Source organism: Nostoc sp. (genome assembly GCF_036917095.1).
GTDB lineage: Bacteria > Cyanobacteriota > Cyanobacteriia > Cyanobacteriales > Nostocaceae > Nostoc.
The window spans coordinates 1-115,343 of sequence record NZ_JBALFH010000030.1 but is presented as its reverse complement, the minus strand read 5'-3'; the positions used below and the strand labels follow the sequence as shown (position 1 = coordinate 115,343).

General features: G+C 42.4%; 100 protein-coding genes, 1 tRNA gene and 2 pseudogenes (1 of these 103 running past the window's edge). 53 read left to right on the top strand and 50 right to left on the bottom strand.

Annotation, left to right across the window (positions count from 1 at the left end; translation table 11 throughout):
* Window positions 1–522, top strand: partial view of a TerD family protein gene (locus tag V7L01_RS14270; protein ID WP_335035746.1) — the end only. Its footprint begins 828 nt before the window's first position; the window shows 522 of its 1,350 coding nt (coding positions 829–1,350); the start codon falls outside the window, past its left edge; the stop codon is at window positions 520–522.
* A gap of 229 nt (window positions 523–751) precedes the next feature.
* Here the strand turns inward: V7L01_RS14270 and V7L01_RS14265 are convergent, their stop codons facing one another.
* A complete protein-coding gene (locus V7L01_RS14265) occupies window positions 752–1,258 on the bottom strand; it encodes a GNAT family N-acetyltransferase (protein WP_335035745.1) in 507 nt (168 codons plus the stop codon).
* A 149-nt stretch (window positions 1,259–1,407) separates the two neighbouring features.
* Here V7L01_RS14265 and V7L01_RS14260 point away from each other — a divergent pair, with 149 nt between their 5' ends.
* From V7L01_RS14260 to hetR, 5 genes are all read left to right on the top strand, one after another.
* On the top strand, window positions 1,408–2,454 hold the full coding sequence (locus tag V7L01_RS14260) for a zinc-dependent dehydrogenase (RefSeq protein WP_335035909.1): 1,047 nt from the start codon (window positions 1,408–1,410) through the stop codon (window positions 2,452–2,454).
* A gap of 84 nt (window positions 2,455–2,538) precedes the next feature.
* Window positions 2,539–3,807 (top strand): inorganic phosphate transporter, encoded by a 1,269-nt coding sequence (locus V7L01_RS14255; RefSeq protein WP_335035744.1) that lies wholly within the window; start codon window positions 2,539–2,541, stop codon window positions 3,805–3,807.
* 598 nt (window positions 3,808–4,405) lie between these two features.
* Window positions 4,406–6,901, top strand: a complete 2,496-nt coding sequence (locus V7L01_RS14250) for an EamA family transporter (RefSeq protein WP_335035742.1) — start codon at window positions 4,406–4,408, stop codon at window positions 6,899–6,901.
* The gene (locus V7L01_RS14245; RefSeq protein WP_335035741.1) at window positions 6,902–7,042 is read left to right on the top strand and encodes a hypothetical protein; all 141 of its coding nucleotides are present in this window, start codon (window positions 6,902–6,904) and stop codon (window positions 7,040–7,042) included. It abuts the gene before it with no gap.
* Between the two features lie 2,254 nt (window positions 7,043–9,296).
* Complete coding sequence (gene hetR, locus V7L01_RS14240; protein WP_335035739.1) at window positions 9,297–10,196, top strand: heterocyst differentiation master regulator HetR; 900 nt, start codon at window positions 9,297–9,299, stop codon at window positions 10,194–10,196.
* Window positions 10,197–11,366: 1,170 nt separating this feature from the next.
* Here the strand turns inward: hetR and V7L01_RS14235 are convergent.
* Window positions 11,367–12,053, bottom strand: a complete 687-nt coding sequence (locus V7L01_RS14235; protein ID WP_335035738.1) for a hypothetical protein — start codon at window positions 12,051–12,053, stop codon at window positions 11,367–11,369.
* A 465-nt stretch (window positions 12,054–12,518) separates the two neighbouring features.
* Between V7L01_RS14235 and rpsD the strand changes: the two genes are divergently transcribed.
* Window positions 12,519–13,127 (top strand): 30S ribosomal protein S4, encoded by a 609-nt coding sequence (rpsD, locus tag V7L01_RS14230; RefSeq protein ID WP_190942045.1) that lies wholly within the window; start codon window positions 12,519–12,521, stop codon window positions 13,125–13,127.
* A gap of 59 nt (window positions 13,128–13,186) precedes the next feature.
* On the opposite strand, the gene moaA is transcribed toward rpsD, so the two are convergent.
* Complete coding sequence (moaA, locus tag V7L01_RS14225; RefSeq protein ID WP_335035735.1) at window positions 13,187–14,173, bottom strand: GTP 3',8-cyclase MoaA; 987 nt, start codon at window positions 14,171–14,173, stop codon at window positions 13,187–13,189.
* A 203-nt stretch (window positions 14,174–14,376) separates the two neighbouring features.
* On the opposite strand from moaA, the pseudogene V7L01_RS14220 reads away from it, so the two are divergent.
* From V7L01_RS14220 to V7L01_RS14210, 3 genes and pseudogenes are all read left to right on the top strand, one after another.
* Window positions 14,377–14,892 (top strand): annotated as a pseudogene (locus V7L01_RS14220) (hypothetical protein); the annotation flags it as partial.
* 284 nt (window positions 14,893–15,176) lie between these two features.
* Entirely contained in the window at window positions 15,177–17,126 is a 1,950-nt protein-coding gene (locus V7L01_RS14215) for a tetratricopeptide repeat protein (protein ID WP_335035733.1), read from the top strand.
* Between the two features lie 139 nt (window positions 17,127–17,265).
* On the top strand, window positions 17,266–18,297 hold the full coding sequence (locus V7L01_RS14210) for a hypothetical protein (protein WP_335035731.1): 1,032 nt from the start codon (window positions 17,266–17,268) through the stop codon (window positions 18,295–18,297).
* A 255-nt stretch (window positions 18,298–18,552) separates the two neighbouring features.
* Here the strand turns inward: V7L01_RS14210 and V7L01_RS14205 are convergent, their stop codons facing one another.
* The 6 genes from V7L01_RS14205 to V7L01_RS14180 all read right to left on the bottom strand — a co-directional run bounded on the left by V7L01_RS14205 (window position 18,553) and on the right by V7L01_RS14180 (window position 26,162).
* A complete protein-coding gene (locus tag V7L01_RS14205) occupies window positions 18,553–21,027 on the bottom strand; it encodes a two-partner secretion domain-containing protein (RefSeq protein ID WP_335035729.1) in 2,475 nt (824 codons plus the stop codon).
* 168 nt (window positions 21,028–21,195) lie between these two features.
* Window positions 21,196–21,504 carry a hypothetical protein gene (locus V7L01_RS14200; protein ID WP_335035727.1) on the bottom strand — a complete coding sequence of 103 codons (309 nt, stop codon included), beginning with the start codon at window positions 21,502–21,504 and terminating at the stop codon, window positions 21,196–21,198.
* Window positions 21,505–21,828: 324 nt separating this feature from the next.
* Window positions 21,829–21,966: a hypothetical protein gene (locus V7L01_RS14195; RefSeq protein WP_335035725.1), complete on the bottom strand. Its 138-nt coding sequence runs from the start codon at window positions 21,964–21,966 to the stop codon at window positions 21,829–21,831.
* 46 nt (window positions 21,967–22,012) lie between these two features.
* Window positions 22,013–24,460, bottom strand: a complete 2,448-nt coding sequence (locus V7L01_RS14190) for a filamentous hemagglutinin N-terminal domain-containing protein (RefSeq protein WP_442936965.1) — start codon at window positions 24,458–24,460, stop codon at window positions 22,013–22,015.
* A gap of 163 nt (window positions 24,461–24,623) precedes the next feature.
* Entirely contained in the window at window positions 24,624–24,932 is a 309-nt protein-coding gene (locus V7L01_RS14185) for a hypothetical protein (protein WP_335035721.1), read from the bottom strand.
* 402 nt (window positions 24,933–25,334) lie between these two features.
* The gene (locus tag V7L01_RS14180) at window positions 25,335–26,162 is read right to left on the bottom strand and encodes a carbohydrate ABC transporter permease (RefSeq protein WP_335035719.1); all 828 of its coding nucleotides are present in this window, start codon (window positions 26,160–26,162) and stop codon (window positions 25,335–25,337) included.
* Window positions 26,163–26,342: 180 nt separating this feature from the next.
* Between V7L01_RS14180 and V7L01_RS14175 the strand changes: the two genes are divergently transcribed.
* From V7L01_RS14175 to folE, 5 genes are all read left to right on the top strand, one after another.
* Window positions 26,343–27,041, top strand: a complete 699-nt coding sequence (locus V7L01_RS14175; protein ID WP_335035717.1) for an aldehyde oxygenase (deformylating) — start codon at window positions 26,343–26,345, stop codon at window positions 27,039–27,041.
* A gap of 176 nt (window positions 27,042–27,217) precedes the next feature.
* Window positions 27,218–28,237, top strand: coding sequence for a long-chain acyl-[acyl-carrier-protein] reductase (locus V7L01_RS14170; protein WP_335035715.1), 1,020 nt, complete (start codon window positions 27,218–27,220; stop codon window positions 28,235–28,237).
* 190 nt (window positions 28,238–28,427) lie between these two features.
* Entirely contained in the window at window positions 28,428–29,408 is a 981-nt protein-coding gene (locus tag V7L01_RS14165; protein WP_190895596.1) for an acetyl-CoA carboxylase carboxyltransferase subunit alpha, read from the top strand.
* Between the two features lie 556 nt (window positions 29,409–29,964).
* Entirely contained in the window at window positions 29,965–30,690 is a 726-nt protein-coding gene (locus tag V7L01_RS14160) for an SDR family oxidoreductase (protein WP_335035711.1), read from the top strand.
* Window positions 30,691–30,781: 91 nt separating this feature from the next.
* Window positions 30,782–31,489: a GTP cyclohydrolase I FolE gene (gene folE, locus V7L01_RS14155; protein ID WP_335035709.1), complete on the top strand. Its 708-nt coding sequence runs from the start codon at window positions 30,782–30,784 to the stop codon at window positions 31,487–31,489.
* A 117-nt stretch (window positions 31,490–31,606) separates the two neighbouring features.
* On the opposite strand, the gene V7L01_RS14150 is transcribed toward folE, so the two are convergent.
* Window positions 31,607–32,251, bottom strand: a complete 645-nt coding sequence (locus tag V7L01_RS14150; RefSeq protein WP_335035707.1) for a phosphoribosylanthranilate isomerase — start codon at window positions 32,249–32,251, stop codon at window positions 31,607–31,609.
* Window positions 32,252–32,362: 111 nt separating this feature from the next.
* Here V7L01_RS14150 and psaK point away from each other — a divergent pair, with 111 nt between their 5' ends.
* The 10 genes from psaK (at window position 32,363) to V7L01_RS14100 (ending at window position 45,147) form a co-directional block, all read left to right on the top strand.
* Window positions 32,363–32,617 carry a photosystem I reaction center subunit PsaK gene (gene psaK / locus V7L01_RS14145; RefSeq protein ID WP_322676531.1) on the top strand — a complete coding sequence of 85 codons (255 nt, stop codon included), beginning with the start codon at window positions 32,363–32,365 and terminating at the stop codon, window positions 32,615–32,617.
* Between the two features lie 599 nt (window positions 32,618–33,216).
* Window positions 33,217–34,413 carry a site-2 protease family protein gene (locus V7L01_RS14140; protein ID WP_335035704.1) on the top strand — a complete coding sequence of 399 codons (1,197 nt, stop codon included), beginning with the start codon at window positions 33,217–33,219 and terminating at the stop codon, window positions 34,411–34,413.
* Window positions 34,414–34,755: 342 nt separating this feature from the next.
* Entirely contained in the window at window positions 34,756–36,126 is a 1,371-nt protein-coding gene (gene der / locus V7L01_RS14135) for a ribosome biogenesis GTPase Der (RefSeq protein WP_229469472.1), read from the top strand.
* 277 nt (window positions 36,127–36,403) lie between these two features.
* On the top strand, window positions 36,404–37,324 hold the full coding sequence (locus V7L01_RS14130) for an energy-coupling factor transporter transmembrane component T family protein (RefSeq protein ID WP_335035700.1): 921 nt from the start codon (window positions 36,404–36,406) through the stop codon (window positions 37,322–37,324).
* A 123-nt stretch (window positions 37,325–37,447) separates the two neighbouring features.
* Window positions 37,448–38,962, top strand: coding sequence for an anthranilate synthase component I (locus V7L01_RS14125; protein ID WP_335035698.1), 1,515 nt, complete (start codon window positions 37,448–37,450; stop codon window positions 38,960–38,962).
* A gap of 481 nt (window positions 38,963–39,443) precedes the next feature.
* A complete protein-coding gene (gene pipX / locus V7L01_RS14120) occupies window positions 39,444–39,722 on the top strand; it encodes a transcriptional coactivator PipX (protein ID WP_109010971.1) in 279 nt (92 codons plus the stop codon).
* Window positions 39,719–40,387 carry a YggS family pyridoxal phosphate-dependent enzyme gene (locus tag V7L01_RS14115; RefSeq protein ID WP_335035696.1) on the top strand — a complete coding sequence of 223 codons (669 nt, stop codon included), beginning with the start codon at window positions 39,719–39,721 and terminating at the stop codon, window positions 40,385–40,387. Before pipX ends, V7L01_RS14115 begins: the two co-directional genes overlap by 4 nt.
* Before the next feature lie 383 nt (window positions 40,388–40,770).
* Complete coding sequence (locus V7L01_RS14110) at window positions 40,771–41,379, top strand: cell division protein SepF (RefSeq protein ID WP_335035695.1); 609 nt, start codon at window positions 40,771–40,773, stop codon at window positions 41,377–41,379.
* 106 nt (window positions 41,380–41,485) lie between these two features.
* Window positions 41,486–42,304 (top strand): pyrroline-5-carboxylate reductase, encoded by an 819-nt coding sequence (gene proC, locus V7L01_RS14105; RefSeq protein ID WP_335035693.1) that lies wholly within the window; start codon window positions 41,486–41,488, stop codon window positions 42,302–42,304.
* 134 nt (window positions 42,305–42,438) lie between these two features.
* On the top strand, window positions 42,439–45,147 hold the full coding sequence (locus tag V7L01_RS14100) for a DEAD/DEAH box helicase (RefSeq protein WP_335035691.1): 2,709 nt from the start codon (window positions 42,439–42,441) through the stop codon (window positions 45,145–45,147).
* 361 nt (window positions 45,148–45,508) lie between these two features.
* On the opposite strand, the gene V7L01_RS14095 is transcribed toward V7L01_RS14100, so the two are convergent.
* The gene (locus tag V7L01_RS14095) at window positions 45,509–45,889 is read right to left on the bottom strand and encodes a hypothetical protein (protein ID WP_335035689.1); all 381 of its coding nucleotides are present in this window, start codon (window positions 45,887–45,889) and stop codon (window positions 45,509–45,511) included.
* Window positions 45,890–46,606: 717 nt separating this feature from the next.
* On the opposite strand from V7L01_RS14095, the gene V7L01_RS14090 reads away from it, so the two are divergent.
* Both V7L01_RS14090 and V7L01_RS14085 read left to right on the top strand, forming a co-directional pair.
* On the top strand, window positions 46,607–48,607 hold the full coding sequence (locus V7L01_RS14090; RefSeq protein WP_335035688.1) for a heavy metal translocating P-type ATPase: 2,001 nt from the start codon (window positions 46,607–46,609) through the stop codon (window positions 48,605–48,607).
* Window positions 48,608–48,701: 94 nt separating this feature from the next.
* On the top strand, window positions 48,702–49,376 hold the full coding sequence (locus tag V7L01_RS14085; RefSeq protein WP_335035686.1) for a hypothetical protein: 675 nt from the start codon (window positions 48,702–48,704) through the stop codon (window positions 49,374–49,376).
* Window positions 49,377–49,568: 192 nt separating this feature from the next.
* Here the strand turns inward: V7L01_RS14085 and V7L01_RS14080 are convergent, their stop codons facing one another.
* Window positions 49,569–50,012, bottom strand: coding sequence for a HEAT repeat domain-containing protein (locus V7L01_RS14080; protein ID WP_335035684.1), 444 nt, complete (start codon window positions 50,010–50,012; stop codon window positions 49,569–49,571).
* Window positions 50,013–50,146: 134 nt separating this feature from the next.
* Between V7L01_RS14080 and V7L01_RS14075 the strand changes: the two genes are divergently transcribed.
* Entirely contained in the window at window positions 50,147–50,281 is a 135-nt protein-coding gene (locus V7L01_RS14075) for a hypothetical protein (RefSeq protein ID WP_335035682.1), read from the top strand.
* A gap of 423 nt (window positions 50,282–50,704) precedes the next feature.
* Here V7L01_RS14075 and V7L01_RS14070 read toward each other — a convergent pair whose 3' ends face one another.
* The gene (locus V7L01_RS14070) at window positions 50,705–51,793 is read right to left on the bottom strand and encodes an aromatic ring-hydroxylating dioxygenase subunit alpha (protein WP_335035680.1); all 1,089 of its coding nucleotides are present in this window, start codon (window positions 51,791–51,793) and stop codon (window positions 50,705–50,707) included.
* Window positions 51,794–52,138: 345 nt separating this feature from the next.
* On the opposite strand from V7L01_RS14070, the gene V7L01_RS14065 reads away from it, so the two are divergent.
* On the top strand, window positions 52,139–52,564 hold the full coding sequence (locus V7L01_RS14065; RefSeq protein WP_335035678.1) for a heavy metal-responsive transcriptional regulator: 426 nt from the start codon (window positions 52,139–52,141) through the stop codon (window positions 52,562–52,564).
* Window positions 52,565–52,570: 6 nt separating this feature from the next.
* Here V7L01_RS14065 and V7L01_RS14060 read toward each other — a convergent pair whose 3' ends face one another.
* From V7L01_RS14060 to V7L01_RS14050, 3 genes are read right to left on the bottom strand one after another with little or no spacing between them, the layout of a single operon-like run.
* Window positions 52,571–52,798 (bottom strand): hypothetical protein, encoded by a 228-nt coding sequence (locus V7L01_RS14060; RefSeq protein WP_335035676.1) that lies wholly within the window; start codon window positions 52,796–52,798, stop codon window positions 52,571–52,573.
* A 19-nt stretch (window positions 52,799–52,817) separates the two neighbouring features.
* On the bottom strand, window positions 52,818–55,157 hold the full coding sequence (locus tag V7L01_RS14055) for a heavy metal translocating P-type ATPase (protein ID WP_335035675.1): 2,340 nt from the start codon (window positions 55,155–55,157) through the stop codon (window positions 52,818–52,820).
* A gap of 43 nt (window positions 55,158–55,200) precedes the next feature.
* Window positions 55,201–55,395 (bottom strand): heavy-metal-associated domain-containing protein, encoded by a 195-nt coding sequence (locus V7L01_RS14050; RefSeq protein WP_094350009.1) that lies wholly within the window; start codon window positions 55,393–55,395, stop codon window positions 55,201–55,203.
* A gap of 419 nt (window positions 55,396–55,814) precedes the next feature.
* Between V7L01_RS14050 and V7L01_RS14045 the strand changes: the two genes are divergently transcribed.
* Together V7L01_RS14045 and V7L01_RS14040 are read left to right on the top strand one after the other, a co-directional pair.
* The gene (locus V7L01_RS14045; protein ID WP_335035673.1) at window positions 55,815–57,254 is read left to right on the top strand and encodes an RtcB family protein; all 1,440 of its coding nucleotides are present in this window, start codon (window positions 55,815–55,817) and stop codon (window positions 57,252–57,254) included.
* A gap of 2,240 nt (window positions 57,255–59,494) precedes the next feature.
* Window positions 59,495–59,950, top strand: coding sequence for a response regulator (locus tag V7L01_RS14040; protein WP_335035671.1), 456 nt, complete (start codon window positions 59,495–59,497; stop codon window positions 59,948–59,950).
* Window positions 59,951–59,982: 32 nt separating this feature from the next.
* Here the strand turns inward: V7L01_RS14040 and V7L01_RS14035 are convergent, their stop codons facing one another.
* Together V7L01_RS14035 and V7L01_RS14030 are read right to left on the bottom strand one after the other, a co-directional pair.
* Window positions 59,983–61,107 (bottom strand): sensor histidine kinase, encoded by a 1,125-nt coding sequence (locus V7L01_RS14035; protein WP_335035669.1) that lies wholly within the window; start codon window positions 61,105–61,107, stop codon window positions 59,983–59,985.
* Window positions 61,108–61,143: 36 nt separating this feature from the next.
* Window positions 61,144–62,478, bottom strand: a complete 1,335-nt coding sequence (locus V7L01_RS14030) for an ATP-binding response regulator (protein WP_335035667.1) — start codon at window positions 62,476–62,478, stop codon at window positions 61,144–61,146.
* Between the two features lie 442 nt (window positions 62,479–62,920).
* Here V7L01_RS14030 and V7L01_RS14025 point away from each other — a divergent pair, with 442 nt between their 5' ends.
* Window positions 62,921–63,064: a hypothetical protein gene (locus V7L01_RS14025; protein ID WP_335035665.1), complete on the top strand. Its 144-nt coding sequence runs from the start codon at window positions 62,921–62,923 to the stop codon at window positions 63,062–63,064.
* 58 nt (window positions 63,065–63,122) lie between these two features.
* Here V7L01_RS14025 and V7L01_RS14020 read toward each other — a convergent pair whose 3' ends face one another.
* Window positions 63,123–63,641 carry a hypothetical protein gene (locus V7L01_RS14020; RefSeq protein ID WP_335035664.1) on the bottom strand — a complete coding sequence of 173 codons (519 nt, stop codon included), beginning with the start codon at window positions 63,639–63,641 and terminating at the stop codon, window positions 63,123–63,125.
* A gap of 317 nt (window positions 63,642–63,958) precedes the next feature.
* On the opposite strand from V7L01_RS14020, the gene V7L01_RS14015 reads away from it, so the two are divergent.
* Complete coding sequence (locus V7L01_RS14015; RefSeq protein WP_335035662.1) at window positions 63,959–64,681, top strand: response regulator transcription factor; 723 nt, start codon at window positions 63,959–63,961, stop codon at window positions 64,679–64,681.
* A 93-nt stretch (window positions 64,682–64,774) separates the two neighbouring features.
* On the opposite strand, the gene V7L01_RS14010 is transcribed toward V7L01_RS14015, so the two are convergent.
* Entirely contained in the window at window positions 64,775–66,139 is a 1,365-nt protein-coding gene (locus tag V7L01_RS14010; protein ID WP_335035660.1) for a lipid-A-disaccharide synthase-related protein, read from the bottom strand.
* Window positions 66,140–66,278: 139 nt separating this feature from the next.
* On the opposite strand from V7L01_RS14010, the gene V7L01_RS14005 reads away from it, so the two are divergent.
* Together V7L01_RS14005 and V7L01_RS14000 are read left to right on the top strand one after the other, a co-directional pair.
* Window positions 66,279–68,408: an outer membrane protein assembly factor gene (locus V7L01_RS14005; RefSeq protein WP_335035658.1), complete on the top strand. Its 2,130-nt coding sequence runs from the start codon at window positions 66,279–66,281 to the stop codon at window positions 68,406–68,408.
* Between the two features lie 199 nt (window positions 68,409–68,607).
* Window positions 68,608–69,114, top strand: a complete 507-nt coding sequence (locus V7L01_RS14000) for a pentapeptide repeat-containing protein (protein WP_335035656.1) — start codon at window positions 68,608–68,610, stop codon at window positions 69,112–69,114.
* A 37-nt stretch (window positions 69,115–69,151) separates the two neighbouring features.
* Here V7L01_RS14000 and V7L01_RS35460 read toward each other — a convergent pair whose 3' ends face one another.
* A complete protein-coding gene (locus V7L01_RS35460) occupies window positions 69,152–69,289 on the bottom strand; it encodes a DUF3598 family protein (RefSeq protein ID WP_442936968.1) in 138 nt (45 codons plus the stop codon).
* A gap of 497 nt (window positions 69,290–69,786) precedes the next feature.
* Here V7L01_RS35460 and V7L01_RS13995 point away from each other — a divergent pair, with 497 nt between their 5' ends.
* Entirely contained in the window at window positions 69,787–71,409 is a 1,623-nt protein-coding gene (locus V7L01_RS13995) for a serine/threonine-protein kinase (protein WP_335035655.1), read from the top strand.
* 133 nt (window positions 71,410–71,542) lie between these two features.
* Here the strand turns inward: V7L01_RS13995 and V7L01_RS13990 are convergent, their stop codons facing one another.
* Together V7L01_RS13990 and V7L01_RS13985 are read right to left on the bottom strand one after the other, a co-directional pair.
* Window positions 71,543–72,715: a CapA family protein gene (locus tag V7L01_RS13990; protein ID WP_335035653.1), complete on the bottom strand. Its 1,173-nt coding sequence runs from the start codon at window positions 72,713–72,715 to the stop codon at window positions 71,543–71,545.
* 226 nt (window positions 72,716–72,941) lie between these two features.
* A tRNA-Ser gene (locus V7L01_RS13985) sits at window positions 72,942–73,026 on the bottom strand.
* A gap of 115 nt (window positions 73,027–73,141) precedes the next feature.
* Here V7L01_RS13985 and V7L01_RS13980 point away from each other — a divergent pair.
* From V7L01_RS13980 to V7L01_RS13970, 3 genes are all read left to right on the top strand, one after another.
* Window positions 73,142–73,312 carry a hypothetical protein gene (locus tag V7L01_RS13980; protein WP_335035651.1) on the top strand — a complete coding sequence of 57 codons (171 nt, stop codon included), beginning with the start codon at window positions 73,142–73,144 and terminating at the stop codon, window positions 73,310–73,312.
* A 229-nt stretch (window positions 73,313–73,541) separates the two neighbouring features.
* Window positions 73,542–74,546, top strand: a complete 1,005-nt coding sequence (locus V7L01_RS13975; protein ID WP_335035649.1) for a 2-hydroxyacid dehydrogenase — start codon at window positions 73,542–73,544, stop codon at window positions 74,544–74,546.
* Between the two features lie 921 nt (window positions 74,547–75,467).
* Window positions 75,468–76,604: a DHA2 family efflux MFS transporter permease subunit gene (locus V7L01_RS13970; RefSeq protein ID WP_335035907.1), complete on the top strand. Its 1,137-nt coding sequence runs from the start codon at window positions 75,468–75,470 to the stop codon at window positions 76,602–76,604.
* A 5-nt stretch (window positions 76,605–76,609) separates the two neighbouring features.
* On the opposite strand, the gene V7L01_RS13965 is transcribed toward V7L01_RS13970, so the two are convergent.
* The 6 genes from V7L01_RS13965 to V7L01_RS13940 form a co-directional block, all read right to left on the bottom strand.
* Entirely contained in the window at window positions 76,610–77,353 is a 744-nt protein-coding gene (locus V7L01_RS13965) for a M50 family metallopeptidase (RefSeq protein WP_335035647.1), read from the bottom strand.
* A 168-nt stretch (window positions 77,354–77,521) separates the two neighbouring features.
* Entirely contained in the window at window positions 77,522–77,647 is a 126-nt protein-coding gene (locus tag V7L01_RS13960) for a hypothetical protein (protein ID WP_335035645.1), read from the bottom strand.
* Between the two features lie 76 nt (window positions 77,648–77,723).
* Complete coding sequence (locus V7L01_RS13955) at window positions 77,724–78,596, bottom strand: FHA domain-containing protein (RefSeq protein ID WP_335035643.1); 873 nt, start codon at window positions 78,594–78,596, stop codon at window positions 77,724–77,726.
* 270 nt (window positions 78,597–78,866) lie between these two features.
* Window positions 78,867–79,589 carry a 6-phosphogluconolactonase gene (gene pgl / locus V7L01_RS13950; protein WP_335035641.1) on the bottom strand — a complete coding sequence of 241 codons (723 nt, stop codon included), beginning with the start codon at window positions 79,587–79,589 and terminating at the stop codon, window positions 78,867–78,869.
* A gap of 273 nt (window positions 79,590–79,862) precedes the next feature.
* Window positions 79,863–80,606: a ribonuclease PH gene (gene rph / locus V7L01_RS13945; protein ID WP_335035639.1), complete on the bottom strand. Its 744-nt coding sequence runs from the start codon at window positions 80,604–80,606 to the stop codon at window positions 79,863–79,865.
* A gap of 140 nt (window positions 80,607–80,746) precedes the next feature.
* Window positions 80,747–81,370 (bottom strand): adenylate kinase family protein, encoded by a 624-nt coding sequence (locus tag V7L01_RS13940; RefSeq protein WP_335035637.1) that lies wholly within the window; start codon window positions 81,368–81,370, stop codon window positions 80,747–80,749.
* A 332-nt stretch (window positions 81,371–81,702) separates the two neighbouring features.
* Between V7L01_RS13940 and V7L01_RS13935 the strand changes: the two genes are divergently transcribed.
* Window positions 81,703–82,239 (top strand): P-loop NTPase family protein, encoded by a 537-nt coding sequence (locus V7L01_RS13935; RefSeq protein WP_335035636.1) that lies wholly within the window; start codon window positions 81,703–81,705, stop codon window positions 82,237–82,239.
* A 92-nt stretch (window positions 82,240–82,331) separates the two neighbouring features.
* Window positions 82,332–82,901, top strand: coding sequence for a dCTP deaminase (gene dcd, locus V7L01_RS13930; RefSeq protein ID WP_335035905.1), 570 nt, complete (start codon window positions 82,332–82,334; stop codon window positions 82,899–82,901).
* Window positions 82,902–82,930: 29 nt separating this feature from the next.
* Here the strand turns inward: dcd and dut are convergent, their stop codons facing one another.
* The 5 genes from dut to thyX form a co-directional block, all read right to left on the bottom strand.
* On the bottom strand, window positions 82,931–83,365 hold the full coding sequence (gene dut / locus V7L01_RS13925; protein WP_335035634.1) for a dUTP diphosphatase: 435 nt from the start codon (window positions 83,363–83,365) through the stop codon (window positions 82,931–82,933).
* Between the two features lie 99 nt (window positions 83,366–83,464).
* Complete coding sequence (locus V7L01_RS13920) at window positions 83,465–84,382, bottom strand: dCTP deaminase domain-containing protein (RefSeq protein ID WP_335035632.1); 918 nt, start codon at window positions 84,380–84,382, stop codon at window positions 83,465–83,467.
* A 220-nt stretch (window positions 84,383–84,602) separates the two neighbouring features.
* A complete protein-coding gene (locus V7L01_RS13915) occupies window positions 84,603–84,854 on the bottom strand; it encodes a DUF433 domain-containing protein (protein WP_335035630.1) in 252 nt (83 codons plus the stop codon).
* Between the two features lie 36 nt (window positions 84,855–84,890).
* The gene (locus tag V7L01_RS13910; RefSeq protein ID WP_335035628.1) at window positions 84,891–85,751 is read right to left on the bottom strand and encodes an Rpn family recombination-promoting nuclease/putative transposase; all 861 of its coding nucleotides are present in this window, start codon (window positions 85,749–85,751) and stop codon (window positions 84,891–84,893) included.
* A 107-nt stretch (window positions 85,752–85,858) separates the two neighbouring features.
* Entirely contained in the window at window positions 85,859–86,581 is a 723-nt protein-coding gene (thyX, locus tag V7L01_RS13905) for an FAD-dependent thymidylate synthase (RefSeq protein ID WP_335035626.1), read from the bottom strand.
* Between the two features lie 204 nt (window positions 86,582–86,785).
* Here thyX and V7L01_RS13900 point away from each other — a divergent pair, with 204 nt between their 5' ends.
* Window positions 86,786–87,001, top strand: a complete 216-nt coding sequence (locus V7L01_RS13900) for a chlorophyll a/b-binding protein (RefSeq protein WP_094348273.1) — start codon at window positions 86,786–86,788, stop codon at window positions 86,999–87,001.
* A 143-nt stretch (window positions 87,002–87,144) separates the two neighbouring features.
* Window positions 87,145–87,750, top strand: coding sequence for a thioredoxin family protein (locus tag V7L01_RS13895; protein ID WP_335035624.1), 606 nt, complete (start codon window positions 87,145–87,147; stop codon window positions 87,748–87,750).
* 107 nt (window positions 87,751–87,857) lie between these two features.
* Here the strand turns inward: V7L01_RS13895 and V7L01_RS13890 are convergent, their stop codons facing one another.
* The gene (locus V7L01_RS13890) at window positions 87,858–88,370 is read right to left on the bottom strand and encodes a hypothetical protein (RefSeq protein WP_335035622.1); all 513 of its coding nucleotides are present in this window, start codon (window positions 88,368–88,370) and stop codon (window positions 87,858–87,860) included.
* A 1,547-nt stretch (window positions 88,371–89,917) separates the two neighbouring features.
* On the opposite strand from V7L01_RS13890, the gene V7L01_RS13885 reads away from it, so the two are divergent.
* Together V7L01_RS13885 and V7L01_RS13880 are read left to right on the top strand one after the other, a co-directional pair.
* Complete coding sequence (locus V7L01_RS13885) at window positions 89,918–93,343, top strand: efflux RND transporter permease subunit (protein WP_335035620.1); 3,426 nt, start codon at window positions 89,918–89,920, stop codon at window positions 93,341–93,343.
* A 291-nt stretch (window positions 93,344–93,634) separates the two neighbouring features.
* Entirely contained in the window at window positions 93,635–94,975 is a 1,341-nt protein-coding gene (locus V7L01_RS13880) for an efflux RND transporter periplasmic adaptor subunit (RefSeq protein ID WP_335035618.1), read from the top strand.
* Window positions 94,976–95,430: 455 nt separating this feature from the next.
* On the opposite strand, the gene gatC is transcribed toward V7L01_RS13880, so the two are convergent.
* From gatC to V7L01_RS13860, 4 genes are all read right to left on the bottom strand, one after another.
* The gene (gene gatC / locus V7L01_RS13875) at window positions 95,431–95,721 is read right to left on the bottom strand and encodes an Asp-tRNA(Asn)/Glu-tRNA(Gln) amidotransferase subunit GatC (protein ID WP_335035616.1); all 291 of its coding nucleotides are present in this window, start codon (window positions 95,719–95,721) and stop codon (window positions 95,431–95,433) included.
* A gap of 103 nt (window positions 95,722–95,824) precedes the next feature.
* Window positions 95,825–96,346: a photosystem I assembly protein Ycf3 gene (locus V7L01_RS13870; protein ID WP_335035614.1), complete on the bottom strand. Its 522-nt coding sequence runs from the start codon at window positions 96,344–96,346 to the stop codon at window positions 95,825–95,827.
* A gap of 15 nt (window positions 96,347–96,361) precedes the next feature.
* Window positions 96,362–96,679, bottom strand: coding sequence for a hypothetical protein (locus V7L01_RS13865; RefSeq protein WP_335035612.1), 318 nt, complete (start codon window positions 96,677–96,679; stop codon window positions 96,362–96,364).
* Between the two features lie 3 nt (window positions 96,680–96,682).
* Complete coding sequence (locus V7L01_RS13860; protein ID WP_335035610.1) at window positions 96,683–97,384, bottom strand: SOS response-associated peptidase; 702 nt, start codon at window positions 97,382–97,384, stop codon at window positions 96,683–96,685.
* Window positions 97,385–97,581: 197 nt separating this feature from the next.
* On the opposite strand from V7L01_RS13860, the gene V7L01_RS13855 reads away from it, so the two are divergent.
* Window positions 97,582–98,193: a glutathione S-transferase family protein gene (locus V7L01_RS13855; protein WP_335035608.1), complete on the top strand. Its 612-nt coding sequence runs from the start codon at window positions 97,582–97,584 to the stop codon at window positions 98,191–98,193.
* Between the two features lie 129 nt (window positions 98,194–98,322).
* Here the strand turns inward: V7L01_RS13855 and V7L01_RS13850 are convergent, their stop codons facing one another.
* The 5 genes from V7L01_RS13850 to V7L01_RS13830 all read right to left on the bottom strand — a co-directional run bounded on the left by V7L01_RS13850 (window position 98,323) and on the right by V7L01_RS13830 (window position 101,403).
* Complete coding sequence (locus V7L01_RS13850; RefSeq protein WP_335035606.1) at window positions 98,323–98,550, bottom strand: DUF167 domain-containing protein; 228 nt, start codon at window positions 98,548–98,550, stop codon at window positions 98,323–98,325.
* Window positions 98,528–98,944 (bottom strand): ribosomal maturation YjgA family protein, encoded by a 417-nt coding sequence (locus V7L01_RS13845; RefSeq protein WP_335035605.1) that lies wholly within the window; start codon window positions 98,942–98,944, stop codon window positions 98,528–98,530. Before V7L01_RS13845 ends, V7L01_RS13850 begins: the two co-directional genes overlap by 23 nt.
* Window positions 98,945–99,136: 192 nt before the next feature.
* On the bottom strand, window positions 99,137–99,688 hold the full coding sequence (locus V7L01_RS13840) for a DUF2231 domain-containing protein (protein WP_335035603.1): 552 nt from the start codon (window positions 99,686–99,688) through the stop codon (window positions 99,137–99,139).
* 33 nt (window positions 99,689–99,721) lie between these two features.
* A complete protein-coding gene (locus tag V7L01_RS13835; RefSeq protein WP_335035601.1) occupies window positions 99,722–100,462 on the bottom strand; it encodes an LmeA family phospholipid-binding protein in 741 nt (246 codons plus the stop codon).
* 365 nt (window positions 100,463–100,827) lie between these two features.
* Window positions 100,828–101,403: a Uma2 family endonuclease gene (locus V7L01_RS13830; protein WP_335035599.1), complete on the bottom strand. Its 576-nt coding sequence runs from the start codon at window positions 101,401–101,403 to the stop codon at window positions 100,828–100,830.
* 181 nt (window positions 101,404–101,584) lie between these two features.
* Here V7L01_RS13830 and V7L01_RS13825 point away from each other — a divergent pair, with 181 nt between their 5' ends.
* The 4 genes from V7L01_RS13825 to V7L01_RS13810 all read left to right on the top strand — a co-directional run bounded on the left by V7L01_RS13825 (window position 101,585) and on the right by V7L01_RS13810 (window position 105,131).
* Window positions 101,585–102,151 carry an HD domain-containing protein gene (locus V7L01_RS13825; RefSeq protein WP_335035903.1) on the top strand — a complete coding sequence of 189 codons (567 nt, stop codon included), beginning with the start codon at window positions 101,585–101,587 and terminating at the stop codon, window positions 102,149–102,151.
* A 185-nt stretch (window positions 102,152–102,336) separates the two neighbouring features.
* A complete protein-coding gene (locus V7L01_RS13820; RefSeq protein ID WP_335035597.1) occupies window positions 102,337–102,882 on the top strand; it encodes a hypothetical protein in 546 nt (181 codons plus the stop codon).
* Between the two features lie 399 nt (window positions 102,883–103,281).
* Complete coding sequence (locus V7L01_RS13815; protein WP_335035595.1) at window positions 103,282–104,118, top strand: CheR family methyltransferase; 837 nt, start codon at window positions 103,282–103,284, stop codon at window positions 104,116–104,118.
* A gap of 233 nt (window positions 104,119–104,351) precedes the next feature.
* Window positions 104,352–105,131: a hypothetical protein gene (locus tag V7L01_RS13810; RefSeq protein WP_335035593.1), complete on the top strand. Its 780-nt coding sequence runs from the start codon at window positions 104,352–104,354 to the stop codon at window positions 105,129–105,131.
* Window positions 105,132–105,264: 133 nt separating this feature from the next.
* Here the strand turns inward: V7L01_RS13810 and V7L01_RS13805 are convergent, their stop codons facing one another.
* From V7L01_RS13805 to V7L01_RS13785, 5 genes are all read right to left on the bottom strand, one after another.
* Window positions 105,265–105,867, bottom strand: a complete 603-nt coding sequence (locus V7L01_RS13805) for a cytochrome c oxidase subunit 3 (RefSeq protein WP_335035591.1) — start codon at window positions 105,865–105,867, stop codon at window positions 105,265–105,267.
* A 97-nt stretch (window positions 105,868–105,964) separates the two neighbouring features.
* Window positions 105,965–107,626 carry a cytochrome c oxidase subunit I gene (gene ctaD, locus V7L01_RS13800; protein ID WP_335035589.1) on the bottom strand — a complete coding sequence of 554 codons (1,662 nt, stop codon included), beginning with the start codon at window positions 107,624–107,626 and terminating at the stop codon, window positions 105,965–105,967.
* 13 nt (window positions 107,627–107,639) lie between these two features.
* Entirely contained in the window at window positions 107,640–108,566 is a 927-nt protein-coding gene (locus V7L01_RS13795) for a cytochrome c oxidase subunit II (protein ID WP_335035901.1), read from the bottom strand.
* Window positions 108,567–108,730: 164 nt separating this feature from the next.
* Window positions 108,731–109,348 (bottom strand): DUF2231 domain-containing protein, encoded by a 618-nt coding sequence (locus tag V7L01_RS13790; protein ID WP_335035587.1) that lies wholly within the window; start codon window positions 109,346–109,348, stop codon window positions 108,731–108,733.
* Entirely contained in the window at window positions 109,345–109,845 is a 501-nt protein-coding gene (locus V7L01_RS13785; RefSeq protein ID WP_335035586.1) for a DUF2231 domain-containing protein, read from the bottom strand. The genes V7L01_RS13790 and V7L01_RS13785 overlap by 4 nt, the downstream gene beginning before the upstream one ends.
* Before the next feature lie 714 nt (window positions 109,846–110,559).
* On the opposite strand from V7L01_RS13785, the gene V7L01_RS13780 reads away from it, so the two are divergent.
* Both V7L01_RS13780 and V7L01_RS13775 read left to right on the top strand, forming a co-directional pair.
* Entirely contained in the window at window positions 110,560–111,120 is a 561-nt protein-coding gene (locus V7L01_RS13780; RefSeq protein WP_335035899.1) for a chemotaxis protein CheB, read from the top strand.
* A gap of 16 nt (window positions 111,121–111,136) precedes the next feature.
* A complete protein-coding gene (locus V7L01_RS13775; protein WP_335035584.1) occupies window positions 111,137–113,182 on the top strand; it encodes a hybrid sensor histidine kinase/response regulator in 2,046 nt (681 codons plus the stop codon).
* 290 nt (window positions 113,183–113,472) lie between these two features.
* On the opposite strand, the gene V7L01_RS13770 is transcribed toward V7L01_RS13775, so the two are convergent.
* Window positions 113,473–113,844 (bottom strand): DUF2237 family protein, encoded by a 372-nt coding sequence (locus V7L01_RS13770; RefSeq protein ID WP_335035582.1) that lies wholly within the window; start codon window positions 113,842–113,844, stop codon window positions 113,473–113,475.
* 1,266 nt (window positions 113,845–115,110) lie between these two features.
* Here V7L01_RS13770 and V7L01_RS13765 point away from each other — a divergent pair.
* Window positions 115,111–115,343, top strand: a pseudogene (locus tag V7L01_RS13765) (photosystem II q(b) protein); the annotation flags it as partial.

The following is a 115,343-nucleotide window of genomic DNA, read 5'->3' as shown; positions in this document are numbered from 1 at the left end:
AATAAAACATTAGATGTTTGGTTTTTTGGTTCAAAATACAAAAGGACTAAATCAGTCACAGAGATGAACGTTGATGGTTACATTAAGAAAGAATGTGGTGAAGCTAAGAGAGCTTTACTTGTTTTTAAAATGCCCTCTCTTATGATGGAATTAGGGGGCGGAAACAATGAAAGTTCAGTAATAAAAGATGTAGTCAAGAAGTATATTCAAGAACAACCTAGTAAACTGCCTACATTGATTGTGTTTCTCAGTGATGGAGGTGTAACTGATGAGCAAGGGATTAAAAAAAGTGTTATTGACGCAGCAAAATATCCTATATTTTGGCAATTTGTTGGTTTGGCTGGTTCTAACTATGGAATTTTGGAAAACTTAGATAGGATGGGCGATCGCATTGTTGATAATGCTGATTTTTTTCATGTAGATGATTTAACAAAAATAACTGATGAGCAGTTGTATGAAAGACTGTTGAATGAATTCCCTAGTTGGATGAAACAGGCAAGAGCGAAAGGCATTTTAAGTTAGGGTTCTGAAGCAAATATCGTATCAATAGATTGAGGACTCTATGTTCTAATATCCACATCGAATGAAATTATTTTCAATAAATGTCTCTTTCCGATCGCCTGAATTTAACCAAACCAAATCGCAAGCTCAAAGTCCTTATTTAGCAACATATAGACTTGAGTAGACCTCCTAAAGCCCGTTGTCAGGAATGTCAATCAACAGATTGCTGAAACCTTGTAATCCCAAAACTTCAAGCTGTGGGAGTGTCAATGATTCGGAGTCCCATGATTACTAAGTCGCATTCAATGCTGTCAATTTCGGCAACTTGAGGTAAATGTCCCCAATGTTGAAAACCAAATGTTTCAAAAAGTTTTAAACTAGGTTGATTGTGGGCAAAAATGAAGCATAGTAGGGTCTTTAAACCCAAGTTAGGACTTTCGCTAATTGCTTGTGCTAATAGTTGTCGTCCCAAACCACACCGATGAAAACTAGGGGCTATGTAAATACTAATTTCAGCAGTATTACTATAGGCGGGCCGCCCATAAAAGGATTGGAAACTCAGCCATCCAGCAATTACTCCCTCTACTTCGATTACCCAAAGTGGGCGTTGTGAAGGCGATCGCCCCTTAAACCAAGGAAGGCGACTTTCCACGGATACTGGCTCTAAATCAGCAGTTGCTATGCGGCTAGGAATTGCAGCATTATAAATTGCCACAATTGCAGGCAAGTCAGTTTCAGTCGCATGGCGAATAGTCATTGCTACCGTTTCGGAGAAAATCTTGAGAAAATATTCAAAAATAATACAGCGTTACGAAAGCCGTAACACTATCTCACCAGAATAGTTTTGGCTCCCCAACGTTGACTGCTAATGTTACATCTAGTATCCTTGAGCGGGGAAAAACCAACGTGAAAGCACAGGTATTTAGAGGCGTCAATCAACTATCTTACGAAGATATCCCAGTTCCAACCCTAGAACCAGATGAAGTACTGGTACAGGTGCGGGTTGTGGGGTTGTGTCAGTCAGATATAAAAAAAATTCGTTATCCACTGTATGAACCGCCGCGCATTTTTGGACATGAAACTGCCGGCACGATCGCAGCATTAGGCAATAATGTTAAAGGTTGGCAAGTTGGACAACGGGTAGCGGTAATGCACCACATCCCCTGTATGCGTTGCGCCTACTGCCTAAATGATAATTTCTCTATGTGCGATGTTTACAAAAACATCTCCACAACCGCAGGCTTTAATGCCAGTGGCGGCGGTTTTGCCGATTATGTCAAGGTTCCCGGACATATTGTGGAAAACGGTGGGCTAATTCCCATCCCGGATAATATCAGTTTTGAAGAAGCGAGTTTTGTAGAACCAACTAACTGCTGCTTGAAGGCAGTAAAAAAAGCCCAAATTGCCCCAGGACAAACTGTGTTAGTTACTGGTGCTGGGCCAATTGGGTTAATGTTTATCATGTTGGTGAAGTATTTTGGAGCAAAAGCGATCGCTACTGATTTACTACCCTCTAGAATTGAAAAAGCCTTGAGTGTCGGTGCAAAGGCGGCTTTTGATGCTCGCGATCCTGATTTACCTGCCAAAATCTCTGCCCTAACTGGTGGACTGGGTGTTGATGTTACCTTGCTGGCTGTTCCTAGTGAGAAAGCTTTTTTTCAAGCACTTGATAGTACCCGCAAAGGTGGCAAAATCTTGTTTTTCGCGGAATTCCCCGATGAGGTGGAAATACCCATTAATCCCAATATCCTCTACCGTCGGGAAATTGACTTGATAGGCAGTTATAGCTCATCTTATCGGCTTCAGAGTCTATCAGCTGATATTGTATTTAATCAGCAGATTGACGTACAAGCCTTGATTAGCGATCGCTATCCATTAAAAGATTTATCAACAGCTGTGGAAGTTGCGATCGCACCCACACCGGCTACTTACAAAATCCTGATTTACCCGTAAAATAACGGAGGCAAAGGGACGCAAGGAAATTGTTCTTTGCGTCTTCGGATCTTCTTCTCTTATCTCCTTATTAGCTCAAACAAAATGCTTATTACCCTAGTTGCAGTCGCCCTACTAGCTTTCTATGTCGCCTGGAATCTCGGAGCAAACGATGTTGCTAACGCGATGGGAACCTCTGTCGGTTCCAAAGCTGTTACCCTCAAACAGGCACTAATAATTGCTGGGGTATTAGAGTTTACGGGTGCTGTATTGTTTGGGCATGAGGTAACGGAAACTTTAGCAACAAAAATTGCCAATCCTGCTTTATTTGCAGCTACACCCCAAATATTAGTTGCGGGGATGGTAACGGTACTAATTTCTTGTGGTGTGTGGTTGCAAATTGCCACATCACGCGGGTTACCAGTCTCATCTTCTCATGCAGTTGTTGGTGCGATCGCTGGATTTAGTTGGGTAGCTTTGGGAGCAGGTGCAATTGATTGGTCATCAATTGGCTTAATCACCATTGGCTGGGTTTTAACGCCGTTAATTAGTGGTGCGATCGCTGCTTTATTTTACAGTCAAATCAAGCACTGGATTTTAGATCGACCCAATCAAGTAGTGCAGTTACAAGAATGGATTCCCTGGTTGAGTACTGCGCTGCTAGGTATATTCGGTGTGATTGTATTACCATCGCTGACTGAACCGCTAACCAATTTTGTCATTGAGGAAGTTGGTTTCAACATCCCCAGTTATGACATTCCCTTGTTAATCGGTGCAGTAGCAGTAGTTGGACTCACAATCATTAGTTGGCGACAATTGGGATTGGGGAAAACAGAAGAGTCTATCCAATCCCCAATCTCTAATCCCGTAGAAAGATTATTCGCCAGGTTCCAACTACTGAGTGCTTGCTTTGTAGCCTTTGCTCATGGTTCTAATGATGTGGGAAATGCGATCGCTCCTTTAGCTGCGATCGTTTACATCAATCGCACTGGTAGCGTACCTACAGATGGTATAATTATCCCCATTTGGATTTTAATCCTTGGCGGCGTTGGCATTGTTGGTGGTTTAGCTGTTTGGGGTAAAAAAGTCATCGCCACTATTGGCGAAAACATTATTGCCTTGCAACCTAGTAGTGGATTTTGTGCTGAACTTGCTACTGCTACCACCATCCTCATCGCCTCCCGGCTAGGTTTACCAGTCTCCACCTCCCACGCTCTCGTCGGTGGAGTAGTTGGTATTGGACTGGTGCAAAATATCAAGTCGATTAAATTCAAAACACTAAAAGGCATTGCCGCCGCATGGCTAATTACAATCCCTGTGAGTGCTGGCCTTAGCGCTGCCATCTTTAGCATCGCCCGGATTTTGTTCTTCTAAGAAATATTAATATTTCCCTAACTTTTTTCTCTACTGTATCTACTCAAAGTGGAACCTAGACTGCAACAACGCCAAAAAAGCGTATTTTTGCAGAATTGCTGCTCATTCATTAGAATGTTGTGCAGGGGATGGCGTAACTTTGAATTTCCACAGAAAGATACTTTAATCTCCATTTAGAGATGTAAACTGTCAAACAAGTTACATTCCATAGGAATTTACAGCTAGTTTCGCAAGTCAGACAATTTTGTGGCGATAGCGCACGCACCTGCAAGCCTTTGACAATTACTATTGGCAGTAAAACAATAAATATTTCTTTGGAGTGAGATTTCTTTGAAAGTAAAAATCTCATTGGCGAATATTATTGATGAAAATTAAACTGACCGAATACTTGTCAATGCTGAAGAGAAGACCGTATAGCAAACCGTGGGGCAAATTTGATGCTTTGCCAACCTGTGTCCAGTATGACAGAATTACGTTGAAATGCGGAAGTGCTGTTAAAATTTTTAATTTATCTGACAAAATACAGGAAATTAAGATGAGCGCCAATAAAGCGTACCGGAAGCAGCTTTATCGTCAAGGTGTTAGAGGTTAGAAGCTAATGGGGCGATTCGAGAAGCAACCAGAAAACCCGAGAGTCAGAGGCGAGCTATCCAGAGCAGCAGAAAATGCTCTTTGGGCTGTAGTTGAAGACTTAGAAAATCTTCAGCAGAATGTCCTCAGAGGGTTGCAGGAAGATGTAAAGCGGCTTCAGTCAGAAAAAAACCGATTATCTGATGACATTCAAAGCTTGGTAGAAGAAAAAGAGCATTTACAACAAGTGCGCCAAATCACTGAGCAGCAAGTGTTAATTCGTCAACTGGCAGAAGTTTTAGCAAAGCATATATCTTCACAACTGCAATCCTCTCTGGCAACTTTAGCTAACCAAACCGTAGAGGGCAAGTCTTACGATCAAGCTGCGCTAAAGTCAGCTGAAGTCAGCAGCAATGTAGTAGGTGAAATCAATGAAAAAGTCGAACACATGTTTGACAGCTTGGATGACACCGTTACTGTTACCTTTAACTCGCTGCAACAGGAACTGAAGAATTATCAAAGTAATCTTTCCCAACAGTTGTCACGGATGTACAGCCAGCAACAGCAAGGGGAAACGATTTTGGCGGAGTTTGTTAACCGCCTGCATGGAGAACTAGACAAAACTATAGAAGAAGCTTCACGCAAACCAGCAACAGCAGCTACACCTACTGTTTTGCAGTTTACGGAGCCAGAGAAAAATAGTTCTTTTGAGACATCGCCGCCACCGTTTGGCGAAGTAGTAAGAAATTCCTCTGAGCCAATTTCCTCGATCCCGAATAAATTTCCACCAAGGGAAACGACATCACAACCGCCAGTTGTTAGAGAAAACACCGCGAACCCAAATTCTCTCCCTAGCAACGACTTGTCCCAAAGGGAAACGACATCACAACCGCCAGTTGTTAGAGAAAACACCGCGAACCCAAATTCTCTCCTCAGCAAGGACTTGCCCCAAAGGGAAACAACATTACAGCCGCCAGTTGTTAGAGAAAACACCGCGAACCCAAATTCTCTCCCCAGCAAGGACTTGCCCCAAAGGGAAACGACATTACAGCCGCCAGTTGTTAGAGAAAACACCGCGAACCCAAATTCTCTCCCCAGCAAGGACTTGCCCCAAAGGGAAACGACATTACAGCCACCAGTTGTTAGAGAAGACGCCGCGAATCTAAATTCTGTCCCCAGCCAGGACTTGTCCCAAAGGGAAACAAGATCGGAGCCTCTGGCGGCTGTAGTTCCGCCACCAAAGGACAATGCTACCGAACCAATTTCTGTCCTCAATAAGGGCTTGCCAGATAACGAAACGACATCAGAACCTCCGCCTGCATCTGTTTCACAGCCGAGAATAACGCGACCTTCTCTAAAGCTAAATACCACCGAACCAATTTCTGTCCTCCGCAAAAACGGATCGCAGAGCAAAGCTAAATCCTCACCGACCACTGCGCTAGAGCCGCAGCCGGCAGCAAAACCCTCACAATCGCGATCGCGTAATTCCTCCGGCTTATCGCCGATCCAAATTGGTTTCTTGTTAATTGTCTCATCGGCAGTAGTATCGTCGCTTTACAACGTAGCTATCAAGGTAATTTTCCACGACGGTTCTCAAATTTTTGGAGTATTAGAGGTAGAGCGCTTGCTGCCGCCGACTTTGGGCAATACTCTGTTAATTTTGACGCTACGGTTTATGGTAGTAGTACCACTGATGGTACTTTTGTCTCCTATATTGCATCCAACTTTGTGGCAAGACTTGGAAAACTTGGCTAATTCAGTCCGAGGAAACGCCACACCTGCGAATGCAGCGACCAAGCAGATTTTGCTGTTGTCGATTGTGAGTGGGTGCTTTTTGTTTTTGTCTCAGGTGCTCATTTACATTGCGATCGCTCAAGTCACAACCGGAATGGCGATCGCACTGTTCTTTGTCTATCCGATGGTTAGTGGTCTATTGTCGTGGTTTCTGTTTCGCGATCGCCCTGGCATATTCCGCATCGGTGCGATCGCCGCGATTTGCTGCGGTGAATTGTTAGTTTTAGGGGGTTCTCCCAGCATAGCTACGAGTAATACTTCAATGGGAAGCAGCACTGCGATTCTTGCCGGCGTGGCTTTTGCTGCCTACATAATTCTGACACGGTATTGCGCTAGCAAACTGCATCCTGTGACTTTTACTTTAATTAACTTCGCTACCATGTTGCTGTTAAGCTTTATCTGCTTAATGCTACCTTTACCCAGCAGTTGGAACTTGGTAGTTGACCCCTCTAAAATGCTGGAACTGGTTTTAAGCGCATTTATTTTGGGTGTGCTGACTCTTGCAGGCTATTTGCTGAACAATGTTGGTATCAGTAAATTAGGTGCCTCCCGATCGGCGATCGTTGGTGGTAGCATCCCAGTTTTAACCGTGATTTTCGCTGGGTTAATCATTCAAGAAAATTTGGATATTGTACAAATTCTGGGTGTGTTGTTAGTAACCTTTGGGGCAGCTGCTTTCAGCTTTGAAACAATGCGAAATCAGGTTAAACCCTCTAGTCCCACGAATTAAATGGCGAGTTCAATCACTTTAGGTGTGATGGGAGCTACTTTACCTCCCATCACTCTCAGCATTAACCCTGAAGCTAATACGCCTACTTGTAACTTCTCTAAACTAATGCGATCGCAGGTATTCTATATATTTAGATATTAAATTTCTATATCTATAAAAAATCTGAGTAGTCAGTATCAATCAGTTGAGTGGAGATTTGATGCATATAGAGATGTTGCATTACAAACAACGTCTCTAATGCGTGAAGTAAGGGCAGCTAGCTGCCCCTACCTTGTACCTCATTCATAGATGTGTAGCGGCTTAAAGCAGGGTACGAGAAGCGCTATAAGCGATTAATATTCATTATTAATAATATATTTTATGGTTTTAGCTTGATACAAGTGGCGATAACACTTGTATATAAGCGCCGATCGCAATAACTTGAACTTGACTTGCAATATATTTCTATCGATTTAGCCTGATACAGGTAGGGAAAACACGTATATATAAGCAGTACGAGTATTACTGACTCCAGCAATTGAGCACGAGTACTTGCTCACAAAGGAGATTGGCAAGGAGTTAAGACCATTGCAGTACCTTTTGGAACTAGGAGATAAAGAAACAGTACAAATGTTTAGAGTAACCCGTTTTTCAAGCGTGGGAGATTAATCCTCTTCTGTCGCTATGGGGAGAGAAAAATATTATGGTTATCCTGAGTACCCAAAGAGCATCGAGAATTGAGCGATACGCCATCGCATTCCGATCGGTGTAATTTAACTTTACTGCGGAAAAACCTGAAAATAGGGATTTGAGATTATTCTGTGGCGATCGTGACAGAAGAGGAATAATTCAAAGACTGTAGGGTGAAGAGGTGGGATTGGAGCAATGACGCCATGAAGAGTGCTGAGTTTGGTAAATGCCTACTTGATTAAATACATCTTTTTTTCCTGGTGCGGCTCTAAACCCACCCCTCAAGGATTTTTTTCATACCTGCAACCCCATACCCTGTTTTTTTTGTAAGTGGGCAAGAATAAATTAAGCTATATTAAGCAGTGTAAAGTGAGTTAAATTGTCTTTTAGTAAAATTTTTAGCCTTTAAAATAGGTCTGAAGTCCTTACTACAAACCTTTAATTATTCATGCCCACTTAGTATTTTGTTTGATGAGATGGTATCTTTTTTCCTGTCGCTATGCACTAGTAAACTTGGTCTGCGAGCGCCCAGACGCCCAAAGAAAGAAGCTTATATCGTAGCCCGCTACGGATTCTCTTGCTTTTATAACAACAAACTATCTACGCAATTCAAGGCTCTCAAAGATATAAAACAGCGAGGTAAAAACATACTTGAAAATAGCAAATCAACTAGTTAAATGATAAAGATTTAAAATTCTTTCATGAAGTAAATATAAAATCATGGAGAAAAATTCCCTAAATAATTATCAAATGGAATCCAATATGTTTTATTATATATATGACTAATAACTCATCTTGAGGTTATTTGCATCATCAACAAAGCCTTATATCTACGCGATTCAGTCTTAATTAATCGCGGCTTTCTGTGTCAGACGATAGACAAAAATTGATAAATTAGACTTGTATTTATGAGTCAATATAAAAATATCAACAAACGTTGATTTAACAAGAATATAAATTATTTAAATATGCATAATTTTTAAAGCTAAAAATATATAGATTATTTCCAAATTCAAAAAAACAATGATATGATAGGGGACGATATTTGAAAAAGAACAGGTATTTTGAAATTGGAATTATTTGCTCTACTTGATGTCTACTATGTTCCCTCAAGCCAACGGCTGATACTGCCCAGACATCACTGGAGGTTGTGAACGCGATGATAGTTCACAATGAGCCGTGTGGCTCCACCTCTAAATTTGGCTACACCTGGTAAGCGATTTATTTTGATAACGCTCCCAATTATTTATAGTCACCTGTACACTACAAATAATTAGCCAAAGCTGAAAAAACTATCTTTTTTCGAGTCACAGATATCTCAGATGAACCGCACAAACTACTTTTTACTTCGAGTCGGCATAATGCCATAGTTAGGTTTAAGTAGCTTAACGTTGTTCTCTTGAAAGATGAGAAAAATCCTAGAGAATTCAAAGGCTTTGTAGATTACTTGCAACATAGTTGACTGTTGGGACGTAAACCGCCGTCAAGCTGAACTTGGTAATGTCTGTAATTTTCCGGTCAGATGCAGAAACAGTTATAGTCACAACAACTGAATCTGCCTATATCCAACAAAATATGCGAAAATGGTAGTTTGCGCTACCACCGATTTTATAGTTATCGCATATTAATATAGTCTGAAGTAAAGACTTTGCCTTCAGCTAGGTGTATACTACCTATTTTCATTCGATTAAAAACTGTGTAAACGTGCTATTCAATTGTCTGTAATATGAGTAACGACATAGATCTGATCAAACGTCTTGACCCCAGTGCGATGGATCAGATCATGCTTTATCTGGCTTTTAGTGCCATGCGGACGAGTGGGCACAGGCATGGGGCATTTTTAGACGCAGCCGCAACGGCAGCAAAGTGTGCAATTTACATGACCTATCTAGAGCAGGGACAAAACCTGCGGATGACAGGGCATTTGCACCACCTGGAGCCAAAACGGGTAAAAATTATTGTAGAAGAAGTCAGACAGGCGCTCACAGAGGGCAAACTGTTGAAGATGCTGGGTACTCAGGAACCCCGCTATTTGATTCAATTTCCTTATGTCTGGCTAGAAAAGTATCCTTGGCAACCGGGGCGATCGCGCGTTCCTGGTAGCAGTCTGACAAGTGAAGAAAAAAGACAAATTGAGCAGAAACTGCCAAATAATCTACCTGACGCCCAGTTAGTTAGCTCTTTTGAGTTTCTGGATTTGATTGAGTTTTTGCACAGGCGATCGCAAGAAGACTTGCCACTCGAACACCAAATGCCTTTGAGTGAAGCCTTGGGCGAGCATATCAAGCGCCGTCTGCTCTACTCAGGCACGGTAACACGCATTGATTCTCCTTGGGGAATGCCCTTCTATGCTCTTACCCGTCCTTTTTACGCCCCAGCAGACGATCAAGAACGCACTTACATCATGGTGGAAGACACCGCTCGGTATTTCCGAATGATGAAAAACTGGGCAGAACGACGACGAAATGCCATGCGCTTGCTGGAAGAACTTGATATCCTCCCAGAAAAAATGGAGCAGGCTATGGAAGAACTGGATGAAGTTATTCGTGCCTGGGCAGATAAATATCACCAAGATGGAGGTATTGCAGTGGTTTTACAAACGGCTTTTGGCGAAAAAGAAGACTAGTAGCGCTACGCAAAATTCAAAAAGCTGATAAAGTAAGCTTTTGACTGGTTTTGTGCCTTGCTTCAAAGCAAAGGCATGGTTGGTCTATTTAGACTGTAATACTGTATGTAGGACTCATATTTGATTTTTGAAATACACGCAGTAGCGTGGCAAGGCTAAATCAGTGTAATAGAAAAGGCTCGTAGTAGCGCTTAATCGCTAAAAAACGGCATTTCTAATGCACAACTTTAGCGTTGCCACGCTAGTAGTGTGCGTTATACCTCTGGTAACGTACCATCCGAAAGCTTTGGTGCCATCCTCTCGGCCATAACACACCCTTGTATCTTAGATAGATTTATTAAAAAATCAAATCGGATTGCTATTGTAGCACAGAAGTCACAAACAATTTTGTGAATTTTGTATTGAGATTGTTTAGTTTATAGAATTTGCTAGAACATCGATCCAGTAATCAAAAACCTAAACTATCCTCCTGCTTCAAAGAGGAGATTGGGGAGAGGTTGTTCCAGGATTACTGAATAGGTATTGTAGCAGAGGGCAATTATCTCATATTTTGCACCTAACTGTAGAAAACCCTACAAGCTAAAAATATGAGCAATCAAGCTACATAATTTTTCTGTAATTTTCTCACTAAATATAGGACTTTTGATTTAATACTGAGTTACTAAATACCATTAGTTTAGGACTTACACATTTTACACATTGACCGTTATGTGAATCATAGGCTTTTTAAGCTAAAAGTCTTGCCCTGCCTCGTTCCCAAGCGGAGTTAGAAATGCAATCAACAAGACTCTACCTCCTGGTTTGACGGCAGACAGAGCCTCCCACAAAAGCATTACAAGGCAGTAGCCCAGTAAGGAGAGGTAAGCCAAGTTGGTTGTCTCTGTCAATGCGTAAGCCTTATAGTTTTTTTTGGGGCAATATGTGAGTTAGTTATGGCGAATTTTATATGAATAGTGCAACTCAAGCCATAATAGGGAGGGCATTACAATGCCCTCCCTACAAAAATTACCGACGTTGCATATTTGCGGGATGATTTTGCTAGTTTTGTGGTATGGGCATCTTGCCCGTCCCTTGTATTTCAGGGCGGGCGAGACGCCCACCAAGAATCATCCCTTGATTCAGCAACGCCAAATTACCCTGTATTTTCAGTCAATTACAAAGCACTGTAATTTAATTAGTGCCGGGTTGAGTTGGAACAACGGGTTGCGTTGGAATAACAGGTTGCGTTGGAACAACGGGTTGCGTTGGAACAATCGGTTGCGTTGGAAATGGCGTAGTCTCGATACTTGGACTTGATCCCGTAGGTATCAAAGTCGGCGGTGTAGACAAAGATGAAGCACCTATAACACTGTCACTAGCACTAATACAAGTATCCAACACTTGGGTAGGGGGAATGTCTACTTGACTACGCAAACCAACCACACACTGACCAAAGCGCACGGGCAACAAACTACGACCACAGTAATCTAAAGCTGCCGGATTAATTGCTTCCTGAGTACTTGAACTGACGCCTACTACACAGGTAGCTAACTCTTCAGGACGCCTAGCTCTCTCACAAGAAGAAAGCGCATCTGTCGCGGCAATTTGGGTTTCCTTATCAATTTTTACCACGCAAGCAGCCAAATCCCTTGGACGTAGTGCCGTTGCACAACCTTGTGATGCAGCTTCTGCCGTTACACCCGCTCTTACAAGGCGACCTGCACAGACACTATAATCATTGTTGTAAGAGGCAGCGATCGCTGTATTTGGTAAGATCGTTGCCAAGCATCCAGCTATAGCCAAAACTGGTATTGTTAAAATCCTGGAGGTGGAACTGGCTTGTTTGTTCTTACCTCTATTAACCGCTTTATTGCTCATTGATATTGCCATTCTCCAAACACCCAAGGTTATGCTAACTCAAATATTTTAAAAATCCTCTGCAATTAAAGAATTTCAGCGGTAGCAAGGTATAGACATAATTAATTATGCCAGAAATTGTGTTAATATAACTGTTTGAAAGATAAGTAGGCAACGTAAAAAGTATTTCAGAGTAAGAATACTGCGTAAACCAATCTGATGATTGAGTAGCTTACGAAACTAAATAAACACAAAAAAGTTATTGGCAGAAGTACGGCGTGACAGGCCGGAATTCAAGCTTGGAAGCTAGTATGTCGGTACCGACTTAAAGCAACTGGCGCAAAAGTTGATGCCTCTACTTTGGTAGGATACGTCATACCAAGGCAAGCAGGCTCACAAAACCAAGAATCCTCTGATTTTTAATCGGGGGAATGTCAAAATGGAATGTTTGGGTAAAGTTTAAACAGGATTAGATTAAGGAAACTCATGTCCCGATATAGAGGGCCACGCCTCAGAATTGTACGCCGCTTGGGCGATTTACCAGGATTAACTCGTAAAAGCGCCAGACGCGCTTATCCGCCTGGTCAGCATGGTCAGAACCGCAAAAAGCGCTCTGAGTATGCTATCCGTCTAGAAGAAAAGCAAAAGCTCCGCTTCAACTACGGTTTGACTGAAAAACAATTGCTGCGCTATGTGCGGAAAGCCAGACGTGTTACTGGTTCTACCGGACAAGTGCTCCTGCAATTGCTAGAAATGCGCTTGGATAATACCGTTTTCCGCTTGGGTATAGCCCCGACTATCCCAGCGGCTCGTCAACTGGTAAATCACGGTCACGTAACTGTTAACGGTCGTGTGGTTAATATTGCCAGCTACCAATGCCGTCCTGGCGAAGTAATCGCAGTCAGGGATCGCGCACAATCACGGAAGTTGGTGGAAGCTAACTTGCAATATCCCGGTTTGGCAAACCTCCCCAGTCATTTGGAGTTTGACAAAAATAAGTTGGTTGGAAGAGTCAACAGCGTTATTGAACGGGAATGGGTGGCACTACAAGTTAACGAACTACTTGTGGTGGAATACTACTCACGACAAGCGTAATAGTCATTTGTCTTTAGTCATTTGTCCTTAGTTATTTGCAAAGGACAAATGACAAATTACTATCCGCCAATTTGTGACATAGTGCGCGTATATGTACCTAAAATGCCAGAGTCGCGCTCTTTAAAGTTAATTTCTGGCTTTATACCTAATAAATGCCTGACCTGCTCTTGTAATTGAGCGGTGTTTACACCAGAACGCAAAGCAGTTTTTAAATCTATTTGACCAGTTTCATTTAATAAACAAGGACGCAGCCAGCCATCTGCACTCAGGCGCATCCGGTTACAACGATCGCAAAAACATTCTGACATCTGACTAATAAATCCCAGTGTCCCCTTCGCACCGGGAATTTGAAAAACATCAGCAGGGCCAGCACCACGAACTTGTGATTCTGTCAAGCCCCAGCGATCGCGGATAGATTCTCGTAACTCGGCTGAAGATACCCAACCGCGATCGCCAAACAAATCTACATTACCAATAGGCATAAATTCAATAAATCGAACATGCCACTGTTTATCAATTGTCAGGGCGGCTAAATCTAAAACTTCGTGGTCATTAACGCCAGGAATCACCACCACATTCAGCTTCAGTGGGTCGAATCCGACCTGATGGGCAGCTTGAATCCCCTGCCAAACTTGTTGCCAACGAGAACGCCCCTGATTACCGATAATTTGGTCAAAAATATCAGGATCGAGAGAGTCAAGACTAATATTAATTCGTCGCAAACCAGCATTGTAAAGGTTTTGTGCCATCGGAGCCAGCAAAAAACCGTTGGTGGTCATTGAGAGGTCTTGAGTTTGGGGCAGAGATGCGATCGCGCTTACTAAATCTACCACGCGCGGACGCAACAAGGGTTCACCCCCAGTCAACCGAAACCGGGTAAAGCCGACTGGAATAAATACCTCTTCAATTAAGGTGAGCAGTTCCTCATCAGTCAACAGCTGTTGCTTGAGAATATAGTCCAGTTCTACTCCCTCTGGCATACAGTATTGACAACGAAAATTGCAGCGATCGATTAAGCTAATCCGGAGGTAATCTACCTGGTTCATCGTTTTATTTTTATTGTCTCTGATTAATTAAAGACTTTACAAAGGTGGTACCCCTTCCTACTATATTTGTTGTAACTCAAGATACCGTACTCCCCCTTAAGTGAGAGTCCACAGATTGTGGCATAATAAGCCGATCGCATCCACTAGTTAGTCATCAATCGTGCAAGACACCGACTCCATCAACGACCTCGCTGCGGCTTTGCAACTTGCTACCCCAAGCAGTTAAGAAAAAAGCGGCAGATAACACCCTTCCTCCCCGCTACATCGCCCCACTGGTGAAAGAAATGGAAAAACTGCCAGAATCGCAGCAAAAGTTTATCTAAAAGGAAATAGCTGCTAACCCTGATTTGGATACTCTAAAACAGGTAACTACTGAAGCGCGTAACTTGGCGAAATATCTCAAAGGAGCAGTTCAAGTTCAAACGTTGACGCAGGAAGATGTTGATATCGAAACAGCCCTAGAAGAAGCGAAAAGAGTTCGCTGTTTGAGCATTGCTGCTGATTTGGTAAATCAAGCATCGCAGATTGAACAAACTATCGCTAAACTCTACATGACTTGGAAACGCATCGGCAATTTAGCATATCGATTATATGTAGATACTGGCGCAAGTACACCCAACTTGCGATCGCTCCTCACTTGCTTGGAACCTCTGAGTGATGAAATTATGGAATTGCAACTTAGTGGCGCGACTGAACACACTATTCGTTTGCAAATTTAGGAGACGAATTAGGGAGTGGGGAGTTAGGAGTTTGAGGTTTGGATGCCCAGATTTGAGATTTCTGCCACTTAACTGGGAATACTATGCTGAGATTCCTTGTAAGGTAAGAGTGGATTCCTAAAAACATGAACTCGATTACACTACAAAAAGCAAAACAGGCTGTATTTATAAAATTTTCTAATGTATTGCAGCACCTTTCTAAACTTATACTTTGTATTTTACTCGCATTAATTCTGAGTATGACAGAGATTATTTTACCTACTATACCTATAACAAGGCACGGAGTGGCTGAGGCAGTTCCCATAAATAAATATCTATCGTCCTTGCAGGTAGAAAAGACATTCGCAGTTTTGGAAAAAGCTACAAATTTTATTGCCACAGGGAGTTCTTTTATCCCAGATATTTCTATTTTAAGGGCAACATTGGCACCAACTTTCGCACCAACTCTTGCCCCAACTTTCGCACCAACTCTTGCCCCAACTTTTGCTCCTTTCTCTTTAATTTACAGAGTAGATTTCTTTTTTGAAGCTCAAGAGCTTAACTTAATTAAGATTAATATAAATGATAAAAAAGATTCCTTCGTATCTGCTGCTCTAGAATCTTATAAATTAGGAGTCGAAAAGGCTCAAGAAAAAGCAGATTATAAGGGTGCTGTTAAGCATTACAGCGATGCTTTGAGCAAAGATGGCAAATTCGCAGAAGCCCATGTAAGCCGAGGTCGTGCATATTCAGAGTTAGGAGATCAGGAAAGAGCTATTGCCGATTATACTATAGCAATGAATGTTAGTCCGAAATTTGCTGAAGACAAAGACAGATATGTTGAACCATTACTAGGACGAGGTACTGTTTACATCAAACTTGGTAATTATCAGGCAGCACTTGATGATTTTAATCTAGCAATTAAACTAAATCCTGACTTTTATGATGCTTATTTAGCCAGAGCTATTATCTATATTGAACAAAAAGATTATCAACAAGCGATTAAGGATTTAACAGAAGCATTAAACTTAACTGCTGACAATTATCCTGCTGCTTTTTTAAAACGTGGTTCTGTTTGGGCTGAATTGGGCGAATATGAAAAAGCCATTGAAGACTTTACTCAGGCTATTGATAATCAGGCAGACGATGCTAGTACATATTTTCCAGATGCCTACTATAAGCGCGGGCTTATTAATTTAAATTTAGGAAAACCAGAAAAAGCAATCAAGGATTTCAATAATGCTATTAATCTAGATTCTAAGTATTATGAAGCATATTATAAACGTGCGATCGCTCACGAAAAAATTGGAGAATATGAAGCAGCAAATCAAGATTACATCAATGCCAATTACAGTAAAGGATTATTAACATATAACCTCACTGGGCATTCAGGAATGTTTGGTGCGGTTCGCTCAGTAGCTATCAGTCCTGATGGAATAACTTTAGCAAGTGGAAGTGAAGACTCAACCATTAAACTGTGGAACTTAAAGACTGGACAAGAAATTAAGACACTTTTTGTAAATTCCGGCTCAGTTCTTGCTGTGAGTTTTAGCCCTGATGGTCAAACTCTTGCTAGCTCCACTACTCAAAAAATTATTAAATTTTGGAATGTTAGTACAGGAGAAGAAATCCTTACTATATCAGGGCATTATGATTGGATTCATTCCCTTGCCTTTAGTCCAGACGGACAGATCATAGCTAGTGGAAGTGATGACAAAACCATTAAATTTTGGAATATAGAAACTGGAGAGAAAATTCACAGCTTCTCTGGTCATTCAGATTACATTAAGTCTTTGAGTTTTAGTCCAAATAATAATATTATCGCTAGTGGAAGCTGCGACAAAACTATCAAACTATGGGATGTGCAAACTGGCAAAGAAATTAATACCCTAAAAGGACATCAACAGTGTGTCCGTGCTATTGCTTTTAGCCCAAATGGTCAGACTTTGGCTAGTGGTAGTCAAGACAATAACATCATACTTTGGGATTTGCAAAATAATAGGCAGATACGTACTTTCAAAGGTCATTATAATGCAGTAACATCCCTGGCTTTTAGCCCTGATGGTCTAACCATTGTGAGTGGCAGTGATGACAAAACCATTAAACTATGGGATGTGCAAACTGGACTAACAATTATCACTCTTTTTGGGCATGAATCTTATGTAGAGTCAGTAGCTTTTAGTCCAGATGGTAAAAATATTGTTAGTGGTGGTTATGACAAAACAGTTAAAGTGTGGCAGATGCCTTGGCAGTAAACTAAAGATAGTATGAGCAAAGAGTGCGATCGCACCATACTATATTTGTTGTAACTCAAGATACCGTACTCCCCCTTAAGTGAGAGTCCACAGATTGTGGCATAATAAGCCGATCGCATCCACTAGTTAGTCATCAATCGTGCAAGACACCGACTCCATCAACGACCTTGCTGCTGCTTTACTACAGCCAGCCGATATCAGCTTTGAACTGCCCGATCCAGAAGATGAACAGATTCTAGAGTCAGATTTTCAACAGCAGCTAGAAATAGCTTGGCAGGTATGCGATCGCTTTGATTTGCAAACTGAAATCTGGCGGGGGCGAATTTTACGCGCTATCCGCGATAGAGAGAAAGTGGGTGGTGACGGACGCGGTACTGGCTTTCTGCGATGGCTAAAAGAGCGGGAAATCAGCAAAAGTCAAGCTTATGCTTGGATTCAACTAGCGAATAGTGCTGATACTCTCATCGAAGATGGTAAACTCGACCCCGCAACTGTGAACAACTTCAGCAAACGGGCATTTGTTGAAACCTCCAAAGCAGTTCCAGAAGTGCAACAGATGGTGAGTGAAGCCGCCCAAAAAGGCGATCGCATCACTAGGCGGGAAGTGCGTCAACTTAGCGATGAATGGACAGCCATGTCCTCAGATTTGTTACCCGAATCAGTCAAAGAAAAAGCAGCAGATAACACCCTTCCCCCACGCTACATCGCCCCACTGGTGAAGGAAATGGAAAAACTGCCAGAATCGCACCAAAAATTTATCCAAAAGGAAATTGCTGCTAATCCTGATGTAGATACCCTGAAACAGGTAACTACTGAAGCGCGTAACTTGGCCAAATATCTTAAAGGGGCGGCTCAAGTCCAAGCGTTAACGCAGGAAAATGTTGATATTGAAACAGCTTTAGAAGAAGCGCAAAGAGTCGGCTGTTTAAGCATTGCTGCTGATTTGGTGAATCAAGCATCGCAAATTGAACAAACGATCGCTAAACTCTACATGACTTGGAAACGAATCGGTAATTTAGCAGATCGATTATATGTAGATACAGGTGCAAGTACACCCAACTTGCGATCGCTTCTGACTTGTTTGGAACCTCTGGGTGGTGAAATCATGGAATTGCAACTTAGTGGTGCGACTGAACACACTGTACGTGTGCAAATTCAGGAAACTAGTTAGGAGTTAGGAGTTATATCATTTCACACAAACCCTGATACATATAAATTTCTCATAGGGGCACAGCATTTATAATGCTATTTCATCAATGCCTACAGTTGGCTACGCCTATGCATTTGCTGATTGCGTTCATCCTAAAACAACTTAAAACAAAGACCTCTAAGAGGTTTTACTACACTAAACCTGTCCCTCTTTGATTTGGAGAGGGACAGGCTTGAACTTTAGTTCAAGATAGGGAGAGGTTTGTCGAACTCACGTCTAATTAGCAGCGCAAGACGTAGCGACGAGCGAGGAGTTATGGGGCGTTGCCGTGGGTACTTGAGCCATTAGAACCACGTTACCATTGGCATCTATAACCCATCCTTGAGCTTCCACAATTTGAGCAGGTTCATTGACAGAATTAACATTCTGTGATTTTTCTTCTGTGTTTTGCTGCGCCTGAACAACTACTCTTTTCTGAATACCGCTAGCAGGATTCTTACTCTCTGGCTCCATCGCGATCCAATTTACCAACACCGCATCATCAGCTATCAATGGCTGCGTAGGATCGGATATTAATCCTCCACGTCCAGTAGCAATAAATGAACTCCTTCCTATTTTTCCACCAGAATTACAACCAGCAACAATTTGCTGCGAAGCATCAACCAGATTTACGGGCAGTTCTACTAATCCTTTACTAGGGTCAGCATCTGGTGAGTTGATTTGTACTGTGCCATTTAACGAAGGGTTTTGCTGAGAAAACGCGGTGATGTCACTTGTTGGCAGGTTATTCGGTTTGATTTCGCCTGTTGAGTCAAGCTTCTCTACGTCTGCACGGGTACGGAGCAGAAATCCAAAGATATTCTTAGTGGTGATTGTGATTTTACCACCTGAGCCAGAGAAGGCGTTGGCGGTGATATCGTTATTTTCTAAGGGGGTAGCGATAACGAAGCCATTAGGCGCATTGATGGCAATATTACCGCCAGCGGCAGTTTTATCGCCCCCAGCATTAGTGGATATTTGACTATTGTGGCGCATGAGTAATAAGTCCCGCACCTGTAGCGTAATATTCCCGCCTTCACCTGACTGACTATTAGATGTGAGTGTTCCTTTGTCCAGAAGTATAGAGCCAGTGTTTATATTGAGTTCACCTGTTTTCCCTAAATTGGGTACACCCTCTTGATAGTTGAAATCATTTTGAATTTCACTGCTCACAGTTATTGCAGCTCCATCCCGGACAATCAATTGCTTTGTAGTTACTATCAAGTTGCCGCCATCTCCAGACCCTTCAGTGCCAGCAAACAAGCCACTGAGCTTAGAACCATTTGGTGAAGTTCCACTTAGTTCTACGGACTCAGAGGCGTTCACTGTCAAATTTCCTCCATATCCTTTGGCTGGTATAAATTGATTTGACTTAGTAAATAGTATTATTGAAGACTCTGTTGATATCCCTGCTCCCCCCTGGATACGCAACATTCTGGTGTTTATCGTTATATCAGCAGCATTTCCATCACCAACGCTAAACAATCCACTGGGTCGTAAATCAATACCGGCTTGTAATGGTATAAGCGTACCGCCGATCAGTTCCACCGAATCTGAGGCATTTACGATTAATTGGCCGGGCAAACCCGAACCAAGATTATACATTAATACTTGTGCTCCATCCCTGACAATCAACTCTCCGGTAGCGATCTGTATGTTTCCAGCGTTTCCAGTAGAGTAAGTCCCAGTCGATAATATTGCATTACCGCCAAGTTCTACAGACTCGGCGGCAGTTACTATCAAATTCCCTCCTTGTTGCGCTCCTAATGTGTCATTAGTAATGTATGAGTCGCCATTGAGCAGTACGCGCCTGCCCTGTATTTGGATATTACCGCCACCATCGCCACTAGTATCTACATTAGACGTATATGTGTTAGAACCATCAGTTCGTTGGATGAGTTGAATATTCTGGAAATTCTGAACACCTTCATACCCTAAATTCCAGCCTTGGTTTGTTGGATTCAGACTGACTAGACTATTGCCAGCGACACTTCCTAGCTCGATTCGTCCCAACTCTGCTGTTAAATTTCCTCCCTCCAGGGTGAGATCGCCACCTATAAGCGCCAAGGTTTTGCCTTGCTGCACCTGTAGACCAACAGGCTTTAATAAGGAACTGGTTGCGCCACCTGGACTCGCTTGGGATTGATTGTGGATGGTTCCTGGTGTAGCTCCAAATTGTAAGCCAACGGGAACACTGACTGTCAGAAGGGGTGTGGTTTGGGGATCTGTGGCGCTAAAGTTAGTACCATCGGCAAAGTTTAGACTACTCGCCGTACTCGCAACAAATGAACCGCCGATGTTTAAAGAAGCATTGGGGCCAAAAATAATCCCGTTGGGATTAATTAGAAAGAGGTTGGCTGTAGAGTTAGCTCGAAGTGTGCCATCAATATTAGAAATAGACTTGCCTGTTACTCGAGCAATGACGTTATCAATATTTGCCGCATTGTTAAAGTAAGCTGTAGTGCCAGTGAGAACAGAAAACTGTTCAAAGCTGTGGAACAAGTTTGTACCATGAATTGCCCCACCATCAATTTGGTCAGTAAGCTGACCATCGATTCGCTTGGGTGTAACAACTGAATTTTCCGCTCCCAAAGTGTTATCATTGATAATCTGGGCCAAAGCATAACTCCCAGAAAAAGTGAGCACTTCAGTAATTCCTAAAGCACTCACTAATCCTAACTTCCAGTACCAAATACTTCGGCTTTGAGCCATTATATAATTCGCACCAAAAAACAATAGTTTAGTAAATTACTGCTCATTACTAATTAGCATAATGATACCGTGACAGGATCTATGCAGCCTAAATTTGTGAGTATAAAAATCGGCGTTTTCATATTCACTTAAATGAAGCTATTAACGGCTGTGGAATGACTATATCCTTTAGCAGTAGCAGCCTCTAGGATTTTGGTTTGTAGGGCAAGGGATACACAATAATTTATTCACTAGCATTAATTCCTGTCCTAGCTCTCCTGTAATTTCTGGCAACAGTTTATTGGCTTGGTTATTATCAACAGCATCACTATCTTGAATTTTATTTAAATCTATAGTGCACTGAAACTTAATTTTAAGAACTTTGTTTCCGGATATAGAATACTTTTCGAGTAACTGGTGGAAGTTAGAATTTTGCAGTATCTCATTTATTTCTTGCTGAATATCGTCTTTTAACTGCTGTACTGTTTGAGATTCCATGAATTTTACTTTCCTTACAGAGTGGTAAATGTGTAAACTTATCCTGTGACTAAATTAACGTGACTTCGATTAAGTAAGTCGGAGGAAATAATTGTCGTTGGGATAAGGCAATAGGCAATAGGAAATAGGCAGAATGGTTTTAGCCTAGTTCGTTTTCTTCACATAGTTTGATTTTATTGTGCCTACTTACTCAGTAGAGTTTGGCAACGAAGAAATCAAGGATACAGAGTATAGAGGGCTGCAAAAGTTTTAATAGTCTAAAACTTTTGTAAACACCCATAATTATTACTTCAGCTTCGCTAGTAACAATTACGCATTGTATAACTAAACTGTATATATCTTTTGTGGAATTTCCTTAAAGCTTGATACAAAAAGCGATCGCTTGTATGAAGCTGATAGCGAATTAGCGATCGCACTGACACTTAGTTTATTAAAAGGAGCGATCGCTTGCGTGAAGTTCATTGCAAAGAAGCGATCGCCCCGACAAAAGTGGCGAGAATCTCAATTTTTAATTAGCAGCGCAAGCTGTAGCGACGAGCGAGGATTTATGGGGCGACGCAGTGGGTACTTGAGCAACCAGAACCACGTTACCATTAGCATCCATTACCCATCCTTGGGCTTCCACAATTTGAGTAGGCACGTTGACAGAATTAAACTTTTGTGATTTGTCTTCTGTGTTTTGCTGCTTGCGAACAAGCACTTTTTTCTGGATACCCCCAGCACGATTCTGACTCTCTGGCTCCACTGTAATCCAATCTGCTAGCACCGCATCAGCTATCAATGGCTCAGTGGGATCGGGTGCTAATCCTCCACGCCCAGTCGCAATAAATGAACTCCTGGCAATTTTGTCACCAGGATTACAAGCAGCAACAACTTGCTGTGAAGCCTCAACCAGCTTTACAGGCAGTTGTACCAATCCTTTACTGGGGTCAGCATCTGGTGAGTTGACTTGTACAGTGCCATTTAATGAAGAGTTTTGCTGAGAAAATGCGGTAATGTCACTTGTTCGCAGGTTATTCGGGTTTATTTCTTTTGGGTCAAGTCTGTCTACGTCTGCACGAGTGCGCGGCACAAACCCAAAGATGTTCTTAGTGGTGATTGTGACCTTACCACCAGAGCCAGAGAAGGCATTGGCAGTGATATCGCTATTTTCTAAGGGAGCAGCGCCGAGGAAGCCATTAGGTGCTTTGATGGTGATATTACCACCATTTCCATCAAGCCCTGTCGTACCTGCGTTAGTGGTTATTTTACTTTCGCGGCGCATCAGTAATAAGTCTTGCACCTGTAGCGTAATATTCCCGCCTCGACCTGACTCGCTTTCAGATGTGAGTTTTCCTTTATTGTCCAGAAGTATGGAGCGAGCGGTTATATTTAAATCGCCTGCTTTCCCTAATTTATTTGGATCTGCGTCGTCATAGATTGCATTTTTTCGAGCTTGGCTGCTCACAGCTATTGCACCCCCATCTTTGATAATCAATCGCCCTGTAGTTAAGGTCAAGTTTCCACCATCTCCAGGCCCTTCAGTTCCAGAAAACAAGCCGCTGATTCTAGAACCATTTGGTGAGGTTCCAATTAGTTCTACGGAGTCAGAGGCATTCACTGTCAAATTTCCTGCTTTTCCTGTAGATGGTGTAAGTTGATTAAAAATAGACCTATATGTGCCCTCAGAGCTTGTTGATATTCTTGCCCCTCCTTGGATACGCAACTTTCCAGTATTAATTGTTATGTTGCCAGCGTCTTTATCGCCATAAGTTGCACTAAATAATCCACTGGATATTAAATCACTACCATCTTGCAACAGAGGAATCCGGGTGCCACCCATTAGTTCTACGGAATCTGAGGCGTTTATGGCCAATTGCCCCTGCAATTGTGCTCCATCTCTGACCACCAACTTTTTAGTAGTCACATTTATGTTTCCAGAGCTTCCGCTGGAGAAACTCTGAGTAAAAAGTTGCCCATCTTGTTCAACTACTACAGCCTCTGAGGCGTTCACTGTCAAATTCCCCCCTGATTGCTCTTCCAGGGGATGAACTAGAATTACATAACTACCAGCTATCCGCACAAGCCTGCCTTGCATCTGGATATTGCTACGACCGACTCCATGAGTATCTACAGTAGATGAAATTCGATTTGACTTGATTACTTCGATGTTCTGGAAATTTTGAACACCTTCATATCCAAATGCCCAACCTTGGTTGGTTGGATTTAAACTGACTAGACTATTAGCAGCGACGCTTCCTAACTCAACTCTTCCGTCCTTGGCTGTTATATTTCCCCCGTCTAGCGTTATATCACCGCCTATAAGTGCCAAGGTTTTGTCTTGCTGCACCTGTAAACCAACGCCTTGCCCAAAGATATTAATTTCGCCATCTGCTTCTGCTTGAGATTGATTGCGGATGGGAGCCGCAGTTGCTCCAAATTGTAAACCAACGGGAACACTTACTGTCAGCAGAGGTGTAGTTTGAGGAGATGTAGCACTAAATTTTGTACCATCAGCAAAGTTCAAGCTACTCGCCGTACTAGCCACAAATGAACCGCCGATATTTAAAGATGCATTGCGCCCAAAAACAATGCCGTTAGGATTAATTAGAAACAGGTTAGCTGTGCCGTTAGCCTTCAGAATGCCATCTATATTAGAAATAGAATTACCTGTCACCCGACTGATGATATTTTGAATATCTATTGCATTGTTAAAGTAGGCTGTCCTTCCGGCAGGGACAGAAAACTGTTCAAAGCTGTGGAACAAGTTTGTACCACGAACTGCCCCACCATCAATTTGGTCTGTAGGCTGACCATCGATTAGATTTGGTCTAATGATTGAACTTTCAGAGCCAAGCGTACCATCCTTTTGGATTTGGGCTAAGGCAAAACTCTCAAAGAAAGTGAGCACTCCAGCAATTGTTAAAGTACTCACTATCCCTAATTCCCAGCACCAGCTGCTTTGGTATCGAGACATCACTAACTTGCACCCAAAAAATAAGAGTATATTGAAATATTACTCTTTGCTAATTAGGTATGGTGATACTTGAGATTATCTCTGTAGCCTAAGTAGTAAATGCAAATTCCAGCATTTTTATACTTACTAGAATAAACTTTTTACAGTACGAAAACTAAATTATTTAGCAGTTACAGCCAAGAGGGCTGCCAGTTGAAGGGCAAGGGATACACCATGATTTTTGCATTAGCACAATTCTCTCTGTTGGGTCGCCTTGGTTTGCTACCAATAATTCATTAGGTTGCTGTTGCTCGACAGCATCAGCAGATTTGATTTTATTTAGGTCAAGATTGCACTGCCACTGAACTCTCAAAGCTCTATCTTCTAATACACCGTACTTCTCAAGCACTGTGTATAAGCCAGCGTTATTAACGCTTTCAAGCAGTTTCTGTTGAATCTCGTCTTGTAACTGTTGTAATGTTTCAGGGTTCATGACTCTTTCAATTTCCTACAGGATGTTTACAATTGTTGATTCAGATTGGCTAAAAAGAATTTCGCATCCTGTCACAAAACTTTATGTTTTGCCGCTAAATTTACTTTAAGCATTTAGGATTTACACACTGTACAAAATGACTTTCATGTGTATAACAAAATTTGGTCGCTTCAGGCTATTGTCCACTACCTTTAAATTACTAGCGTAGGCTACCAAAAACCGTAGACATCGCTGGCTAATACTGAAAAAATCAAACTTGAATGCCTGAAAATTTATACCCATATTTAGTTATTTATCTCAATGCGTAAGTCCTAGCATTGATGATTTATAAGACAATAGGCTTGGTTTTTAAGGCTTGCTCTAACTCCCTCCTTTTGGAGGATCGAGCTTTAACCCAACTCGCTAATTCTTAATCCCCGTGGTGGCAATACCCTGAATAAACTGACGCTGACCGATGAGAAATAGTACCATCACTGGAACTGTCGCTATTGTTACCGCTGCCATCATCAAGGGCCAATTATTCGTAAATTGCTCTTGAAACTCTGCCAATGCCAGCTGCACCGTTCTTAATTCTGGTCGTGTCGTAAATACCAGAGGCTTAAACAAATCATTCCATTCGCCGATGAAGGCGAACAAGAATAGCGTCACTAACGCCGGACGGGCTAAAGGTAACATCACCCGCCACAAAATTTGCAGTCGGTTTGCCCCATCTATAGCTGCGGCTTCCTCTAACTCCACGGGAATTGTCTGGAAATATTGACGTAATAAGAAAATGCCAAAGCCGTTGACAGCAGTTGGTAAAATTAGCGCCCCATAGGTATTTATCAGGTGTCCCGACTTCAAAACCAAAAAGATCGGAATCACTAATAACTGAAAAGGAATCACCAAAGTTGCTAAAACAACCAATAGCAGTGCTTGGCGTCCCCGAAACTTCAGCCGTGCTAGGGCGTAACCAGCCAAAGCGGAAGTGACAATCTGAAACGCCGTCACAGCGATCGCTACCAAGGTAGAATTAGCAAACGCCAGCAAAAATTTTCCCTGTTGCCACGCAACGCGGTAATTTGCTAAAGACCAGTTATTTTTGGACAAATTTTCTGGGCTGGCGGCCGGCGGTGCAAAGGAGGTGAGAAAGACCACAAACAGCGGTAGTAAAACGATAAATGCCCCTAGCAGTAATATTACTAGGCTGAAAAAATTGCCAGATTTCAGATTCCAGTGTGGTTTGGACATAACTTTAAACTGCAAAGCATTTATTTTTGTTAGTACTAGAGCATAGTCTTCAGCAACAGTTAATCTATAAAGATAGTCTACTTGTTAAGTTAAATTAAACCACAGTGATTGTTACCCTCAGTTCATAGGGTAAATTCAATCCTGGTGTCAAATAATTCAGGTTTACGGAGTAAAGATACTATGCAGCAGCTTGCAGACCAATTTAAAGAATTAGATTTCAAGAGCGAAACATACAAAGATGCTTATAGCCGGATTAATGCGATCGTCATTGAAGGCGAACAAGAAGCCCATGAGAATTACATCACACTAGCCAAACTCCTGCCAGAATCTCATGATGAATTGATTCGCCTCTCGAAGATGGAAAGTCGTCATAAGAAAGGATTTGAAGCTTGTGGACGCAATTTGGATGTTACTCCAGATTTGCAATTTGCCAAGGAGTTTTTCTCCGGACTACACCAAAATTTCCAAACAGCGGCCGCAGAAGGCAAGGTTGTTACTTGTCTGTTGATTCAGTCTTTGATTATCGAATGTTTTGCGATCGCAGCATATAACATTTATATTCCCGTCGCCGACGCTTTTGCTCGCAAAATCACCGAGGGAGTAGTAAAAGATGAATATAGCCACCTCAACTTTGGAGAAGTTTGGTTGAAAGAACACTTCACAGAATCCAAAGCTGAACTTGAACTTGCAAATCGCCAGAACCTACCCATCGTCTGGAAAATGCTTAACAAAGTAGAGGGTGATGCCCACACAATGGCAATGGAAAAAGATGCTTTAGTAGAAGACTTTATGATTCAATACGGTGAAGCATTAAGTAACATAGGTTTCACGACTCGCGATATTATGCGCTTGTCAGCCTATGGACTCATCGGCGTTTAAAAGAGTGCTGAGTAGAGACGCGATTAATCGCGTCTGTACAAGAGTGCTGAGTGCTGAGTAGTTCAAATTTATCAGAACTTCAGAACTCAGGACTTAGGACTCAAAACTGCTGAACCACTTAACATATTTCACGATATTTCACGCCCTCAAGACAGCATAAGCCTAATAATCACTACATGTTTGGTCTAATTGGACATCTGACAAGTTTAGAACACGCTCAAGCGGTAGCTCAAGAATTGGGATACCCAGAATATGCCGATCAAGGGCTAGATTTTTGGTGCAGCGCCCCACCGCAAATTGTCGATACCATTATTGTCACCAGTATCACTGGGCAAAAAATTGAAGGACGGTATGTAGAATCTTGCTTTTTGCCAGAGATGCTGGCTAGTAGGCGCATCAAAGCTGCAACGCGCAAAGTCCTCAACGCTATGGCTCATGCACAAAAGCATGGCATTAACATTACAGCTTTAGGCGGATTTTCCTCAATTATTTTTGAAAACTTTAAGTTAGACCAGTTTAGCCAAGTCCGCAACATTAAACTAGAGTTTGAACGCTTCACCACAGGAAACACACATACTGCCTACATTATTTGTAAGCAGGTGGAAGAAGCCTCAAAACAACTGGGAATCGATCTGTCAAAAGCGACTGTTGCTATATGTGGGGCAACTGGGGATATTGGTAGTGCAGTTACTCGCTGGCTAGATGCGAAAACAGATGTCAAAGAACTTTTGTTGATCGCCCGCGATCGAGAACGCCTTAAAGAACTGCAAGGCGAACTGGGGCGAGGGAAAATCATGGATTTGACAGAAGCACTGCCTGAAGCTGACATTGTAGTTTGGGTTGCCAGTATGCCCAAAGGCGTGGAAATTGACCCCACCACCTTGAAACAACCCTGCTTGCTGATTGATGGTGGCTATCCTAAAAACTTAGCGACGAAAATTCAGCATCCAGGCGTACACGTGTTAAATGGTGGAATTGTAGAGCATTCCCTGGATATTGACTGGAAAATTATGAAAATCGTCAATATGGACGTGCCAGCCCGCCAGTTGTTTGCTTGTTTTGCCGAATCAATGCTGTTGGAATTTGAGAAGTTATATACGAACTTTTCCTGGGGACGGAATCAGATTACCGTAGACAAAATGGAGCAGATTGGTAAGGTATCAGTGAAACATGGATTTAGACCGTTGCTGGTTTAGTCATTGGTCATTGGTCATTAGTCATTGGTCATTGGTCATTAGTCATTAGTCATTGGTCATTCGTTATTTGCAAAGGACAAAGGACAAAGGACAAAAGACAAAGGACAAAGGACAAAAGACAAAGGACAAAGGACAAAAGACAAAGGACAAAAGATAGATAACTTATAACTCGTAATTGATAACCCCTACGATGGCAACTACCGAGCGTAAACCGCTACTGTTAGATTTTGAAAAACCCTTAGCAGAACTGGCAACCCGAATCGATCAAATTCGGCAACTTGCAGAAGAAAATGGCGTCGATGTTTCTGGTCAAATTCGTCAACTAGAAGCACGCGCTATGCAACTGCGTGAGGAAATTTTCAGTAGTCTATCCCCATCTCAGCGATTGCAAGTCGCTCGTCATCCGCGTCGCCCCAGTACTCTCGATTACATTCAGGCTATTAGTGATGAATGGATGGAGTTGCATGGCGATCGCTGTGGTGGTGACGATCCGGCTTTAGTTGGTGGTGTCGGTCGTCTGAGTGGGCAACCTGTGGTGATGTTGGGTCATCAAAAAGGTCGGGATACCAAAGACAATATTGCCCGTAACTTTGGAATGCCTTACCCTGGCGGCTACCGCAAGGCGATGCGGTTGATGGAACACGCCAACAAGTTTAGTATGCCGATACTAACTTTTATCGACACGCCGGGAGCTTGGTCTGGGGTAGAAGCAGAACACCAAGGTCAAGGAGAAGCGATCGCCTACAACTTGCGGGAAATGTTTTGCTTAGATGTGCCAATTATCTGCACAGTCATCGGTGAGGGTGGTTCCGGTGGCGCACTCGGTATTGGCGTAGGCGATCGCCTACTGATGTTTGAACACTCCGTTTATACCGTAGCCACTCCCGAAGCCTGTGCCGCTATTTTGTGGAAAGATGCTGGTAAAGCTCCCCAAGCCGCCGTTGCTCTGAAAATTATTTCCCATGACCTGAAAAAGTTGGGAATTATCGACCAAATACTGCCTGAACCCACTGGTGGCGCTCATTCCGACCCATTAAAAGCCGCTACCACTCTCAAGCAAGTGCTGCTAGAAAATTTGGACGAACTCAATCGTTTAACCGCCCCAGAACGCCGCCAACTGCGCTATGAAAAATTCCGCAAAATTGGCGTTTTTACAGAAGTTGCCCACTGACAGCGCTGCATTAATGATTGATTAGTAGAGCAGAAATGCTATAATTGCCTATGTGCTTAAAGATTTTTAACAATCTAGCCATAGGCATTTGCATGTTAAGCAAATCTACTCAACTTGATTGAGTGGGTTTTGTATTATTAAGTAATTTAATTTGAGTGTAGGGCGTGGTTTTCCAGGCGATAATTTGTTCTATTCACTGGTAAAACCTACAATATGCCAGTTATTGCAGTGCATCATAGCAGTTGCAGTAAATCTATATGGTGTTGTACGAACAAAAATCAAACTGCCTGCGGGAGGCGGGTGGCTGTCTGTGGACGCTATGTAAGACCATCATCGGATTTAGTTCCGAACCATCCTTTGAGGATGTTCCTAACGTGGCGATAGCGGATGAAACGGGAAACTCCGAAGGCGAATAAAACCGTCCCTGAGTTCAATGAGTTTGGAGAGCAACAACCTCAACGAAGCAGGTTGGGGTACTTCACTCTATCCAAACCGAGAAGTGTGAATAATTGGGTGGTAATAGGCTTTGGGAACTGCCAAAAAATTGGGAGACAGCATGAGTGTTGAGCAAAAACGACGCGCCCTGATTACTGGGGCAAGTAGTGGAATTGGGAAAGCAACAGCTTTAGCCTTTGCGAAAGCGGGAATAGATGTCGCCTTAGTCAGCCGTTCTTGGGATAAGTTGGAGGCGGTAAGAGAAGCAGTCGAGCACACTGGGGTGGAAGCAAAAGCTTACGCTGTAGATTTAGCGAGGATCTCCGAAGTAAAAGAAAAGATCCAAGCGATCGCCCTTGACTTTGGTGACATCGACATTTTGGTAAACAATGCAGGCCTTGCCTATACAGCTACTTTGAGTGAAACCCCCCTAGACGACTGGCAGCAGGTAATTGACTTGAATCTTACCAGCGTGTTTCAGTGCATCTTGGGGATTTTACCCTCAATGCGCGATCGGGGCACAGGCACAATTATCAACGTCGCCTCAATTGCCGCCAAGCAACCCTTTCCTGGTTGGGGAGCATACAGCGTTAGCAAAGCTGGTTTGATTGCCCTCTCTCAAACCCTGGCACAAGAAGAACGCACCCACGGCATTCGTGTCACAGCTATCTGTCCCGGCGCAGTCAATACCGAACTTTGGGATACAGAAACAGTCCATGTCAACTTAGACCGTTCTAAAATGTTAACCCCGGAAATTGTGGCTCAGTCAATTCTTTACACTGTTCTTTTACCACAACAGGCAGTTATTGATGAATTGACCTTGATGCCCAGCGCTGGCGCACTCTAATTAGTCCTCGATCGTTTGTCCTTTGTCTTTTGCAAATGACCAATGACCAATGACTAATGACTAATGACTAAACCATAACCAAGACTGAATCATGACTATTGCTAGTTCCAACGGTTCCAATTGCTCTCAATCACCTCTGATTCCCGATTTGGCAGAAGCCATAACTCCTAGACCCGATCGCAACACCCACAACGGGCGACAAGCGGATGTGTTCCCGCCAAAAGAGGAACAGCTGGAGGAAATGAAGGATGCCGTGCGGACAATAATATTGGGAGTTGGCGAAGACCCCGAACGCGAAGGACTTCTCAAAACACCCAAGCGAGTGGCCGAGGCAATGCGATTTCTTACCAGTGGCTACAACCAATCCCTTGAAGAACTCGTTAACGATGCCATCTTTGATGAAGGGCATAGCGAGATGGTACTAGTTAGAGATATTAATTTCTTTAGTCTGTGCGAACATCATATGCTGCCATTTATGGGTAGAGCACACGTTGCTTATATCCCCAACCAAAAAGTTGTGGGACTGAGTAAGCTGGCCCGCATTGTTGAGATGTATTCTCGGCGCTTGCAAGTGCAGGAGAGATTAACCCGCCAAATTGCCGAAGCAATTCAGACTATTCTGGAACCTCAAGGTGTCGCCGTTGTCATGGAAGCTAGCCATATGTGTATGGTGATGCGGGGCGTTCAGAAACCAGGCTCTTGGACTGTCACTAGTGCAATGATTGGTGCGTTCCAAGATGAGCACAAAACCCGCGAAGAATTTTTTAACTTGATTCGCCATCAACCAGCATTTTTTTAAGTGAGTAGGGGCGCAAGGCCTTGCGCCCCTACACAAATGTATAAATAAATTGGGATAATTTATTTTTTGCAAGCCCCTAAGTGCTGAGTTAGGAGTTAATTCACAACTTCAACAATTCTAACTTCTAGATAACTCAATGTTTTTTAGGCTCTGAAATAGAAGTGTTACTTTATCTAAATCCTTATCTCCAGGTGCGCGTTCCACACCACTAGATAAATCAACGCCGCTGGGATTAACCTGACTTAAAGCTTCCCCAATATTATCTGCTGTTAGTCCTCCTGCTAAAAACCAAGGGCAATGGGGGTTAAATTGCTCTAGCATTGCCCAATCTAAAGTTTTGCCTGTACCACCCAATTGTTGCGGATGGTAGGCGTCAAGGAGCAAAGTATCCACATACTTGGTGTAATCAACCGCTGTATCAAGATGCTCAAGACTACGAACTCTCAGTGCTTTAATAATTTCGACATTGGGTAAGGCTTGACGTACTTGGGAGCAAAAATCTGGTGACTCATCTCCGTGTAACTGCACACCTGTTAACCCAGCATCAACAACTATCTGACTGATTTCAGAGATACTAGCGTTGGCAAAAACCCCAATTGTGTCAATATTGTCTGAGAGTTCTGCCACTGCTGCCCGAATTTGGGATGTTGTCACATAGCGAGATGAAGTTGGCACACAAATAAATCCTAGTGCCGTTGCGCCCAGAGAGGCGATCGCTATAGACTGCTGTGGTTGAGTGATGCCGCAAATTTTAACGCGCATGAAAATTTAAGAAATTTATAATCATCATCAAGAAAGTCTAAATTATCCGAAAAACTTTTGTGCCTTGGTAATTTTATAATTTTGTAGGTCTACATTTTAGGAGACAAAAGCTTGATTTCATCTATTTTACTAGCAGCCCAGGCAACTGTTCCCGCAACACCTGCGTGGAATCCTACAGTCGGCATCATTATTAGCATCAGTAGCTTAGTAATAGTTCTACTAAGTACTAGGATCGAAAAACCCCTAGTTGGCCCCAAGTTCCCCATCCTGCCGATTAGTATTCCAACATTCGTTGCAGCGATGGCTTTTGGTCATATTATCGGCGTTGGCATCGTTTTAGGGTTGACTAACATCGGTCGTCTGTAGTTTTGCGATCGCAGAGGCGTTGCTTGTAACGCCGCGATCGATACAAAACTCCTAAAAACGATTTTGGTTCTTTCTCCGGCAAGAGAACTCATAAGCATTAGCCAGTTCGCCTTCGTGTAGTTCCTCTAACTGAGGAGTGAGGTATTACCTTCCCCTTGAGAAAGGATTCAACTACTTCATCAGCGGAGGATTTACGTGGCTTTAGAGATGGGATTAATCCCCTCTCTAAGACTTATTCAGTTAATTCATGCAGGAGAAAGAACCATGATGTCATCAATGTTATTAGCAGCCCAAGCCACATTTTATTTTTCCATCTAACACACTCAGGAGGATGGGCAGGGGAGTAGGGAGTAGAGAGTAGAGAGCAGGGGGGGCAGAGGAGGCAGGGGGAGCAGGGGAGGCAAGGGGAGAGGACTATTGCCCAATGCCCAATTCCCCACTTCAGAATTTTGCCTACAGCCATTAATTGTCTATTCTAGAAATAAGAGCATTTCATAACTCGGCAATATCAAATTGATGCTCAGAAATATATGTATAAGTATATACGCAAATATTGCAGTATAGAAACTACTGGCGATATCTAGTTTTAGGACAATGTAATGCAAACAAATTGGAAAATTGGGTCTTTATTTGGAATTCCCCTGTTTTTAGACCCGTTATGGTTTGTTATTTTAGGGCTGGCAACTCTTAACTTTGGGGTAGCTTATCAAGAATGGGGGTCTGTTATAGCTTGGAGTGCTGGAATAGTTATGGCACTGCTTCTATTTGGTTCGGTGTTGCTACATGAATTGGGTCACAGCTTAGTAGCCCGATCGCAAGGCATTAGAGTTAATTCAATTACCCTATTTATGTTTGGCGGGATTGCTGCGATTGAAGAAGAATCCAAAACTCCTTTCAAAGCCTTTCAAGTAGCGATCGCTGGCCCAATGGTGAGTATCGGACTATTTTTCCTGCTCCGGTTGGGAGCTATTGCGATACCGGATACTAGTCCGCTGAGTGTCATGGTTGGAGATTTAGCGAGAATTAACCTGGTGGTTGCTCTATTTAACCTGATTCCTGGCTTACCTCTAGATGGAGGGCAAGTGTTAAAAGCAGCACTATGGCAAATAACAGGTAATCGTTTTCAAGCCGTACACTGGGCTGCAAGGGCTGGGCAAATTTTGGGTTACAGTGCGATCGCTTTAGGATTTGTTGTAGATTTCGTCACCAGAGAGTTAGTACTTGGTTTGTGGATTGCGCTGTTGGGTTGGTTTGCTGTCCGCAACGCTAACAGTTATGACAATATGACCACATTGCAAGAAAGCCTACTCAAGGTGGCGGCGGCCGATGCGATGACCCGTGACTTTCGCGTAATTGATGCTGACCAGACATTGCGCTCCTTTGCCGATTTATACCTCTTAGAAACCACTCCCTCACAGGTTTATTTTGCCGCTTCTGATGGACGTTACCGGGGTCTAGTTTCCATTGACGATTTTCGTTTAACCCAAAGGAGTGAATGGGAAACCCAAACCTTACACAGCATTGTGCATCCCTTGACCGAAATACCCACTGTTACGGAAGCAACAACGATAGCTGAGGTAATTAACAAGCTGGAAAATGAGCAGTTACCTCGAATTACTGTGCTGTCTCCGGCTGGTGCTGTCGCTGGTGTAATCGATCGCGGAGATATTGTACGGGCGTTGGCACAAAAGTTAAATTTGCGAATAACCGATGCTGAAATTAAACGGATCAAGGAAGAAGGAAGTTATTCGCCTGGGTTGCAACTAGCAGCACTAGCCAAGTCAATTACAAATTAAACGTCATACACTCGTCATAGTTTTGCAATAGATTTGTCAAAAGCTTGTGTGATATTTAATTTGGTATTTGGTTACAAAATGCTTTTTTTGGGTAAAAGGTAGGATTTCCTACCTTTTTTATTTTTTAGACTAATGTGAGTTCAATAAACCTCTCCCTGCCTTGAACTAAAGTTCAAGTATTTCCCCCTTTGACTGTGAGAGGGACGGTTTTACGTAGTAAAACCAGGGAGAGGTTACTTTGACATCGCCTCAGATGATTGGAAAATTATATTAAAACTTCCTGTTTAAAGTGAGTAAAATGTAAGTACGTGATATACTACGGCTCTCACTTACCCTGGTTTTATGGCACTGCCAATTGTTGCAATTATCGGACGCCCAAATGTGGGCAAATCCACCCTGGTTAATCGACTCGCCGGGGAACAAACGGCGATTGTCCATGATGAACCGGGAGTGACACGCGATCGCACTTATCTACCAGCTTTCTGGAATGGTCGCGAATTTTTAGTGGTAGACACTGGTGGTTTAGTTTTTAATGATGATACCGAATTTTTACCACTGATTCGCCAACAGGCAATGACAGCCCTTGCAGAAGCGTGTGGCGCTATTTTTGTCGTAGATGGTCAAACAGGCCCCACCTCGGCAGATTTAGAAATTGCCGAATGGATGCGCCAACAAACTGTACCTGTACTACTAGCTGTAAATAAATGTGAATCCCCAGAACAAGGCTTAATGCAAGCTGCCGAATTTTGGGAATTGGGATTGGGCGAACCTTACCCCATCTCCGCGATTCATGGAAGTGGCACAGGAGAGTTACTCGACGAGTTAGTTAACCACATACCTGCTATTGAAGACATCCCAGACACGAATGAAATCAAAGTAGCAATTGTGGGACGCCCGAATGTGGGCAAATCGAGCTTACTCAATTCTTTTGTTGGGGAAGAGAGGGCAATTGTCAGCCCAATTTCTGGCACCACCCGCGATGCTATTGATACCGTCATTGAACGAGAGGGACAAACCTACCGTTTGATTGACACCGCCGGCATTCGCAAAAAGAAACACATAGAATACGGCACAGAATTCTTTAGTATTAACCGTGCTTTCAAAGCGATTCGCCGCGCTGATGTGGTTTTATTAGTAATAGATGCCGTAGATGGAGTCACCGAGCAAGACCAAAAATTAGCTGGGCGGATTATCGAAGAAGGTCGAGCTTGCATCATCGTCGTTAATAAATGGGATGCTGTCGAAAAAGACTCTTACACAATCTACGACTACGAAAAAACTCTGCAATCACGGTTACATTTTACCGAATGGGCAGAAACAATTTTTGTGAGTGCCTTGTCAGGACAACGGGTAGAAAAGATTCTTGAATTGGTGAAAACTGCGGCTGAATCACACAAACGCCGTGTCAGCACATCAGTTATTAATGAAGTATTAACAGATGCTGTTAGCTGGCATTCGCCGCCAGCATCCCGTGGTGGGCGTCAGGGCAAAATTTATTATGGTACACAAGTAAGTAGCCAACCACCAACGATCGCACTATTTGTCAATGATTCCAAACGCTTCAACGACAACTACCGCCGCTATATTGAACGCCAATTCCGGCAACAGCTAGGATTTAAAGGCACGCCAATTATTTTACTGTGGCGGAGCAAAAAAGTCCGTGATGCCGAAAGCGGTAATGTTAATAGAGCAACTCGCGTCAAAATAAGTTAGGAGACGCGATGAATCGTGTCTGTACAAGAGAGATGCGATAAATCGTGTCTATACAAGAGAGATGCGATGAATCGTGTCTGTACAGGAGTTATGAGTTAAAGTCAAAATTGCTAACTATAAAACCCTATCGACTTGAGTTTGATAGCGGCACAAGGTGAAAGTTATGAGTTAAAGTCAAAACTCCTAACTATAGAGACTCGATTAATCGCGTTTCTACTTCTCACTCTTGTACAGCACGCGATTAATCGCGTCTTTACTCTTAACTCTTAACTCTAAAATGGATTTATTGCGATCGCTGCCACTTGGACTTTATTTAGAACAACCCCAAACTTGGCTGCATAAAATCGATCCGCGAGTCAAGTTCGCCTGGTTGATGAGCTTTTTAACAAGCTATGTTTTGGCTAACAACTTTTGGCGGGTGCTGCTGGTGGTAGTATTGATTCTTGCCACCTTGATTGCTAGGATTCCCCGCCGAGTATGGCAGCAGCAAATGGGCTGGCTGTTAATGCTATCGTTTTTTGTCTTAGCGATCGCAGCCATCAGCCCTGATGGAATGGGTGTAGATTATCAGCCCCGCTTGCCAGCTAATGAACAAATATTAACCCAGCCATTAAACTCTAATAATACTGTTCAAGAGCAGGTAGTTGAGAAAAAAAAATACAGCTACGTGCTATTTCAAAAAGGCCCTGTAAAAGTAACTCGCTATTCATTGGATTTAGCAGTACGCCTGAGTACACTTATATTTACAGTGATTTACAGCACGAACCTGTATCTGCTGACAACCGCACCAGAAGAAATCACATCTGGCATAGAAAGCCTAATGCAACCCCTGCGACGCTTCAAGTTGCCTGTCACAGAAATTGCTTTAACTTTAACCTTGTCCTTGCGCTTTATTCCCCTGGTTTTAGAAGAAGTGCAAAACTTATTTCGCTCCGTAATGACAAGGGCAATTAATTGGAAAAAGCTGGGATTGAAAGGAGCATTCAAACTTTGGATGACAGTCGCAGAGAGACTGTTAGAAAATCTGCTCTTACGAGCCGATCAAATGGCGAATGCAATGATGGTGCGGGGTTTTACTAGTCCCAACGAGCATCGAGTGCAGTGGCACGACTTACGATTAAAAGGGCGTGACTGGCTTGCTATTGCAACTTTAATCTTATTCTGGGGAATACGGCTAGCGATAGGAACTCAGGTCTAATTTTGCACCGAGAAAATGGTAATAGGTAATAAGTAATTGTATTTTGTCAGCGTTCAGTAGTCGTAGTTATTTGTACTCACTGCTAAAACTGTCAACTAATTATTGACAATATTTATAAACAGTATGACCAAGCCTTGGTATTGGCGATCGCTACCCTTAGAAAAGCGCACAGGTTCGGAAGTTTTTGCTGCTCTTTTTCGCCCCACCGTCGCACCGGGAATTGCTACCTTACTGGAAAGTCCCTACCCAACACCAATCGATCGTCCCCAACTCAGCCGATATTCTATCTGTGCAGGCGCTCCTCGCATACTCGATGGCATCCCCCAGATGTGGACACCAGAAGTAGGAAAAGTTTTTCCCTTCCTAGAAAAATTGTTACAGCAAGCTGTAGGGCGAGATCGGAAGGATGAGGTAGTATTTTCTTCCCCTGCTCCCCCTGCCTCCCCTACTCCCCCATCTCCCCATCTCCCCTTTACCGGCGGTTGGTTGGGTTGGCTAGGCTACGATGTGGCATGGGAAATTGAACAGCTACCCCGTTATAAAATTGATCCCCTACCATTTCCTATAGCTTTTTGGTATGAACCAGATTGTTTTGCCGTTTTGGATCACGCGCAACAAATTCTTTGGCTAGCCGCCAGTGATGCAAGTGAACTCGATGAATTACAGGTGAAGTTAGCAAATAAATATGAGCCAGAAGACACACCAAGTAATTTCCCCGCGTCCTCTTCGCCTCCTGTGTTTCTCACATCTCAGGCAGATTATGAAACGGCTGTAAACCAGGCGAAAAAATATATTCAAGCTGGAGACATCTTTCAGACAAATCTTTCGTTGCGATTTCAAGCCTCTACATCGGCTTCTGGCTGGGAAATTTACCAAGCCTTGCATAAAATCAATCCTTCTCCTTTTGCCAGCTATTGGCAGACGCCTTGGGGAGAAGCGATCAGTTGTTCGCCGGAACGATTGGTGCTGTTGCAAAATCGACAAGCCGAAACCAGACCGATCGCCGGGACGCGATCGCGCGGCGCTACACCAGAACAAGATATGCAACTGGCACAAGATTTACTCAGCAACACCAAAGAACGTGCAGAACACATCATGCTGGTGGATTTGGAACGCAATGATTTAGGGCGAGTTTGTGAATGGGGAACGGTTACTGTTGACGAATTGCTAACAATTGAGCGATATAGCCATGTGATGCATCTTGTCAGCAACATCAAAGGTACTTTAAAAGGCGAATACACCACCATTGATTTGATTCGTGCCACGTTCCCAGGTGGCACAATCACAGGTTGTCCCAAAGTCCGTTGCATGGAAATTATTGAAGAATTAGAACCCGTGCGGCGCAGCTTGTTTTACGGTTCCTGTGGCTATTTAGATTGGCGCGGTAATTTAGATTTAAATATCTTAATCCGCACCCTGCTACTAGCTCCTGCGTCTCAAGAAGGTAGAGGGGCAGGGGAAGCAGGGAGAGCAGGGGAAGAAAATACTACCTCATCTGCCGGCTCAAGACTTAACATCGTCTGGGGACAAGTTGGCGCGGGAATTGTCGCAGACAGCGATCCTGAGAGAGAATGGTATGAATCTCTGCACAAAGCTCAGGCACAACTGGCAGCGCTGAAAATGCTGAATCCCCAATAAGGGTATAGGGTACAAAAAATAGGGAATAGTTTTCTTTCCACTCCCAACTCCCCAATTCAAATTTTGCGCCATTCAGCGATAGTTGTGGCAGTATGGAAAGAAGTTGAAAAGTTCGCTGTTGCCGTTGGGAATTTCAAAGGGTGTTTTTCCTTGCCACGCTGAACTTTCGGCAAGAGGCTCAGAACTGTTTGTTTTGTGCTTTGTCTCTACACATTAGGAAATTGAAGTCACCACAGCAGATGGTGATGTTTATCGAACAGCCTCTACTCTCTAAATCTATGCTTCGCGGCTTCTGTTGTACCACTTCGCCTCACTACCACTAGCTTCATCTGCCCATTAGGAACTAGATCAAGGTCTTCGTAACCGCAGTTTTGCATTTTAAGCAAATATTCTGACGAATGTTGGTATTATCGTCTGAATGTTTGGAATTCACTGCGAAAAGATATACATACTCCCACCTTGACTACACCTTGACTCTTAAATGAATCCAGAAAACGCAGAAACTTACATAAACCATCCAACTTGGGGTTTACTCTACAAAATCTGTATGGTTGATGAGAACCAGGATTTGTTCACCACACTTTATGCCCAGCGCTTATTTTTTTTGGTCGCAAATGACGTTAAAGGTGTTAAATTCCAGTCTCTAGGTCGTACTGAGGCGAGAATGATGTTGGAAAATCGCTTACGTACCCTGCGGCGCAGTGGACAATCTCAGGAGTACGATCAGCTTCAGAGTGTTTTCCAACGCACCTTCCAATGAATAGTTCGATTTCCGAACGTATTGTTACAATGTGCTCCTCACTGCCAACTTCAGTCAAATTGATTGCTGTTAGCAAGCAAGTTTCTGTCCAGGCCATTCGGTCTGCCTATGCCGCAGGAATTCGTGATTTTGGGGAGAGTCGTATCCAAGAAGCCGCCAGCAAACAAGCCGAGTTACAAGACTTACCGGATATTACCTGGCACTTTATTGGACATTTGCAAAGCAATAAAGCCAAAAAAGCCATCGAACAATTCCATTGGATTCACTCCGTGGATAATTTGAAGCTGGCACAGCGCTTAGATCAATTGGCGCAACAGCTAGGAGTGAGTCCCCAGGTTTGCCTGCAAGTGAAAATTCTCCCCGATCCCACTAAATCTGGTTGGAGTGTGCCAGAATTGTTGGCTGATTTACCCACACTCAATCAATACAAAAATTTACAAATTCAAGGTTTGATGACAATTCCGCCTTCAGGATTAACCGATCCGGAAATTTTGAATGTATTTAATCTCAATCGCGATCTGGCAAAAGAAATCCAGGAGCAAAACTGGTCGCACATTAAAATGCAGCACTTATCTATGGGTATGTCAGGCGACTACGAACTGGCAGTGCAAGCAGGCGCAACGATGGTGCGATTAGGAACTATATTGTTTGGCGATCGCTCTTAGCCTATTAGTCATCAACCTTGCTCTTTAGTATTAATAGAGATCGGGATTTGATGACAATATTTTTTTAACAGACTGGTGCAATTGGAAACAAAGGATATAGTATTGACAAGAGCAATCGTCAAGGGAAAATGGGGTATAAAGAACTTTCCTTCGGACAAACCTTAGGATATAATCTTGACTCATTATTATGTTTAGGCGATGCATAGACCTTCCAAGAAGTGTCAGATCGTCGCCAAAACTCGTAGTATACGCTACAAATAGCAAGAGACTTGCTGAAGTATCCACCGATGTAGCGTAGTTCTGTGCCCTAGTCATCACTCCTAGCTCAATCAATCCTAAGCCAAGTCAAAATCGGCTATTCGCATCAGGAGAGTACACACACAATGAACAATATATTTTCCAAACTCAGAGACTTTGTGGGTCTAAATGAGCAAGTGGAATACGAATATTACGAAGAAGAGCCAGATAGAGATAATAATTACCAAAATCTCTATCAGCAAGAAAATCCCCAACCAGCAGCAGCAGCGCAAGAGAGCACTGCGGCTCAAAACCGACGCTGGCGGGAACCAGTGCCTACAATGGGAGATGATATAGCAGTAGGTTCAAAGCCAATGGGGAATGTGATTGGTATGCCAGGAGCAATTAACGGAATTTCAGAAGTTTTAGTACTCGAACCACGCACCTTTGAAGAAATGCCCCAGGCAATTCAAGCGTTGCGAGAACGCAAGTCAGTGGTATTAAATCTGACAATCATGGACCCAGATCAAGCTCAACGAGCAGTAGATTTTGTCGCAGGTGGTACTTACGCACTAGATGGACATCAAGAGCGCATTGGTGAGAGCATCTTTTTGTTTACGCCAAGCTGTGTCCAAGTTAGCACCCAAGGTGGCGTTCTTCATGAAGTACCACAACCCCCAGCACGTCCCTCTCGTCCTACAGGTTCTGCAAATCAAACCTGGGGTAACGAAACTAACCGGATGGCACAACAATAAAGTTAAATTAGTTGTTAGTCATTTGTCTTTTGTCATTTGTCCTGGGTTTTGATAAGAGTGACAAATGACTAATGACAAATGATGAATGGCTAATGACTAACGATCAATGACTATAAAATTTGGCTTAATTGGTGGTGGGGTAATGGGAGAAGCACTCTTATCCCGCCTTATCATGCGTGGAATTTATCAATCATCAGAAGTCATAGTTAGCGAACCGCTATCTTCACGCTTAGATTCTTTAAAACAGCAATACGATGTTGCTGTGACGACAGATAATAGCGAGGTTTTCACTCAAGCAAAAGAAGTTGTCTTTTTGGCAGTGAAACCGCAGGTGTTTAGCGCGATCGCTCAAGAATTAGCAAATATTGATATTCTTAATACAGAACACTCACCGCTGATCGTTTCCATCTTGGCAGGTGTACCTTTAAGCCAGCTAGAAGCTGCATTTGTGCAATTGCCAGTTATCAGAGCAATGCCCAACACCCCAGCAACCGTGGGAGCGGGAATTACCGCGATTTGTTCGGGTGCATACACCAGCCTCAAGCACCGCCAAATAGCACAGCAAGTTTTTTCTGCTGTGGGAGAAGTAGTGGAAGTGCCAGAAGGGCTGATGGATGCAGTCACAGGGCTATCTGGTAGCGGACCGGCTTACGTGGCGCTGTTGGTAGAAGCACTTGCTGATGGCGGAGTAGCCGCAGGTTTACCCAGAATAATTGCCAATCAACTAGCCTTGCAAACCGTATTGGGAACAGCGAAACTGTTGCAAGAAACCAAAATGCACCCAGCAGAACTCAAAGATCGCGTTACCAGCCCCGGTGGTACAACCATTGCGGGGATTGCCAAGCTAGAACAGGCAGGATTTCGTTCAGCTTTGATTGAAGCAGTAAAAGCTGCCACAGAGCGATCGCAAGAACTGGGAAAATAATAAAGAGTCATTAGTCATTTGTCATTGGTCATTTGTGAAAAACTAATGACAAATGACAAATGACAAATGACTATTAACGAAGTTGACAAAAGACTCGTTAGTATAGTAAACAATCTGGTTGCAAATGTGATTGAGTGAATTATCCTGCACCGTCTCCAGAACTTGACTTAGGGTCTATATTTCCCTTTGAGCTGGATCAGTTTCAAAAAGAAGCGATCGCGTCCCTAAACGCGGGACGCTCCGTAGTCGTATGTGCCCCCACAGGTTCGGGCAAAACATTAGTAGGAGAATACGCTATTTATCGCGCCCTAGCGCGAGGAAAACGTGTATTTTACACTACTCCTTTAAAGGCGCTGTCGAATCAAAAATTACGTGACTTTCGAGAAAAATTCGGGTTCGATCGAGTCGGACTGTTAACTGGAGATGCTTCCATTAACAGGGATGCACCGATTTTGGTGATGACCACAGAAATTTTCCGAAATATGCTCTATGGCACACCCATTGGGCAAGTTGGCATCTCATTGGTAGACGTTGAAGCGGTGATACTTGATGAGTGCCACTACATGAACGATCGCCAGCGCGGTACAGTTTGGGAAGAATCAATCATCTATTGTCCCCGTGAAGTGCAATTGGCAGCCCTTTCAGCAACGGTTGCCAACAGCGATCAACTCACCGATTGGCTAAATCGCGTTCACGGCCCAACTGACCTAATTTACTCTGATTTCCGCCCAGTCCCCTTGGAATTTCACTTTTGCAATCCCAAAGGGTTGTTTCCCCTGCTGAATGATAGCAAAACCAAAATCAACCCCCGCCTTCAGAAAAAGAAGGGAAAAGGGGGAGAAAGAGACAGGGGGAGAAGTGGTAGACCTGAAGCTCCGGGTATAATTTTTACCTTGAGCCAGTTAGAGCAACGGGATATGCTGCCAGCGATTTACTTTATTTTCAGCCGCCGGGGATGTGATAAAGCAGTGGCAGAAGTGGGAGATTTATGGCTGGTAAATAGTGAAGAGTCTCAAATTTTACGGGAACAGATTGATGACTTTTTAGCCCGCAATCCCGAAGCAGGGCGTTCTGGACAAATTGCACCTCTGTACCGAGGAATTGCCGCCCACCACGCTGGGATTTTACCTGCTTGGAAAGCATTGGTAGAAGAACTATTTCAGCAAGGGCTGATTAAAGTAGTATTCGCCACTGAGACACTGGCAGCGGGAATTAATATGCCCGCCCGGACAACGGTAATTTCCACCCTTTCCAAGCGTACCGACACTGGGCACCGCCTGTTGAACGCTTCCGAATTCTTGCAAATGGCGGGACGGGCAGGCCGGCGGGGGATGGATAAACAAGGTTATGTAGTGACAGTCCAAACTCCCTTTGAAGGAGCCAAAGAAGCGGCGTATTTGGGAACATCCAAGCCAGACCCCCTTGTAAGCCAGTTTACGCCCAGTTATGGCATGGTACTCAACTTGCTGCAAACGCACACCCTAGAGCAAACCAGGGAACTGATAGAACGCAGCTTTGGGCAGTACATGGCCACCTTGCATTTAAGACCAGAATACGATGAGATTGCCGAACTACAAACCCAATTAGCTCAACTTCACGAGCAAATTGCCGCAGTTGATGAAAATGAACTGGCTGTTTATGAGAAATTGCGGCAACGCTTAAAAGTGGAACGCCAGATATTGAAAACCCTGCAAGAGCAAGCGCAGGAAGACAGACAAGAAGAATTGGGGATGATGTTGGGCTTTGCAGTGTCAGGAACTCTGTTGAGTCTCAAAGGCAAAAACATCACAGTGTCTTCACCCGTAACCGCAGTTTTAGTGGGGAAATCGCCGGGTTCTGGTCAAGCTCCTTACTTGGTATGCTTGGGGCACGATAACCGCTGGTATGTGGCAACGACAGGGGATGTAGTCGATTTGTATGCCGAACTGCCGCGAATTGAGGTGCCACCAGATATACTGCCACCGCCAGAGATGCCTTTGAAGCCAGGACAATCGCGCCGTGGCAATGAAGAAAGCTTTGCGATCGCTGTGCGTATTCCCAATCCGGTAGAATCTTTGCATCTGGCACCAGAAGTAGCAGAACAACTCAGTCGCACTACCGCCGTCCAAGAGCAATTAGAAGCTCATCCCCTACATCAATCAGGCAATGCTGCCACGCTTTTTAAGCGCCGCGCCCGCTATGTCGAACTAGAAGCCGAACTCGAACAGTTACAAGGACAAGTAGAGCAACAGTCACAACGTCATTGGGAAGAGTTTCTCAATTTAATCTTAATTCTGCAACACTTTGGCGCTTTGGATAACTTAGTCCCCACAGTATTAGGGCGAATTGCTGCCGCCATTCGAGGCGAGAATGAATTGTGGCTGGGTTTAGTATTTGCTAGTGGTGAATTGGGTAACTTAGATCCGCAGCATTTAGCAGCAGCAGTAGCAGCTTTGGTGATGGAAACGCCCCGTCCAGATAGCAAGGTTTACTTTAAGCTTAGTAATGAAGTGACAGAAGCCTTGAAAAAATTGCAGGGAATTCGCCGCCAAATGTTCCAAGTACAACGGCGGTATAACGTAGCTTTGCCTATATGGTTGGAACAGGGAACAGAGAAAAAGGAACAGGAACCAGAGAACAAGTTAATTGCGATCGTGGAACAATGGGCGCTAGGAATGGAGTGGATAGAACTCTGCGAAAACACCACCTTAGATGAAGGCGATGTGGTGAGAATTTTACGCCGGACGTTGGATTTATTATCGCAAATACCCCACGTTCCCCATTTGCCAGATTCTTTTCAACGCAATGCCCATCGGGCGATGCAGTTGATTGATAGATTCCCTGTGAATGAAGTGGTTGAATAAACAGGACGCTCTTACCCAAAGAGAGTCTTTGATAATTTCTCGCCGTCTTCTTCTTTCACCACTGATATCTACCCATACTCATAATAAAAGAACCCCACTGGGCTTTAGCTGGGTGGGGTTCCGGGTATGTATCTTTAATTGCCCGGACATCGTGTTAGGCAAACAATAGCCTAAACCCTGATTTTCAGGTATGGGCTAGTTCATGAATTGCCCTTACATGCCGCAACAATGAATTTAGATTTGACCAAATAATAGTAGTGGTACGTAGTTAAAAATGCTTTTTTGGTTTCGTATATCTTCTATACGTGATTAATCACGCGTATCTAACAGAAGTTATAGTCGCTACAAGCGCTATTCAATCTTAGTACACCAAGTTTCCAGTACCGCGCAACTGACGCAAAGAATTTACACATAATGGACAGTCGCAGCCAAATACTCTAATTGCAGCATCGCTTTCCTCATCAGTAAAATTCAACATGGCAACATTCCGATCGGATACTGATGTGACAATGGTTGAAGAACGTGTAGAGGTATACGGTTTCGTCCTCTCTGAATCTCGAATGCACACAAAATCTTTTCCACCATGTGGGTTAGTGATACAGGTACGACCGTCTTGTGTGTGCAGTAATCGCTGTGTAATACTACCACTAGCATGAGCAGGATGAAATGCTACCAGCGTAGACATCATCGACACAAAGATTGAGGAAGTGGAAAGCAAATTCAGAAGAATTTTTTTGTTCATAAATTTCCTTGAGAAAATTGTCTACTAGCTTAGGGTATTCGATTCAATTTCAAACTTCAAGTGGATTTTCCCTAAGAATAGCTAGCTTGACACTTGTTACCCAAGAAAGTTCCATATCTACCCAGTTCGATGGCAAATTAGTTGCTACAGCAGAATTGAGCAATCAAACAGGCTTGATGTCTGGTTTTTAGCCCGAAGTTGTGTATTTCACAAAATTTAAATCCGTCGTATATTTCTAACCATAGTGATTGTTTGCTTGATGTAAGTATAAGACCTTAATTAAATTAAAGCTCGTAGTGAGTTAGCGCGGTCTTCTCCCTTCGCATAACGTCTCGTAGAGAAGGGGAGACGCCCGTTGTAGGATGTAAGCCTACGACACGCTATTCGCGTTCGAGCGTCACCTTTTACCCTTACATGCAGCGTCTCCTTCAGGATAAGGGTTAGTGGCTCTAGCCCTTTAAAATCTTATTCAGAGCGATAAATCGCTTACTACAAACAAAAGTTATATCTTAGATCGTTCCATAGAATTGATAACAGCTATAGCTATTTTTACAAGATTATAAATTTTACTTTTAACTAAAAAAGAGGATAAATATTTAACAACAAAATTGATATAGATTCTCATTCTTAAATTATTAACTTGTAAAAATTTATTTTTTTTATTACATTGGTAAAAAGGCTAATGTATCGAGTAATTTTATAGCCTACACAGAAAAAATGAAGCAAAAAGTACATTCAGAATCTTCAGGTTGTTCCAATTGCGAACACGACCGACACGAGAATCATAACCATGTTCACAATCGCGATCGTGATGAGAATCATAACCATGACCATGACCACAATCACGACCACGGTGGAGAATTTAATCTGAAAAATGAACTATTGCCTTTGGTTGCGATTTTAAGTTTATATGGGCCTGGTGTAATTTTTGAAAATCAATTACACAATACGCTTTATTCAATAGGTGAATATCTGCTTTTTATCCCTGCCTATTTATTAAGTGGATGGAGTGTTTTAAAAACTGCTGGGCGTAATATACTCAAAGGTAGAATATTTGATGAAACCTTTTTGATGACAGTAGCGACACTAGGGGCGATCGCAATTCATAAATTACCCGAAGCTGTCGGAGTCATGTTATTTTATAAAATTGGAGAATTGTTCCAAGATATTGCCGTTAGCCGTTCTCGTAATTCCATCAAAGCATTATTGGAAGTCCGTCCAGACTATGCCAACATCCAAATAGAAGGAGAACTCAAAAAAGTATCGCCAGAAACAGTGAATATTGGGGATATTATCATTGTTAAACCCGGAGAAAAAATTCCTTTAGATGGCGAAATTATAGATGGGAGTTCGCAAGTTGATACATCTGCATTAACTGGAGAATCTGTACCGCGAACAGTAAAAATTGGAGAAACAGTTCTGGCTGGAACGATCAATAAAATAGGTGTTCTCAGCATTAGAGTAACAAAACTTTTTGATGAATCTTCCATTGCCAAGATTTTAGACTTGGTGCAAAATGCTAAAAGTAAAAAAGCAGAAACAGAAAAATTTATTACTAAATTTGCCAGATATTATACGCCAATCGTGGTTTTTACATCTCTAGCAGTTGCAATATTACCTCCTTTATTCATTTCTGGTGCAACTTCTTCCGAATGGATTTATCGCGCCCTAATTTTACTAGTTATCTCGTGTCCGTGTGGACTCGTTATCAGTATTCCCTTAGGTTACTTTGGAGGTGTGGGAGGTGCAGCTAAACGTGGCATTTTGGTTAAAGGCTCTACTTTTTTAGATACTTTAAACGCAGTCAATACAGTTGTTTTTGATAAAACTGGGACATTAACTAAAGGAGTATTCAAAGTAGCAAAAATAGTACCGGAGAATGGCTTTAACGAACAAGAATTATTGCAACTAGCTGCCAAAGTAGAATCGCACTCAAATCATCCCATCGCTCAATCTATCCGTAAGGCTTATGATGGAAAAATAGATGAATTTGAGGTGAGAGATTATGAAGAGATCGCAGGTTATGGAATTAGAGCCAAGATTGGAAATAGGATAGTCATAGCAGGAAGCGATCGCCTACTCCACAGAGAGAAGATTGCTCATAATAATTGCCAGTTAGAGGGAACAGTTATTCATCTAGCAGTGGATGATATTTACGCTGGATATATTGTGATTGCTGATGAACTGAAAGAAGATGCGAGACTTGCTATTCAAGCACTCAAGCGAATGGGTGTAGAGAGAACAGTAATGTTGACAGGAGATAATCAAGCGATCGCTTCCCACATTGCTGAACAGCTAGGCATAGATACTTATGAAGCAGAATTATTACCCGAAGAAAAAGTTAATGCCATTGAGAAGTTACTCAGCACCGCTGGCAAGCATGGTAAAGTTGCCTTTGTTGGGGATGGAATTAATGATGCGCCAGTGATTGCTAGAGCAGATGTTGGCATAGCAATGGGTGGATTAGGCTCAGATGCAGCGATCGAAACTGCCGATATTGTCATCATGACAGATGCACCATCGAAAGTGGCAGAAGCAATCCAAATCGCCAGAAAAACTCGTAAAATTGTTTGGCAAAATATTGGATTTGCTTTAGCAATTAAAGGTTTATTTATTGGATTGGGTATTTTTGGGATAGCGACAATGTGGGAAGCTGTGTTTGCTGATGTCGGAGTAGCAATGCTGGCAATTTTAAACGCAACTAGAGCGATGAAATAAAGTTATTGGAAAATCGGGAATCTTTAATTGGTAATTTGTAGTAGTTAAATTATGAGCACTTCTAACTCATATTCTACTAACCAAAATAGAACCCATGAATTCATCAATTAAAGGTATTGTTACAGCTACTTTAGCTTTATTGCTAAACTATTCAGCAAACCCAGCCTTTGCACTACCCCAGAAAATCAATCATCCAGTTACTGTTGCTACGCAAGCGTCAAAAGATATCTTGATTGTTCCTGGGGAAAGAGTGGGGCCGATAACACGGAAAACCACCAAGCGAGATTTAGTCAAGCTTTTTGGTGCATCCCACCTCGTTGATAAAACTATCTCTGGTGCTGAAGGAATAGGTAGTTTTGCAGCTACTCAGGTAAATCTAAATCAGGGGCGATCGCTCTTGGTAGTTTGGAGTGATAATACTCGTACCAAACCTTTAGATGTGCGTAACCTGGGTTCAGCTTGGAAAACCCGCGAAGGTATTGGGGTGGGAACCCCTTTGAGCGAATTACGCAAGAAATTAGGTGATTTTAAACTTTATGGATTGGAGTGGGACTACGGCGGTACTATTTTGTTGGATAGTAGTAAATTATCCCGTTATCAAGGCAAACTCATTCTACGAGTAGATACGGCTCCCAATGCTTCTGAAAAGTTCCCCAATGACTACCAATCGGTGTCTGGGGATAGTACTTTTTCTTCCAGCAATCCTCACTGGAAACCTTTGGGAATTAAGTTAGCAGAAATTATCGTTGTATTGAATTCAAGTGAGTAGTGGTATGTTAAACATCAGTTTAGCTTTCTGAAAGTATTACAAATAATGAAAAAAACTCACTGGGAAAACCGTATTAGAGAATAGAGTCAAAAACGAATAGAAATATTTATTGAAAATTATGATGAAGAATGTTTATCCCCAGAAGTGAAGTTTGGCGAGCATAATCATAAGAACTATTGTGTATTAAATAAATCAAAGTTTGAATTGCATCTTGGCTACCTTTACCGATGTACCCCAAGGTATAAGCAATGGCTCGCGAGTTACTTCATCAGAGCTGCTACGTGCTAGGTTAGCCAGAGTCGTAATTGCCTGTTCGTTACAAACAGCAATTTTCGCTAGGTTCTGTGCTATTACCCTACGGGTAGGTGGCTGAACAGTACTGAGTTGCTTAATTAGTGTTTGAATAACATCATTGTTATCAGTACCAATTTTGCCTAAGCTTTGAATTCCTACCCAGCGCGTAGGTTCATCTTGTGTGGTGCATACTAGCTCAATTAAGGCATTAATTACATCTGCATTACCAGCACCCAAAAACCCCAAACGTTCAGCAACCTGTTTGAGAACTGAGTTATCCTGACTTGTGTCTAATTGTTTAATTAAAAAATTAATATTGTCTTGCTCTTGCTGGTTGCTCATTGGTTTTCATAAAAATTACCTTGTAACCAATATCCTAAATCTGTGTAAATAATGGCATTTTTACAGTGCGATCGCAATAAAAGCTAGACGCACTTCAGGCAGAATTTGACATCCGCAGCGAGAAGTTAAAGCAGATGAGGAAAGCTGTAGCTATTGAGGCTGCTACGGCAGTTAAGTTTCAATTAGAACAGCAGCTTCTTGATGAACAGATAAAACTAGCACATATTAGCGCTGAACTTGATAAACTTGAGTCTGCATTGCAATCATAAGACTTATGTAAATATACAGTTATTTGGTGCATGTAAATCAGAATTTACTCACCTAGAAACAAGGAAAATAGAGATATTAAGTTAATTGGTGTTTGTTTATACTATTTCAAATTTTTGTAGTGGTTATACTCATGACTTAGGTTCTACCTGGGAATTAGGAAGTGGCTTTGCCACTTCTTTTTATTTATCTGGTAGTCCAGTAAAAAATAAATTAAAAGTTAAAAGTAATTTCGTTCAACTTTTAACCTTTATTAATTGTTATACCATTTGACAAAATATCTGCTATACCTACATTTTTAGGGGCGCACAGCTGTAGGCCCCTACAGCCGATTCATTTTTTGCAAGCATTGTTGAGAATGGTATAATTTGTGCCCATTTAAATGACCAGCAGTCTGACGCAATTCTGGTCATATAGACATGATGTTAGTCATTACTCATTGTATCTTGCCATCTCTCTCGCTTAGGCTTGCTCTCTAAATCGCGCGATCGCCCTTCTTGCCAAGTCCCCCACATTAGGGATTGCTGTTTTTCAACATGGTTAATAAACTGCATAATTGAGTGATCTGCTTTGATGGGAGTTTTCAAATCAAACTGAATTGTTTGAAGAATCTTGATGTCACCCATGAGAAAGTACTTAGCCGCAATCTTAGTCAGCCATAGCACAACTCGATTGCATAACCAACCAAAAACTCCTTTACGTTTTTTAGTCATCAATAGAACTTGACCTTCAGTTTTTCCCCCTTCGTAGAGGCGAACTGCAACCATCATGTGGACATGAAAGAAATCAGGGCCAAGTGTCACAATGCCAATGCTACCGTACCAATAGCAAATACTGTAAGTTATGACATTTTTGTAGAAAATACGGATGAGCTTAATCAAGAAGAAATTGTCTTTGATCGGTGTAGTATTACTGAAGATAATTGCATTCTCGTTCAGTTCTTGTCTTTCAAAAATAATTTCTAGTGGCAATTGGTGAACTGTATTGAGGTGTTGAGCATCAATTGCATTAATCATCACCACATTGGGATGACAGTTCAGCAAGAAGTGGGAATGGATGGCGACATCACACTCTTTTTGTTCTAACTCTGGAACAAAAGGTAGAGGTTGCTGTGGTATTTCGCCAGTCCAAACCCAAATCATCCCATATTTTTCAGCAGTGGGCCAAGTTTGTAACTTTAGGGAAGGCGGCGTATCTAAACATGGGATATCAATACACATCCCCTCAGCATCAAACTTCCAGTGATGGAAAAAACAACGTAGTGCATTACCCTCAACTTTGCCTTCAGCAAGGTGAGCGCCCATGTGTGGACAGTAGGCATCTAAGGTAACTATTCTTTTATCTTTCCCACGGTAAATTACTAATTCTCTACCCAAAATCGTGACAGGTTTTACTTCACCCACCCGCAGATTTTGAGAGGGTATTACCCAATACCATCCCTCAATAAAACGCTCTGGATTATTGAAAATTTTAGGTTTACGGATTGAGCTAAAAGTCTGCGAGTTGAGATTCATTTTTATGGTTTCACTTGAAGTGAAGCAGTTGATCTAGAAGTAACATGGGAACTTCAAAAAAACAGTTACTTTCAGTACCATGAGAAACAGCTACCAAATAAATAGATAAAAATCATCAGGTAAAATCTTGAAAAAATGTTATAAAAATGTCAAAATTATGCCGATTTAATATCAGCTAAATCACAAATATCCATTTATAATAGATAATTTAAAATTTACAACTTAGTAAAATCTCTAACTAGATAAAAAGTTCCAATACTGATGATAATATTTTGCTGAACTCTCAAACCACTTGATATTTAGCAAAATATGTAATAATAATTACAAGAGTTGGGAAAATCTACCATGTTAACTCAAGATAAAAAACTGCTTTTAATTGGTCAGGTAACAGATTTAACTGGAATACCCATCAGGACAATTCGTTATTACGAGAGTTTAGGTTTAATCAATTCATTAAGACGAACAGAGGGAGGCTTTCGCCAGTTTTCATTGGATGTGCTAACTCGTCTAGCATTCATTAAAAGGGCACAAAATCTTGGTCTTAGCCTAGAAGAGATTGGAAGTATTCTTCAAGTTTATGACCAAGGGCAAACTCCTTGTGGTGAAATCAAAGAAAAACTTGAAGAGAAGGTCTTGCAGATCGATCGCCAAATCGATCAGCTGTTAACTTTACGCTCTGAAATCAAAGGATTACTTTCAGGCTGGAAGAATATCAGCGATCACCATGAGGAGACAATTTGTCCGATTATTCAAAACACCTCTCAGCATTGACACTAATCAGGAATCAGGACTTTTATAGAGAAGAAACCACCACAACTCTAGTCCAATTAAAGCTAAACCTGCGATCGCAACCCCAACTTTCAAGCCCAAAGGTTGCTCAATACTATGAAATTGGCTGGTTTGCTCTGACGAGTGGGCTGGCATTTCTGCTAATGCTACGCCTGATGTTCCAGCGAGCAGCACTAAAGCTGTAAGGCTTCCCCAAAGCGTTTTTTGACTGAACATTTCCTAAATTACCTTGCAATTATGAGATAGTTTTTGGTTGAAAGTTACGCAATCTGAGGGCATTGCTAACAACAGAGAGCGAAGAAAGAGCCATCGCCGCCCCGGCGATTATTGGATTGAGTAACCAACCAAAGATGGGAAACAAAATTCCCGCCGCAATGGGAATACCAATAACGTTGTAAATAAAGGCAAAGAAGAGATTTTGCTTGATATTGTTGATGGTGGCGTGGCTGAGTTGAATTGCTGTGACAATTCCTTGCAAATCGCCAGAAATTAGGGTGATATCGCTAGCTGCGATCGCTACATCTGTTCCCGTCCCAATAGCAATTCCCACATCAGCCTGTGCTAGCGCTGGCGCATCATTTATCCCATCACCTACCATTGCGACAATTGAGCGCTGAGTTTTGAGTGAGAATTTGCGAGAATTCTCTCCCCTTACTCCTCTGCTCCTCTGCTCCTCTGCCCCTCTGCTCCTCTGCTCCCCTTGCAATGATTGGATAATCGCCGCCTTTTGATCTGGACGCACTTCGGCAAAGATTCGCTGGATGCCAACTTGTAGAGCGATCGCATCAGCAGTTTTACGATTATCTCCTGTGAGCATTACTACTTCTAAACCTAACTTCTGTAAAGCTTTCACCACTGCTGTTGATGAAGGTTTTAGGGCATCGGCAATACCCATTATTCCTTGTAGTTCGCCATCCACAGCAATCAAAATGACTGTTTTACCAACCGCTTCCCAAGCATCTTTATACTGTTGGAGACTCATGGTGTTAATTCCAAGTTCGGTTAACCAGCGTTGTGTACCAATTTGCACAAGCTGATTTGAAACAACTGCTTGGACACCACTACCTGCATTAGCCTGAAAGTTCTTTACCTCTGTTAAACTCACTTCTTGAGACTGGGCGTATTTCACCACCGCTTCAGCTAAAGGATGTTCAGAATTTCGTTCTACCGTTGCTGCTAACTGTAAAAGCTTGATTTCATTACCATTAGCTGTGCCGTTGACAGTTACAAAGTCTGTAACTGTCGGTTTCCCCTGAGTCAAGGTGCCGGTTTTATCTAGAACGATGGTTTGAATTTTGTGTGCTAGTTCTAAACTGTCAGCACCTTTAATCAAAATCCCATTTTCCGCACCTTTGCCCGTCCCTACCATTACAGAAGTGGGGGTAGCTAAACCCAAAGCACAAGGACAGGCAATAATTAGTACACCCACCGTTGTCATTGTTGCCAGGGTGAGGTTGCCAGTGAAATTAAACCAAATGACAAAAGTGGCGATCGCAACGGCAATCACAGCTGGTACAAACCATCCTGTAACTCGATCTGCCAAGCGCTGAATTGGTGCTTTAGAACCTTGCGCTTGTTGCACTAGTTTGACAATTTGAGCCAAAAATGTATCATTTCCGATTCGTGTCACCCGAAACTGAAATGCACCCGCACCGTTAATCGTCGCCCCAATCACCTCATCTCCTGGCTGCTTTTTGACTGGCAAACTTTCACCCGTCACCATCGCTTCATCTACCGTCGAAGCGCCTGCAATCACTTCGCCATCTACTGGAATCTTTTCGCCAGGACGCACCAAAATTACATCGTTGATTCTGACTTCGGCGATGGGAACATCAATTTCTCTACCATCGCGCATAACTCTGGCATCTCTAGCTTGCAATCCGATGAGTTTGCGGATGGCTTCAGAAGTTTGTCCCCTAGCGCGATTTTCCAACAACCGCCCCAGCAAAATTAAGGTAATGACAATGGCGGCAACTTCATAATAAATATGAGGTATCAAGCCCTGAGCAATAAAAAATTTCGGGAAAACAGTGACAAACAAAGAATATAGATATGCTGCACTTGTACCCAAAGCAATCAGCGTGTCCATCGTCGCTGTATGGCGCTTGAGGGATTTCCAGCCATTGCGGTAAAAAGATCCACCACACCAGAACACGACGGGTGTTGTCAGCAGTAATTGTATCCAAGGATTTTGCAGGAAACTTGGAATCAAGGGTAAATTTAGCCCAGTCATCATGGGCAACGACCCCAAAAATAGGAAAATGCTGATTACACCTCCCACCGTTACCTTGAGGGAGAGTTGGCGTTGTAATGCTTGCCTACTTGCAATCTCTGCATCATCTTCTTCGGAGAGCAATTCTTCCTGGAGTGAGTAGGAAGAGTATCCCGCAGCTGCGATCGCACTTTGGATTTTCTCTAAATTGGCTAGAGAGCGATCGTATTCGATCGCGGCTTGTTCTGCTCCAAAGTTAACGTTGCAGTCAATTACCCCAGGAACAGAGCGAATTGCCTTTTCAATGTTGCTGGCGCAAGCGGCGCAACTCATGCCTCGAAGTTTGAGTGTGAGACTATCCATAACTAGATAAACCGCTGTGATTGGTGTGGCAGGATCTTAAAGATTAAGCAACTGGATAGCCAGCAGCAGCCAACGCTTCCTTAATTGCTGTTTCTGATGCTTGAGTTTCTACACTGACAAGCTTGGTTGTTGGATCGGCCTGAACGCTAGCATTGGCATCGACTGCCTGAAGTGTTTTGGTGATGGTGCTTGCACAAGCAGAACAAGCCATGTTGGGAACTGTGAGTTGGAGAGTCATAGATTTACGGGATAATAATGAACAACTTAGCCAGATCGAGCTGGATGACTGAGACGTATCCCTCACACATCAGAAATAACTGGAAAGAGAGTCGCCTTGAATTCATCCTAGACTCTCTAGCCGGCTGGAGAGTCTAGAGATTTTTAAAAGTTTTTCGCTAAACTTCAAATTTCTTTACAACTTTGTTTTGCTGAGTAACCGTAGCCCACCGGAAATACAACGTACTACAAAACCCTTGTCATTCGATGAAAGCGTGTGTTATTAAGGCTATATAACCACATTAGTCAGAATTAACCTGTTGTTTTCCCCACAGTTCTGGAAAAATGACCTTCTGCACTAATTGAGACGCGGCTGCTGAACCAAGTCTCCTCCTCTCTTCACAACAAAGGGTCTTTTTTAAGACCTTATTTGGAGTTTTCATGCAGCCAAAAAATCTCAAACGTCTCTTGCGTGCTTTAGAGCGGCAAGGTTTAGATGTAACTTATAGCGATCGCACTTATTCCGTTCGTTTAGTTAATTCTCCTGATGCCCCTGTAGCAGAAGTGCTACTACCAGAAGGCTTCCCCGTTGAAGCTAAGGCATTGAAGCAGTTAGCAAATTTGGCAAGCGTCCGCCACCCATCAGGTGGATGCGTTTGTCGTGCCTGTGCTACGCCTGACTTTCACCCAGGTGATGCGGGTGTTGCCATTGGTTCAGTTGTAGAAACTGTAGGTCAAGTTATCCCTGGCGCTGTCGGTTCTGACATCAATTGTGGGATGCGCCTCCATGTTGCAGATTTGACAATCGAGGAATTTCTGGCAAAGCGCGACCAATTCGTAGAACGGATGAAGGGGGATTACTTCTTCGGTACGCGTGATGTAACGATGACTGCTCAAGCAATGCAAGCTCTATTCCAGTACGGAGTTCCCGGTTGGCTGGATGCCATGCTAGATCGGGCTACTGGGAGTATAGTCAAATCTGATTTACAACAACTCGCCCAAGAGAGCGAACGCATCTTCTTAGGTGGTTCAATGGATGGTGACTGGAAACTAGCACCCGAAGAATTAGTTCCCGATGCTGGATTAGTACGCGATGGCGGACTGGCAACCATTGGCGGCGGTAATCATTTTGTCGAAGTGCAGCGAGTTGATAAAGTCGAAAATCGCCCGCTTGCCCACGCTTGGGGAGTGCGCGAGGGACAGCTAGCTTTTATGATTCACTCTGGTTCTCGAAACGTGGGTAAATATATTGGGGGAATGTGGCGAGATAAAGCTAAGGCGATTTGGCAAAAAGGTTTGAAGTACCCTGATTCTCAAATTTTTCCTCTCTCTACTTATTCTCACCCCGAACTAGTAGCCAGTTACCTGCAAGCTGAGGCCACTGCTGCTAACTATGCTTTTGTCAATCGCCTGCTGTTAGCGGAACTGCTACGTCTGCGTTTGCGGGAAGTATACAAAGATGTGGAAGCACCTCTAGTTTATGACTTGCCGCATAACATCACCTTGCCAGAAGGTCAGGGATGGGTAACACGCAAGGGCGCTTGTCCCGCCCATGCAGGGCAACCAGTGATTATCCCTGGTTCAATGGGTGCTTATTCTTATCTGATGGTGGGTAGAGGCAATCCAGCATTTTGTAATTCTGCCTCACATGGGGCGGGAAGAATTCATTCTCGCTTCGATCTCAACCGCAGAGGTGCATCTCAAAGTGAGGCAGAACTGGGATTAACTGGGGTAGACTGCATCACCCTGCGTCAAGAACGCCGAATTGAAGAAGCACCCTTCGCCTACAAACCGATTCAGTCTGTGATTGATGTACAGGTTGAAGCAGAAATGGTGGACGTTGTGGCGCGATTGAGTCCGGTGTTGACGTTTAAGGCGTAGCTGCCCAATAAAAAGCCCCTGGTCAACCCAGGGGTATCCATCTTTATTCCCTCATTTAGAATCGCATCTGTGAAGCTATTGTAAATCCGTATTAATGCAATTAGCGCATAAGTCTGATGATTATTTTGCAATCAGCTAGCTAGATAAGAATTTACCCAGCGTTATGGATGAAAGGGATGCCTACCTTCTTTATCTTCACTCGATCGCAAAAAAGGTTCAGCACTCAGCTAAACCTCTATATATTTATTTAGTGCTTAAGCAGACATAGCAAATTAACGCTCTTCCATCAGTCTTGGAGAAAGCGATCGCTGCAAGCCTTACGAGACTTCGGTTTTCAGGTTTTAGCTAGATTTGGGAATTTCTATTAAAAAATAAAGCCTCAAACCTTGATTGGGTGATAGTTTCAGTTTTCTGCTTCAATTATTGTTTTATGAGAGTGATGGAAAAGCGTTAGGCTGTATGCAAATATTTTCAAATCTGATAAAACATTTCCTCGTTACTTATTAAAAAAAGGTTTGGCTATGAACCAAACCTCAATAATTACTGTGCTTAACAACGTACTAAACTAATTTAATTCTACCCTGTTTACAGATCATCATCCTAGAGGTTGTGTATAAATATTCGGAAATCTAGTATTACATGACTTGGTAAAAATATTAAAATATTTATTTAATAAATATATAGATGATACAAAACATCTACCTAAAGTATGAAAAGACTTGGCTTGAAGGCAAGCTTCCATATATACCAGATGTTTACCACATCTAGTTAATTTAAAATTACGTTGACTTCAGTTCATCTTCCTAGTAGATATAAATATTCTAAAAGCTGATATGTCATCAGTTAGGTACAAGCTTGAAGCAGAATTTTGAATGCTTTTCCATTGGAATTCAAACCACTACCTGATTGTAGTCCTTCCTCCGCTCTGACTTATTCTTCCCTTCTCTACAAGAGGCTGTACCAACGGGGCAAACCTTAACCTGGATTCTGACGATTGACGCCTTTATTTTTTCTGATAAATCCAGTACATAACAATATCAACGATCGATCTACCTTTACTGCGATGAAAGTCTATCTTTCAGTTATCTGAGTTTTTATAAAAAAAGACCCTGGGTGTTATTCCAGGGTGCATACACGTTTTTCAGGCATTAACAGGCTGAATAATAACTCTGTAAAATAGTTATTTCTACTATCTATAGAATGATACGAATATTGTTCTATATATGCTAATAGTGTTTTTTTTGTTGCTCAGTCTATTTATGGATGGTGTTTTACAATACTAAATCGGTAGAGTTAAATGAGATTTTCTATTCCTTTAGTATTAGGTAAATCCTTCTACAATCTGGTATTAATCTCTTCTTTACTGGATTTACATTCAGACGCTGTAGAGTAAGTATTTTACTGATTAGTTCTAAGTTTCACTTGCTTAGTGTTACTCACGAAAAAGGCATGGAGAAAAACCATGCCTTCATATATACCAAGTGTTTGTCATACCTAGCTAATTTAGAATTATTTTGATTTCAGTTCATCTGTCTCTAGTGAGTTTGCAAAACTTATATAAAGAGTTATAAATTTAACAATTTATTGATATAAAAAAGGTTTGTTTTCTACTAACTCTTAACCAATACTAGTACTTTACACAATTTATATTAAATCCTACTTAATAGAAACTTACATAAGTTAAAAGATGAAGTTAGAAGTGATAACCTGCAAGCAAATTTAGTCGCCTATGCTAAAGTAGTAGACGGTCTTTGAGAAACAATGATTGTTAACAAAGAAGTAATATCTAACGAGCAGCCGCTTCCTTTCAATAACCTATCAAGATTAATTTATTGGTTTGTTTACTCGTAAAAACTTACTCAGTACGCAAACTCCAGTACGTAATTTAACAACAATTCATAGCTTTTATTACTTATTTCTCCAGTATCTTTAAAATCTCAAAGCATACACAGACCAAGCGATACTGTTATAGATAATCATCGGCTCTTTCTATATAAAGTTATTATGAACTCATTCAGAAAATATTCTGTAATTTTGCGTATAATCAAAAAGTATCTGCTAAATCTATTCAGGTTGAGGTTTTCTTAACTGAGCGACTTTTGTGTGGGTGAAGATTCTCAACTAGGCAAAAACAAAACACAAGTCAATCCTAACTGAGCACTATTCTATAGTTTGCACGAAACCTCGTGTGTATCTACCAATAAAGGCGATAAATCCTAATAAAATCTTCTGGAGAAGAGATGTATTTGGCACATTCATTCATGAGTGATGAAAAGAAGCAAAACTCTTACCAGCCTTTGATTTTGGCAGTGGAAGACCATGATGATAGTCTCCTGCTGATTAGTTATGCTCTTGAGTCAATGGGTTGTAGATTCATTTGTCAAACAGATTGTTCTGCAACGGTGCTGGTAGCTAAAGAATATCAACCAGACTTAATCTTGTTGGATATTTTGTTACCAGGTCTCAGTGGTATCGATGTTGTGCGTCATCTAAAGCTTGAACCCCTAACTTGCAAAATTCCAACGATCGCAGTCACGGCTTTAGCTAGCACGCAGGATCGCGAGCGTATCCTCAAGGCAGGATTTAATGATTACATCAGCAAACCCTATATGCTTGAGGAATTAGAAGCTATAATTCGCCGTGGACTTGGGACAAGATTGGGTATTCACTCTGCTTTTGAACTTTGTCAAGATTAGCAGTCCAGCAGAAAAATATGAAAGTGAAGAACTTAAGTGTTTTTAGGTAGTTTTACAGTAAACAGGCTACCTTTACCTAGTTCAGAAGTGACCTGGATAGTTCCTGCGTGCGCTTCTACAATCCGGTGGGATAGATGTAATCCTAGTCCACTACCTGAGCGTTTATTTTTACCTTGGCGAAATCGCTCGAAAATTGTTGCTTGGTCTTCTGGCGCAATCCCATATCCTGTATCTTGGATTTCAAGTGTTACTGAATCTGGATTTCCTGGATTAGATGATGTTTCAAAAATGCGGATTATTATGCCTCCTGTATCTGTAAATTTGATCGCATTTGCGATCAAGTTGTTTAGTACGCGCCGTAGTTCCAAGCGATCGCCCATAATAATACCAGCGTTTTTGCCCTGTGAGTCTAATTCATGGGTGTCTATTTCTAGAGTCAATCCTTTTTCACTAGTTAGAGGACTTAGTTCGCTGACTACTTCTTGAGATATCTCACGTAAATCGCATTCCTCCCAATTCAAGGTTTTTTTACCTGCCTCAAAGCGATAAACTTCTAACAGGGTGTTCACCATTTCCATCAAATTTTTGTTACTGCGAATCATAACTGCGATCGCCTGCTTCATTTCCGGCGAAATTTTGCAGAATGTTTCCATCTCAAACAAATTCAACATGCGATCGGACGCGACTAACGGAGTTCGCAAATCGTGAGTCAGACGAGAAACAAAATCTTCCCGTTGACGGGCCATTTTTTGTTGTTCGTCCAGACTGTGCTTCAGACGCAACAGCGATCGCACCCTTGCCAGTAGTTCATCAGTATCAAATGGTTTGCGAATAAAATCGTCAGCACCAGCATCCAAACCATCGACAACGCTGGATTCGTGAAAGGCAGTAATCAACAGAATTGGAATATAAGGGATAGCAGAGTTCGTCCGAATCCGACGTGTGACTTCATAACCATCTATTCCTGGCATCATCACGTCTAACAGAATCAGATCGGGTGGAGATTCTTCAATTTGCCGCAAAGCCTTGATTCCATCTGAAGCCAAATTAATTTCATACCCCTCACTTTCTAAAATTGCTTGAACCAAAATGAGATTATCTGGAGTATCGTCAACTGCAAGGATACGATAAATTTTATTATTTTCAAATACAGACATGATTTATCAACTTTTATCAGTTTTTTTTGAAGTAATTTATAGTTTAAATTTAGGATATCCTATTGGTGCTTGCCTAGCTTGAGAAGATGAATGATGCGGATTTTTAACAGAGCAGAAAACCCCGCCGTCATCTAAGTGCAAAGCTGGAGCATCGGCTGCTACAGTCGATAATTTGATTTGACGCGGCAATTCAATTTTAAACATTGAACCGATCCCCAATTTGCTCTCAAGAAAGATTTTGCCGCCCATCATTCGTACCAGCGAATCTATAATTGCCAAACCCAGACCTGTGCCTGGATATTTGCGAGTGATAGTTTGATCGACTTGCCGAAATGCTTCAAAAATACGTTTAAAATCTCTGGGTGCTATACCAATACCTGTGTCGCGAACAGCAATTGCCACTTTATTTGCAGGTAGTTCTTTAACCTCAACCCAAATCTCACCAGACTCGGTGAACTTAATGGCGTTGGAGAGCAGGTTAATTAAAATCTGTTTGATACGAACTGGATCGTTAAATACCAAAGGATTTTGCAAATCGGTTTGCACTAACAATGATAGATTTTTGGCATCAGCTAGGGAATGCATTTCATCTACAGCGAGATTTATTACCTTTGATAGATCAAATATTTCCCCCTTTAAGTCTAATCGTCCTGCCTCCAGCTTGGAAAAGTCGAGAACTTCATTCAGCAGCATCAGCAAATGCTTTCCATTATTCAAGATGCGCTCAACCATATCTGCTTGCTGATGCGTTAGTTGACCGAACTTAGGACGCAGGAGTATCTGCGAAAATCCAATAATCGCATTCATCGGCGTTCTGAGTTCGTGGGACATAGTTGCCAAAAAATGTGATTTTAGCTGTGATGCCTCCAATAGCTTGAAGTTTTGCATTTGAATCTGTTGCTGTTGTCTCTCCAATTCTTGGTTCTTACGAATGAGTTGTTCGTGACTTTCTCTGAGGTGCTTCTTTGCCAAAGCTGCCTGCATTTCAGCCCGATAAACCCGAATCGCACTCCGCAAAACCTGTGCCAAGGTTTCTGGGGATATCCTAGATTTAGAGAGATAGTCTGTAGCACCAGCTTTGATTAATTCGACAGCAATTTGTTCATCTCCTTGAGTGCTTAGGACTACTAAAGGAACTTTAATTTCCGAAGAACGTAGCTGTTGAATTAAGGTTAGTCCATCTTGGTCTAGTAAGCGATAGCCCAGGAAAACACAATCATAAGCAGTAGTGCTTAAGGCAGAAAACACATCATTACCATTGCTTACTTCAAACAGTTCCATTTGAACACCTGCTTCACTCAGGGCACAACAGACTGCCATCCGGTCTACTTCGTCATCGTCTACAACCAAAATTTTCAGCGTCTCTTCCATCGGTTTTTATTTTCGCCGTCAAACATAGGTTGATGTATAGTATTTATCTTTTGAGATTATCCAACTAAAGAATATAAGATTTTCGGATATCTAAGTTAATAATATTAATTTTCTTGAATGCCTGCTAGACATTCATCCCATCAACTTTTTTATCCTCCATTAGTAGTACGTTAATCATTCTTTCGGGTATTTCCTTGGGTTAAATTTAGTCTGCTGTGTCCTCAGCCTGTTGAATTTACCAGAGTATTGAAATTAAACTCTTAGCAAATGACCAATGGTTTTCAACAAATCAGCAATCAACAAACCGAAAACTTATTGATTTGAAGACAGCAAACATCACTGATATAAAGTAAAATAAAATACTTTACTAAGCTTAAAACAATTGTAAATGAACGAGCAAGCGACCGTCGTCAGCCATAGGTGAGAGTTACATCCCATTATTGTGTACCATAAGCTTGAACAGTTTTACTTATTAGATTGGTTAGATTGGGTAAATAAGAAGGTACTGCCAATACCTATTTGTGAATCTGAAGTAACCCTACCTCCTTGGAATTTCAACAATTTTCTTAGCGATCGCCAGACTTAAGTTCTTAGTATTATCCCTGCGATCGCGGTCTTCCACTGTTCGCAAAATTACAAATACCTTATGAGGAATTTTTAGGAAGAATGCCAAGTCCTTCCAAACTTTCTGGCATTAAAAAGATTACTTGTCTACTTTGATTGCTGAAAGGTTTAAAGTGTAAGCCGTGCGTCCATATGGTGAACGCACGGCTGATTACTCTTTGTAGTTGTGCTTGAATTTCTTTTGAGATTGTCCACCATCTAGCCTGACTTTTCACGTTATTATGTAGAAAAACCAACAAAAGACCTAAACCCTGAGCAAGCTTCCCTACAAGATTTGGGCGAAAATTCAAACCCTCTCTCCTTCTAAAGGAAAAGTCTTCCACATGCCGTGAAAAGTCAGACCAGTAAGCTTCCCACAAAGGACAACGGATCGCTTTGCTGGTGGTGATTCCAGCAAATTTTAACGCCGCCTGATTCCCTTCCATAAAGATACTTATTGGCTCCTTCAATCCGATGAATTCAAAAATATGGTTAAAAATCACTCGAAACCGTCGTTCACTTTCTCGTAAGGCAACTCTGACCCTTTCTAATTTGTGCATTTTTGCAAGCTTTTTTGAAAGCTTTATACAAGATAATATTAATTAACTAATGGAACATCACTCAAAGCTGAATTCTAAGCAACGGCGAGCAGTTTAGCATTCATCTCAATAGTTCATCCTTTTTGTGCAAGTATCCATATATCTCCAGCTAGATTTATTCTCTATCCAAATATGAAAAAATCAAGTACTTATTATCTCTATCGGTGGATGCAGACTGGTTGAAATATCATCTATCTTTAGATTGGGAAAATAGAAAGATAACGCTTACAAAAGGTCATACTTTGATAGAGGCAAATAGCGTAAGAGTGAGTGCAGCGATGAATGAAATTAGTATTATTTTAATTGAAGATCACGACTTAACGCGAATGGGGCTAAGAGCAGCATTACAGGCTCACAGCGCATTAAAAGTAATTGGCGAAGCAGCAAATGCTACTCAAGGATTAAAACTTTTAGAAACGGCAAAGCCAGATGTCGCTGTTGTAGATATCGGTTTGCCTGATATGGATGGTATCGAACTCACCCGTAAATTCAAACGCCAACAAGCTGAAAGTGGGCAAACGACAACAAAGATTCTGATTCTGACAATGGATCACACAGAGGATGCGGTACTTGCAGCTTTTGCGGCAGGTGCTGATTCTTATTATATGAAAGAAACAAGCATCAGTAAATTAACTGATGCGATCCAAGCAACTCATGGCGGTAACTCTTGGATCGATCCGGCAATTGCCAACGTGGTATTGCGGAAAATGCGGCAGGGTATTCCTGGAGAGAGCCAAACCTCTGATAAGCCAAAGACTGTAAAAATTGAGGCGCTGGCGTCAGAATACGAGCAAGTCTTAGAAACATACCCTCTGACTCAGCGGGAACTGGAAATCTTAGAATTGATCGTAGCTGGGTGTAGTAATGGACAAATTGCCGAGAAACTCTACATTACAGTTGGTACTGTGAAAACCCATGTTCGCAATATTCTAAATAAACTATGTGCTGATGACCGTACCCAAGCTGCTGTGAGGGCGTTACGTTCTGGGTTGGTGGCATGAGGAGCTAGAGAGCAGGGGAGCAGGGGGAGTAGGGGGAGTAGGGGGAGAAGAACTATTGAATTGTTGACCTTATGTCTAATCCCCAAGACCTTTTCAACCCAATCGTTCCTGTAAACATTCAGCAATGCGTAGTGCGGCTCCTGGTTTACCCATGCGTCGCAGACCATTTTCGGCAATAATTTGCAAAATATCAGGATCTTTAAATAGCGACTGTACTATTCTGGCAACTTCTGCTGGCTGCTCAACTAAAATCAAAGATGAGCCTAAATGACGACTTTGAGCTTCAGCAAAGGTAGGATTATATTGAGGCCCTTTACCGGGAATCGCGATCGCAGGTTTCCCTAAACCGATAAACTGTTCTGTAGCCGTACCTGCCATTGCGATCGCTATATCTCCTAAATGCAGACAGTCATTATAGGCTTTTTGTGTCAATAGCAGATAAGCATTTCTCTGTTTAAATGTCAAGACATTTGGATCGCGAAGTTGGATCGGAGATGCTGATTCAGTGCGCCAGCCTTGGGATTGCACACTTTGGGATAAAATATTACAGTCTAAACCGAGAGCGATCGTCCCTAAAAACACGACTGTCTTAGAAGTATAGAAGATCGAATCTCGCTGTTGAAAACTTGCCATCAATGCAGATACCGCAATCATAATTGTTTCCCAGTTGTTGTATGCCTCTGGGGAACGGGAACCAGGAAGAAGAGTCACCACAAAAGGCCGAACTGTCTCTTGCTGTTGGGTATTCTGACTATAAAATTGTTGGCGTGAAAACGTCGGTTCTAGACCATCCATCATCGGATTACCCAAATCAAAAGCGGGAATTGGCCATTGTTTTAATGTTTCTGTCGTCAGCGCATCTCTAAGAAACACCGCTTTACAACGGCGACGGCTCATTAACCAACGTTCCCAAGGATGGTAAACTGAACCGGAAAAGTTTTCCCAACGCGTATCTTTAGATTTCCGTGGTAATAATCCAGCTTCATCGCGCACATGATATTCAGATTTCGCCGTACCCACAAAAGCATAATTAGCGCCACTAAAAGTTGCAAATAACAGGGGGACAATATCTCCTACAGCTAAAATCGCTCTTTTATTACCTAATTTTTTTTGAGAACTCACCCAACGACGAATAGCTTTAATCTGGCTGAGGGTAAGTTTCAATAAACCACCGCGTACATCCCGCGCTAATTGGCGCCCATCCATATAAATAAAGCCACCAGAAGGCATATTCAGGACTGAACCGATAAAAGGGATATCCAACTGTTCATAAGCACGTCCTTCACCCACCAAAGGTAAAGCAAATATCTCTGGTGGGTTTGGTTGTCGTTGGAGTTCTTGCAAAATCCGAACTGCAATAACATCTTCCCCATGCCCATTACTTAATACAAGTAACCGCAAGGGAGAAGTTGCAGCTTGGGAGTTAGAAGCTAGAGGTAATCGAGATACATTACTCATAAGAAACAAAACATCAAAATTAACTGTCTGTTGGGGTAAGAGGTATAAATAGGGAAATTGGCGAAGAAGCTGGAAGTTAGTATTATCCCTATTCGCTAGCGTCTCTACAACTAACTCCCAGTTAATTAGGTTAAATATTATGCGAGTTTCTGCTACTGCTATTTTTACTTTAGCTACTTTAGCTGCTGCCAATGTCACTCAGCAAGCAACGGCTGCACCTGCTAAAACCGTTACTCCAACTGCAAAAGCTGGTAACTTGGTGGTGCCGACTATTGAAGACACTCCCGCACGGGTAGAGACAATTGCTTCCCCAGAAACTATAGTTGCACAACAATTTTCCCAAAATCCCGTCACCGTACAAACAAGTGCAAACAAAAATTCCACAGTAGTTTTAAAGTCAGCACAAGAGTTAAATTCCAAAGTAATCCTCCCTGCTCCCTCTGCTCCCCCTGCTCCCCCTGCTCCCCCTGCTCCCCCTGCTCCCCCATCTCCCACTCCCCCCCTCTCGCCATCTCTGAAAACCCCTAATACTGGAAGTGATTTAGTAGTCACAGCTACAGACATACAGGTGGTAGGAGCGAATCAAGAATTGCAGGATATCATTCGCAAGGTAATTAAAACCCAGGCTGGAGGCGAAACCAGCCAAAGCCAGTTACAAAAAGATGTAGCTGCAATTTTGGATACAGGTTTATTTAGCAGAGTCAGTGTGAATAACTTTAGCACACAGGCTGGATTGAATGTAGTTTATCAAGTGCAACCGGTGATTGTGCGATCGCTGCAACTATCTGGTGCGAAAGTACTTACTTACCAAATAGCCCAACAACAGTTGCAATCTCAAATTGGAACCACCATCAGTCCTGCTAGACTCCAGCAAGCAGTAGCACAAATTAATAAGTGGTACGCCGACAATGGTTATAACTTAGCAAGAGTGTTATCAATTAAACCCAATTCACAAGGCATTCTGACTGTGAATGTCGCTGAAGGCTTGGTGAGCGATATCAAATTTCGCTTTGTCAACCAAGACGGCAAAACCGTCGATAGCAAGGGTAACCCCGTGGGAGGACGAACCAAACCAGATTTTCTGCAACAGCAACTCAAGCTGAAACCTGGTCAAATCTTCCAAGAAAATGTAGTTAAACAAGACATACAACAGCTATATCGGACTGGTTTGTTTGAGAGTGTGAATGTTGCTTTAGAAGGAGATGCGACAAAACTAGATTTAGTCTATCAACTCAAAGAAACTGGGGCGCGTGGTGTTAACTTGGGTGGTAGTTACAATGCCGATCAGGGATTAACAGGTACAATCAGCTATCAAGATCAGAATGTCGGCGGTGTTAATGATACTTTAGCTCTGAATGTTGGTGTCAGTAGCCGAGACTTACAGTTTGATACCAAATTAATCAGTCCTTATCGGACAACTAGCCCCGATCGCTTAGGCTACACTGTAAATGGTTTTCGTCACCGGGAACTTTCAGAAACCTTTGACGATACTATCAAGCTAGCTAACGGCGACAAAGTACGGGAAGGTCAAATTGGCGGAGGTATCAGCTTCCAGCGACCAATTGACAGCTGGAATACCTCTTTAGGATTAAACTATACCCGAACTAGTATTCGCGATCGCGAAGGTAATATTACCCCAACTGACGCTCAAGGTAATCCCCTTTCTGTGAGTGGAACTGGCATTGACGACCTAACTACCGTATCTTTCACCGCTACCAAAGACCAACGGGATAATCCCATCAATCCAACTCAAGGTTCCGTTCTGAGTCTGAGTACAGAACAATCTGTGCCCATCGGTCAAGGAAATATTTCTCTAAATCGCCTCAAAGCCAATTACAGCCAATATTTGCCAGTGCAGTTATTTAACAGCAAACAGCCACAAGTATTTGCGGTGAATGTCCAAGCTGGTACCGTCCTTGGGAATTTACCACCCTACGAAAGCTTTAACTTGGGTGGTTCCAACTCAGTACGCGGTTACGATTCTGGAGATGTGGGGAGTGGTCGCAGTTACGTGTTAGCTTCCGCAGAATATCGCTTTCCCGTCTTACCAATAGTAGGGGGTGTATTATTTGCTGACTTTGCCTCAGACTTAGGCTCTGGTGATACTGTATTGGGAGATCCAGCAGGTGTACGGGGCAAACCAGGTTATGGTTTTGGTTATGGGGCCGGAGTGCGCTTAAATTCCCCACTAGGCTTAATTCGGGCTGACTATGGTATTAATGACCAGGGAGAAAGTAAAGTGCATCTAGGTATCGGTCAGCGGTTTTAAGAGAATTTTTTCTCTGCTTGCCATCAGCGATTGAATACTTCTAAGGTAAAGCTTGTAAACCCAGATATGTCGAAATGGCGAATACCTCCCAGCAATAAAATAGGATTTACTAGCCATTCTGTCACCAGAATTTTATGAAGAGAGTTAGCTTGTTGAGCGTTGTATTATTGATTTGATTTATAAGCTGAAGAGTCGAGTGATGCAAAGTAGACGACAAGTTCTCGAAAGCCAAAAGTTGATCGAAAGATATGCTGTTGGAGAAAGGGATTTCTCTGGAGTTATATGTTCTGGGATTTTCTTAGATGGAGAAGATTTGCGGGAAATTGACTTGAGTGGAGCCGATTTGATAGGTGTTGATTTGAGTGGCTCCAATCTGAGCTATGCCATCTTGAGTGGAGCCAAAATGCTTTGTGTTAATCTCACTAATGCCAATCTCAGTTACGCTAATTTGCAAGGAGTTGACTTGAGTGGTGCTGATTGCATTGGGACTGACTTTTCCAATGCCAATCTTATTGATGCTATCTTTACTGCTGCCATATTTGATGGGGCTAACCTCTACAGGGCAGCGATTGGTGGTACTGCCAAATTCATAAAAACTGACTTTAGGGGAGCCAAAAATTTCCCTCCTCTTGGAGAAGGTGTTTTGGTGTATCAAACCTTTAGAGAAGATGGAAGTTTCTTCAAAGGGCCTGATTGGATTGAGTGAAGTGAAGACAAAACTGTTATTTATTAAATGGTGATTATCAGTGAATTAATTCGCCCTGCAAATTGTAAACGCTCCAAGTTCCATGACAATCTCCAATATGACTGCAAAAACTCTCCCAGTTTTGAAGTTGGAATTTATTATGGTGTCTGAATTCATTGTTAGCTGTTTTCTCGATTGTTATTTGCTATCAATAGTAATAATCATATATAAAACTAATATTTGATTTCTGAAAAAGCTCGGTACAACTCGAAAAGCCTAATTCCCTACTCCCCACTCCCCGCCTACGTAAATAATTTCAAAAATCAAATACGATTCCTATCGGAATCCTAAATGATATGTTAAAAATTTTAAGTAATGTAGGTTGGGTTGCTCTTTGGGGTTGTAGCAACTAGTATGTAAATTCGTACTTTCTCCCTGATATCACGGACGTGGGAGACAGCTTGAGCCTGTTTCCTATTTCAGAATTCCTTTGCTGTCGCGTTATCCTATGAAAAAGATAAAACTATTGTGCTCGTGGGAAGGTTTTTACCGCTGAGGAAATACCAATAACTAAATTATCCCGTAAAATAGACAGGCGAAAACCTTACTCTATATATATGGGAAGATTTTTTGGAAATACCCCAAGACTCAAAACTCGCTACTTATCTGCTCGCTCAGGAATCAGGACTCTTTATGTTAGCAGGCACAATTTTGCAGGATGGAAAATATACCCTAATTCAAGAAATAGGGCGGGGTGGCTTTGGCATTACGTTTAAAGCTACGCATCACTACTTGGGTCAGGAGGTGGTGATGAAAACCATCAATGAACGGCTGCGGCAACATCCTGATTTTACTAAATTTGAGCGCCAATTCCAAGATGAAGCCAGACGATTAGCTACGTGTATTCACCCAAATATAGTCCGAGTCAGTGATTTTTTTGTCGAAGCTGGACTGCCTTACATGGTGATGGAATACATTCCTGGCGAAACCTTGGGAGACGCATTTGTATTACCAGGAATACCTTTACCTGAAGCCACAGCAATTCATTACATCCGGCAAATTGGGGCAGCTTTGCAAGTAGTACATAATAATGGTTTGCTGCACCGGGATGTCAAACCAGATAATATTATTCTTCGTCAAGGAACGCAAGAAGTAGTACTGATTGATTTTGGCATTGCCAGGGAATTTAATGGTGGCGTCAGGCAGACTCACACGGGTCTGGTTTCTGAAGGTTATTCTCCAATTGAGCAGTATTTGACGCAAGCGCCGCGCACACCCGCCACAGATGTTTATGGTTTAGCGGCAACCTTGTATGCACTGTTGACAGCCCAAGTTCCGATGCCAGCATTATTGCGCGATCGCGAGCAAATGCCTGCCCCCCGCGAACTGCAACCACACTTGAGTGCTGCTGTCAACCAAGCGGTAATGCGCGGTATGGCCGTGGAGTCTCGTTTTCGCCCAGCAACAGTTGCTGAGTGGTTACAACTGCTACCTGGAACTGAGGCGAACATGACACCGCAAGCCTTAGCCAGTTACGCAGTGCCAACTGTCAATTTATCTGCCCAGCAAGCAGCAACTTTAATTGGGAAAACTGGCCAAAATCGCATTCATAGACCATCTGCGTTGGCGCAGCCCAACCCAGGCATGGCTAAGGAAAATGTACTGACTCAAAAACTGGGGTCATCTAAAGTATTTATTGGTTTAGGTGTAGCCCTAGTTGCTGCTACAGCAGGTTTTGGGATCGCTAGCATGTTACCCAAATCTCAGCCGCAGCCAACTGCAAAGCCGCTTTTTGAACAGCCAACTCAAGATCCAGCCGCGAAAGCACCTAGCTTAGATAGTACATCTTCACCTCCGGGCGAACAGACTAACAGCACTTCAAGAACCGAATCACCACCTGTCTCTAATTCTAAGCAGCGCCGGCGCAATCGTCGTTCTTCTCAAGAAGAATCTTCCAGCAGCAGCCCTCCAAAAGAATCGCAACGCGGTGATTCCGAACAATCCACACCTTCACCTAGCGTTTCCCCCACGCCCTCGCTAGTAGAGAAACTACGCGCAATCCGGTCATCTCGGAGTGCGTCCCCCGCACCATTGCCACAAAAGAACTTACCCGCTTCTAGTCAAAATTCTGCTTCTCCTCAACCAGTGATTCCGTCAAATTCTGTGGTCATACCAGCAGCGCCACCACTGGAATCCAAACAGCCAGATCCTTCTGCTGTAGTAGTACCAACACTGGAAAAGCAAAATTCACCGACTAATAGTCAACCCCAAAACGATCGCAAATCCAAGGAAAATCTACAAGATGACAATAATTAGTCAATTTTAGATTTTGAACTTGGGATTTTGATGAGCCAAGCGGGAAGGGCGAGTTTCCCGACTTCTACCCCTTATAATTAAGCAAAGCTGGGCGTAGGTTTTAACAGGAAAAATGGCTGGCGATCGCACAGCGTTATTTGCTCTTCTGCACAACAATTTCCCCCTTCCGATTAATCTTCAGCGGATTTTTGGGAAAAGCTTGATTATTCAAAGAACGCATAAGCCTTACAGTCTGAAAACGCCGATCGATATGAGGGATTCCCTCACGATCCATCCGCACGGGAATAATTTTACTTGATACCAAATCTCCCACGGAGTTAAGTTTAACTTGTAAAATCATTGAGTCACCCGTTTGGGCATTTGTAGATAAAGTCCGATATCCCAAAAAGTTTCCTAAAGAATAGGCGATGATTTTTCCCTTATAGATTTCCATCGCTCTCGGTACATGAGGCCCATGTCCTAGTACTAAGTCTGCTCCCGCATCAATCATTTTTCGAGCAAACTTGATGGAATTACCTCGGTTTTCTCCATAAAAAAACTCTGTCTGATTCTTAACATGTAGTGCCCCCGTTCCTTCGGCTCCAGCGTGCATCGATACTACTACAATGTTGGCATTATTTTTAGCTTCAGTTATAAGTGCTTGGGCTGCTCCTAAATTATGGATGGAATTATACATTTCATAAGGAGAAAACCCGACCATTGCCACAGGGATATTATTAGCTTCCAAATAAAGAATTTGATTTTTATGACCTAATGTTGCGATACCCACAGCCTCAAGATTTTTCATTGTATCTTTGAAACCTATCGGCCCAAAGTCCATTGCATGGTTATTCGCCATATTAAACACATTAAAACCAGCCTCAGCAAATAGCTGGGCATATGCAGGTGGAGAGCGAAAGGCAAAGATTTGTCCTCGACTAATATCTTTGGCAGTGTAGGGATAATTAGTTAAACTACTTTCAAAGTTACCAAATAAGATATCAGCTCCTTGCAAGTGAGTTCTTACTGACTTTGGTAATAATCGATCTCGAAATCTGGGTAATCTCTGGTTAGGGTAATTCGTGCCGGGAATAATATCTCCAACGGCTTTGATAGTAATAGTATCTGGAAAGGTTTTTCCTTTTGTTGTTGATGGCGTAAGTTCAGGGATAGCTAATGGTAATGATACAGGTTCAGTGGGTGTAGTAGCAGCGTTTAATCGCTGTGATTGCCCAAGTCGGATAACGACTCCTATACTAATACCTAGATATAAACAGACACTGATAAAAATAACTGAGAGCACTTTCCCCATGCTGCGATTTGCCATCGTTCACTCCTCACACGATGGCATTAGTTTATCCCAAAAATCTGTGCTTACGATGTATATTTTAGTGCATTATGAAAAATATTTGACTAAGTAGATACGCAAATATAATCCCGTTTCATCTATTTAGAGACGCACAGATGTGTGCTCTTACTTGCAAATAATCATACATCGATACTATTAAGCCAAACAGCATCGGTTTGTCTACTTCTTCGGCAATTTTTTTGAACGGAGAGGGGGGGATTCGAACCCCCGTTGGGTTTCCCCAAAACGCATTTCGAGTGCGTCACCATGAACCGCTCGGACACCTCTCCAGCTATATCATTCACAGACTTGAATATTTATTCAATCTTCAAATGCCGTGAAATAAGGGAAATCTAAGCCTATTCCCTATAGTACTATAACATTATCGCTTTATCTACGTAATTGGTGGTAACGCAGCATATTTGTGCGATCGCACTTCCACCATTACACGCACTCGGTCGTTTAGCCTTCAAACGCTGGCTGGAAAAGCCAATTGTCGAGGGGTTAGCAGCACGCACCATTTTTGATAGCCAACTCTGGCAGTTATCAATTCATGAAGTTAACCAAGATGACTGAATAATTATTAATCCATAATTCATCATTTTGGGTACAGAGCAAATCAATTTATTGATGGACAAACATTTTATAGATCGGTAGCTTTGGGCAGAAATTAGCTTACAGTTTCTATCCCTAAAACTGACAATGTTCAAAAATGCCGCAGCTACGCTCGTCGTAGACATCGCTTTTCTAACTGCCAAGGTATTATCTAGTCGAACACCGTGCAGCATATAGCTTGAGGTTTTGCATGAAAGTAGCAGTCTTCAGTACAAAAGCCTACGATCGCAAGTTTTTGTCAGATGCAAATTCTCCCGCCCAACACGAGTTAGTGTTTTTTGAACCCCGTTTAAATCGAGATACGGCTATCCTCGCCGCCGGATTTCCAGCAGTTTGCGTATTTGTGCACGATCGGGTTGATGCCCCAACTCTAGAGCTTCTCGCCTCCGGAGGAACTCGCCTGGTTGTCCTCCGCTGTGCAGGATTTAACAATGTAGACTTAGAAGCCGCAGCAGACTTAGGAATTATCGTTGTGCGTGTTCCTGCCTATTCACCCTATGGAGTAGCAGAACATGCCGTGGGATTGATTTTAAGTTTGAATCGCAAAATTCATCGTGCCTATAACCGTGTCCGAGAAGGCAATTTTTCCCTAGATGGACTGTTGGGATTTAATTTGTATGGGCGCACAGTGGGGATTGTCGGCACTGGCAAAATCGGTCTGATTTTAGGACAGATTATGAAGGGGTTTAGCTGTGACTTACTCGCCTATGATGTTTATCGCAATCCAGAATTGGAGGCGCTAGGTGGAAAGTATGTAGAACTACCTGAGCTATTTGCCAAATCCGATATTATCTCCCTGCATTGCCCCCTGACTCCCGAAACGCATCACTTGATTAACACTGAGGCTATAGAACAGATCAAGCCAGGCGTGATGCTAATTAATACTAGCCGAGGAGCGCTGATTGATACCCAAGCAGTGATTGAGGGATTGAAGTCTGGTAAGATTGGCTATCTTGGTGTGGATGTCTACGAACAAGAATCAGAATTGTTCTTTGAGGATTTGTCTGGCGAAATTATTCAAGATGATATTTTCCAGCGTCTGACAACGTTCCCCAATGTACTCATTACCGGACATCAAGCCTTTTTTACAGCAGAAGCTCTCCACAATATTGCAAAAACAACTTTTGCTAATATTACCGATGTTGAACAGGGTCGTCCTTGTGCTAATGAAATTCGCGCCCAAGTGTCAGCTTAGGTAATGGTTGGCGATCGCTAATCACTGTTCCACTTGAAATTGCATATACTGGGCGGGCAGGATGCCCACCCTACAAAACTTATATTTAATTCGATTATGCAAATTAGATGTTTTTTTAGCTTGCTAAATGGCTAGATAATGCTAAGGGAAGACATTTATGTACGCCTAAGAGGATGTCTCAGAAGTATCAAATATTTGCCGATTCCCCCAAGAGGATGTTTGAAAAGTCATGATTGATGTATCAAATATTTTTACCCCACCCTAACCCTCCCCTTATAAAGGCTACGGTGTACACACAAGTCGTCCTCTACCCATATTTTTGTCGGAGTGAAACATGTCACACTCACCGATATCCCGCCCAGAACTGAAGTTCTGGGCTGATAGCCCAAGTCCACGCTTGCGTGGACTGAATCGATTGTTTAGTCCACTAAGTGTGGACTTTAGCTATGAGACTCGGAATTCATTCCGAGGCGGGATAGAAACGCAGTGCGAGATTTATTAATAAAAATATGGCTGCGGCAAGACTTGTGTGTACACCGTAGCCTTATAAAGGGGAGGGAACCGGATTTTCTTATTTCCCCCTTTATAAGGGGATAATAATTCGATTAAATATCACAACATACCACTTTTAAAACAACCTCTAACCTCCCTTAAAAAGGGGAGAGTAAGAGTCTCAAAGTCCGCCAATTTATTGAGGATTTTAGGGGGATATCTAAGCATTCGCTGTATACAGAAAATTTTCAGACATCCTCTAAGGATAGGTAACACCTAATAGGGGTTATTGGAAGTTGTAATATTTTAAATAGAAGCGGGTTCAGGCATGGAATCCGTGGATTTATTGCGAATCCTCAAAATAGAATTAAACAATCTAACTTCATATACTTGCCTAAAGTATATACATCTCAGAGATGAGATGAAAATATTTTAAATTTTTCGATTACAGCCACCTTTGCCCCATCGATTGGGCCGACAATCGGAGACTGGCTAACCGATAACTTTGCTTGGCAGTATAATTTTTATCTAAATATTTTTCCGGGGATCTTGTTAGTGGCAATGGTCTGGTATGCGATCGATCCTCAACCCATGCAATTGAATCGGCTCAAAGGAGGCGACTGGTTGGGGATTGTCTCAATGGGCCTTGGTTTGGGGTCGTTGGAAGTGGTGTTAGAAGAAGGGAACCGCAAAGATTGGTTTGGTTCGCCGTTGATTGCCCGTTTGGCGATCGTTGCTGCCATTTTCATTACCCTTTTCCTCTGGATTGAACTTACTCGCAAAAGACCATTTATCAATCTGCGCTTATTAGCTCGCCGGAATTTTGGTATTGGCAGTGTGGCAGGTTTGGCATTGGGATTAGGTTTATATGGCTCTGTCTACATCCTGCCTCTGTATCTTGTCCAAATCCAGAACTATTCCGCCATGCAAATTGGTGAAGTGATTATGTGGTCTGGCATCCCGCAACTTTTTCTCATCCCATTTGTGCCCAGACTGATGAAGTCCTTTGATGTGCGCTTTATGGCTGCGGTTGGATTCAGTCTATTTGCTGTTAGTTGTTTTATGAACTCCCACATGACACAGGATACCGGCATCAACGAGTTGCGCTGGTCGCAGCTAGTTCGCGCCCTTGGACAACCGCTGATGATTCTGCCTTTGACCTCGATCGCGACTGCCAACATTGAAAAAGAACAGGCAGGTTCTGCCTCTGGGTTGTTTAATATGATGCGAAACCTGGGCGGCTCAATGGGAATTGCAGCACTGTCCACACTCCTGACCCGACGAGAACAATTTCACTCCAATCGCATTGGCGATGCTGTTTCACTTTATAGACCAGAAACTCAACTGCAAATTGACCAACTGACTCAATTGTTTATCAGTCGCGGCTCAGAAGCAAGTGTTGCTTACAATCAGGCTGTTGAGCAAATCGCTAATATTGTGCGACGTGAAGCTTACATCATGGCATACAACGATTGCTTCTACGTGATTGGCTTTGCACTCTTGCTCACCGGGCTAGCTCTGTTATTCTGCAAAAAAGTTAAGGCAACTAATGCAGCAGCCTATTAGAACTTTTACTTTGAACGATAAGCAACGCGGAGACTTTGGACTAAAATCACCAGAGATGCGATCGCCATTAACCCGCCCCAAAACCAGTAAGGTAAAAGCAAATATCGCTGCATTTGCGCTGTATCAGAAAGTCCAAGGGAACCAGCAGAACTACTAAATAGATAATCAAGTTGATGGTACGTACTCACACAAGCTTGTACGCCCAGAAATTGAATAACAAACCCTTGTGCCCAGCGAGGTGCTCTCAGAGCAATACCCAAGATTATTAAACCCAGCAAGGGAATTGCCACCAATCCAAACCAGGAACGTACCCAAATTAATGTGGAAAACAGCAAAAAACTCCCTAATATTTTTAAACAGAGAGTTGCTGTTGTAAAACTGCGGGAAGCCAGAATCAAAGCTGCACCGGCAAGAGGCGGCCCCATTGGGCCTGCGGCTGCGACCATTGCCGGGCCAATTGGCCCCAATAACGACCGGATGCCATAAGTTGCGACGCCAGAACCATTGCTAAAAATCTGCAATTTCTGAAACTGTCCCCCTAATAGGAGCGCCATTAAGCCGTGACCCATTTCATGAAACCAAGTTGCCAGGATCGTAAATGGGTATAGGATATAATCACCTCCTGGTAATTGCCACAGTAAAGCAGTTGCGATTGCAGCTGCAACTAGCCAGGTTAGCCCCATGCGCTCAACAACTGCCGGGGCTTCTCTGGTAAGCAAGGGTTCAAAATTTTTGCTCGGTTCCGTCATAGCTCGCTCTATTTTGGATTGTAGATTTTAGATTTTCTGGAAAATTCAAAATCTAAAATTGACAGTGGATTTTCTCTATCCTAGTGTACTTAAACTGATAAGCATTTAAATGATATATAGTCAATAGCTAAAATATTTGCTGCGCTTGCATCTATTTATTTTTAATCTTTAATTGCTGATTGAGGTAATGGAGTTGCTAAACAATGCAACAATTCCCACATCAAAGCGACGGCTATAAACTATGGCGCTATCAAGAACAACATAGTTATCCGTCGCTTGTGTGATGCGGTTCATTTGTTTATCCTCCAAAGGGATGCCGGAGGATGGGCAGAAAATGCCTAGACTGATGTCACAATCGATCGAGAATCAGTTAAGCAAGTTGAAAAAGGAATGTCATCAAGTCTCCTTTACCCAAGCTGATGCGATCGCCTGGTCGCAAGCGGTGACGATTCCCTGGTAAAAGCGGCAAATTATTAATGTAGGTGCCATTAGAACTACCCACATCTTCTACATAGTAAGCATCTCCCTCGACGCGAATATCTGCATGAATCCGCGAGACAATTTCTGAATTGGGAAATCCTGAAACATCTATATCTGGGGGAATCCGGTCATTGGGCTTGCCGATATGAATCACAGAGACATTTTGCGGCAATTCAATTAAGCGATCGCTTTGAACGTGGATTAACCGCCCTGTAACCTGCTGCAATTGCGTTCTGGCAGCAGTTGTAGTTGGGATTGGTGCTGGCGGGGGTAGTTCTGCTTCAAAGGCTGGCGCTGGTTCCAAAGGTGGTGGAGTAGGAATACTTTGTATAGATACTACGGGTTGAGCTGCGACGGTTGGCTCAGGTTCTGGGGGGCTGCTTCCTGTCACAGGTGCCTGTGGCGGGGCTGCTGGGGGAACCGCCATCTCTGTTGCTGGTAAAGATGAACTGGGGGGATGGGAGTTAGTACCGCTCATTCCCAAGGCATCTGGTTGTAAAAGTTCTAACAGGGGATCGGGTGGAACTAACGCTGGTACTTCCACAGGAATATCGGGAGTAACTGTTGCAGCTACCGCAGTATGAACGTGTGGAACTCCTGCGGAGTGTAGGTTATAGCCACACTGACCGCAGAATGCAGCATCTGCTTGCACAGTTGCCCCACAACTGGGACAGTTAGTAGTCGCGGGTAACGGTGTATAGCAAGCTTCACACTGGACAGCGCCGTCAGGGTTGGGATGATTGCAATTAGGGCAGACGATCATCGATATTTAGCCTTTGTTCAAGATCATCATAAATATAGGTAGGACTGGCAAGCAGAGGGCGGCCCTAGCTTTAGATTCTAGCAATTACTGCTGATGGAACGATGAATTGGAAACGGAGTAAGGGGCAGGGAGCAGGGGGAGCAGGGGGAGCAGGGGGCAGGGGGCAGGGGGAGCAGAGGGGGGAAAGAGGTAAATTATAATTGCTCATTTAATTGCTCATTCTCCCCCTTGCACCCTGCACCCTGCCCCTCTGCCTCTTTGCCTCATTGTTCAATGTTGGAGTTCCAAACCTGCTTCTGCATCCAGCAGCCACCAAAGTTCTCCTTGGGGCCGAATTAAGCGGGATGGGTAAGTGAAGTCATCGGCTACAGGGGCAAAGACTTGCGCTAAAGCTGGTCGTTTATTAGCACCAGCAACCAGAAAAATCACGCTGCGAGCAGAGTTGATGAAGGGGTATGTGAAACTTATCCTGGGGTTTCCGTCTTTGTTACCCACGGTAACTAGGCGATCGCGTACTTTGAGAGCCTCTGTGTGGGGAAACAAAGATGCAGTATGTGCATCATCACCCATTCCTAGTAATACTACATCCAACGGGGGAAACTCGACCCCAGAAGAATTGAAAAATTCTTTGAGATGTTGTTCATACTTAGCAGCAGCCAGTTCTGGATTGGCTTCCAAGGTTGGTACGGGGTGAATGTTAGCTGCTGGGATATCAACACGATCTAGCCACGCCTGACGCGTCATCAGTTCATTGCTATCGGGATGATCTGGTGGTACGTAACGCTCATCTCCCCAGAATATATGAATTTTATCCCAAGGCAGTTTTTGATTAGCGATCGCTTCGTATAACGGTTTAGGTGTACTGCCGCCAGATAAAGCGATGGTAAACCGCCCCTGCTGCTCAATGGCTGTTTCTAACTTGGACAGAATTAATTCTAGCGCTCGTGCAACCAGCGCTGGCTTATCCGGTAGAACTTCAACGGTTTTGTTCATGGCTTCATCTTCATATTGCTGGCTTCTGGCAATACAATACCGAACTTATTACAGTCCCCCTTTTTAACTTTTGAAACATTTAACATCGTAGATTAGGTAGGCTGGAAAAACATAGACGCTCTTTATCACCTTCAACGCAAAGTAGTTAGTAGCCAGTCGTACTAACTACTAACTACTTTCATGATTATTTTTATTTACATCCAGTTACTTGATACTTTGTTGATTAATGCCACAGAGGATACCTTTATTAATTCTTATTAAAAATTAATAAAACTAATTAATCACAAACAGCGCTTCCCAGTCAGCGATCGCTTCGCGTTGGGCAATTAACAATTCCTGAATTCCTTTTTGGGCGACATCTAGCAGTTGATTCAACTGAGTGCGGCTAAAGCTGCCTTCTTCGGCTGTACCCTGGATTTCAATGATCCCCAGGTCTTGATTCATCACCACGTTAAAATCTACTGTTGCAGCCACATCTTCGATATAATCCAGATCCAAAAATGGCTCACCCTCTAGTAATCCTACGGAAACCGCTGCTACCTGTCCACATAGAGGCGATCGCTCCAACACGCCCTCTTGCAACAATTTAGAAATCGCATGAGCCAACGCCACAAACGAGCCTGTAATGGCTGTTGTTCGAGTTCCAGCGTCTGCTTGCAACACATCAGCATCCACAGTTAGCGTGCGTTCTCCCAGTGCCTCAAAATCCACTGCTGCGCGTAAGCTGCGGCCAATTAAACGTTGAATTTCTTGCGTCCGTCCAGATAACTTCAATAATTCCCTTTCTTGGCGTTTTTGGGTAGCAGATGGTAGCATCCGATACTCAGCAGTTAACCAGCCTTTACCAGTTCCTTCGAGAAACTTCGGAACTCCCTTATTAACGCTAACAGTACAAAGTACTTGAGTCTCACCGCATCTTGCGAGAACAGAACCGGGGGCAAAGCGGGTGAAACTAGGGTGAAAACCGATCGGGCGTAGTTCGTAAGCAAGACGACCGTCAGGACGCTGCCAAGCCATTGGAGTTGCCTCAAGTTTTACAATACTGCCTTAAGATTACCTTAGTGTTGCAAATCATCATTTTTAGGGCATTGAGCATTGGGTATGGGGCATTGGTTCTTCTCCCCCTGCTTCCCCTGCTCCCTTCCCCCTTCCCTCTTCTAAGGAACAGAAAGCAGAGTCAAAATATTTTGCTGTACCATATCTGGTGACTGATCGCCGTTGATAGTCAACAAGCAGCGACGACGGTCGTAATATTCTAGGATGGGAATGGTGCGATCGTAGAATAATTCTACACGGCGTTGCACGATTTCTGGTTGGTCATCTGGTAGCGATCGCCCTAAGGAGCGGCTAACCATGACAGCTTCCGGGACTTGTAGATAAATCGCCCAATCGAGCTTTTGCTCTAAATTATCCAATAAAAAATCTAGTTCTTCAGCTTGGAAGGCAGTACGGGGATAGCCCTCTAAGACCCAATCGCAGTTAATATCTGGTTGTCTGAGGCGAATTCGGATTAATTCAATAATCATTTCATCCGGGACTAACTCCCCTTTTTCCATGTAGGGCCGTGCGTGGTAACCTAGTTCACTCAGGCTAGCGTAAACCGAAAGAGAAGTCCGGGGGTCGGCTTCCGACCATTGGAACTCCGGGAGGAGCCGATCGCCAGATATTGCTTCCCGTAAAATCTCACCTGTAGAAATCAAAGGAATATCAAAGTATCTGCAAAGCCTTTGCGCTTGAGTGCTTTTACCCGATCCTGAACCTCCCAGAATCACCAATCTCACAACAATTAACTCCTCATCTTGTCAAATCCACTACTTGCTAAGTCTGTTTTGCCCAAACAACCGATAAATCCCACATTTAGCTATTTTCAGCCGTTATACCCAGCTTATTTAAATAATTGGAACTCTAAATCATGTGTTTTCATTTTTACAACTACTTTCAGAGAAAAAACGAAAATAACTCTTGACTTCAGCACAAACGTAGTGTTTGACTAATAATGCAATTTGCCAAATCCACCACACCTGTGAAAAGCAGATTGATTATACAGGCAGATTTGTAATAAGTACCGCCAGCACAAACCTTTAATTTCTTGTAACTTTTTGAACTTTACCCTATGGTTGCCCAGCTAGAAACTCCAAGTATAAATTCAACCCTTACCTTACCATATCCAGTGGAAGGACTAGTGCAAGTTTTCACTAGCTCCCATCGCAATTTTTTTACGAGTGTTATGGCTCAAGCACTGAGGATAGCTGGACAAGGAACGCCAGTATTAATAGTGCAGTTCCTCAAAGGGGGTATTCGTCAAGGGCAGGAAAGACCCATACAACTAGGACAAAATTTAGATTGGATTCGCTGCGATCTGCCTCGTTGTATCGATACACCACATTTAGACGATACGGAAAACCAAGCTTTACAAAAACTGTGGCAGTATACACAGCAGGTAGTGTGTGCGAGTAAGTATTCTCTCGTTGTCTTAGATGAGTTAAGTTTAGCGATTAACTTTGGTTTAATTCCTGAAACGGAAGTTTTAGCGTTTCTGGCAAAACGCCCTCCCCAGGTCGATATCATTCTCACAGGGCCAGAGATGCCCAAATCTCTCTTGGATGTAGCAGATCAAATTACAGAAATCCGCCGCAGTCATCGACCCTAAACAAAATACTCAGTTCGTGCTAATATATCGAGTCTGTTTGAATTAACGTTAGTAGCGAACTTGTGATTAAGAACGATATCTGGATTACCGAAATGGCTCAACAAGGTTTGATTTCGCCTTTTGAGCCAAGCTTAATCCGAAAAGTGCAAAAAGATGAGTCTGTAACAGTTCAGCCTGTAATCAGTTACGGTTTGTCTTCTTATGGCTATGATATACGCCTTTCCTCGGCTGAGTTCCGCATTTTTCGCCACATTCCCGGAACTGTAGTTGATCCCAAAAACTTTAATCCTCAGAATCTGGAGCCAACAGCACTGCACACAGATGCCAATGGCAGTTACTTTATTTTACCTGCTCATTCCTATGGGCTTGGGGTTGCTCTAGAAAAACTGGAGGTTCCTGAGAATATTACTGTAATTTGTATTGGAAAATCTACGTATGCACGTTGTGGCATAATAGCAAATTTAACTCCTGCTGAGGCTGCATGGCGGGGTCATTTAACTTTAGAGTTTTCTAATTCTTCTAGTGCTGACTGTCGCATTTACGCGAATGAAGGTGTAGTGCAATTGTTATTTTTAGAAGGCGAACCCTGTGCTATTAGTTACGAAGCACGTCAAGGTAAATATCAGGATCAGCTAGAGATTGTTACATTGGCAAAGGTATAACTGAACATTCCTAAATAACTCAATTTAATTCATATTCCTGTTGAGCCAAATCCTCCTGAACCTCTAGAAGTTATATCTAGTTCTTCAATAGCTTTAATGGAAACTGATAAAACTGGTTTAATAACCATCTGTGCTATTCTCATACCTATTTCTATAGTAAATGGTAGTTTACCATGATTAATTAAAATTACTCCAATTTCTCCTCGGTAGCCTTCATCTATAGTTCCTGGGGAGTTCAAAACAGTTATTTGATGTTTTAAAGCAAGACCACTACGAGGTCTAATTTGTGCCTCTGTCCTAGATGGTAATTGAATTATAATACCAATAGGGATTAAAGAACTTTCTCCAGGTTGTATAACAGTTTCTACTGTAGAGAATAAATCTAAGCCAGCATCTCCTTCGTGAGCATATTCTGGTAGTCGAGCTTTGTCTCCAAGCAGTTTAACTTTCAGTATATTATCCATAAGTTTGCGTCATGATGATTTTGAATGATACCTTGCTAAATATGCAGGCTAAATAAATATAATATATATTTATTTACGCCATATTAAAAAACATTTTATCTATTTTTGCTTCATATTAACAGTTAGCTGTAAGCATGAAATCAGAATAGCTATTATCGCGAAAAAACCACTTGTATCAATTAGGTTAATAGTTAGATCAAGCGGGTAAACAAGAATAAACCATCCCGAAGTAAGTTTTAATAATAAAATTAAACATAAAAATACTTCAAATACTATTAATGTCCAGAAAAAGATTGAATTTAAAAAGTCTTTTCTTGCATTTACTTTTAATCCTTTTAAAATATAACGATTAGAATTTTTAGATAGCTCTTTAAATTTTTCCTTAAATTCATTATAAGCTAAAGGATCTGCAATGATTTTACGCGATGCTACAATAAATTGCGCTTGATTTTGTTCTAACAGAGCATCTTTTCTATTAGTAAAATTAAAATATTTGCTTTTATTGTTAGAGTGGTTAAAAGAAACTTGCTTAGATATTGGTTCAATTAAATCTACTCTACTGGGTGAATTATCATGGTTTCGCAAAGCTGGCTTTCTAACTTTATAGAATATTAAAGTCACAAAAGATTTTTCTGCTGGCAATTCTAATTCAATATCTGTGGGATTATTTAATGAAATTAATAATGGGCCTGCCCATCCTGGATCAAGTGTGGTAGAGATATGACCAAAACCAAGTGAAACCACACCTACTTTTGAATGAAAAGTACCTCCTATTTTTTGTGAAACCCATACTGCTTCTTGTGTCAGTATCAGAACAGTATCATGTCTTTTAATCTTAAATACTTTATTACCTTCTAAATTAGAAGTTGTTTTAATTAAACATTTATGTGTTATGGAAAACACAAAATCACCTGGGTTAAGATTATAGCCAACAGGTGTTAAATCTTTCTCTGGTCTATATGGATAAATAACAATCTCTTTATTAAGTAATATTTCTATATCTTGATCGGACAGCATAGCAATTATTTGTACAACGAGGCTATTATAAAACTATAATTTTTAAGATAGTCTCAGTAATAGTACTTTTTTGAATTAAGACAGGCTATTGTTTATCTACTAAAGCCAAAAGTTCCTTGTCTTTGACACTACGTCAGCCCATATCTTCTACATTTTGCACTGAATATCCTGTATCTATGAAGGGCTTCTTCAACTTCTTTTCTTACTCAGGAAATTTTCATCAAGCAGAATGAGCATAAGTAATTTGCTCCTGATTCAGCATTGCTTTTGCAATCACCTCCAAAACTTGCAACACCTCAGTTTGCAAATGTGGAAAATCTTCTAAGAATTCGATTAAACCTGCTTCACCTTCTAGATAGTCAAAAAAAGTCTGCAATGGAACTCGCGTTCCAACAAACACAGGAGTACCACTCATAATATCTGGATCGGAGGAAATAATTCGGCGATCGCATAGAACTTTTTGAATATCCATCGTCCTGCAAATGTTTATACGAGATAGTCTAAACCTTCATCGCGCTTCTAGCCAAACCTGTAAATCGGCCAAACTAGTAAAATCTAACAGTGCTTCACTTAAATCTTCCATAACAGGCAAAGGTAAACCAGAAATTGAGGAGCGTATTTCTTCAGAAAGTTTCCCAAATCGCTTAGTCAATTGCCGGAGAATAAGATTAGCTGTTGCTTCCTCACGTCCTTCCTCGCGTCCTTCCTCACGTCCTTCTTCTTTAATTTCTCGGTAAACTCGCGTTTCCTTCAGCGTGATTCCTAACATACACTCAACCTCCGCTTGAGTTAATTGTTCAAATCTGTATACCATAATTGTCGTTATTAATTCAATTATGGCGCGACTCGATGGTAATAGCATTTCTTGAGCAGTTCTTGTTAACAAATACCTTGCTTCTTCTGGTGCTTGTTCTTCATCCACTGTAGTTAATACCATCAGCGCCACCCATATAGGTAATTGACGAATATCCCCTAATTCATCTAAATACACCCGATGTACTTGTCCGCCGTTCAGCAATGAGCGATGAGGATGAATATCACTTTGTTCAATACTGCGCGACGGGTAAATTATCACTACTTGCCAGTCGCTAAATCTAGCACGGTTGCGGTAAAAATATAACGAAGATTCAGCCCATACTCTCTCATAAAGTTGTTCATCTTTCTGGAACTGCACCTCGCAAAAATATACAACTCCAGCACCATCGCTTTCAGGTGGTAGAAATACTCCGTCAATTTCAAATTTCGGTTCTTTGACAGCGACTGAATCGAAACGATAACTATCTGCATTGGTTGGAGGATTTGCCACTAGTTCAAACAGCAAAGTGGGAGACTGTTGAAACAGTTTGTAAAATATTGAATCTCGACGCATGAAAGCATTTTACAAATTTTTTATAAGAAGAATTCAGAACTCAGGAGCGGAGCCGGAGACGCTCCGCCAAGGCGTCAGAATTCAGGATGAATTGTCCCAAAAAATGATTATGGTGCTAATCTTGCCTTACCTAGACGCTGCTTTTCGTACCATTGTGCGATCGCAGGTGCCCAATCTTCAAAATGAGGCCACATCATTTCACACAACTTTTGAATTTCAAGTTGAGCATCTTTCTTATTTCTCAGGTCACAAAAATGCAAGAAAGACCTTAAATTGAAGCTAACTACAAAATGCTGGCGATAATCAAAAGGTACTTTACCTCTTGCATGTTCTTCAGACATTCCACCCTCAAAATCAGCTTGATATCGTTTAGCTGCTTCTAGACACCATTGCAAATCTGCTGTTCGTTGCTCTGGTGAATAATGGTATTTTTTGCCTTGTCTATCAGTGTAATAACCAACGGGACGTAGATAAAAAACATCTTCTATGTCTTTCTTACCTTCCAGTACATCAATAAATTGGTTACCTGTGTACCTAAAAGATTGAACATCAAATGATACACCTACACGATGAGTACGAGCCTGCTGCATCACACTGTGGGGAAAGTAGCCACAGTTGAAAACAATCTGGGGATGCTCTAGAGGCCCATAGTGTCCCCTCTCACCCGCTAAAAGTCGCTTAACAATAACTTCGCCGCTTTGTGACTCCGAGGGCCAAGAGTCGCGCTCATCAAACACGAACCCATCAGTATAGTCTTGGTGCATCGCGGCATAAATCACCTGCTGCGGGTTTGGTGTTTTGGCAATAACCTCTACTCGAAATCGATGCATTAGCTGTTGGGGAATGGATTTATGACTGAAAGTGCTTACGAACAAGGAGCGGAGCCTGTTGCTTAGACATGGCTTTGAACTCGATCCATCATCATATCTCTTCTTTGGCTTGGGTTTTTACTCGATCGATCGGATTAATATACTTTACAAAAATTAATAACTTTGTTACAGTTATTTACATAAAGAGAAGACAGGGAAAAATCCATGCGTACCAGCACTGCTATAATTGACGACCAAGGTAAACTGAACAATTTTGCGATCGAGCCAAAGGTTTATATAGATGAGCAAGGCGATCGCACTGGCTTCACTCCCTATGCAGAAATGCTTAACGGTCGTTTAGCAATGATTGGTTTTGTCTCTCTGATAGCATTAGAAGTATTCACAGGACACGGCATCGTTGGTGTTTTGGCAAGCCTGTAAAAACTAATTTTTATAACGTAATTCTCAACAAATAATAAGAGACGGTAAATTTACCGTCTCTTAATTTTATGGAAAACTTAGTGCTAGAGTAAAAATATACTGGTAGCAAAAGCCTTTATCAGCATAAAAATATTGGGTGAACTATGGCTTTAACTGCTTCAACTATGTTGCCACTAGGCACAAAAGCACCAGATTTTAATCTACCGGAAGTAGTATCTGGAAAGACAACTTCACTTTCCACCTTCGCAGATAAAAAAGCGCTGTTGGTAATGTTTATTTGTCGGCATTGCCCATTTGTCAAGCACGTTCAACAAGAATTAGTGCAGTTAGGAAAAGATTATTTTACAAGTGATTTAGCGATCGTTGCCATCAGTGCTAACGATGCAAAGAATTACCCAGATGACGCGCCAGAGTCGTTACAAGCATTTGCCACAGAACAAGGATTAAATTTTACCTTATGTTACGACGAGAGCCAGGAAACGGCAAAGGCTTACACAGCAGCTTGTACACCTGATTTTTTTGTATTTGATAGCGATGGCTCCGCCAACGCCAAAGGCGAACGCAAACTTGTGTATCGGGGACAATTAGATGATAGCCGCCCCAGCAATGGTAAACCTGTAACAGGCGCAGATTTACGCGCAGCCATTGAAGCAGTGCTGGCAGATAAACCTGTTACGAGTGAGCAAAAGCCGAGTGTTGGTTGCAATATCAAATGGAAACCTGGAAACCAACCCAGTTATTTTGGTTAAAAGAGATTGGAAATTGGAGATTAGAGATTGGGTTAGAGGAGAGGTGATAGTGAATAATCTGTACCTTGTACCCTATTCCCTTCTTCAGTCCCCAATCCCTCTTGCTATCAGTGTTTAATTTCCAAATTCAGTATGTAGCATCCCAGTTGGACTTTTTCTGCCCATAATTCATATTCCAGACGCAAATGTTCTGGCAAAGGATGTCCGTTGAGAGCTAGGCTACTAGTAAAATTTCGTAAACGAATGGGATCGTTTGGTTGCAATGATTCAGTTGGCAACCAATAACGACTAATTCCATAAACGCCCTGTTCCCAAAAGTGACGGTAACTCACTTGGGCGTTACCTTGCATAGTCATGATGACTCGGTAAGGGGAAATCTCCAGCCACAAAATCCTGGGACTGCTAGGGGCATAAGCTTTGCTCCTACTTTTAGGAGCTGTGTCGTCTGGACTTAGGACACTCTCTACTTCGCAGCTAATTAGGGGCGGTGCAGTTAACAGCAAATGGAACCGGTCAGTGTCTTTTTGATACAATGTCCCGGCAGTTTCAACAACAGACCAGATTGGTAGGTCAGTGGAAATAAGTGATAAGCACACGGGCTTGCGGTGATGGGTCAGCATGGGAGCGATAAAGGCTAATAGCTAATGAACAAAGTGAAATGAACACTCTAGCTGTCTAATAGGTCAGGGTAAGAAACTAAATAGTAAAACAGGCTTAATATTAATGAATCCGCTGATTTGTTAAGCTACATAAATCTGGATAGAAACAGGTAGAATGTCAGCTTAGACAGCAAAAACGGTAGTTTTTCTAGAAAGAGCTAATTCCTAAGTAAAGCTTGTAAATATTCTAAGGCTATAGTCTCAAAACAGTGGGAGTCGTTGTAGATGCTAAGAAACCTTTTTAAGGGAGCCTTCCCGTAAATTGGAGTAAGTTTCATACAGCAAAAAGCGATGGTATACTAGGCAGGAAGTCACCAGCAGTGATTTTGTTTGTCGCTGCTGAATTTCCGGTGTATTCAAAAGCCAGTGTATCCTAATGTAGGCTTCTGTTATAACCGTAGAAACTCACGAAAACCTTTCTCACAAGTTAATTATTCAGCAGCGCTCTTTTGGACTATGTTTATCGGGTCGCATCCGGGTGGTTGGGGAGGGGATCTTCACCATACTCTAATGTTGGGCGCTCTAGCCGAAAGTGAAACCGAAATTCAGTAACTTCTCTTAGCAGAAGAACCTCGCAGTCCTGCTAGTTGTTTTCAAGCTATAGATAGCCCAAATTTCGGAGCTTTGGGGCTGAACGAGCATCGCCTCATAAACCAACAGCGTTACCGTTACTGGTTCGGCTTAACTGTATGGGCAAAAGGTAATTGTACTTGGTATTTCCGGCAATTTTTCTTATAGACCAATACAGTTCAGTTAAGAAATTTTATCTGTTGAAGCAGGCTGTTCTTGAATTAGGGGAGAGAAAAAAGGCTTATCTCTAGTGTCTTGCATAGATGCACCGAATCAAAACTAATCAACTGGACACGATCTCAAGTGTCAGACTAAGAAATTTTTGACATTTGAAGTTTGCAAACTTGCGATGTCTCCAAACAAAGTTGTTTTTACTTAAGGGCAAATACTCGCTTTAACTCTAGCTTTGTTTTATCTATGACTTACGCAGAAATCACCAACGCGGAGCTTCTTTAAAATAAGACATCGTAGAGTGTGCGTAATATAACCCGCGATTAGTAAAAAAACTAGAGCTAGATTTCCCTCCAATAAAGCGATACACTAAGTTGCGAAAGCTAAAATTGAAACACTTGGTTCTCTGTACTCAATATTGCTTAAAGCTCAACCGAATCAATATTGACCCGATATCTGTCTGGTTAATGTTAAGAGATATTTCGTTAATAGCATCTATGACTGGTGACGCGGATCGCAAAGGATAAAACGCGTTACATTTATTTACGATGTCTTCAGTAGACCTTTATATATCTAACATCACTCTAGAAAACGAAAAATCGGATGCCATTTTTAATACAAGGCAAGAAATGGGTTCGATCTTTTATTTTCTAATACAATGCATAAAACTGTGACTTTTTGACAAAAGCCACTTAATAAGAAGAATTCTAGATTATTCTCTCGCAATAGTGATGATAGAGCGCTAAACCCATTTAAAAGGAAATTGCATGTGGATCGTCAAAATTGCTTTACGTCTTCCGTATACATTCGCGATCGCTGCCTTAATGATTGCGATCTTGGGTGTAGTAACGATATTTGGCACAGCGGTTGACATTTTTCCGGCAATCAACATTCCGGTTGTCAGCATAGTTTGGACTTATACTGGTACTACATCTGAGGAAATGGCAGAGCGAATCGTGACCATTAGCGAACGCGCCATGACAACAACAGTTGGTGATATCGAACACATTGAGTCTCAATCTTTAAGTGGTGTTAGCGTCGTCAAAGTTTTCTTCCAACCGAGCGTCAATATAGCCTCAGCCGTCGCTCAAATCACCTCTGTCAGCCAAACAATTCTCCGTCCTTTGCCACCCGGTATCACACCGCCATTCATCATTCAATACAACGCTTCTAGCGTGCCGATTATCCAGATGAGTGTCAGCAGCAAAAACTTACCGGAACAAGCACTCAACGACTATGCTACTAACTTTGTCCGCACCCAGCTAGCAACAGTGCAAGGGGCGAGTGTACCTTTGCCGTATGGTGGTAAACCTCGGCAAATTATGGTCGATCTCGATCCCCAAGCGATGTTGGCTAAAGGCGTTTCTGCCCAAGACGTGACTAACGCTGTCAGCGTTCAAAACTTGGTATTGCCCGCAGGCGATATGAAGATAGGCGCTCGTGATTTTGCCGTCCGAATTAACAATAGTCCAGATGTAGTGGCAGCCCTGAACGATTTGCCGATTAAGCAAGTCAATGGTAATATTACTTACATTCGTGATGTCGCACAGGTAAGAGATGGCTTTGCCGTACAAGCGAACATAGTCCGTGAAAATGGCAGGCGATCGAGTTTACTGAGTATTCTAAAAAGTGGGAATGCCTCAACTATTGATGTCATCGATCGCGTAAAAAAAGCTTTGCCTCGCATTCAATCCACTTTACCCCCAGGACTGAATTTAGCGTTTTTGTTCGATCAATCTGTATTTGTTAAAGCTTCGATTCAAGGCGTTCTCAAAGAAGGATTGATTGCCGGGTGTCTCACCGCGCTGATGATTTTGATTTTCCTGGGAAGTTGGCGCAGCACTGTCATCGTAGCCGCATCGATTCCCCTCTCGATGCTGGTTTCGATTATTGTGATGAGTCGCTTAGGACAAACTTTCAATATTATGACTTTGGGTGGTTTATCCTTGGCGGTCGGTATTCTCGTAGATGATGCCACAGTGGAAATTGAAAATATCCACCGAAATCTCGGACAAGGTAAACCAATCAAGCGAGCAATTTTAGATGGAGCGCAGCAAATTGCAACTCCAGCACTTGTAGCAACATTATGTATTTGTATTGTCTTTGTACCAGTTGTGTTTCTCAATGGAGTGGCAAAGTACCTGTTTGTCCCGCTAGCGATGGCGGTAGTATTTGCCATGCTTGCTTCCTATCTGCTATCTCGGACTGTAGTACCGACGATGGCAAATTATCTCCTACCACATGAAGCGGACTGGCATAGAGAAAACGAGGATCGTAATGGTCATGGCGATCGCCATAATAATATAGATTCGCCAGCCCAAAACAATAATGGTCGCGACAATCACCACAGCCATTCACCAGTGGAAATCCACGATCGTCGCGAAAATCACCACACCAATTCGCTAGTCCCAAATAATAATGGTAGCGACAACCACCAAAGCTCAGAGGCAACAACAAAAACTGCCGAATCTGCTAAGAAAGATTGGATATGGCGGCTACACGAAAAGTTTAACCGACAATTTGAGAAATTTCGCAGTTGGTACTACGATGTCCTGACCTCAGCATTAAATCACCGTCGCATAGTTTTTGTGCTGTTTGGTGCTTTTATAGTAAGTGCAGGAGTTTTGTTGCCCTTTGTCGGTCAAGACTTTTTCCCTGAAGTCGATGGTGGTCAGTTTAGCCTCCATGTTCGAGCCTTACCTGGTACTCGTTTGGAAGAGACAGAAAAAATTGTCAGCCAAGTCGAAGGCGTTATCCGCCAGACTGTACCAAAGGAAAATCTCTCGAAAATTCTGGATAACATCGGCTTACCCAACAGTGGTATTAACCTTACCTATGGCTACAACGGTGCCACAATTGGGCCGGCTGATGCTGATATTCTGGTGTCTCTAAAAGAATCTGGTTCAACTTTTTCTTATGTCAAACAACTCCGCCAGAAATTGAAAGCGACATTTCCCAACTACACCTTCTTTTTTGAGCCGGCTGATATTGTTACTCAAATTCTGAATTTCGGTTTGCCTGCTGCTGTTGACGTGCAAATATCTGGCCCTCTACAAAACTCAAAGGCCAACTTTGAAATTGCCAAACAAATCGAAGCGCGGATGAAGCGCATTCCTGGTGCTGTAGATGTACACATGCAGCAAGTTGTCGATGCTCCAGAGTTACGTCTTGATGTAGATCGCACCGAGGCTCAACAACTGGGCATGACTCAGCGTGATGTTGCCAATAGCGTTCTCACTTCTTTAAGTTCAAGCGGTCAAGCCGCAATTAACCAATGGCTCGATCCCAAAAAAGGCGTGAGTTATACCCTTGCAGTACAAGTTCCCCAGTACAAAATTGACTCTATTGACAGCCTGAAAAATACCCCAGTTGGCAACGGTCAAACTGCACCCCAACTTTTAGGTAACTTGGCTAGTGTCAAACGCGACACAGTAATGCAAGTTGTCAATCACTACAACATTCAGCCAGTTTTTGATATCTACGCTAACTCCTCTGGTCGTGACCTTGGGGGAGTTGCCCACGATGTGAATCGCATCATCGCTGATTATCAGAAAAAATTGCCTCACGGTAGTCAGATTAATATCCGAGGGCAAGTACAAACGATGAACTCTTCGTTCCTGGGACTTGGTTTCGGACTTGTGTTTGCAATTGTGCTGGTTTACTGCTTAATGGTGGTGAACTTCCAATCTTGGCTCGATCCCCTGATTATTATGATGGCACTACCAAGTGCCTTGGCTGGTATTGTCTGGATGCTGTTTGTCACCCGCACCACCTTTAGCGTTCCTTCGTTAATGGGTGCAATTATGAGTATAGGTGTGGCGACATCAAACAGTATTCTACTGATTACTTTTGCTAATGACCAGCGTCAGGAAGGGCAAAATGCCTATAAAGCAGCGCAAGCGGCAGGTCACACGCGGTTACGTCCTGTGTTGATGACTGCCTTAGCCATGCTCATTGGTATGGTGCCAATGTCTCTCGGTTTTGGTGAAGGTGGCGAGCAGAATGCACCCTTGGGTCGCGCTGTAATTGGCGGCTTGTCAGCTGCAACAGTTGCTACTCTCATCTTTGTACCTGTGGTATATAGCATATTACGGCGTCAACAACCTCGTCCTATTGATGAGGATGATGATGATTTAACTTTCTCAGATCCACAGACTGCATACTCCTTATCATCATCTCAAGGTAAGTCATGAGCAATTTCATTGTTCAAAATTGCCAAAGCCAATGAAGGTAATGACTCTAGCTGCCGAATTCATGCAAATTATACTAATACCAATTCAATTAATGATTGCAACACATCCTTGGGTAAAGTAAAGACGCGATGAATCGCGTCTCTACAAATGGTCGGTCTATTTGTCGCATTCTTTTTTCAAATTGGTATAATTTTCTAAAATTTGGCAACAGATTCAAACCTTCAAACCCAGACTGAATCTGATTTTCTTAATTACAAATTACGAATTACGAATTACGAATTAGTATTACCTATGGATTCTCAGCCTCCTCCATCTCCTGATTCTCAACAACAAACGATTTCTAGAAAACAAAGGCGCGGCATCGGTCGAATTGGTTGGGCTGTACTTGGTGCTGTTTTTTTTGGTAGCCTACTGCTCATAGGTATTCTGCCCCGGTTAAGCCAAAGGTCAGAATTACAAGCAGCAGTCAAGGAAGCAAGTACGGTACCCTCAGTCAACGTTATTACTCCCCGTCGCGCTGCTGCTACTACCAATTTAGAACTACCAGGCAGTGTTGTAGCCCTTAACCAAACGACCATCTACGCTCGCAGTACTGGGTATTTGCGGCGGTGGTACGCAGACATTGGCGATCGCGTGCGGGCTGGTCAATTGTTAGCAGAGATTGATTCACCAGACATAGATCAGCAAGTTTTGCAAGCGAAGGCAGAGTTAGCACAAGCACAAGCTAACGTGCTTCAAAGTCGTGCTAGTTTAGCTAAAGGTGTTTCTGATTTGAAGCAAGCCCGCGCTAATCTATTGATAGCACGTCAGACTTGGCTGCGCTGGAGCGTTCTTGTCAAGCAAGGTGCAGTTCCTCAACAAGATGCAGATACAAGATATGCCACATATCAGGCTAATCTTGCCAACGTTGAGGCAGCACAAAACACTGTTAATTCTGACTCTGCCAATATCAAAGCAGCACAAGCTAATGTCTACGCAAGTCAAGCAAACTTCCAGCGTAATACTGTGTTGCAGTCTTATAAGAAAATTACTGCTCCTTTCTCAGGAGTAATTACTGCACGTAACGTAAATACAGGTGTTTTAATTTCAGCAGGTAGTGGCAACACCAATACCAGCAACACTGGCAATACCAGTCTTTATACTATTGCTGCTTATGACAAGCTAAATGTGAATGTGAATGTTCCCCAAAGTTTATCACCGTCACTTCAGACTGCTCAAACAGCACAAATTACAGTCACAGAGTTGCCACAACGAGTTTTTACGGGGAAAGTAGTGCGTACTAGCAACGCTATAGATCCAAATACTCGCACTTTGCTGACACAATTAGAAGTGCAGAATTCCGATGCTACGCTGCGACCTGGGATGTATGCCACTGTTAAATTTGCCATTAACCGCGCTAATACTCCCTTTGTTGTGCCAGATAGTGCCTTAGTTATTAACGCCGGAGGTACGCAGGTAGCAACTCTAACCAAAGACCAAACAGTGCATTATCAAAAAGTTGCTGTTGGGCGAGATTATGGTACTGAAGTAGAAATTACATCAGGACTAACAGGAAATGAATCGCTCATTGCCACTCCTACGGTTGATGAGACAGAGGGTTTGCGCGTGCAGCCAGTTGCACAAACAAAGTAGGCTCAATATTGTCAATTTCCTGCGCTTTTCATCTAAGTAAACTGCGTTAGGGACTTGCAAAAAATAAATTATCCCAAATTATTTATAGATTTGTAGGGGCGCAAGGCCTTGCGCCCCTACGACGGGATATTTTTTTAACTGGAAGTCCCTTAAGTAGAACACTTTAACGCAGCACTTATCATACAAATAGATCGGCGTAAATATTTGTCGTTAGTCAATAGCTTTGGGAGCATCTCAATGAGTGTAAAAACACGCCTGCCCTGGCGAATGGAATTCGCACGCCAGTTGCTCATGGGGGAAACCCCCAAGACCGCACTGGCTTGGCTATACAAACAAAACCCACCTCCGTGGGTTTCAAATTCTTCGAGTCCGCGTAGGCGGACTTCGTTTGTGTAGCCGCGATTTCTAATCGCTCGGTATATTTGCAAAGGTGAGATGTTCCCAATAGCTTTCGACTATTCAGCATTGAGGATTTTTGGTACTTTGAAGAATTCGCCTTCTTGTTCCGGCGCACTGTTGAGAATACTTTCCCGGTCAGGATAGGGTTGCAATTCATCCTTTCGTGTGATATTGCTGACATCAATTGCCCGTGTTGTTGGGGGCACATTAGTGACATCAAGTTCATCCAACTGTTGAATATAATCCAGAATACTTCCTAACTGAGTAGTGAATTGTTCCTCTTCTTCTGGAGTCAATTCTAAACGAGCAAGATTAGCTACTTTATGAACTTGTTCTTGGTCAATCATATTTTTTTAGTTAGGAGTTAAGAGAGTTAGGAGTAGAGACGCGATTAATCGCGTCTCTACAGGAGTTAGGAATGAATGATTCATAATTCCTAACTCATCACTTTTAGAAGAATACGTCAATTTGCGATCGCCCGGTGGTTTTCAGCCAGTTTTGAGCTTCGATGTAGTTATTGGGAGCCATGCGAATAGCTCGAATCCAATAGTCTGCTGCTTGGTCAAACAGGGCTTCACCAGCCTCGTTATCTCCAGCTTCTTTCTCCTTTTCGCCTTGGTAGTGATAAATCACGGCAATGTTGTTCAAGGCTTGGGGCATACGTGGGTTTAACTCAATTGCCTGGTGATACAGTTCTAAAGCTTTGTTGTGGTCGCCGTTGCTGGCATGGATTAGCCCCATATTGTAGAGAATATAGCCGCGATCGTTGGTATCATCCTCTAGTGTTAGAGCTTCTTCATAGTATTCCAATGCTTCAGCATATTCCCCTTCTGCTTGGGCTGACATGCCATCTCGATAATAAACAAACGCTTCTTTAGCTTTTTTGTTAGTTGGCAGGATCTTCAAGATGATATCCGCCATAACTGTAAAGGATTTGTCAATAAAATTATCGTTTTTTTGTGTTCTTGGCATATTTGTCTCTGGGTATTAGGGACTGGGGACTGGGGACTGGGCATTGGGGAGGCAGTGCGGTGAGGCAGCCCCCGTCTTGGCGGTTTCCGTCGTTAGCGGTAGTGGTAGCGAGGAACGAGCGTCTGGGGGACTGCCGAACCCGAAGGGTCTTGGGGTCTCCCCAAGTGGATCAACTGCCGTCATTGGGCATTGGGGAAGAAGCAAGCTATCAGGGATCAAGGGAGAAGAGTTTTCCCCTCTGCCCCCCGCACCCTGCCTCTCTGCTTCCTTTACTTCCCCTGCTCCCTCTGCTCTCTCTGCTCCCTCATCTCCCAAATCCCCTAGTAGACTCAATAGTTAATTTAACTGATTTGCGGGGGCATTCTTCTCACTGAGGGGTATGATACATTCCGGACTATTATGCCGAGAGTTATTTACCAAGGTGCTAACTGGATAGGCAGTCATTGCTGGCGCTGAATAGGGACGCAATAACTCCTGTAAGGTTTGGGGCGTTTGCACTTGGGAATCTAGCCATAAATCGTAATCTTCTGGCTCTAGAATCACTGGCATCCGCTCGTGGATAGGTTGGAGTAATTCGTTAGCTGCCGTTGTCAAAATTGTACAAGAGATTATTTCTTCGTTAGCAGGCGAACGCCATTTTTCCCACAAACCTGCAAAGCCGAAGGGTTGCCCATCTTGAAGGCGAAAATAAAACGGTTGCTTTTTGCCTTGTTGGCGTTGCCATTCATAAAAGCCATCAGCTAGCACTAAACAGCGTCGATGCTTGAAAGCCGAGCGAAAAGAGGGTTTTTCGGCAACAGTTTCTGCCCTAGCGTTAATCAGCTTTGCCCCCATTCCGGCATCTTTCGCCCATGACGGAATTAAGCCCCAATATAACTGCTTAAATTCACGCTTTTCGCTTTCGGGATTTTGTAACACTGTTGCCACCATTTGCGTAGGCGCAATGTTATATTCCGCAGGTAAATCCGGAACCGGCTCAACATGGAAAACTTGAGCTAAACTTGCTGCCGACTGGTTTAGAGTAAATCTTCCACACATACTTTTATTCTCCACCCTTGGCTAAATTAAACAACTCAATCTAGAAAGAAATCATATTTTTTTTATTTTTTGAGATAATTTTATCTATTAGTCAGAAGCTAAATATAAAAACAATTATCCGGTTTTAGGAAAATCTTTTGGTAAGATATTGTATTTTGAACGTTCAACTCTCAACATATTACTAACTGTATTTTAGCATGGAACTACTGCGATTGTACGATTTTTTACCTTCTGGTAATGGTTATAAGATACGTCTTTTATTGACACAATTGGGTATGCCTTTTGAAAGGATAGAGCTTAACATCTTGAAAGGCGAGACTCGAACACCAGAATTTTTAAGCAAAAATCCCAACGGTAAGATACCCGTTCTGGAAATTAAACCAGGGAAATACTTGGCAGAATCAAATGCCATATTGGTGTATTTGAGTGAATGCACAGAATTTTTACCCTATGACCGATTTTTACGAGCGCAGGTGCTGCAATGGTTATGTTTTGAACAGTACAGCCATGAACCTTTTATTGCTACATTAAGATTTTGGATTTCTATTTTAGGTAAAACTGAAGAATATGGTGAAGCTATCAAGCAAAAACGCGAACCAGGTTATACAGCGCTTAACTTGATGGAAAAACACTTAACTTCTCACACTTTTTTTGTGGGAGAGCGTTACACGATTGCTGATATCGCCTTGTTCGCTTACACTCATGTAGCTGATGAAGGTGGGTTTGATTTGACACAATTTCCTGCTATCCAAGCTTGGATAGAAAGAGTCAAAGCTCAACCAAGGTATATCAGCATTACACAAGCTTAAAAATTAGATTTTGCGAGTTCCTGTCTTTAGTTTCTTGGTTCTAGTAAAGTATGTACTGGGTGAAACATTACCGCACATTTATTTAGGAGGTGGGCAGAGTCTTAGGAGAAAGTGTGGACTAAGCAGTAACTAGATATCTGTATCAATTTCTATTAGCTTTTGCCGCGAGGACAAACCCGACTTAATTCTGATACAAGATTTGGTTACATCAAATTTCTCTGCTAGTAGTTTAATTAGCTCTTCATTCGCTTTACCATCAACTGGGGGCGATTTTAAATACACAGTCAGGCTGCCATCAGCTTGTTCTTCAATCTTTTGCTGTTTTGAATTAGGTTTAACCTTGACTTTTTTTTGCATAACTGATTCCGTGTAATTGTCGCAACCACAGCCAACCTAAAAGACTACCCAATAGATAATGAGGAAAATCCCACCAAACAAAGGTAGTACCAAGTAATAATTTACCTATCAAGGTGGCGCGAATCTCTTCTAATAGCGGCGGATGCCAAAGTTGCAAGAACTCTAGTATACAGGTGACGACAAAAACCCATATAGGAATTTGGATTACCGCTGCTCGACTTCTAAAAAACCAAAATGCGAATAGACACCAAAATATTTCGTAAAATACAGCTGCTCCGTAGTCATTAAACCACTGATGGGCAGGGCCAGTGTAGTACTTAAACAAAAAGCCCATCGGTACAACGATGAGCACAGAAATAATAATAAATATTGTTTGATTACGGTTTCGCTGCATTTTCTCAAGGCTAAATACTAAGCAAAATTTTAGCCTCTACACCGCTATTTGACCGCTATTTGAAAATCTTGTTTTTAGTTTTAATATCTATTGGCTCTGTCGCTTGTAGAGGCGGCGGAGCCTCTCAACGGGCATTCCCAGTCAGAGACTGGGAACGAGGTACTTCTGAATTCTGTTGTGATTAAGAATTGGTTATGGATATCTTCTGCTACCAGCGCCCACTACACCGATTTTGTGGCGATAGGAGAGTTCGGCACCAAACCAGCCGGAAACGCTAGTTAGCGTACCGACAACGAGCGAGATTAACAGTCCCCAAGGTACTATTCGGGATTCAGCGTCGCCCCAACGCAGGAGAAAGTTGATAAGTGATAAAGCTAGGATAGCAACATTAAGTATTAAATGCGCCCAACCGGCGGTGCGCTTGCGAACTCGTTCAATTTTCATAAAGTCGCTGAGGCCGATCGCTGCTGCAAGGACGCCTCCACCTAATCCGAGTCCGATTAACCATAGCGAAGCCCTAGCCCAAAAGAAATCACTAGTTAACCAGTAACCGACATCACTTCCCAAGGCGGCGGCTAAAAAGGCGATGGGAAAAATCACACTCAGGGGATGTAGAGGATGTCCTGCGATCGCAACTGTGCTAGGTACGCCGCTATCAACATACTCACTGTCGTTACTTTCAATAACTGGTGGAATATTGGGAAAAGGTGTTGAACCTGTTTGCGTTGTGTCTGTAGTTTCCATTATTAGTATCCTGAATTTATTAGTGTCCTATTTTTAAGCTGAAGGAATTTTTTCTACATAAGCTTCAGCTTGTAAAGTTAGTTTACCTGCTTCTACTTTTAGTTGGTTAACTTGCAGACTCATTCCTTCTAAATCGAAGTTACTCAAATTCAGAATTTCGCTAGTTTGATCTATCAAAGCTTTTGTCAACTCTGGCGATATTTCTTCACTTTCGCCATACTCGACATTTTCCAGAGCAACAGTTTTTCCATTGCTGCTAATCCTGGGGACTGCGGAAAAAGCAACTTGCTGATTTTCACCAGTTTCTACTAATTTCATGCTGGCATTTAGTGCTACTTTGCCATCGCCAGGTAGTCGAAAATCTACCTGTTGAGGTTCAATAGTTCTCAGCTGCCCGTTAACGTGGATTTTTTGGCTTTGCAGTTGCGATCGCACATATTCTGAGTTGAAGGCACGATTAATATCAGCTTCGGTTAGGACAACCTGGGCATTAGCTTCAGTAGGTTTAGTGAGTTCAATTTTCCCAAAAGCCACACTCAGAGGATTGATGGCAACATTAGTCATTTGCATTTCTAATTCCTCCATGCGGAGGTCTTTCTGCATAACCAAACCTTCACCTTCAATCTTGACTGCATCCACTTCTCCTTGAACCAGCTTCAGAGGGTCGGTTTTGATGTCTACATCTAAATTTTCTACTTCATCTAATTGGCTAGATAATCCTATTTCTGCCGCTTTATTTAGCGCCTGCTCTCCTAATCCAGGATTCTCTGGCATTATTAAATTAACTCCTATAAATACGTATATCCTTAAGTTAATCTAATAAAATCTCATCAAAATCTTATCTATCTGGCGATGGAATATAGGTTTAAATGTTGTCTATCTAAAAGCAGAATTACATATTTTATCTAATAAAAACTTTTGCTTTTTTATCCAGAAGCTTTCAGGCACAGATGTAGAGTAGCTTGTCATCAAATATCGCTCAAAAGAGAGATGATATCTTGATAATTTAGTCGTTATTTTATTTTTTATAATTAATGCTGCACCAAAATCTGTTTAAGGATAAATCTTGTAGCATAGTCTTAAAGAGATTTTTGGGTTAGCACATCCTTGTATAAAATTAATATAAAGTATGCTCAATTTTATAATAATTTTTTTAAAAGCAAGGTAAAACCAGGGACAACATCTTCACCGCTTAATACTGCTGTAGCTGGATATTGAGTAATTGAACCATCGCGGCGATAAACTAAAGCTTGCTGATTTTTACTATCAATTAACCATCCTAATTGAACACCATTACTAATATATTCTTCCATTTTGGCTTTGAGTTTTGCCAAGCTATCGTTTTTAGAGCGAATTTCAATTACAAAATCTGGTGCTAAATTAATAAATTTGTCATCTTCTTCATCCCAACCTTCTGGCAAACGTCCCTTAGCTACAAAAGCAGCATCAGGCGATCGCACTGCCGTATTTGCTAATCTAAAACCTGTACTTGAACTAAAAACTTCACCTAAATCATGACTTTCTACCCAATTAAATAAATAGGCTCCTGCTTTTATTTCTCGATTACCAGAAATTCCACCAGTTGGGGGCATAGTTTCTAACGTTCCATTAGCATTGCGTTCAAACCGCAGTTCTGGGTTTTGCGAACTCATCAGCATTAATTCTTCATCAGTGACAGTATACAAAGACTGCACCGTTATTTTTTCGCTGGTCATGACGATCTCATCGCAAGCTTGATAGATATCTCAATTTTAGTGATATATACCTCAATTTTGGGTTGAGATTCAATTACTTCTTTACCCCTTTGCGGTTCTGCATTCTCTTTGTCTGGAGCAGTTTGTTATAAAATTGACATTAACAATATCTGACTACAAGCTGTTTTATTCTTTCAAAACAATGCTCTCAGAACGCTTTACCACAGCTCTTACCTACGCCACCCAACTGCACGCGAACCAAGTTCGTAAAGGTTCAGGTGTTCCCTACGTTTCCCATTTATTAGGTGTCGCCAGTATTGCTTTAGAATACGGGGCAAATGAAGATGAAGCGATCGCAGCTCTTTTACACGATGCGATCGAAGATCAAGGTGGAGCCGCAACACGAGAAGAAATTCGCCGTCGCTTTGGTGACAATGTAACAGCAATTGTAGATGGTTGTACTGACGCTGATACAACTCCAAAACCACCTTGGCGACAGCGCAAGGAGGCATACATTGCTCATATTTCTACCGCTTCCCCATCAGTACTGCTCGTGTCATCAGCAGATAAACTTTACAACGCCCAGTCTATTCTCAAAGATTATCGCGTTTTGGGCGAATCAGTTTGGGAACGTTTTCAAGGGCGGAAAGAAGGTACTCTTTGGTATTATCGGGCGCTTGTGGATGCCTTCAGGAAGACTGAAACCACTATAATCATTGACGAATTAGAACGAGTTGTTGCACAAATTGAGGTATTAGCATCTCAATAAAAAATTTTATTTACTCAAAAGTAGATAAAAGATTTATGGAAGTTAGACAAATAGCTTTTTTACAGAGACGATATAATCATGTATCTCACGAATAAATTTTGGCTTTTAGGTTCTTTCTCTAGATAAAAAATCTTTCTCTCGGTAGATAGGTGTACTTAAATTATTATGAATGCTATGTTACAAATATGACGATAGTAAGACAAAACGCTTTAAATACAACCGTAGGTTCTTCAGTAAGTTCTCCAGAAACCTTGACAGAAAAGGTTATTGAAGCAGAGCGTATGCACGATGTTCTGCTTTTACTGCAAAACTTGATTAACAGTGAAGAAGCCACTGTGAAACTAATTCTGGATTGTCTCTATGATGTTGGTTCAGTCAATCTGATCAACCAAAAGCTTCGTGTGAAACCCGTAAACAGGGTGATGAAATTAATTGCGCGAATGTCCAAACCAGTTTTTAAAACTTTGGCTTTAAGTTGGTTTAAGAAAAACTGTCCTCAACTGATTACTAATTGGCTACACACGCAGGTAACTTTTGAAAGTATCCAAAATAAACCCCAAGAAATAGCTGTTGAAGTTGCAGAACTTCAACCATATCCCATACCACAGAGAGAAAATCTGAGCCAAGAGATTAAAAATCTACGCGCTCAAGTCAGATTGCTAACTGGGATTTCAATAACAGCGATCGCTATTTTAGGAGTAACAGCCACTTGGTTAAACTCAAACCCATAACTAGGCACCGTTATCAAATTTAATAAATCCAGGAAGCTATTTTAGGCATAAAAACTATTTGGGTTTTACAGCAGTCTTAAATTGTTGATAAACATCTTCTCGATGTCTTTCGTCTGGTGTATCCGATCCGCTGCGCGAACCTATACTTTGTGTAGTTATAGCGCCTAGTGTGTACGTAGCTGAAATTTATCGTAGGAGTATGCGTGTCATTTTTTGTTTATGACAAATCTAAAATTATTGTATGAGCAAATAATTATTAATTTTTAAAGCCTAATTAATGCTAAAAAGCAACTAAATTGAGTTATGGAAATTACCCAAAATCCAATATTATTAGTTCAAAAATCCCATTTATGCCTGGGATAATAATTATGAATTATAAATTATAAATTATGAATTATTATGCTTTTGCCCAAACCATCCTTGGAGGACATCGAAATACATCTGCTTTTGGAAGGACTGTATCAGTACTACGGTTATGACTTTCGCAATTATGCTTTTTCTTCACTCAAGCGCCGCATTCAGGGTTTCATGGAATTAGAGGGGTTAGCAAATGTTTCTGCATTGCAAGAAAGGTTACTCCACAACCGTGCTTATTTGGAACGATTTTTGCTTGCTCTGACGGTGAATGTAACATCAATGTTTCGCGATCCCAGCTTTTATAACACTTTCAGAAATCAAGTTATCCCCTTCTTGCAAACCTATCCCTTTATTCGCATTTGGCACGCTGGTTGCTCGACAGGTGAAGAAGTTTACTCACTGGCAATTTTGCTGCAAGAAGAAGGACTTTACCACCGTTGCCGCATATATGCCACTGATACGAACGAGAAGGTATTACAAACTGCCAAAAGTGGGATTTTCTCCCTAAAACTGATGCAAGAATATACTCAGCTTTACCTGAAAGCAGGCGGTAAAAAGTCATTCTCAGAATATTATACAGCAGCTTATGATAACGCTATATTTCGAGCATCTTTAAGAGAAAATGTTGTTTTTGCCCAGCATAATTTAGCAACTGATAGTTCTTTTAATGAGTTTAACGTCATCCTTTGTCGTAACGTCCTTATATATTTTAATCAGGTACTTCAAAAGCGGGTACACGAACTCTTTTATAATAGCCTTTGCACCTTTGGAATTTTGGGTTTAGGACGACAAGAATCTATCAGGTTCACTCCTTATGAGCAGTACTTTGAGGAGATAATCAAAGGTGAGAAAATATATAAGAAAATTGCAGGTGCTTAAAATTTAGACCGTTTGAACGACTAAATGAAAATGATTTAACCGTAAAAATAGAGAGAGTCTAACTAAAAAGTGTATTCAAATTAGCACTAAGTATTTCCTAGAAAAAATATTATCAGTAAAGTTGCGGTTGCTGTCAAAAGACAGCCTGTCAAACATTTTTAATTGTGTGCAGAAGACAGATACAGCGATCGCTTAAGGTAAATTACACATTAGAGTCTTAAAGGAGATTGTCGATGCAACTTCTCGAATGTCCTCCTGTTGCAGTCATTGCTGGAGAAAATGCGGTTCACGTTTCTCAACTGCCTTCTATATGGCAAGACATTGCTAGAGGAACCACGAGTGTCGGACTTTCCCATCCCCAGAGCTATATTGAGATGGCACAGTTGTTCTTGTATAAATTAGAGCATGGTGATGTGGACTTGTTTAGCGATCGCCCCCAACTAGCTCACTTGATACCGTCATTCTCTCAGCTATTTACACAATTGGCGTGGGAAACCCTAGAGTTTTTTGGGCAAGACTTTCTCAAACACAGCTATCCGAACTTTGCAGAAATTCTCCGTGATGTGGAGTCAAAGGGGACAGAGTATGCTGATGAAGTAAAAGTCGCTCGTATTGGTATAGATTTATTCAACGAGTTTGGTTATGAATTGCCTGCCAGCTTCTATCATGTGCATCTAGCACCAATTTACCGCGATCATGTTTTTGAAGAACGCGCTTTAAGATTTGACCCCCGCGATATCGAACACAAGCGTTCTTGGGATGCCATACTCCATGCAGGTAAGGTGTTTGCGATTCAGATGAAGGTGCAAAGTATTGCTTCTAAATACGGTTTTACTTATCAACATGGCTGTGGTTGTAACTCTCACCTATCTTCCATTGATGTATCTAGTGGCGCGTTTGAATATGAATTGAGTCCCGAAAAGCGCCAGCGATGGATTCGCAGTTTCATTTGGACTGCTTGGTATGAGTATGCCTTATTTGCGATCGTGCCCAACACGAGTTATCTAGTCTAATACCAATTTGAAAAAAGAATGCGACAAATAGACCATTTGTAGAGACGCGATTCATCGCGTCTTTCTTTCCCCAAGCATGTGTTGCAATCATCAATTAAATAAGCAGAGGGAGAAATTACTCCCTCACTCTCATTTACTGCCAAACGTAGATGAGGATAAACAAAATAATCCAGATAACATCGACGAAGTGCCAGAACAACGAAGTCGCGTTCACGCCGAAGTGGCCTGTGTCGTAATTGCCAGGAATGAAAGAACGTACCAAAATAATCGATTGCAACAGAATACCAGTGAAAACGTGCAAACCGTGGAAACCTGTTAGCAGGTAAAACGTTCCGCCAAATACCCCTGTGGTGAAGCCAAAATCGAGGCCGTTCCATTCAATCGCTTGCCCAACCAAAAAGTAAGTACCCATCGCCATTGTTGTCAAGAGAAACAGACGAAATTTTACTAAGTCATGGCGTTGAAGGGCGCGTTCTGCTAAGTAAATTACAAAGCTACTGGCGACAAGAATTACTGTGTTGATTGTCGGATCTTTTACTTCTAGCCCGGAAACACCTGCTGGTAGCCAGTTAGGGGTTGTTGTTTTGTAGATGGCATATCCGGCGAAAAAACTTAAGAAAATGACGCTTTCAGACAGTAGGAAGACAATGAAGCCAAACATCTTGTTGCCTTCTTCGTCGTGGGTATGTTCTGCGGCTGTGTGCTGCAATTCATCTGGATTGATATAACTGTCCATTTTGCTTTTAGTTTGAGGGGAATTTGAAACGCAAAGGAACGCAAAGGGAAGCGCAGAGGGACGCGGAGGGTTTTTGCGTCTTCCCGATAGTTTGTGTTTATTCTGGGAGGTTGGATGTTAAGGGTTCTGATTTGCCGTAGCCGTAGGGTTCGGAGATGATGATGGGGATTTCTTCAAAGTTTTCTACTGGGGGGGGTGAAGAAACTAACCACTCTAGTCCGATTGCTCTCCAAGGGTTAGCGGGTGCTTTCTCGCCTTGCATCCAAGAAATCACCATGTTGAATATGAAGGGCAAGGTGGACATTCCTAAGAGAAATCCGCCCAAACTAGCGATGATATTCCAGAATTGATACTCTGGGGCGTAGGAAGCAACTCGGCGTAACATTCCTTGCAATCCTAATGGATGCATAGGCAAAAAGTTGAGGTTGGTGCCGATGAAGGCTAACCAGAAGTGGATTTTACCCCAGCTTTCGGAGTACATCCGCCCAGTCATTTTGGGGAACCAGTGATAGATGGCTGCATACAAGCCCATTGTCACTGTACCGTAGAGGACATAGTGGAAGTGTCCTACCACAAAGTAGGTATTGTTAACGTGGACATCAACGGGCACGGAAGAAAGCATGATGCCTGTGATGCCAGCGAAGACAAACATGATTAATGCACCCAAGGCAAACAGCATGGGAGTATTTAGCCGCATTTTACCGCCCCAAATGGTTGCTACCCAAGCGAATACTTTAATTCCCGTGGGGACAGATACAAACATCGTCGTCAGCATGAAAATCAACCGCATCCAGCCGGGTGTACCACTGACGTACATGTGGTGTACCCAAACAATACCACTGACGATCGCAATCAAAATGGATGAAACGGCAACTACTTTGTAACCAAATAAGGGTTTACGTGAATAAACTGGAAAGATTTCCGAGAAAATGCCGAAGATGGGCAAAATAATCACGTAAACGGCGGGGTGGGAGTAGAACCAGAAGTAATGCTCAAACATTACTGGATTACCACCCTTGGCGGGGTCGAAAAAGGCGGTGCCTACTGTGAGGTCAAGTAGCAGCATTACCGCACCAGCTGTCAATGCAGGTAGTCCAAATAGTTGGATAATCTGGGCGCTAAATACTGCCCAGACAAACAAGGGCATTTTGAAGAAACCCATTCCTGGGGCCCGCATCTTCACGATTGTGGTGACAAAGTTCACTGCCCCCATAATTGAGGATACGCCGGATATTGCCACCGCTAAGAGCCAGAGAACTTGACCATTAATCAAGTTACCTGTGGGATTCTGGAGACTGACTGGCGGATAAGACCACCAACCGGCTTGGGCTGGGCCACCAGGGACAAAGAAGCTACCCATCATGATAATTCCGACTACTGGCACCATCCAAAAGGCGACGGCGTTGAGGCGGGGAAATGCCATATCTCGCGCCCCAATCATCAGGGGTACTAAATAGTTGGCAAAACCAACGAGTGAGGGAAATGTCCACAAGAACAGCATCACAGTGCCGTGCATGGTGAACATACCGTTGTAGATGGTGCGATCTACTAAATCTGATTCGGGTGTCATCAGTTCTCCCCGCATCACCATCGCAAAGATACCGCCGACGAGAAAGAAGAAGAAGGAGGTAACGAGATACTGGATACCAATTACCTTGTGGTCGGTACTAAAGCTGAAGTATTCTTTCCAGTTACTTGGAGATTCATGGTTATGCTTCTCATCAGGGAGAAGGATACCTTCAATAGGAACATTAGTCATGGTTACTTTCCTTTCAACCAGGTGAATTGACTAGAGGAGGTGCAGCAGGTGGAACTGTAACCCAACCAGTTTGAACTGATTGATTGGATGTTTGGGCATACTCAGAAGCTGCCTGATTTTTTGCTACGGATGGCTTTTGGGTTGCAGCTTGTGCCAGCCATTGCTGATAATCTTCAGGAGATTCGACAACCACGTTCGCTTGCATCGTCGCAAAGTATGTACCGCTATATTGGGAATCGGTCAATCGGTATTTGCCGGCGCGGATGGGAGTAAATTCAAAGTCGATCGCATGGTTGGGAATAATATCCTGCTTGAGGCGAAATGCAGGTATATAAAAGCCGTGCAAAACGTCTTGCGATCGCAGCGCTAAACGTATCCGGCGATCGCTAGGTAAATGCAATTCGGTACTGGTAATATCTCTTTCGGGATAGTGAAAAACCCACGCCCACTGTTTGGCTAGTACGTCGATTTTTTCTACAGGTTCAGCTAAAGCGTTAGCTGATGAATCTTTTGGTTCTGCATAAGCCGATTCCATTCCCAATGGATTATGCAGATGAACTATTTCCGATGGGCCTTGAATTCCCATTTGTTCGTAAACTTGGTAGCTATAGCCCGCAATCCACAACACTAACAGAATTGGAATTGCTGTCCAGACAACTTCTAAGGTGATATTACCTTCAATTGGGGGGCCGTCGGTGAAGTCATCTTTGATAGCCCGATGGAAGATCACAGAATACATCAGAGTACTTGTGACTCCCAAGAAGATGAAGGAACCGAGGGTTACTAAGAAGCTAATCAAATCATCAATTAGTACGGATTCGGCTGCTGCTTGGGGGGGAAGCCAGGAGTAAGCCTGCTGACCGATCCAGAGACTCGTAACAGTCACTGCGATCGCGCCTGTAAGCAGCGTCAAAATATTTAAAATCTTCTGGATTTTCATGGTCATTGGTTATTGGGCATTGGACAATACAGTTCAGTTAAGTATTTCTTCCTCCTCTTCCTTTGCGTTCTTTGCGTCCTTTGCGGTTCGTTAAAAAATTGAATTTGACAAAGAGTTAAGCCTTAACTAAACCGTATTAGGGCAAAGGATTAAGGACAAAGGACTTATTTGAGTGTTGTGTTCAGGTCTTGGTGCGATCGCAGCAAATTATCTGCTGTATTGTGTACGCCAAACTCGGCAGCCATTTGCGCCCCTAGTGTCCCGTGGACGTACAGAATGAACATGATTGCTATGCCTGCCAACAGATAGATCCATTGCACTTCTCTATCTGTCTGTTTATATTCTTGTTTGGCCCAAACGAAGCGCTGCCATGCTCTCCAGATGGTCAAGACAACAATCAGCGCTAATAAGAACACACCACCCACACCATGCCAAAGCATAGTTTCCATTGCCTGCAATCCCCAGGCACTTTTCATATCAGCTGGTGGTGTTGCCAACAGCATTTCATAAAAGCCTGCTGCTACTGTGAAAAATGTGATGATGCTGGCAGCTAACATGTTGTACCAGCCAACATCAAATAAGTTTTGACGTTCCACAGTAATTGCTAAAAATTTGAAGACCCATTTTTCAAAGGGGAACAGAACACCGACAATATCAAAGGTCATTCCAATGATGAACAAACCTATTGTCAGATGGACTAAGTTGGGATGAATGGGAATGGTGTAAGGTAATCCGTTTGCGCCTAGAGAGCCGCTCAATTGATCGATTAATTCTGAGTTCATCGCAACAGACCATCCTTTACTGCTTCCACAACTGGCACTGTATGCAATCCATACACCCAAACAAGTTCATCTCCGAGATATACTTGCAAGCCAACTATCAAAGTTAAAACTAGTCCGGCTCCCAAATAATAAATTGGTAATTTTTGCGGATTGCGGGAACGAATTACATAGCGCCAAGCTGTAATCGCTGTGATGATTCCTGAAAGCGACCAACCAATCAGCGTATGCAAATTCAGCACCGATTTAGCTAGGCTGTAAGGCTGTGCTAAACCCGCTTCAAACTGACCAAAAAGGATCGCAACGAAGATGGCTACGGTGGCGACTAACATGTTCCACCAACTCACCTCAAAAAGACTGGATTTTCCAGTAAAATAGCCAACTACATCGCAGAAAAAGGAAAACAACACCATCGCAATTACGAAGTGGACAACGATGGGATGAATCGTATCTGGATAGGGTAAATTGTGGTCGTTCAATGATGTAAAATACTCAAGCATTGTATTCTCCTGGACATATCTACCGCACTGTGGTCAATCAATTTTGGATTGCCAATTTTGGATTTTAGATTTATTCCGTCCCTGACGAGATATAAACCAGAAGACCTGAATCCAAAATCGCTAGTTAAACTTCAATGATTGATGGATACTCACTAACACCACTACAAGTATCTATCTATAATTGACCGCAATCTGTTCAATATGTGCGCGGCGCAATACGCTTAATCATGTCTTAGCTTTTTGTAGACAAATTTAGTAAACTTGCCTTTAGGGAATGATTTTTGTTGCGATTAATTTCCTCATGCCAATAGTCTCCAACAGCAATTTTTGATGTAGCTAAACCAAATCGCTGTCGTTTGTTGATTTGCTTAACCTATCCTTTAGCTTAAGTAAATTTTTATGAATTGTCAAAACAATAATAATTAAACTTTTAAAAGTTAGTTATTTAGCAAAAATATATTTCTATAATGTATCGATTCTGGCATTAATTAAATTTCAAAAAGCCATAAAAACCATATTTTTTATGTAAATTATTTCACAATGATAAAATCTTTAATTGTAATGTAAATGACAAAAATATATAATTTTGGTTATTGGGTATAAAAGCGAGTCAAGGTAAGTTAGTAGCTGTGGTGGAACTGGAGAATGCTGAGAGAATGCTGAAAGGATTTGATGAGCCATCAAGTCACACTAACAGGTGTGAGGACAAAACAAGTGGCATTTGAAATTGTGGTCATTGGTACTTCTTTGGGTGGCTTATCAGCCTTAAAAATTCTCCTGGGTAACTTACCAGCAGATTTTCTAGTGCCGATCGCGATCGTGCAACACCGTCACAAAGAATCTAACCACACACTTGAGGAGTTATTACAAGAATTCACTTCCTTGCCGATTCGAGAAGTGGAAGACAAAGACGAAATACTACCAGGACATATCTACTTAGCTCCAGCAGATTATCACTTGCTGGTTGAACTAGGTCACTTTGCTCTTTCGACTGATGAGCCTGTTTCCTATGCCAGACCATCTATCGATGTGCTGTTTGAGTCGGCAGCCGATGTCTACACCGAGCAAGTTATTGGTGTAATATTGACAGGAGCAAACCAAGATGGTGTGCAAGGTCTTAAGAAAATAAAATCGCGGGGAGGACTTACTATCGTACAGGAACCTGCCACAGCTGAGAGCGATGTTATGCCAGAAGCAGCAATTTCTGCTGTTGCAGTAGACTGGATTTTGACACTCTCAAACATTGCTTCCCAAATGGTTAAGCTTTGTCATTAATTACGGAAATAAACCCATGCAGATGGAACCCAAAGTAAACATCCTCCTAGTGGATGATAAACTAGAAAATTTGCTAGCACTAGAAGCAATCCTGGAAAAACTGGGAGAAAATCTGGTGAGAGCTACTTCTGGGGAAGAAGCTTTGAGGTGTCTGCTACATCAGGACTTTGCAGTGATTTTGCTGGATGTGCAAATGCCAGGGATGGATGGCTTTGAAACTGCAACCTTGATTCGGAATCGGGGGCGATCGCGTCACACTCCAATTATCTTTCTCACCGCCTTTAGTACCAGCGACCAAATGCTGTTTAAAGGCTATGCTTTGGGTGCAGTTGATTATTTGCTCAAACCATTAGACCCGAATATCTTGACTTCTAAAGTCACAGTATTCGTAGAACTATTTAAGAAAACAGAAGCCGTCAAGCAACAAGCAGCACAGTTGGTAGCTGTGAATGCAGAACTCAGGCAAAGTGAAGAACGATTGCGATCGCTGAGTACCTGTTCGCCCGTTGGCATTTTTGAAATTGATACTGAAGGAGGATGTAGGTATACTAATCCTCGCTATCAGATAATTTGTGGCTTGAAAGCGGCAGAAAGTTTAGAAAAAAGATGGCTAGAATCTGTTCATCCAGAAGATAGAGAACGAGCAGTTGCCACCTGGTCTAACTACATTTGTGAAGGTCGTGATTACTCTGAAGAGTTTCGCTTTCAAACTGTTCATGGTATCGTCCGTTGGGTTCAAGTTCGCTCATCACCAATGCTTTCCGGTCAAGGAGAATTGCTGGGATATGTAGGCACTCTCGAAGATATTACTGAACGCAAACAAGCAGAAGAAGTCCGCGCTCAAGTGATTCGAGAACAGACGGCAAGACATGAAGCAGAAGCAGCAAATCGGATGAAAGATGAGTTTCTCGCCGTTCTTTCCCACGAACTCCGCACACCCCTAACCTCAATGTTGGGCTGGTCAAAAATTCTCCGCTCTAAGAAACTTGACGAAAAAGCCACTTCCCGCGCCCTGGAAGCAATTGAACGGAACGCTATATCTCAGATGCAACTAATTGAGGATATCTTGGATGTATCTCGGATTATCCGTGGTCAGTTGCGCTTAAATGTATCTGCGGTAAATCTGATTTCGGTGATGGAGGCAGCCTTAGAGGCAGTGCGTCCCCTAGCAGAACCCAAAGATATTAAATTAAATACTCTCCTGGATACTTCGGTGGGGACAGTTTATGGCGATCCAGTCCGTTTACAGCAAGTGGTCTGGAACCTACTAACTAATGCCATTAAGTTTACCCCTAAGGGTGGCAGGGTAGAAGTGAATCTGTCAGTAGTCTGTGGTGAAGAACAACAAACAACTGACAAATACGCCCAAATTCAAGTTATCGATACGGGCATTGGCATCAGTTCCGAGTTTTTACCCAAAGTATTCGATCGTTTCCGACAAGCAGACAGCACCACAACGCGATCGCACAATGGACTAGGGCTAGGACTAGCGATCGTCCGTCATCTAGTGGAACTGCACAAGGGTACAATCCTTGCCCAAAGTCTAGGCGCAGGGCAAGGAGCAACCTTTACTGTGAGACTACCACTGCTACAAAACAATCGGGGTAGCAGAGGGGGTAGAGAAGCCACAGGAGAAATTTCCTCCCCTGTAGCAGCGACGCCACTCGCTGGATTAAGAGTTTTAGTTGTAGATGATGAAGCGGATACCCGTAACTTTCTCAGTTTTATGTTTGAGGAGTATGGGGCGATCGCCACTGCGGTAGCATCCGTTGATGAAGCTTTGGCAGTACTTGAACAAGCAAAACCAGATATCCTGATTAGCGACATCGGCATGTCAGAGCAAAATGGTTATACGCTGATTCGGAAACTCCGCTCTTTAGAACCAGAAAAAGGCGGAGGTATCCCAGCGATCGCTTTAACAGCATACACGCGAGAGGAAGACCGCTTAGAAGCGCTTTCAGCAGGGTTTCAACAGTATTTATCTAAGCCAATTGACCCCACTAAATTGATTGCTATGGTTGTCAATGTATTAAAACTACCTCTGGAAGTTTCAGTGAGTTGATTTTGAACTGGGGAATGGGGAGAGGCAGGGGGAAGAGGCAGGGGGCAGGGGGCAGGGGGCAGGGGGCAAGGGAGAAGAATTTTCCCCTCAGCAAGAGCAGCAGCCCGCCTCTCTGCCTCTTTTCACGTTATGTGGAAAAGCGGATGAAAAACCTAACCCCCTAACCCCCAACACGTCGCGGGAAGGGGGAAAATTCAAAGTCTCTCTCCTTTTAGGAGAGAGATTTAGAGAGAGGTTTTCCAGATACCGTGAAAAGTCAGCCCGCCCCTCTGCCTCTTTTCAATGCCAAATCAAGAGGAAGTTAAGGCATGTTTTTTCAGTTCGTCTAGAGAAACCATTTCCAAAGCTCTAGCATGGGTTGCAGAGAGGATGACGGGTGGAGCAACGCCAGCATCAAGAGCTTCTTGCCAGCGAGAAGCACACAAACACCAGCGATCGCCAGGCTTCAGTCCAGGAAAATTAGAATCAGGAACAGGTGTACTCAGGTCGTTCCCGTGGGATTTGGTGAACTCCAGGAATTCTGATGTCACTTGGGCACATACGACGTGCGAACCGAAATCCTGACCACCTGTGCGGCAAAAACCGTCGCGGTAAAACCCAGTTATGGGAGAAGTGCAACAGGCTTCTAGGTTTCCACCGATTACGTTTTTAGCTTCTGTCATTGTTAATTCGTTGTACTTGATTTTTTTGGCTTCGATATAAGCCTATATTGACACTTTCTACTTTAATTAAAATCGCTATCCCTTATTAAGTAGGGAATTCTAGAATCACTACTCATACCAAGTTGTCAATCTTACGGTTATTAGAGTTTAAACTAAAAAGTACTTATTAAGCTGTTGATTTTATTTGTAATCCCATTGTTTAAACAAGCAGGGATTGAAAAGCACATGAGTCCGCACCGCTACCACCACAGTTAGTTCAAACAGATACGCAGGAGAATGCAATATAAATAACTTTAATTATTCTCGTCCTCTCAAAATCAGCGACAGGACAGAAAGAATCCAACCTTGCTCCGAAAGATTGACCCTTACAGTCATGTTTTGTCCTATTTAAACTTCAGAATATTGAGTTTAGAATCTACTTTTCAAGTAACTCTCTTGTAAATTGACTCAGATCCGAGCGCAAACGAATGCTCTTATCAGCCCAAACGCATCGGTTGAAACCCTCATTCTTTCAACTTACAAAAGTTTTCGCTTTACTGAAGTTGTTGATATGGTACTTAAAAGTCAATGACAATGCCTAGAAAAAATGCTGCTAATCTAACAATTCAGTTCTCGCTGGAGGAGAAAATAATTTTGGAGAAATATTGTGAGAAAATGCAGCGAACAAAAAGCGATGTAATTAGAGAGATGGTACGCTCACTTAAAAAATATTTAGACGGCAGCTAAAATTATCGGTAAGTTTGGCTCGTAATCGTACTTAGTTAAACATATTACCAAATTTAGTGAAATTATAATCAGTGTAGGGAATAAAATGAAGTTCCAATAAAAACCCCTGGTAGTTAGCCAGGGGTATTGCAAGTCAGTACTTTTCGCATGGATGTATCCTACTTAAATACCATAGCAACCGTCTAATTTAGAGATATGCCATTTTGCCAAACAAAAAAAGCCCCCAGTGGTAAGCCGAGGGTTAATTTTTTTTGGAATAGCGGTAATCTACAAAGCTATTATTCCCAGTCCAGTAGGCGATAGAACCAAAGTAGAAAAAGAATTTCTACAACCATATATATTGTGAGGTCATCCAAACAAAAGAGAGCTTCGGCGTATCCTAACCTCGTTGCTTACCTTTAAATAAGCAAAGCTAATAACTTGTATCAGGTTTACTAAAGTAACAAAACTTGATTAAAAATTGTAAAGCATTGTAAAGTAGTTTCACAGGCGAAAACAAAACCGCTTGATTCATAAATAACTAACCGCACTTATAAAAACATGACAGCAACCTTACAACGTCGCGAAAGCGCCAACGTATGGGATCGATTCTGCGAATGGATCACCAGCACCAATAACCGCATCTACATCGGTTGGTTCGGCGTAGTAATGATTCCAACCTTGCTAGCCGCCACCGCCTGCTTCGTAATCGCCTTCATCGCCGCACCTCCAGTAGACATTGATGGAATCCGCGAACCAGTAGCAGGTTCATTAATCTACGGAAACAACATCAT

What these genes read in the sequence shown, in the direction of transcription:
- V7L01_RS13860 (WP_335035610.1), bottom strand. Translation starts at nt 97,384, where the DNA reads ATGTGTGGAAGATTTACTCTAAACCAGTCGGCAGCAAGTTTAGCTCAA.
- V7L01_RS14250 (WP_335035742.1), top strand. Translation starts at nt 4,406, where the DNA reads ATGGGGCGATTCGAGAAGCAACCAGAAAACCCGAGAGTCAGAGGCGAG.
- V7L01_RS13885 (WP_335035620.1), top strand. Translation starts at nt 89,918, where the DNA reads ATGTGGATCGTCAAAATTGCTTTACGTCTTCCGTATACATTCGCGATC.
- V7L01_RS13850 (WP_335035606.1), bottom strand. Translation starts at nt 98,550, where the DNA reads ATGCAAAAAAAAGTCAAGGTTAAACCTAATTCAAAACAGCAAAAGATT.
- V7L01_RS14020 (WP_335035664.1), bottom strand. Translation starts at nt 63,641, where the DNA reads ATGCACAAATTAGAAAGGGTCAGAGTTGCCTTACGAGAAAGTGAACGA.
- V7L01_RS13910 (WP_335035628.1), bottom strand. Translation starts at nt 85,751, where the DNA reads ATGCGTCGAGATTCAATATTTTACAAACTGTTTCAACAGTCTCCCACT.
- V7L01_RS14060 (WP_335035676.1), bottom strand. Translation starts at nt 52,798, where the DNA reads ATGTTCAGTCAAAAAACGCTTTGGGGAAGCCTTACAGCTTTAGTGCTG.
- V7L01_RS14115 (WP_335035696.1), top strand. Translation starts at nt 39,719, where the DNA reads ATGAATAGTTCGATTTCCGAACGTATTGTTACAATGTGCTCCTCACTG.
- V7L01_RS14110 (WP_335035695.1), top strand. Translation starts at nt 40,771, where the DNA reads ATGAACAATATATTTTCCAAACTCAGAGACTTTGTGGGTCTAAATGAG.
- V7L01_RS13965 (WP_335035647.1), bottom strand. Translation starts at nt 77,353, where the DNA reads ATGACGGAACCGAGCAAAAATTTTGAACCCTTGCTTACCAGAGAAGCC.
- V7L01_RS14200 (WP_335035727.1), bottom strand. Translation starts at nt 21,504, where the DNA reads ATGGAATCTCAAACAGTACAGCAGTTAAAAGACGATATTCAGCAAGAA.
- pipX (WP_109010971.1), top strand. Translation starts at nt 39,444, where the DNA reads ATGAATCCAGAAAACGCAGAAACTTACATAAACCATCCAACTTGGGGT.
- V7L01_RS13915 (WP_335035630.1), bottom strand. Translation starts at nt 84,854, where the DNA reads ATGGATATTCAAAAAGTTCTATGCGATCGCCGAATTATTTCCTCCGAT.
- V7L01_RS14035 (WP_335035669.1), bottom strand. Translation starts at nt 61,107, where the DNA reads ATGTCTGTATTTGAAAATAATAAAATTTATCGTATCCTTGCAGTTGAC.
- V7L01_RS14235 (WP_335035738.1), bottom strand. Translation starts at nt 12,053, where the DNA reads ATGAGCAATAAAGCGGTTAATAGAGGTAAGAACAAACAAGCCAGTTCC.
- V7L01_RS14055 (WP_335035675.1), bottom strand. Translation starts at nt 55,157, where the DNA reads ATGGATAGTCTCACACTCAAACTTCGAGGCATGAGTTGCGCCGCTTGC.
- V7L01_RS14150 (WP_335035707.1), bottom strand. Translation starts at nt 32,251, where the DNA reads ATGCGCGTTAAAATTTGCGGCATCACTCAACCACAGCAGTCTATAGCG.
- dcd (WP_335035905.1), top strand. Translation starts at nt 82,332, where the DNA reads ATGGCTCAACAAGGTTTGATTTCGCCTTTTGAGCCAAGCTTAATCCGA.
- V7L01_RS13920 (WP_335035632.1), bottom strand. Translation starts at nt 84,382, where the DNA reads ATGCTGTCCGATCAAGATATAGAAATATTACTTAATAAAGAGATTGTT.
- V7L01_RS14030 (WP_335035667.1), bottom strand. Translation starts at nt 62,478, where the DNA reads ATGGAAGAGACGCTGAAAATTTTGGTTGTAGACGATGACGAAGTAGAC.
- V7L01_RS13810 (WP_335035593.1), top strand. Translation starts at nt 104,352, where the DNA reads ATGCAACTTCTCGAATGTCCTCCTGTTGCAGTCATTGCTGGAGAAAAT.
- gatC (WP_335035616.1), bottom strand. Translation starts at nt 95,721, where the DNA reads ATGATTGACCAAGAACAAGTTCATAAAGTAGCTAATCTTGCTCGTTTA.
- V7L01_RS13805 (WP_335035591.1), bottom strand. Translation starts at nt 105,867, where the DNA reads ATGGACAGTTATATCAATCCAGATGAATTGCAGCACACAGCCGCAGAA.
- V7L01_RS14140 (WP_335035704.1), top strand. Translation starts at nt 33,217, where the DNA reads ATGCAAACAAATTGGAAAATTGGGTCTTTATTTGGAATTCCCCTGTTT.
- V7L01_RS13790 (WP_335035587.1), bottom strand. Translation starts at nt 109,348, where the DNA reads ATGAACTCAGAATTAATCGATCAATTGAGCGGCTCTCTAGGCGCAAAC.
- V7L01_RS13975 (WP_335035649.1), top strand. Translation starts at nt 73,542, where the DNA reads ATGAAAGTAGCAGTCTTCAGTACAAAAGCCTACGATCGCAAGTTTTTG.
- V7L01_RS14170 (WP_335035715.1), top strand. Translation starts at nt 27,218, where the DNA reads ATGTTTGGTCTAATTGGACATCTGACAAGTTTAGAACACGCTCAAGCG.
- ctaD (WP_335035589.1), bottom strand. Translation starts at nt 107,626, where the DNA reads ATGACTAATGTTCCTATTGAAGGTATCCTTCTCCCTGATGAGAAGCAT.
- V7L01_RS14180 (WP_335035719.1), bottom strand. Translation starts at nt 26,162, where the DNA reads ATGTCCAAACCACACTGGAATCTGAAATCTGGCAATTTTTTCAGCCTA.
- folE (WP_335035709.1), top strand. Translation starts at nt 30,782, where the DNA reads ATGACTATTGCTAGTTCCAACGGTTCCAATTGCTCTCAATCACCTCTG.
- rpsD (WP_190942045.1), top strand. Translation starts at nt 12,519, where the DNA reads ATGTCCCGATATAGAGGGCCACGCCTCAGAATTGTACGCCGCTTGGGC.
- V7L01_RS14125 (WP_335035698.1), top strand. Translation starts at nt 37,448, where the DNA reads ATGACCAAGCCTTGGTATTGGCGATCGCTACCCTTAGAAAAGCGCACA.
- V7L01_RS13900 (WP_094348273.1), top strand. Translation starts at nt 86,786, where the DNA reads ATGCGTACCAGCACTGCTATAATTGACGACCAAGGTAAACTGAACAAT.
- V7L01_RS13995 (WP_335035655.1), top strand. Translation starts at nt 69,787, where the DNA reads ATGTTAGCAGGCACAATTTTGCAGGATGGAAAATATACCCTAATTCAA.
- der (WP_229469472.1), top strand. Translation starts at nt 34,756, where the DNA reads ATGGCACTGCCAATTGTTGCAATTATCGGACGCCCAAATGTGGGCAAA.
- V7L01_RS13855 (WP_335035608.1), top strand. Translation starts at nt 97,582, where the DNA reads ATGGAACTACTGCGATTGTACGATTTTTTACCTTCTGGTAATGGTTAT.
- V7L01_RS14075 (WP_335035682.1), top strand. Translation starts at nt 50,147, where the DNA reads ATGAGGAAAGCTGTAGCTATTGAGGCTGCTACGGCAGTTAAGTTTCAA.
- V7L01_RS14050 (WP_094350009.1), bottom strand. Translation starts at nt 55,395, where the DNA reads ATGACTCTCCAACTCACAGTTCCCAACATGGCTTGTTCTGCTTGTGCA.
- proC (WP_335035693.1), top strand. Translation starts at nt 41,486, where the DNA reads ATGACTATAAAATTTGGCTTAATTGGTGGTGGGGTAATGGGAGAAGCA.
- moaA (WP_335035735.1), bottom strand. Translation starts at nt 14,173, where the DNA reads ATGAACCAGGTAGATTACCTCCGGATTAGCTTAATCGATCGCTGCAAT.
- V7L01_RS13895 (WP_335035624.1), top strand. Translation starts at nt 87,145, where the DNA reads ATGGCTTTAACTGCTTCAACTATGTTGCCACTAGGCACAAAAGCACCA.
- V7L01_RS13785 (WP_335035586.1), bottom strand. Translation starts at nt 109,845, where the DNA reads ATGCTTGAGTATTTTACATCATTGAACGACCACAATTTACCCTATCCA.
- V7L01_RS14000 (WP_335035656.1), top strand. Translation starts at nt 68,608, where the DNA reads ATGCAAAGTAGACGACAAGTTCTCGAAAGCCAAAAGTTGATCGAAAGA.
- V7L01_RS14205 (WP_335035729.1), bottom strand. Translation starts at nt 21,027, where the DNA reads ATGGCTCAAAGCCGAAGTATTTGGTACTGGAAGTTAGGATTAGTGAGT.
- V7L01_RS13825 (WP_335035903.1), top strand. Translation starts at nt 101,585, where the DNA reads ATGCTCTCAGAACGCTTTACCACAGCTCTTACCTACGCCACCCAACTG.
- V7L01_RS13845 (WP_335035605.1), bottom strand. Translation starts at nt 98,944, where the DNA reads ATGCAGCGAAACCGTAATCAAACAATATTTATTATTATTTCTGTGCTC.
- V7L01_RS14190 (WP_442936965.1), bottom strand. Translation starts at nt 24,460, where the DNA reads ATGTCTCGATACCAAAGCAGCTGGTGCTGGGAATTAGGGATAGTGAGT.
- V7L01_RS14085 (WP_335035686.1), top strand. Translation starts at nt 48,702, where the DNA reads ATGAATTCATCAATTAAAGGTATTGTTACAGCTACTTTAGCTTTATTG.
- V7L01_RS13880 (WP_335035618.1), top strand. Translation starts at nt 93,635, where the DNA reads ATGGATTCTCAGCCTCCTCCATCTCCTGATTCTCAACAACAAACGATT.
- V7L01_RS13990 (WP_335035653.1), bottom strand. Translation starts at nt 72,715, where the DNA reads ATGGCAAATCGCAGCATGGGGAAAGTGCTCTCAGTTATTTTTATCAGT.
- V7L01_RS14065 (WP_335035678.1), top strand. Translation starts at nt 52,139, where the DNA reads ATGTTAACTCAAGATAAAAAACTGCTTTTAATTGGTCAGGTAACAGAT.
- V7L01_RS13890 (WP_335035622.1), bottom strand. Translation starts at nt 88,370, where the DNA reads ATGCTGACCCATCACCGCAAGCCCGTGTGCTTATCACTTATTTCCACT.
- V7L01_RS13820 (WP_335035597.1), top strand. Translation starts at nt 102,337, where the DNA reads ATGACGATAGTAAGACAAAACGCTTTAAATACAACCGTAGGTTCTTCA.
- V7L01_RS14040 (WP_335035671.1), top strand. Translation starts at nt 59,495, where the DNA reads ATGTATTTGGCACATTCATTCATGAGTGATGAAAAGAAGCAAAACTCT.
- V7L01_RS13935 (WP_335035636.1), top strand. Translation starts at nt 81,703, where the DNA reads ATGGTTGCCCAGCTAGAAACTCCAAGTATAAATTCAACCCTTACCTTA.
- V7L01_RS13960 (WP_335035645.1), bottom strand. Translation starts at nt 77,647, where the DNA reads ATGAACCGCATCACACAAGCGACGGATAACTATGTTGTTCTTGATAGC.
- V7L01_RS13955 (WP_335035643.1), bottom strand. Translation starts at nt 78,596, where the DNA reads ATGATCGTCTGCCCTAATTGCAATCATCCCAACCCTGACGGCGCTGTC.
- V7L01_RS14245 (WP_335035741.1), top strand. Translation starts at nt 6,902, where the DNA reads ATGGCGAGTTCAATCACTTTAGGTGTGATGGGAGCTACTTTACCTCCC.
- V7L01_RS14070 (WP_335035680.1), bottom strand. Translation starts at nt 51,793, where the DNA reads ATGAATCTCAACTCGCAGACTTTTAGCTCAATCCGTAAACCTAAAATT.
- V7L01_RS13835 (WP_335035601.1), bottom strand. Translation starts at nt 100,462, where the DNA reads ATGCCAGAGAATCCTGGATTAGGAGAGCAGGCGCTAAATAAAGCGGCA.
- dut (WP_335035634.1), bottom strand. Translation starts at nt 83,365, where the DNA reads ATGGATAATATACTGAAAGTTAAACTGCTTGGAGACAAAGCTCGACTA.
- pgl (WP_335035641.1), bottom strand. Translation starts at nt 79,589, where the DNA reads ATGAACAAAACCGTTGAAGTTCTACCGGATAAGCCAGCGCTGGTTGCA.
- V7L01_RS14095 (WP_335035689.1), bottom strand. Translation starts at nt 45,889, where the DNA reads ATGAACAAAAAAATTCTTCTGAATTTGCTTTCCACTTCCTCAATCTTT.
- V7L01_RS13795 (WP_335035901.1), bottom strand. Translation starts at nt 108,566, where the DNA reads ATGAAAATCCAGAAGATTTTAAATATTTTGACGCTGCTTACAGGCGCG.
- V7L01_RS13870 (WP_335035614.1), bottom strand. Translation starts at nt 96,346, where the DNA reads ATGCCAAGAACACAAAAAAACGATAATTTTATTGACAAATCCTTTACA.
- V7L01_RS14045 (WP_335035673.1), top strand. Translation starts at nt 55,815, where the DNA reads ATGCAGCCAAAAAATCTCAAACGTCTCTTGCGTGCTTTAGAGCGGCAA.
- V7L01_RS14090 (WP_335035688.1), top strand. Translation starts at nt 46,607, where the DNA reads ATGAAGCAAAAAGTACATTCAGAATCTTCAGGTTGTTCCAATTGCGAA.
- V7L01_RS13775 (WP_335035584.1), top strand. Translation starts at nt 111,137, where the DNA reads ATGCAGATGGAACCCAAAGTAAACATCCTCCTAGTGGATGATAAACTA.
- V7L01_RS13840 (WP_335035603.1), bottom strand. Translation starts at nt 99,688, where the DNA reads ATGGAAACTACAGACACAACGCAAACAGGTTCAACACCTTTTCCCAAT.
- V7L01_RS14255 (WP_335035744.1), top strand. Translation starts at nt 2,539, where the DNA reads ATGCTTATTACCCTAGTTGCAGTCGCCCTACTAGCTTTCTATGTCGCC.
- V7L01_RS14185 (WP_335035721.1), bottom strand. Translation starts at nt 24,932, where the DNA reads ATGAACCCTGAAACATTACAACAGTTACAAGACGAGATTCAACAGAAA.
- thyX (WP_335035626.1), bottom strand. Translation starts at nt 86,581, where the DNA reads ATGCATCGATTTCGAGTAGAGGTTATTGCCAAAACACCAAACCCGCAG.
- V7L01_RS14195 (WP_335035725.1), bottom strand. Translation starts at nt 21,966, where the DNA reads ATGAACTTCACGCAAGCGATCGCTCCTTTTAATAAACTAAGTGTCAGT.
- hetR (WP_335035739.1), top strand. Translation starts at nt 9,297, where the DNA reads ATGAGTAACGACATAGATCTGATCAAACGTCTTGACCCCAGTGCGATG.
- V7L01_RS14175 (WP_335035717.1), top strand. Translation starts at nt 26,343, where the DNA reads ATGCAGCAGCTTGCAGACCAATTTAAAGAATTAGATTTCAAGAGCGAA.
- V7L01_RS14165 (WP_190895596.1), top strand. Translation starts at nt 28,428, where the DNA reads ATGGCAACTACCGAGCGTAAACCGCTACTGTTAGATTTTGAAAAACCC.
- V7L01_RS14265 (WP_335035745.1), bottom strand. Translation starts at nt 1,258, where the DNA reads ATGACTATTCGCCATGCGACTGAAACTGACTTGCCTGCAATTGTGGCA.
- V7L01_RS13830 (WP_335035599.1), bottom strand. Translation starts at nt 101,403, where the DNA reads ATGACCAGCGAAAAAATAACGGTGCAGTCTTTGTATACTGTCACTGAT.
- rph (WP_335035639.1), bottom strand. Translation starts at nt 80,606, where the DNA reads ATGGCTTGGCAGCGTCCTGACGGTCGTCTTGCTTACGAACTACGCCCG.
- V7L01_RS14130 (WP_335035700.1), top strand. Translation starts at nt 36,404, where the DNA reads ATGGATTTATTGCGATCGCTGCCACTTGGACTTTATTTAGAACAACCC.
- V7L01_RS14160 (WP_335035711.1), top strand. Translation starts at nt 29,965, where the DNA reads ATGAGTGTTGAGCAAAAACGACGCGCCCTGATTACTGGGGCAAGTAGT.
- V7L01_RS13815 (WP_335035595.1), top strand. Translation starts at nt 103,282, where the DNA reads ATGCTTTTGCCCAAACCATCCTTGGAGGACATCGAAATACATCTGCTT.
- V7L01_RS14015 (WP_335035662.1), top strand. Translation starts at nt 63,959, where the DNA reads ATGAATGAAATTAGTATTATTTTAATTGAAGATCACGACTTAACGCGA.
- V7L01_RS14010 (WP_335035660.1), bottom strand. Translation starts at nt 66,139, where the DNA reads ATGAGTAATGTATCTCGATTACCTCTAGCTTCTAACTCCCAAGCTGCA.
- V7L01_RS13770 (WP_335035582.1), bottom strand. Translation starts at nt 113,844, where the DNA reads ATGACAGAAGCTAAAAACGTAATCGGTGGAAACCTAGAAGCCTGTTGC.
- V7L01_RS14080 (WP_335035684.1), bottom strand. Translation starts at nt 50,012, where the DNA reads ATGAGCAACCAGCAAGAGCAAGACAATATTAATTTTTTAATTAAACAA.
- V7L01_RS14005 (WP_335035658.1), top strand. Translation starts at nt 66,279, where the DNA reads ATGCGAGTTTCTGCTACTGCTATTTTTACTTTAGCTACTTTAGCTGCT.